87 protein-coding genes, 1 tRNA gene and 1 riboswitch (1 of these 89 running past the window's edge) are annotated in these 115,343 nt (G+C 71.2%); of the genes, 44 read left to right on the top strand and 44 right to left on the bottom strand.

Translation table 11 applies throughout. The features are described 5' to 3' along the window. The 4 genes from LX12_RS14040 to LX12_RS14025 form a co-directional block, all read left to right on the top strand. A protein-coding gene (locus tag LX12_RS14040) for an aminotransferase-like domain-containing protein (protein ID WP_253655205.1) crosses the window boundary here: on the top strand, window positions 1–709 show its 3' portion. 518 nt of this gene lie to the left of the window's left edge; 709 of the gene's 1,227 nt are visible here — the last part of the coding sequence; its start codon lies off the left edge, out of view; it ends in the stop codon at window positions 707–709. Further along, entirely contained in the window at window positions 706–1,923 is a 1,218-nt protein-coding gene (locus tag LX12_RS14035) for a M20 family metallopeptidase (RefSeq protein WP_372505021.1), read from the top strand. Before LX12_RS14040 ends, LX12_RS14035 begins: the two co-directional genes overlap by 4 nt. A gap of 97 nt (window positions 1,924–2,020) precedes the next feature. Next, entirely contained in the window at window positions 2,021–2,620 is a 600-nt protein-coding gene (locus LX12_RS14030) for a flavin reductase family protein (protein WP_253655204.1), read from the top strand. 222 nt (window positions 2,621–2,842) lie between these two features. Further along, complete coding sequence (locus LX12_RS14025) at window positions 2,843–3,076, top strand: hypothetical protein (protein ID WP_253655203.1); 234 nt, start codon at window positions 2,843–2,845, stop codon at window positions 3,074–3,076. 91 nt (window positions 3,077–3,167) lie between these two features. On the opposite strand, the gene LX12_RS14020 is transcribed toward LX12_RS14025, so the two are convergent. Both LX12_RS14020 and LX12_RS14015 read right to left on the bottom strand, forming a co-directional pair. Then, on the bottom strand, window positions 3,168–4,550 hold the full coding sequence (locus LX12_RS14020; protein ID WP_253655202.1) for an MFS transporter: 1,383 nt from the start codon (window positions 4,548–4,550) through the stop codon (window positions 3,168–3,170). 118 nt (window positions 4,551–4,668) lie between these two features. Continuing rightward, window positions 4,669–5,415, bottom strand: coding sequence for a GntR family transcriptional regulator (locus tag LX12_RS14015; protein ID WP_253655201.1), 747 nt, complete (start codon window positions 5,413–5,415; stop codon window positions 4,669–4,671). 165 nt (window positions 5,416–5,580) lie between these two features. Between LX12_RS14015 and LX12_RS14010 the strand changes: the two genes are divergently transcribed. Then, the gene (locus LX12_RS14010; protein WP_253655200.1) at window positions 5,581–7,026 is read left to right on the top strand and encodes an amidase; all 1,446 of its coding nucleotides are present in this window, start codon (window positions 5,581–5,583) and stop codon (window positions 7,024–7,026) included. A gap of 168 nt (window positions 7,027–7,194) precedes the next feature. Here LX12_RS14010 and LX12_RS14005 read toward each other — a convergent pair whose 3' ends face one another. Further along, window positions 7,195–8,088, bottom strand: coding sequence for an SCO6745 family protein (locus LX12_RS14005; protein ID WP_253655199.1), 894 nt, complete (start codon window positions 8,086–8,088; stop codon window positions 7,195–7,197). Window positions 8,089–8,167: 79 nt separating this feature from the next. Between LX12_RS14005 and LX12_RS14000 the strand changes: the two genes are divergently transcribed. Genes LX12_RS14000 through LX12_RS13990 form a run of 3 tightly spaced genes read left to right on the top strand, consistent with a single transcriptional unit; the run spans window position 8,168 to window position 11,824 of the window. After that, window positions 8,168–9,556 carry an amino acid permease gene (locus tag LX12_RS14000; protein WP_253655198.1) on the top strand — a complete coding sequence of 463 codons (1,389 nt, stop codon included), beginning with the start codon at window positions 8,168–8,170 and terminating at the stop codon, window positions 9,554–9,556. After that, window positions 9,549–11,213: a dihydroxyacetone kinase family protein gene (locus LX12_RS13995; RefSeq protein WP_253655197.1), complete on the top strand. Its 1,665-nt coding sequence runs from the start codon at window positions 9,549–9,551 to the stop codon at window positions 11,211–11,213. Before LX12_RS14000 ends, LX12_RS13995 begins: the two co-directional genes overlap by 8 nt. Next, the gene (locus LX12_RS13990; protein ID WP_253655196.1) at window positions 11,210–11,824 is read left to right on the top strand and encodes a DUF998 domain-containing protein; all 615 of its coding nucleotides are present in this window, start codon (window positions 11,210–11,212) and stop codon (window positions 11,822–11,824) included. Before LX12_RS13995 ends, LX12_RS13990 begins: the two co-directional genes overlap by 4 nt. Here LX12_RS13990 and budC read toward each other — a convergent pair. Beyond that, complete coding sequence (gene budC / locus LX12_RS13985) at window positions 11,812–12,594, bottom strand: meso-2,3-butanediol dehydrogenase (RefSeq protein WP_253655195.1); 783 nt, start codon at window positions 12,592–12,594, stop codon at window positions 11,812–11,814. The two genes, LX12_RS13990 and budC, sit on opposite strands and share 13 nt — an antisense overlap. A 120-nt stretch (window positions 12,595–12,714) precedes the next feature. Between budC and LX12_RS13980 the strand changes: the two genes are divergently transcribed. Continuing rightward, entirely contained in the window at window positions 12,715–13,395 is a 681-nt protein-coding gene (locus LX12_RS13980) for an SDR family NAD(P)-dependent oxidoreductase (protein WP_253655194.1), read from the top strand. A 3-nt stretch (window positions 13,396–13,398) separates the two neighbouring features. Here LX12_RS13980 and LX12_RS13975 read toward each other — a convergent pair whose 3' ends face one another. From LX12_RS13975 to LX12_RS13960, 4 genes are all read right to left on the bottom strand, one after another. Beyond that, window positions 13,399–14,190, bottom strand: coding sequence for a M15 family metallopeptidase (locus tag LX12_RS13975; protein ID WP_253655193.1), 792 nt, complete (start codon window positions 14,188–14,190; stop codon window positions 13,399–13,401). 112 nt (window positions 14,191–14,302) lie between these two features. Next, on the bottom strand, window positions 14,303–16,867 hold the full coding sequence (clpB, locus tag LX12_RS13970; protein ID WP_253655192.1) for an ATP-dependent chaperone ClpB: 2,565 nt from the start codon (window positions 16,865–16,867) through the stop codon (window positions 14,303–14,305). Window positions 16,868–16,996: 129 nt separating this feature from the next. Further along, window positions 16,997–17,440 carry a hypothetical protein gene (locus LX12_RS13965; protein ID WP_253655191.1) on the bottom strand — a complete coding sequence of 148 codons (444 nt, stop codon included), beginning with the start codon at window positions 17,438–17,440 and terminating at the stop codon, window positions 16,997–16,999. 107 nt (window positions 17,441–17,547) lie between these two features. Beyond that, on the bottom strand, window positions 17,548–18,543 hold the full coding sequence (locus LX12_RS13960) for an amidohydrolase family protein (protein WP_253655190.1): 996 nt from the start codon (window positions 18,541–18,543) through the stop codon (window positions 17,548–17,550). Between the two features lie 118 nt (window positions 18,544–18,661). On the opposite strand from LX12_RS13960, the gene LX12_RS13955 reads away from it, so the two are divergent. Continuing rightward, window positions 18,662–19,249, top strand: coding sequence for a hypothetical protein (locus LX12_RS13955; protein ID WP_253655189.1), 588 nt, complete (start codon window positions 18,662–18,664; stop codon window positions 19,247–19,249). Between the two features lie 44 nt (window positions 19,250–19,293). On the opposite strand, the gene LX12_RS13950 is transcribed toward LX12_RS13955, so the two are convergent. Both LX12_RS13950 and LX12_RS13945 read right to left on the bottom strand, forming a co-directional pair. Further along, window positions 19,294–20,766, bottom strand: a complete 1,473-nt coding sequence (locus LX12_RS13950) for an MFS transporter (RefSeq protein ID WP_253655188.1) — start codon at window positions 20,764–20,766, stop codon at window positions 19,294–19,296. Between the two features lie 104 nt (window positions 20,767–20,870). After that, complete coding sequence (locus LX12_RS13945) at window positions 20,871–21,440, bottom strand: DinB family protein (RefSeq protein WP_253655187.1); 570 nt, start codon at window positions 21,438–21,440, stop codon at window positions 20,871–20,873. A 111-nt stretch (window positions 21,441–21,551) separates the two neighbouring features. On the opposite strand from LX12_RS13945, the gene LX12_RS13940 reads away from it, so the two are divergent. Continuing rightward, window positions 21,552–22,253, top strand: a complete 702-nt coding sequence (locus LX12_RS13940; protein WP_253655186.1) for a DUF1345 domain-containing protein — start codon at window positions 21,552–21,554, stop codon at window positions 22,251–22,253. On the opposite strand, the gene LX12_RS13935 is transcribed toward LX12_RS13940, so the two are convergent. Then, a complete protein-coding gene (locus tag LX12_RS13935; protein WP_253655185.1) occupies window positions 22,237–23,388 on the bottom strand; it encodes an RNA polymerase sigma factor in 1,152 nt (383 codons plus the stop codon). The two genes, LX12_RS13940 and LX12_RS13935, sit on opposite strands and share 17 nt — an antisense overlap. 7 nt (window positions 23,389–23,395) lie before the next feature. Further along, window positions 23,396–23,839 carry a YciI family protein gene (locus tag LX12_RS13930; protein WP_253655184.1) on the bottom strand — a complete coding sequence of 148 codons (444 nt, stop codon included), beginning with the start codon at window positions 23,837–23,839 and terminating at the stop codon, window positions 23,396–23,398. 175 nt (window positions 23,840–24,014) lie between these two features. Here LX12_RS13930 and LX12_RS13925 point away from each other — a divergent pair, with 175 nt between their 5' ends. Further along, a complete protein-coding gene (locus LX12_RS13925; RefSeq protein WP_253655183.1) occupies window positions 24,015–24,437 on the top strand; it encodes a DUF732 domain-containing protein in 423 nt (140 codons plus the stop codon). 77 nt (window positions 24,438–24,514) lie between these two features. Beyond that, window positions 24,515–25,270, top strand: coding sequence for a MerR family transcriptional regulator (locus LX12_RS13920; protein WP_253655182.1), 756 nt, complete (start codon window positions 24,515–24,517; stop codon window positions 25,268–25,270). Between the two features lie 3 nt (window positions 25,271–25,273). Here the strand turns inward: LX12_RS13920 and LX12_RS13915 are convergent, their stop codons facing one another. Genes LX12_RS13915 through LX12_RS13905 form a run of 3 tightly spaced genes read right to left on the bottom strand, consistent with a single transcriptional unit; the run spans window position 25,274 to window position 28,820 of the window. Continuing rightward, entirely contained in the window at window positions 25,274–26,098 is an 825-nt protein-coding gene (locus LX12_RS13915) for a PaaI family thioesterase (RefSeq protein ID WP_253655181.1), read from the bottom strand. Window positions 26,099–26,119: 21 nt separating this feature from the next. Further along, the gene (locus tag LX12_RS13910; protein ID WP_253655180.1) at window positions 26,120–28,318 is read right to left on the bottom strand and encodes a glycoside hydrolase family 3 C-terminal domain-containing protein; all 2,199 of its coding nucleotides are present in this window, start codon (window positions 28,316–28,318) and stop codon (window positions 26,120–26,122) included. 22 nt (window positions 28,319–28,340) lie between these two features. Next, window positions 28,341–28,820: a DUF2306 domain-containing protein gene (locus LX12_RS13905; protein ID WP_253655179.1), complete on the bottom strand. Its 480-nt coding sequence runs from the start codon at window positions 28,818–28,820 to the stop codon at window positions 28,341–28,343. A gap of 49 nt (window positions 28,821–28,869) precedes the next feature. Between LX12_RS13905 and LX12_RS13900 the strand changes: the two genes are divergently transcribed. Further along, complete coding sequence (locus tag LX12_RS13900; protein WP_253655178.1) at window positions 28,870–29,454, top strand: TetR/AcrR family transcriptional regulator; 585 nt, start codon at window positions 28,870–28,872, stop codon at window positions 29,452–29,454. Here the strand turns inward: LX12_RS13900 and LX12_RS13895 are convergent. Continuing rightward, window positions 29,441–30,859: an LLM class flavin-dependent oxidoreductase gene (locus tag LX12_RS13895; RefSeq protein WP_253655177.1), complete on the bottom strand. Its 1,419-nt coding sequence runs from the start codon at window positions 30,857–30,859 to the stop codon at window positions 29,441–29,443. The two genes, LX12_RS13900 and LX12_RS13895, sit on opposite strands and share 14 nt — an antisense overlap. A gap of 114 nt (window positions 30,860–30,973) precedes the next feature. On the opposite strand from LX12_RS13895, the gene LX12_RS13890 reads away from it, so the two are divergent. Then, on the top strand, window positions 30,974–32,134 hold the full coding sequence (locus LX12_RS13890; RefSeq protein WP_253655176.1) for an FAD-binding oxidoreductase: 1,161 nt from the start codon (window positions 30,974–30,976) through the stop codon (window positions 32,132–32,134). Window positions 32,135–32,144: 10 nt separating this feature from the next. On the opposite strand, the gene LX12_RS13885 is transcribed toward LX12_RS13890, so the two are convergent. Then, window positions 32,145–33,254, bottom strand: a complete 1,110-nt coding sequence (locus LX12_RS13885) for a DUF7159 family protein (RefSeq protein ID WP_253655175.1) — start codon at window positions 33,252–33,254, stop codon at window positions 32,145–32,147. 124 nt (window positions 33,255–33,378) lie between these two features. Between LX12_RS13885 and LX12_RS13880 the strand changes: the two genes are divergently transcribed. Continuing rightward, window positions 33,379–33,927, top strand: a complete 549-nt coding sequence (locus LX12_RS13880; RefSeq protein WP_253655174.1) for a hypothetical protein — start codon at window positions 33,379–33,381, stop codon at window positions 33,925–33,927. Between the two features lie 386 nt (window positions 33,928–34,313). Here the strand turns inward: LX12_RS13880 and LX12_RS13875 are convergent, their stop codons facing one another. From LX12_RS13875 to LX12_RS13865, 3 genes are all read right to left on the bottom strand, one after another. Further along, on the bottom strand, window positions 34,314–35,786 hold the full coding sequence (locus LX12_RS13875; protein ID WP_372505019.1) for a dynamin family protein: 1,473 nt from the start codon (window positions 35,784–35,786) through the stop codon (window positions 34,314–34,316). Next, on the bottom strand, window positions 35,774–37,798 hold the full coding sequence (locus tag LX12_RS13870; RefSeq protein WP_372505018.1) for a dynamin family protein: 2,025 nt from the start codon (window positions 37,796–37,798) through the stop codon (window positions 35,774–35,776). Before LX12_RS13870 ends, LX12_RS13875 begins: the two co-directional genes overlap by 13 nt. Window positions 37,799–37,994: 196 nt before the next feature. Further along, window positions 37,995–43,649 carry an IniB N-terminal domain-containing protein gene (locus LX12_RS13865; protein WP_253655172.1) on the bottom strand — a complete coding sequence of 1,885 codons (5,655 nt, stop codon included), beginning with the start codon at window positions 43,647–43,649 and terminating at the stop codon, window positions 37,995–37,997. 314 nt (window positions 43,650–43,963) lie between these two features. Between LX12_RS13865 and LX12_RS13860 the strand changes: the two genes are divergently transcribed. From LX12_RS13860 to LX12_RS13850, 3 genes are all read left to right on the top strand, one after another. Next, window positions 43,964–45,814 (top strand): Hsp70 family protein, encoded by a 1,851-nt coding sequence (locus tag LX12_RS13860; protein ID WP_253655171.1) that lies wholly within the window; start codon window positions 43,964–43,966, stop codon window positions 45,812–45,814. Then, on the top strand, window positions 45,811–48,291 hold the full coding sequence (locus tag LX12_RS22270; RefSeq protein WP_253655170.1) for a LuxR C-terminal-related transcriptional regulator: 2,481 nt from the start codon (window positions 45,811–45,813) through the stop codon (window positions 48,289–48,291). Before LX12_RS13860 ends, LX12_RS22270 begins: the two co-directional genes overlap by 4 nt. Window positions 48,292–48,516: 225 nt before the next feature. Then, window positions 48,517–49,260 (top strand): EAL domain-containing protein, encoded by a 744-nt coding sequence (locus LX12_RS13850; RefSeq protein WP_253655169.1) that lies wholly within the window; start codon window positions 48,517–48,519, stop codon window positions 49,258–49,260. Here the strand turns inward: LX12_RS13850 and LX12_RS13845 are convergent. From LX12_RS13845 to dnaK, 4 genes are all read right to left on the bottom strand, one after another. Beyond that, window positions 49,257–49,673, bottom strand: a complete 417-nt coding sequence (locus LX12_RS13845) for a heat shock protein transcriptional repressor HspR (protein ID WP_253655168.1) — start codon at window positions 49,671–49,673, stop codon at window positions 49,257–49,259. The genes LX12_RS13850 and LX12_RS13845 overlap by 4 nt on opposite strands. Then, entirely contained in the window at window positions 49,673–50,854 is a 1,182-nt protein-coding gene (gene dnaJ / locus LX12_RS13840) for a molecular chaperone DnaJ (RefSeq protein ID WP_253655167.1), read from the bottom strand. Before dnaJ ends, LX12_RS13845 begins: the two co-directional genes overlap by 1 nt. A gap of 152 nt (window positions 50,855–51,006) precedes the next feature. After that, a complete protein-coding gene (gene grpE / locus LX12_RS13835) occupies window positions 51,007–51,654 on the bottom strand; it encodes a nucleotide exchange factor GrpE (RefSeq protein ID WP_253655166.1) in 648 nt (215 codons plus the stop codon). Further along, on the bottom strand, window positions 51,651–53,498 hold the full coding sequence (gene dnaK / locus LX12_RS13830; protein WP_253655165.1) for a molecular chaperone DnaK: 1,848 nt from the start codon (window positions 53,496–53,498) through the stop codon (window positions 51,651–51,653). The genes grpE and dnaK overlap by 4 nt, the downstream gene beginning before the upstream one ends. Window positions 53,499–53,736: 238 nt before the next feature. Between dnaK and LX12_RS13825 the strand changes: the two genes are divergently transcribed. The 5 genes from LX12_RS13825 (at window position 53,737) to LX12_RS13805 (ending at window position 62,380) form a co-directional block, all read left to right on the top strand. Next, window positions 53,737–54,780, top strand: a complete 1,044-nt coding sequence (locus LX12_RS13825; RefSeq protein ID WP_253655164.1) for an alpha/beta hydrolase family protein — start codon at window positions 53,737–53,739, stop codon at window positions 54,778–54,780. Window positions 54,781–54,966: 186 nt separating this feature from the next. Further along, window positions 54,967–56,181, top strand: a complete 1,215-nt coding sequence (locus LX12_RS13820) for an acyltransferase (protein WP_253655163.1) — start codon at window positions 54,967–54,969, stop codon at window positions 56,179–56,181. A gap of 115 nt (window positions 56,182–56,296) precedes the next feature. Further along, window positions 56,297–59,710, top strand: coding sequence for a (Fe-S)-binding protein (locus tag LX12_RS13815; protein WP_253655162.1), 3,414 nt, complete (start codon window positions 56,297–56,299; stop codon window positions 59,708–59,710). A 124-nt stretch (window positions 59,711–59,834) separates the two neighbouring features. Next, window positions 59,835–61,094: an EAL domain-containing protein gene (locus LX12_RS13810; protein WP_253655161.1), complete on the top strand. Its 1,260-nt coding sequence runs from the start codon at window positions 59,835–59,837 to the stop codon at window positions 61,092–61,094. Window positions 61,095–61,129: 35 nt separating this feature from the next. Then, complete coding sequence (locus LX12_RS13805; protein WP_308214012.1) at window positions 61,130–62,380, top strand: pyridoxal phosphate-dependent aminotransferase; 1,251 nt, start codon at window positions 61,130–61,132, stop codon at window positions 62,378–62,380. Between the two features lie 178 nt (window positions 62,381–62,558). Here LX12_RS13805 and LX12_RS13800 read toward each other — a convergent pair whose 3' ends face one another. After that, the gene (locus LX12_RS13800; RefSeq protein WP_253655159.1) at window positions 62,559–63,743 is read right to left on the bottom strand and encodes an acyltransferase family protein; all 1,185 of its coding nucleotides are present in this window, start codon (window positions 63,741–63,743) and stop codon (window positions 62,559–62,561) included. Window positions 63,744–63,994: 251 nt separating this feature from the next. Between LX12_RS13800 and LX12_RS13795 the strand changes: the two genes are divergently transcribed. Genes LX12_RS13795 through LX12_RS13780 form a run of 4 tightly spaced genes read left to right on the top strand, consistent with a single transcriptional unit; the run spans window position 63,995 to window position 67,783 of the window. Further along, window positions 63,995–65,251: a class I SAM-dependent methyltransferase gene (locus tag LX12_RS13795; RefSeq protein ID WP_253655158.1), complete on the top strand. Its 1,257-nt coding sequence runs from the start codon at window positions 63,995–63,997 to the stop codon at window positions 65,249–65,251. Then, window positions 65,248–66,075, top strand: a complete 828-nt coding sequence (locus tag LX12_RS13790) for a glycosyltransferase family protein (protein ID WP_253655157.1) — start codon at window positions 65,248–65,250, stop codon at window positions 66,073–66,075. The genes LX12_RS13795 and LX12_RS13790 overlap by 4 nt, the downstream gene beginning before the upstream one ends. Beyond that, window positions 66,072–66,758, top strand: coding sequence for a PIG-L deacetylase family protein (locus tag LX12_RS13785; RefSeq protein WP_253655156.1), 687 nt, complete (start codon window positions 66,072–66,074; stop codon window positions 66,756–66,758). The genes LX12_RS13790 and LX12_RS13785 overlap by 4 nt, the downstream gene beginning before the upstream one ends. Next, the gene (locus LX12_RS13780) at window positions 66,755–67,783 is read left to right on the top strand and encodes an NAD-dependent epimerase/dehydratase family protein (protein WP_253655155.1); all 1,029 of its coding nucleotides are present in this window, start codon (window positions 66,755–66,757) and stop codon (window positions 67,781–67,783) included. The genes LX12_RS13785 and LX12_RS13780 overlap by 4 nt, the downstream gene beginning before the upstream one ends. A 27-nt stretch (window positions 67,784–67,810) precedes the next feature. On the opposite strand, the gene rfbC is transcribed toward LX12_RS13780, so the two are convergent. Continuing rightward, on the bottom strand, window positions 67,811–68,368 hold the full coding sequence (gene rfbC / locus LX12_RS13775) for a dTDP-4-dehydrorhamnose 3,5-epimerase (RefSeq protein WP_253655154.1): 558 nt from the start codon (window positions 68,366–68,368) through the stop codon (window positions 67,811–67,813). Between the two features lie 32 nt (window positions 68,369–68,400). Between rfbC and LX12_RS13770 the strand changes: the two genes are divergently transcribed. The 3 genes from LX12_RS13770 to LX12_RS13760 all read left to right on the top strand — a co-directional run bounded on the left by LX12_RS13770 (window position 68,401) and on the right by LX12_RS13760 (window position 71,465). Beyond that, window positions 68,401–69,522 (top strand): class I SAM-dependent methyltransferase, encoded by a 1,122-nt coding sequence (locus LX12_RS13770; protein WP_253655153.1) that lies wholly within the window; start codon window positions 68,401–68,403, stop codon window positions 69,520–69,522. After that, window positions 69,519–70,877 (top strand): glutamate-1-semialdehyde 2,1-aminomutase, encoded by a 1,359-nt coding sequence (locus LX12_RS13765; protein ID WP_253655152.1) that lies wholly within the window; start codon window positions 69,519–69,521, stop codon window positions 70,875–70,877. The genes LX12_RS13770 and LX12_RS13765 overlap by 4 nt, the downstream gene beginning before the upstream one ends. A gap of 141 nt (window positions 70,878–71,018) precedes the next feature. Beyond that, complete coding sequence (locus LX12_RS13760) at window positions 71,019–71,465, top strand: hypothetical protein (RefSeq protein WP_253655151.1); 447 nt, start codon at window positions 71,019–71,021, stop codon at window positions 71,463–71,465. 9 nt (window positions 71,466–71,474) lie between these two features. Here the strand turns inward: LX12_RS13760 and LX12_RS13755 are convergent, their stop codons facing one another. The 4 genes from LX12_RS13755 to LX12_RS13740 are packed head-to-tail and all read right to left on the bottom strand — an operon-like array spanning window position 71,475 to window position 77,886. After that, window positions 71,475–72,011: a YdcF family protein gene (locus LX12_RS13755; protein WP_253655150.1), complete on the bottom strand. Its 537-nt coding sequence runs from the start codon at window positions 72,009–72,011 to the stop codon at window positions 71,475–71,477. Beyond that, a complete protein-coding gene (locus LX12_RS13750; RefSeq protein ID WP_253655149.1) occupies window positions 72,008–74,248 on the bottom strand; it encodes a glycosyltransferase in 2,241 nt (746 codons plus the stop codon). Before LX12_RS13750 ends, LX12_RS13755 begins: the two co-directional genes overlap by 4 nt. Window positions 74,249–74,255: 7 nt before the next feature. Continuing rightward, complete coding sequence (locus LX12_RS13745; protein ID WP_253655148.1) at window positions 74,256–75,701, bottom strand: nucleotide sugar dehydrogenase; 1,446 nt, start codon at window positions 75,699–75,701, stop codon at window positions 74,256–74,258. Window positions 75,702–75,741: 40 nt separating this feature from the next. Further along, window positions 75,742–77,886 (bottom strand): heparinase II/III family protein, encoded by a 2,145-nt coding sequence (locus LX12_RS13740; RefSeq protein WP_253655147.1) that lies wholly within the window; start codon window positions 77,884–77,886, stop codon window positions 75,742–75,744. 78 nt (window positions 77,887–77,964) lie between these two features. Between LX12_RS13740 and LX12_RS13735 the strand changes: the two genes are divergently transcribed. Further along, window positions 77,965–79,278: a phenylacetate--CoA ligase family protein gene (locus LX12_RS13735; RefSeq protein ID WP_253655146.1), complete on the top strand. Its 1,314-nt coding sequence runs from the start codon at window positions 77,965–77,967 to the stop codon at window positions 79,276–79,278. A 6-nt stretch (window positions 79,279–79,284) separates the two neighbouring features. Here the strand turns inward: LX12_RS13735 and LX12_RS13730 are convergent, their stop codons facing one another. Continuing rightward, entirely contained in the window at window positions 79,285–82,638 is a 3,354-nt protein-coding gene (locus LX12_RS13730; protein WP_253655145.1) for a glycosyltransferase family 4 protein, read from the bottom strand. A 189-nt stretch (window positions 82,639–82,827) separates the two neighbouring features. Here LX12_RS13730 and LX12_RS13725 point away from each other — a divergent pair, with 189 nt between their 5' ends. From LX12_RS13725 to LX12_RS13715, 3 genes are read left to right on the top strand one after another with little or no spacing between them, the layout of a single operon-like run. After that, window positions 82,828–84,207: a polysaccharide pyruvyl transferase family protein gene (locus LX12_RS13725; RefSeq protein WP_253655144.1), complete on the top strand. Its 1,380-nt coding sequence runs from the start codon at window positions 82,828–82,830 to the stop codon at window positions 84,205–84,207. Continuing rightward, entirely contained in the window at window positions 84,204–85,796 is a 1,593-nt protein-coding gene (locus tag LX12_RS13720; protein ID WP_253655143.1) for an oligosaccharide flippase family protein, read from the top strand. The genes LX12_RS13725 and LX12_RS13720 overlap by 4 nt, the downstream gene beginning before the upstream one ends. Window positions 85,797–85,800: 4 nt before the next feature. Beyond that, window positions 85,801–87,102, top strand: a complete 1,302-nt coding sequence (locus tag LX12_RS13715; protein ID WP_253655142.1) for a GNAT family N-acetyltransferase — start codon at window positions 85,801–85,803, stop codon at window positions 87,100–87,102. Here the strand turns inward: LX12_RS13715 and LX12_RS13710 are convergent. The 4 genes from LX12_RS13710 to LX12_RS13695 all read right to left on the bottom strand — a co-directional run bounded on the left by LX12_RS13710 (window position 87,074) and on the right by LX12_RS13695 (window position 95,062). Next, window positions 87,074–88,441 (bottom strand): P-loop NTPase family protein, encoded by a 1,368-nt coding sequence (locus LX12_RS13710; protein WP_253655141.1) that lies wholly within the window; start codon window positions 88,439–88,441, stop codon window positions 87,074–87,076. The two genes, LX12_RS13715 and LX12_RS13710, sit on opposite strands and share 29 nt — an antisense overlap. Continuing rightward, window positions 88,438–89,964, bottom strand: a complete 1,527-nt coding sequence (locus tag LX12_RS13705; RefSeq protein ID WP_253655140.1) for an O-antigen ligase family protein — start codon at window positions 89,962–89,964, stop codon at window positions 88,438–88,440. The genes LX12_RS13710 and LX12_RS13705 overlap by 4 nt, the downstream gene beginning before the upstream one ends. After that, window positions 89,961–93,305 carry a hypothetical protein gene (locus LX12_RS13700; RefSeq protein ID WP_253655139.1) on the bottom strand — a complete coding sequence of 1,115 codons (3,345 nt, stop codon included), beginning with the start codon at window positions 93,303–93,305 and terminating at the stop codon, window positions 89,961–89,963. Before LX12_RS13700 ends, LX12_RS13705 begins: the two co-directional genes overlap by 4 nt. 143 nt (window positions 93,306–93,448) lie before the next feature. Beyond that, window positions 93,449–95,062 (bottom strand): hypothetical protein, encoded by a 1,614-nt coding sequence (locus LX12_RS13695; RefSeq protein ID WP_253655138.1) that lies wholly within the window; start codon window positions 95,060–95,062, stop codon window positions 93,449–93,451. 240 nt (window positions 95,063–95,302) lie between these two features. Next, window positions 95,303–95,476, top strand: a riboswitch (M-box (ykoK) riboswitch). 49 nt (window positions 95,477–95,525) lie between these two features. Between LX12_RS13695 and LX12_RS13690 the strand changes: the two genes are divergently transcribed. The 6 genes from LX12_RS13690 to LX12_RS13665 all read left to right on the top strand — a co-directional run bounded on the left by LX12_RS13690 (window position 95,526) and on the right by LX12_RS13665 (window position 103,199). Next, a complete protein-coding gene (locus tag LX12_RS13690; protein ID WP_253655137.1) occupies window positions 95,526–96,236 on the top strand; it encodes an MgtC/SapB family protein in 711 nt (236 codons plus the stop codon). Next, entirely contained in the window at window positions 96,233–97,969 is a 1,737-nt protein-coding gene (locus LX12_RS13685; RefSeq protein ID WP_253655136.1) for an ABC transporter permease, read from the top strand. Before LX12_RS13690 ends, LX12_RS13685 begins: the two co-directional genes overlap by 4 nt. Before the next feature lie 25 nt (window positions 97,970–97,994). Then, a complete protein-coding gene (locus tag LX12_RS13680) occupies window positions 97,995–99,296 on the top strand; it encodes an ABC transporter ATP-binding protein (RefSeq protein ID WP_253655135.1) in 1,302 nt (433 codons plus the stop codon). 89 nt (window positions 99,297–99,385) lie between these two features. Continuing rightward, window positions 99,386–101,134 carry an SDR family oxidoreductase gene (locus tag LX12_RS13675; RefSeq protein ID WP_253655530.1) on the top strand — a complete coding sequence of 583 codons (1,749 nt, stop codon included), beginning with the start codon at window positions 99,386–99,388 and terminating at the stop codon, window positions 101,132–101,134. Between the two features lie 11 nt (window positions 101,135–101,145). Continuing rightward, a complete protein-coding gene (locus tag LX12_RS13670) occupies window positions 101,146–102,051 on the top strand; it encodes a metal-dependent hydrolase (RefSeq protein ID WP_253655134.1) in 906 nt (301 codons plus the stop codon). Then, entirely contained in the window at window positions 102,048–103,199 is a 1,152-nt protein-coding gene (locus LX12_RS13665; protein ID WP_253655133.1) for a PDR/VanB family oxidoreductase, read from the top strand. Before LX12_RS13670 ends, LX12_RS13665 begins: the two co-directional genes overlap by 4 nt. Here LX12_RS13665 and LX12_RS13660 read toward each other — a convergent pair. Beyond that, complete coding sequence (locus tag LX12_RS13660; RefSeq protein ID WP_253655132.1) at window positions 103,100–104,704, bottom strand: MFS transporter; 1,605 nt, start codon at window positions 104,702–104,704, stop codon at window positions 103,100–103,102. The genes LX12_RS13665 and LX12_RS13660 overlap by 100 nt on opposite strands. A gap of 87 nt (window positions 104,705–104,791) precedes the next feature. Here LX12_RS13660 and LX12_RS13655 point away from each other — a divergent pair, with 87 nt between their 5' ends. After that, complete coding sequence (locus tag LX12_RS13655) at window positions 104,792–105,367, top strand: TetR/AcrR family transcriptional regulator (RefSeq protein WP_372505014.1); 576 nt, start codon at window positions 104,792–104,794, stop codon at window positions 105,365–105,367. Window positions 105,368–105,377: 10 nt separating this feature from the next. Here the strand turns inward: LX12_RS13655 and LX12_RS13650 are convergent, their stop codons facing one another. The 5 genes from LX12_RS13650 to LX12_RS13630 all read right to left on the bottom strand — a co-directional run bounded on the left by LX12_RS13650 (window position 105,378) and on the right by LX12_RS13630 (window position 111,154). Beyond that, on the bottom strand, window positions 105,378–106,808 hold the full coding sequence (locus LX12_RS13650; protein WP_253655130.1) for a hypothetical protein: 1,431 nt from the start codon (window positions 106,806–106,808) through the stop codon (window positions 105,378–105,380). A gap of 75 nt (window positions 106,809–106,883) precedes the next feature. Next, window positions 106,884–108,398 carry a flavin-containing monooxygenase gene (locus LX12_RS13645; protein WP_253655129.1) on the bottom strand — a complete coding sequence of 505 codons (1,515 nt, stop codon included), beginning with the start codon at window positions 108,396–108,398 and terminating at the stop codon, window positions 106,884–106,886. Beyond that, window positions 108,395–109,312, bottom strand: coding sequence for a ferritin family protein (locus LX12_RS13640; protein WP_253655128.1), 918 nt, complete (start codon window positions 109,310–109,312; stop codon window positions 108,395–108,397). Before LX12_RS13640 ends, LX12_RS13645 begins: the two co-directional genes overlap by 4 nt. A gap of 2 nt (window positions 109,313–109,314) precedes the next feature. Next, window positions 109,315–110,202: an SDR family NAD(P)-dependent oxidoreductase gene (locus tag LX12_RS13635; RefSeq protein ID WP_253655127.1), complete on the bottom strand. Its 888-nt coding sequence runs from the start codon at window positions 110,200–110,202 to the stop codon at window positions 109,315–109,317. Next, window positions 110,183–111,154, bottom strand: a complete 972-nt coding sequence (locus tag LX12_RS13630; RefSeq protein WP_253655126.1) for an alpha/beta hydrolase — start codon at window positions 111,152–111,154, stop codon at window positions 110,183–110,185. Before LX12_RS13630 ends, LX12_RS13635 begins: the two co-directional genes overlap by 20 nt. Window positions 111,155–111,243: 89 nt before the next feature. Between LX12_RS13630 and LX12_RS13625 the strand changes: the two genes are divergently transcribed. After that, entirely contained in the window at window positions 111,244–111,990 is a 747-nt protein-coding gene (locus LX12_RS13625; protein WP_253655125.1) for a MerR family transcriptional regulator, read from the top strand. 41 nt (window positions 111,991–112,031) lie between these two features. Here LX12_RS13625 and LX12_RS13620 read toward each other — a convergent pair whose 3' ends face one another. From LX12_RS13620 to LX12_RS13610, 3 genes are all read right to left on the bottom strand, one after another. Further along, window positions 112,032–113,366 carry a UDP-glucose dehydrogenase family protein gene (locus LX12_RS13620; protein WP_253655124.1) on the bottom strand — a complete coding sequence of 445 codons (1,335 nt, stop codon included), beginning with the start codon at window positions 113,364–113,366 and terminating at the stop codon, window positions 112,032–112,034. Window positions 113,367–113,489: 123 nt separating this feature from the next. Then, window positions 113,490–114,059 (bottom strand): dCTP deaminase, encoded by a 570-nt coding sequence (gene dcd, locus LX12_RS13615; protein WP_253655123.1) that lies wholly within the window; start codon window positions 114,057–114,059, stop codon window positions 113,490–113,492. 83 nt (window positions 114,060–114,142) lie between these two features. After that, complete coding sequence (locus LX12_RS13610) at window positions 114,143–115,189, bottom strand: PHP domain-containing protein (RefSeq protein ID WP_253655122.1); 1,047 nt, start codon at window positions 115,187–115,189, stop codon at window positions 114,143–114,145. A gap of 82 nt (window positions 115,190–115,271) precedes the next feature. Here LX12_RS13610 and LX12_RS13605 point away from each other — a divergent pair. Continuing rightward, window positions 115,272–115,342, top strand: a tRNA-Gly gene (locus tag LX12_RS13605). Window position 115,343 lies beyond the last annotated feature (1 nt).

Here is a 115,343-nt window from a genome sequence, read left to right as displayed (position 1 = left end):
GCCGAAGGCCATCTACACGATCCCGACGTTCCAGAACCCGTCGGGCGTGACGCTGTCGCTGGAGCGCCGGAAGGCGTTGCTGGAGTTGGCCCACCGCTGGGGGTCGGTGATCATCGACGACGACCCGTACGGGCTGCTGCGCTTCCACGGCACCGACATCCCGACGTTCCGGACGCTGAGCCCCGAGGACCCGCTGCTGTTCTCGGTGCGGACGTTCTCGAAGATCCTCGCCCCCGGGTGGCGCGTCGGCTGGGTCGACGCCGACCCGTCGTTGCGGCAGTTGCTCATCAACGGCAAGCAGGCGATGGACACCTGCACCAACGTCCCCAACCAACACATCGTCGCCGAGTACATCGCCCGCGGCGGCCTGGAGGACCACCTCAGCCAGATCCGCGCGCTCTACCGCGAGCGCAAGGACGCGATGCTCGACTCCATCGCGCGTCATCTCGGGGACCGGGTGACCACCACGAACCCCGAGGGCGGGTTCTTCTTGTGGCTGACGCTCGCGGGCGAGTTCGGTGAGATCGACACCCGCGAGCTGTTCGAGCGCGCGCTGGCCGACGGGGTCGCGTTCATCCCCGGTCCGGCGCTCTCGCCGGGCGGTCGTTTCCGCAACGCCCTGCGCCTCTGCTTCGCCTCCAGCACCCCCGAGCGGATCGAGGAGGGCATCCGGCGACTCACGGTCAGCCTTGAGAAGATGGTCGCGTGACCGATGCCGTGACCGAGACCGTCGCGCGGACCGACCGTGAGCGGGCGGTGTGCGAACGGGTGGACGCCGCGCAGATCGTCGCGGTGACCACCGCGCTGGTGGAGGCACCGAGCGTCAACCCCGGTGGTACCGAGGGCGAGGCCGTGGCCGTGCTGCGGGCCGCCGCCGAGCGGGTCGGCGCCACGGTCGAGGTGCGGGAGGTCGCACCCGGCCGCCCGAACCTGGTGGCCACGCTGCCCGGCGGGGACGGTCCCGGGGTGATGTTCCTCGGCCACTCCGACGTCGTCCCTCCCGGCCCCGGCTGGACCGACGACCCGTTCGCGGCGCGCGTCTCCGACGGCCGCATCGTCGGACGAGGCAGCACCGACATGAAGGGCGGCCTGGCGGCGATCGTCGCCGCGATGGACGCCCTGCGGGGCGAGAACCTCTCCGGCCCGGTGCAGTTGGTGTGCACCGTCGACGAGGAGGAGCACGGCATCGGCGTGCGCGACCTCGTCGGCGGCCCCGATGCCTATCCCCTGCACCCTGGCGGATACGCCGGATGTGTCGTCGCCGAGCCCACCGCGATGGAGACCGTCATCGCGTGCCGCGGTGCGTCCTACATCGAGATCGAGATCCGCGGGCGCGCAGCCCATTCCGGTCGCCCGGCCGACGGGCGCAACGCGATCGACGCCGCGACGAAGGTCATCGACATCATCCGGGCCGATCACGACGCCATGCAGGCCGACCTCGACCCGCTCCTCGGTGCCGGCACGTGGAACGTCGGCACCATCACGGGCGGCCAGGGGATCTCGGCCGTCGCGCCGAACTGCTCCATCGGCATCGACCGCCGTCTCATGCCCGACGAGGACGCCGATGCGATCGCCGAGAACCTCCGCGCCGAGGTGCGCCGACACGGCATCGACTCCGACGGCATCGAGGTCGACATCGCGGTCACCATGTCGATGCCGGGCTTCCGCACCGCGCCGGACCACCCGTTCGTCCGGGCGGCGGTCGACGCGGTGACCGCCGTCGGTGCGCACACGTCCATCGGCGGCTGGACCGCAGCCTGCGACGGGGGGTTCGTCAGCCGTGACCTCGGCGTCGACTGCATCGTCCTCGGTCCCGGCGACATCACCGGCCAGGCCCACCAACCGGACGAATCCGTCGCCGTCGACGACCTCGTCACCGCGGCGCGGGCCTACGCCGTCCTCGCCCTGCGCCTCCTCGGCTGACGCGCGCTCCCGCGACCGTCTCTCCCTCCCGCGACCGCTGCGACGGTCGCGCCAGGCAGTTGTGGTCGCGGGAACCGGCCACGGGCACACTGGTGACATGTCCTCCGACCGCATCGTGCACGATCCCGCCGACGTCGACCCTGGCCGCTTCTATCAGCTGTTGACCTCGAGCATCGTTCCCCGGCCGATCGCCTGGGTGTCGAGCCGCAGCGCCGACGGGGTCGACAACCTGTCGCCGTACAGCTTCTTCTCGGTGTCGTCGACGGCCCCGCCGGTCGTGCAGTTCACCTCGGTCGGCGGCGCGAAGGACAGCGCGCGCAACGCGATCGAGACCGGGCAGTTCGTCATCAACATCGCCACGCAGGCGCTGATGGAGAAGGCCAACGCGAGCTCCGCCGGGTTCGACCGCGACATCGATGAGTTCGTCGAGGCCGACATCGCGTCGGCGCCCGCCACCGTCGTCGACTGCCTGCGCGTCCGGGACTCCCCCGTCGCCATCGAGTGCAAGCTCCACCGCAGCGTCGAGGTGGGCAACAGCGTCGTGGTGATGGGTGAGGTCGTCGCCCTGACGATCGACCCCGCGATCCTCGCCGACGACGGCATGCCCGACTACGCAAAGCTCGCCGCCGTCAGCCGCCTCGGCCGGATGGAGTGGGGACTGCCCAGCTCGACCGTCGACCTCGAGCGGCCGCACTGACGGATCTCCTGAATGAGTGATGCCACGTTCGTCCGCCCGGTGCGGTCCGAGGCACATCTCGACGGCCGACCCCGGAGTCCCGTCCGACGGTTCTGGCTATGGTCGGCGACCGACGGTCCCACCCCGTCGCCCGGATGGTTCGCTCACGGTGGCCTTGTACTCGACGATCGAGGACTCGCCGTCGTCGACGCCCACGGTGACCGCCACCCCGTCCGAGGCACGGTGGGCGCGATCATTCGGCGCGACAACCCCGTTCAGCTGCTCGCCATCTCGATCGACGATCGGGTATTGGCTGTGCTGCCGAACGCCGGGCTCAGCGACCCTGCGCTGCAGAACTTCGCGGCGGCGGCCGGCATTCGCTTCGAGCACGAGGTGAACCCCGGATGGTCGGCGATGGTGGACCGCTATCCACCGAGGCTGCGGCGCACGCCTGACTTCCGCCGGTGTGTTCGCTGACTGTCCGAGAAACGCGCTGTGGGTGGGCACCGCGGACGATACGTCCACGGTGCCCACCCACGACGCGGAATTCGGACAGATCGCCCCTCTCTCAGGCCGAGGCGAGGGCCTTCTCGGCGTCCGTCGCCTCGCCGGGGATCTCGGTACCGCGGATCGAGCAGCCCGCGGTCTCCCGGAGGAAGACCATCGACACCATGCCGATGGCGCACGCGATCATCATGTAGCCGGCCGGGAAGAGGTCCCACCCCGAGTTGTTCTCGACCACCGCATCGTTGACGAGCGGGGCGGTACCACCGAACGCCGCTGTGGCCACGTTGTAGGAGATCGCGAAGCCGGCGTAGCGCACCTGCGTCGGGAACATCGCCGGGAACGTGGCGGAGATGGTGGCCAGCTGAGGGATGTAGAGCACACCCAGGACCACGAATCCGATGATGGCCCAGGCGAATCCCTTGCCCATCAACCAGAACATGGGCAGGGCGAACACGAACAACCCGATCAACGACCCCCACCACATCGGCTTGCGACCGGTCCTGTCGGAGAGTCTGCCCACGAACGGGATCAGCGCCATCATCACCAGCTGCCCGATCAGCATGGTGACCGTGCTGTCGTTGCCCTCGAGGCCGATCGTGTTCTTGAGGTAGGTCGGCAGGTACGCCAGCAGCGTGTAGTTCGCGACGTTGAGCGCGATCACCATCCCGAACATGATGATGATCGGACGGCGGTAGTCACGGAGCAGATCGACGAAGCGCGACCATGCCGTGCCCTCGATCTCGCCCTTCTGCTCGATCTCCCGGAAGACGGGGGTGTCCTCCATCTGGCTCCGCAGGTAGAGCCCGATGAGGCCGAGCGGCAGGGCGAAGTAGAACGGGATGCGCCATCCCCATGTCTGCATCTGGTCGTCGGTGAGGCTCAGCTCGAGAACGAGCACGAATGCGGTACCCATGACGAAGCCGGCGAGTGTGCCGAACTCGAGGAACGATCCGTACCTGCCGCGCTTGGCATCCGGCGCGTACTCGGCCATGAACGTTGCGGCGCCGCCGTATTCGCCGCCGGTGGAGAAGCCCTGGATGACCCGCAACACGATCAGCAGGATCGGCGCCCAGATGCCGGCCACCGCGTGGGTGGGCAGGACACCGATGAGTGCGGTCGCGATCGAGATCAGCAGGATCGTCATGGCCAGAACGGCTTTGCGCCCGATGCGGTCGCCGATCGGACCCCACACCATCCCGCCCAGGGGGCGCAGTGCGAACGAGATCGCGAAGCCCAGCATCGTGCCGATCGTCCCCAGGTCACCGGGGAAGAACGCGGTGGTGAGGTAGGTGGCCGTCGCGGCGTAGACGCCGTAGTCGTACCACTCGGTCGCGTTGCCCATCGCCGAGGCGCCGATCGCCTTGCGCAGCAACTTGCGTCCCTCGACGGACTCCGAGTCCGGAAGCGCCGGGACGCCGTCGTCCTTCGACAGATTGGTGGTCATCGTGATTCCTCCGACATGTCGTCGCGCATCGTGCGTCGTGTCCCATGGTCGTCAGACCGACCGTCCGACCCTAGCCCTTCTGTCTCGGCGGCGCGGCGTTCTCGGACGGCTTTGCAGGTCATCGCGGATGCGCGGGCGGCACGGTCCGGGCGGTCACCGTCGACTCCTGGGGCATGATCCGCGCCAACCCGTCACGCATGTGGGCGATCATCAGCCGGTCGGCGGATTCCGCGTCCCCCGCCTCGATCGCACGCAGGAGATCGGTGTGCTCGTCGATGCGTGCCTGCGCCGACGCGTAGGTGCCCCGCATGGCGCCCAGGCACATTCGCGTCTCGATGAGGATCGTCTCGTGCATCCGTGACAACCGCGGGCTGCGAGCGCATTCGACGAGCTGCGCATGGAAACCCATGTCCGCGTCGGCGATCTCGCGACCGTTGGGGTCGTCGGCGAACTGCTGCATGTGATCGATAGCGGCCCGGAGCACGGCGAGGTCCTCCTCGTCGTGCCCCGCGACGACCTGCGCGAGCGCCGCGCGTTCGATCGCGGTCCGCGCGACGTACATGTCGTTGATGTCGTCGTCGTCCATGGAGATGACGAAGAGGCCGCGATTGCGGTGGCTGACCAGCAGCCCTTCTTGCGTCAGACGTTGCATCGCCTCGCGCAGCGGTCCTCGGCTCACGCCCAGGTCGGCCGCCAAGCCGCTCTCGGTCAACTGCGAGCCCGGCGGGAATTCACCGTCGGCGATGGCGGCACGCAACTGGCGGGCGATGATCGCCGGCGTCGACTCCTGCACCAACGGCGCCAACACACGGCGGCGTGCGGCGGTGGTGTCGGTCCGCATGCCGGAGGCTGCTGCGTCAGTCATGGGCACGCCCGGGGTGCCCGCACACGTCAGTCAGGGCGATCTCCCCGTACTCGTCTCGGTCAGTGATCCGATGGTGCGGTGCCGACGGTAGATTGTCAACAATCCAACCACCCGTGCGCGACCACGACCGGACACGTGTTCTCGTCCGGCCGATAGGGTCGCCTGATGACGGACACCTCCCCGGACACCGTCGTCCGGGTGCACGCCTTCACCGACGACGCCCTCGGGGCCGACGACGCGACCGGGGTCGCCGCGCGGATCGCGTCCGGGGAGATCTCGGCGTCCGAGGCGGTCGAGGCGGCACTTGCTCGCCTCGAGAGCGTCGGTGTGCTCCACGCCGTCGCCCACCCCGACTTCGACCGCGCGCGGGCTTTCGCGCGCAGCCCCGGCAAGGGCGTGTTCGCGGGCGTGCCGACCGTGGTGAAGGACAACACCGACGTGGCCGGTCTGCCGTCCGACCAGGGCTCTCGGGCGGTCCACTCCCGGCCGGCCCGCCGCAACTCCCCGGTCACCGACCAGTACCTCTCGACGGGTGTGATCAGCCTGGCGAAGTCGCGGATGCCGGAGTTCGGGTTGAACGCCAGCACCGAGTTCGAGCACGATCCGGCCACCCCGAACCCCTGGGACACCCGGTTCTCGGCGGGTGCGTCGTCCGGCGGATCGGCGGCCCTCGTCGCGGCCGGCGTGGTGCCGATCGCCCATGCGAACGACGGTGGTGGATCCATCCGCATCCCGGCCGCGGCGTGCGGTCTCGTCGGGCTGAAGTTCACGCGCGGTCGGGAGCTGCCGGACGACCACGCCGAGCAGATGCCGGTCAACCTCGTCAGCAACGGTGCGCTCACCCGCACCGTCCGGGACACGGCGGCGTTCGCCGCGCAGGTGGAGAAGTACCGGCCCGCGCCGCGCCTGCGGCCGATCGGCCACGTCGAGGGCCCGTCGGGGCGTCGGATGCGGATCGGGCTGGTAGACCGGTCGATCAGCGAACTGCCTGTCGACGACGAGACCCGTGCTGCGGTCCTCGACACCGCTCAGCGACTCGAGGCGCTCGGGCACGAGGTCGTGCCGATCGGCCTGCCGCTGCCGGAGAAGGACCTCGTCGCCTTCAAGGACGACTTCGTGCACTACTGGTCGCTGCTCGGCTTCGCCCTCACCAAGTTCGGCCGACGGATCATGAGTCCGGACTTCGAGGCGTCGGAGCTGGAGTCGCTCACGACCGGGTTGTCGCGGCGGTTCCAACGGAACTTCTGGCGCACACCCGCTGCGCTGTGGCGTCTGCGCGCCTCGGAGGCCAAGTACCGCGCCGCGTTCGCCGACCGGGGCCTCGACGCGATGCTGTCGCCGACGGTCGCCCACACGACCCCCGAACTCGGACACCTCTCGCCCGCACTCGGTTTCGACGTCCTCTTCCCCCGACTGGTGCGGTGGGTCGCCTTCACCCCGCTGAACAACGCGACCGGCGGTCCGGCGATCTCGCTCCCGGTGACCTCGACGTCCGCGGGACTGCCGCTGGGCATCCAGCTCTCCGCCGACCACGGCGACGAGGCGACTCTGCTGGAACTCGCCTACGAACTCGAGGCCGACCGCGCGTTCGCCCGGATCCAGGACGCCTGACCGAGATCCGCACCCACAGCGGCAACCGTGGACGATATGACCACGGCACGCACTCTGGACGCGGAATCCGGACACGATCGCACCCGGCGGCCGTCACAAACGTCCGCTGGGCGTGCGTGGAGGGCATATCGCCCTCTGCTCGCGTATGGCGGACGATTGTGACGGCGTCTACTTCTTCTTCGTGCCCGGGAGGACGCCGGCGTCGAGGATCTGCTTGATGTAGGGGCGGATCCGGCCGATGAGGTCGTCGAAGTCGTCGACGCCGACCCAGGCCGCCGCGGCGGCGTCGTCGGTGATCACCTCGAGCTCGTCGTAGAGGCGACCTCCCTCGTCGGACAGCGCGTCCGGCTCGTCGGCGCCGGTCTCGCGGAGCACCCCGCGGGCGATCAGAGCGGACTTCGCAGCCTCCCAGTCCTCGTCCGACCACGCGCGGGTGAGCTGGGAGACCCGCTTGCCCAGGCCGCGCTTGCGCAGGCTCGGATCGGGATGGGTTGCCTCGTGGAAGACGACGGCCTCGAGGCGGTCGAACCCGGCGGCGGTGAGAGCGGCGACATGGCCGTCACCCCGCCACTCGCGCAGCACCGACACCGCGTGCCACAACCGCACGGCCGGGTCGTCGGGCGGGGTGCACTCCGCCCACGCCGATGCGAGGGTGCGACCGGCCATCGGCACCGACGCCGCCACGTCGAGGAGGCGGTCGGCGAGTTGTCGTACGTCGTCCGACGCGGCCGCGTCGCCCCAGATCTCGGCGAGGGCCTCGGCGAGCATCTGCTCGCGGCGGGCGTGGACGACGTCGAGGCCGACCCTCCTCGCGGCCGCCCAGCCGGGCTCGACCATCGCGGGGTTGAAGTTGAAGAACGCCGCGGACACGACCGACCCGACGCAGTCGCCGAGCGGCGCGCCCCGGGCACCGACGTACCAGGCGTAGGGGTCCAATCCGGTGTCGGTCTGCGCCTGCGCGGTGCCGGGATGAAAGTACGCGAGCACGTTGAGCGGCTCGAGCGTCTGATAGGCGGTCCGCGCGCGTGCCCGCTGCGCCTCGTCGTGTCGCGGTGCTGTCATGGTCCCGACCCTAGAACCCCGGCCGACGTCTTCCGTCGCTCGCACCACACCGAGGCCACGGATGCGCGACGATCGACCGATGAGCACGACGCCCGTCACAGACGCCCCGACGCATCTCGGCGCCGGCCTGAAGCCTCGGCACATCACGATGATCTCGATCGCCGGCGTGATCGGCGCGGGACTGTTCGTGGGGTCGGCGAACGCGATCGAGAAGGCCGGACCGGCCGTCCTCATCTCGTACCTGCTCGCCGGCACGCTGGTGATCCTCGTGATGCGGATGCTCGGCGAGATGGCCACGGCCAACCCCGACACCGGCTCGTTCTCGGTGTACTCGACGCGGGCGCTCGGGCGTTGGGCCGGCTTCTCCGTCGGCTGGCTGTACTGGTGGTTCTGGGTCCTCGTCATCCCCGTCGAGGCGACGGCCGCGGCGGCGATCCTGACGAACCTCGTCGGTGGGCCGCAATGGGTGTGGGCGCTCGCGGTGACCCTGCTGCTGACGGTGACGAACCTCGTCAGCGTGGGGAACTACGGCGAGTTCGAGTTCTGGTTCGCGCTGATCAAGGTGGTCGCGATCGTGGCGTTCATCGTCGTCGGCGTGCTCGCGATCGTCGGGGTCTTCCCGGGCTCCGAGGTCAGCGGGGTGAAGAACCTCTGGCAGCCGGACGGGTTCATGCCCAACGGTTTCGGGGCGGTCATCACCGGCCTGCTGGTGACGATGTTCTCGTTCATGGGCACCGAGATCGTGACGATCGCGGCCGCCGAGTCGCCGAATCCGAAGGCGGGCATCACGAAAGCCGTGAACTCGGTGATCTGGCGGATCTCGATCTTCTACATCGGGTCGATCTTCGTGGTCGTCTCGCTGCTGCCGTACAACCGGTTGCAGGACGGCTCCTATCAGTCGGTGCTCGAGGCGATCGGGATCCCGCAGTCCGGCCGCATCATGGACGTCGTCATCCTCACCGCGGTCGCGTCGTGCCTGAACTCATCGCTGTACACCGCCTCGCGGATGCTGTTCTCCCTCGGCGATCGCGGTGACGCCCCCCGTGTGGTGCGGTCGCTGACATCCAAGGGTGTGCCCTGGGTGGCGGTGCTGCTGTCGATGGTGATCGGGTTCCTCGCCGTGGTCGGCAACTACGTCCTGCCCGACAAGATCTTCGGCTACCTCCTGGCGACCAGCGGCGCCGTCGCACTGTTCGTCTACCTCGCCATCGCGTGCAGCCAGCTGCGTCTGGGACGAACACTGCGCGCCACCGGTGAACGTCCGCCGGTGCGGATGTGGCTGTTCCCCTACCTGACGTCGGCGGTCATCGTGTTCATCGTCGCGGTGCTGGTGCTGATGGCGTTCGACAAGGGCCAGCAGCAGGCCATCGGCTTCTCGGTCATCTCGGCCGTCGTGATCATCGCGCTCGGTGTGTGGCGCCAACGGACCGCGGAACCCGCACCGGCACAGAAGGAGTCGCATGTCTGACGGCGCGCACCGTCCGCCGCACGCGTACATCGCCGTCGACACCGATCGATTCCTCACCGACGCGATCGCCGGCCTCGTCGCCGCCCAGGACCACCTCGCCTGGGAACCCGACCCCGGCTTCCTGTTCCGCACCGATCGCACCGACGACGGCGTCGCGCTGGTGTCCGGGGGCGGGTCGGGCCACGAGCCGATGCACTCCGGGCTGATCGGTTCGGGCTTGCTGGACGCCGCCTGCCCGGGCCTGATCTTCACCTCGCCGAACGCGCTGCAGGTCGCCGCGGCCACCCGACGGGTCGACCGTGGCGCCGGCGTGCTGCACGTCGTGAAGAACTACACCGGCGACGTCATGAACTTCGGCATCGCGCGGACCATGGTGCGTGACGAGGTCGCCACCGACCACGTCCTCGTCGACGACGACGTCGCCACCGAGACCGGCGACGACGGTGGGCCCGGCAGACGCGGCACCGGTGCGACGGTCCTCGTCGAGAAGATCTGCGGTGCGGCCGCGGCGCGGGGTGACGACCTGACGTCGGTGGCCGACCTCGGCAGACGTGTCGCGGCCAACGCCCGCAGCTTCTCGGTCGCGACCGCCCCGTGCACCACACCCGGCGCCCGCACGCCGGGTTTCGACCTCGCACCGGGCGAGATGGAGTTCGGCGTCGGCATCCACGGCGAGGCCGGTGTCGACCGCATCCCGCTGCAACCCGCCGACGAGCTCGTCGGCGGCATGCTCGACCGCATCCTCGGCGCGTTGGAGCCGTCCACCGACGACGATCTCCTCGTCTTCGTCAATGGCCTCGGGTCGACGCATCCGTTGGAACTGCACGTCGCGTTCGACCAGGCCGTCCGGCAGCTCACCGACCGGGGGTTCACGATCCGCCGGGGCCTCGTCGCCACCCTGGTCACCGCTCTCGACATGGCCGGGTTCTCGATCACCGTGCTGCGGTGCGACGACGCGATCGTCGAGTTGTTCGACGCGCCGACGGGCGCGCCGGGGTGGCCGGCGGTGACCGCCACCGGTGGCGCCTCCCCGGTGGACGTGTCGTTCGCCGAACCCGACGACGCCGCCGACGACGGCGACGACGGCGACGAATGCCGCTGGGTGAGCGAGTTCGTCGAACGCGTGCAGGAGTCGATCGACGATCTCACCGACCTGGACCGACAGGCCGGCGACGGTGACTTCGGCACGAACATGGCGGCGGCCCTGCGCCATTTCTCCCTGCCGCTGCGTGGTTCGGACGCCGCTGTCCTCGAGGCGGTCAGCACGTCGTTCCTCGTCCGCGCGGGCGGTACGTCGGGCGCTCTGTTCGGGATGCTGTTCTCGGAACTCGCCCGGGCGTTCGCCGACACCGACGACCGAGCCGACGCGTTGCGTACGGGGACGGTCGAGGCGCTGCGGCGGATCCAGGAGATCGGCGGCGCCCGTGTCGGGGACGACACGCTGGTCGACGCGCTCTCCCCGGCTGCCGACGCGCTCGGGTCGGACGGGTCGCTGTCGGACGTCGCGACCGCCGCGGCCGACGGCGCCGAGTCGACGCGTGACCTCGTGGCGTCGCGTGGTCGGGCGAGTTACCTCGGCGACCGGGCGCGCGGTGTCGTCGATCCCGGCGCTCTCGTCGTCGCCTGGTTCTTCGCCGCCGCAGCCGGCGACGCGTGACGGCACGCGCCGCCGGCGCGGCCTGGTTGCTCGCCGGCGTCGCCTACGTCCTGTGCGAAACCGTCTCTGCCCGGAAGTATCCCGGGTACGACTACGCCCGCGACTACATCAGCGCACTTGGGGTCCCCGCCGACTCACCGTCGGCGACGCTGATGAACGCCGGCGCCTTCGTGCTGCACGGGCTGCTCTTCGCCGCCGCAGGGTTGCTGCTGGCGCGTACCGTCGGACAGCGCGGTCGCGCGTGGACCGTGTTCGCTGCACTGACCGTCGCGAACGGTGTCGGCAACGTGCTCGTCGGCCTGTTCCACGCCGGCGCATCGCCACTGCACGGGCTCGGCGCGCTGCTGGCGATCGTCGGCGGCAACGCGGCGATGATCCTCGCGGACGGTCTGTTCCGCGGTCTCGGTGCGCCGCGCTGGTTCTGCGTCGGCAGTCGGGTCCTGGGGATGGCCGGGATCGCGAGCTTCATCGCCCTGCTCGCGATCGCCGGGCGGGGAACCGGTGTCGAGGGGGCCGTCGAACGGGGCAGTGTCTACACGATCATCGTGTGGGATGTCGTGGCAGGACTCGTGCTGCTGTTCGGCAGGGGGCGGTCACCTCAGTCGGTGTGAGGTTGGCCCGTCGACGCACTCGTGCCGCCGTCGACGGCGAGGAGCGCGCCCGTGACGTACCGCGCGTCCTCGGAGGCGAGGAACAGCACGGCGGGAGCGATGTCGTCGGGTTCACCGGGGCGACCCAGCGCGATCCGATTGACGAACGGCGCCAACGCCTCCTCGTCCTTCGCCATCCCCGCGGTCATCTCGGTCAGCGTGAATGCCGGGAGCACGGCGTTCACACGGACGCCGCGGCCTCCGTAGTCCAACGCGAGCGAGCGTACGAATCCGGTCATGGCGTGCTTCGACGCGTTGTAGGCCGCCTGCCCCCAGTCGCCGGCGATCCCCGACACCGACGACACGGCCACGAAATTGCCGCCGGAGCGGACCAGCTCCGGCAACGTCGCCTGGGCGAGGTGGAGGAAGCCGTCGATGTTCACCCCGCGGAGAAGGGCCCAGTTCTCGTCGGTCAGTTCGGTGATGTCACCACCACCGTCGTGCACTCCCGCGTTGCTGACCACGACGTCGATGCGACCGTGCTTGTCGAGGACGGTCGACACCAGGGCTTCGACATCGTCTCGGCGGGACACGTCACCCGGGATGACCAGAGCACGCCCGTCTGCAGCGCCCTCGACGGTCTCCTCGAGGGGTTGGCGACGGCGCCCGGTCACGACGACAATCGCTCCGTTCAGGAGGAACGCGCGTGCGATCGCGCGTCCGATGCCCGATCCGGCGCCGGTGACCACGACGACCTTGTCCTCGACTGCGTAGGTGTTCACGGTGTTCATGCGTCCAGAGTGCCTGCGCCGGGGGTAACGAGGGGGTCACAGGTGCTGGTGGCCGGTCACGATCGCCGTTCGATTCGCCGGGGGCGGTTCGGCCCATCTCTCAGCGGGCACCATGGGGACATGGCTGATGCACAGGACAAGGTGTTCGTCGTCGTCGGCGCTACCGGCGCGCTGGGTTCCCGGATCGCGAAGGGACTCGCCGAGAAGGGTGCCGCCCTGACGCTGACGGGCTCGTCGGAGGAATCGGTCGGGAAGCTCGACATCGAGGGCGCGCACACCGTCGCAGCCGATCTCCGGCAGCCCGATGCGGGGCAGAAGATCATCGACGCGGCGCGCGACCAGCACGGCCGCATCGACGGTGTGGTCATCGCAGCGGGTGTCGCCGCGTTCGGTCCGCTCGCCGACATCGACGACGACACAGTCGACGATCTCGTGCTCATCGACTTCCTCGGGCCGTTGCGGATCACGCGCGCCGCGTTGCCGGTCGTCGAGCAGGGCGGTGTGATCGCGAGCATCAGCGCGGTGCTGGCCGAGCAGCCCGTCGCGTTCATGGCCACCTACTCGGCGGTGAAAGCCGCAGCAGCAGCGTTGTTCTCCGCCGTCGCGAAAGAGGCGCGCAAGAGCAAGATCCGCGTCGTCGACATCCGGCCCCCGCACACCGAGACCGGTCTCGTCGACCGCGCGATCGCCGGCGACCCGCCGAAGATGCCGTCGGGGGCTGATCCCGACGCCGTCGCCAAACGCATCGTCGAGGCCCTGCTCGGCGACGACAAGGATCTCGCGAGCAGCGAGTTCAGCTGAGCTCTACCGCCGCAGCGAGGACCGGGACACCGGGAAGTCGAAGTAGGTGTCCGGGAACGGTTCCGGCTTGTAGGTGAAGTGCCACCACTCGTAGGAATACGGCACGAATCCCTGTTGCACCATGCCGTTCAGCAACGTGACCCGGTTGCGCAGTTGCTCACCCTGGATACGCGGGTCCAGCGGCCACGAGAGGGTCGAGAAGCAGTCGAAGCCGGTGCCCATGTCGATCGAGTTGTCGGGGAATCGCTGCGCCTGCGGTGCGATGCAGTCGACCAGCTCCTGCCCGCGGACGTACGGCCTGGTCGCTCGGGCGGGTAGACGGACGAGCGTGAGGTCCATCGTGCTGCCGCGACTGTGCCCGGACTGCTCGGCGATGTAGCCGTCGCGGAAGAGGTTCGCCTTGTCGACGTCGCGGTAGAACTCGGCCTTCATCCGCTGGTCGTCGAGTCGCTTCGCCCACGCCACGAACGCGTTCACCGCGCGCTGCGGGCGGTAGCAGTCGTACACCTTGAGCGAGAGCCCCTGCAGCAGGAAGCCGATCTGTGCGCGGTGCAACGCCTCCGCGGCCTGCCGGGTGAGGATGCACATCGGCGCGCGATACCCGTCGACCGGGTCGCCGGTGAAGTTGTGCGGCGTGAAGTACCGGATCTCCTGGATGATCGTCGGATCGACGTCGCTCAGGGCCACGAAATCCGCCGGGGCCTTCGGCACGGGCGGCGCCGCGGAGGCCGTGGGCGCTGCCAGCGACAGCGCGACGAGAACAGCGGCACAGACGACGAGAACCCTGGCGGTCATGGTCGGTGATTCTCGCACTGGGCCGTCCGGCCCGCCGTCGGAAACGTCCGCCATACGGCGCAGGAGGGAACATTGCCCTCCTGGCACGTATGGCGGACGTTCGTGACGAGCGTCAGCCGAGGACGAGCGACTCCCCGTCGGCGCTGACGTTCACCGGCACGACGTCACCGTCGGTGACGGTCCCGGCCAGCAGCTGCTTGGCGAGCTGGTCACCGATCGCCTGCTGGACCAGCCGCCGCAGCGGACGTGCACCGTACAGCGGGTCGAATCCCCGTGCGGCGAGCCACCTCTTGGCGTTGTCGCTGACCTCGAGGTCGAGGCGACGCTGCGCGAGGCGCTCCTGCAGCTGACCGAGCTGGATGTCGACGATGCGCGTCAGCTCCTCAGGGTTGAGCCCGTCGAAGATGAGCACGTCGTCGAGGCGGTTGATGAACTCGGGCTTGAAGGCCGAGCGCACCGCCGTCATCACCTGCTCCTCCGTGCCACCGGCACCCAGGTTCGACGTCAGGATCAGGATGGTGTTGCGGAAGTCCACCGTCCGTCCCTGGCCGTCGGTGAGACGGCCCTCGTCGAGCACCTGCAGCAGCACGTCGAACACGTCCGGGTGGGCCTTCTCGATCTCGTCGAACAGGACCACCGTGTACGGGCGTCGACGCACCGCCTCGGTCAGCTGGCCACCGGCCTCGTAACCGACGTAGCCGGGAGGCGCACCGACGAGCCGTGCGACGCTGTGCTTCTCGCCGTACTCGCTCATGTCGATGCGCACCATCGCGCGGTCGTCGTCGAAGAGGAACTCCGCCAACGCCTTCGCCAACTCGGTCTTGCCCACGCCGGTCGGGCCGAGGAACATGAACGACCCCAGCGGCCGGTTCGGGTCGGCGACACCGGCCCGCGCGCGGCGGACGGCGTCGGACACCGCGGCCACGGCCTTCTTCTGGCCGATCACGCGCTTGCCGAGCTCGTCCTCCATGCGCAGCAGCTTCGCAGTCTCGCCCTCGAGCATGCGGCCCGCGGGGACACCGGTCCACGACGAGACGACCTCGGCGACGTCGTCGGGGCCGACCTCCTCCTTGAGCATGACGTCCTCGTTCACGATGGCGCCCTTGTCCGCGGCGGCCTCGAGTTGCTTCTCCAGCGCCGGGATCTGGCCGTAGCGCAGTTCCGCGGCCCGGCCGAGATCACCGTCGCGTTCGGCGCGCTCGGACTCACCGCGCAGCGACTCGAGCTGTTCCTTGAGGTCGCGGACGGAGTCGATGGCCTGCTTCTCGCCCTGCCACCGGGCGGTCAGCTCGGCGAGCTTCTCCTTCTGGTCGGCGAGTTCGCCGCGCAGCTTCTCCAACCGCAGCTTCGACGCCTCGTCGGTCTCCTTCTCCAGGGCGACCTCCTCGACCTCGAGCCGACGGACGATGCGCTCCACCTCGTCGATCTCGACGGGACGCGAGTCGATCTCCATGCGCAGACGCGACGCGGCCTCGTCGACGAGGTCGATCGCCTTGTCCGGCAGGAACCGCGAGGTGATGTACCGGTCCGACAGCGACGCCGCGGCGACCAGCGCCGAGTCGGTGATGCGGACACCGTGGTGCACCTCGTACCGATCCTTCAGTCCACGGAGGATGCCGACGGTGTCCTCGACCGACGGCTCCCCGACGTAGACCTGCTGGAAACGACGCTCGAGCGCGGCGTCCTTCTCGATGTACTGGCGGTACTCCTCGAGCGTGGTCGCGCCGACCAGCCGCAGCTCACCGCGGGCGAGCATCGGCTTGATCATGTTGCCCGCGTCCATCGCGGAATCACCGGTCGCGCCGGCACCGACGATCGTGTGCAGCTCGTCGATGAAGGTGATGACCTGCCCGGCCGAACCCTTGATGTCCTCGAGGACGGCCTTCAGCCGCTCCTCGAACTCACCCCGGTACTTCGCGCCGGCGACCATCGACGACAGATCGAGGCTGACGACGGTCTTTCCGCGCAACGACTCCGGGACGTCGCCCGCGATGATGCGCTGCGCCAGACCCTCGACGATGGCGGTCTTGCCGACACCGGGCTCGCCGATGAGGACGGGATTGTTCTTGGTGCGGCGGCTGAGCACCTGGACCACCCGACGGATCTCGGTGTCACGACCGATGACCGGGTCGAGCTTGCCCTCGCGGGCCTGCGCGGTCAGGTCGGTCGAATACTTCTCGAGTGCCTGATACGTCGATTCGGGGTCGGGCGAGGTGACGCGCGCGCTGCCGCGGACGGCGACGAACGCCTCGCGCAACGCCTGCGGTGTCGCGCCCACGTCGTGCAGGAGCTTGGCGACGTCGGAGTCACCGGTCGCCAGGCCGACCATGAGGTGCTCGGTCGAGACGTACTCGTCGTCGAGTTCGCCCGCGAGCTGCTGGGCGGCGGTGATGGCCGCGATGGTCTCGCGGGTCAGCTGCGGGGCAGCGCTCCCACCGGAGACCGACGGCATGCGCCGCACCAGGGCCCGTGCCTGCGTCAGGACCGACTGAGGGTCGACACCGACCGCCTTGAGCAGCGGCGATGCGATGCCGTCGGGCTGCTGGAGCAGCTCCACGAGGACGTGCGCGGGTCGCACGTCGGGGTTGCCGGCCGCGGTCGCCGACTGGACGGCAGCCGACAACGCCGCCTGCGTCTTGGTCGTCGGGTTGAACCCGCCGCCGTTCGGTTGGGTCATGGGCTCACCTTTCTTGAGTGAGGTGTGTGCAAGTCTTGCCGGACCGGGCGGTCCGTCACACGACTCAACGCTCGATCAGTTGAGTCTGTTCCGCTCAAGTATGTCGGCTCGCCCGGTCCGGCGCAACCATCACCCGATGGCGTACGCCAGGCCGCAGCCACGGTCCGCCAGCGACCGGGTGAACGCACGCGCCTCCGCCAGGTACCGGTTGATCGTCTCGGCGGACCAGTCGAGCGGACCGAGCCGGGCGGCGATGTCGTCGTCGACGTCGTCGACGAGCACGAGGTCGTCGGCGATCGCCGCCACCTCGTCGGGGTCGAGGACGGCGACATACGGCTCGTACTCGTAGCCGATCCACCGCACGTGGCCGGCGACGAGGTCCAGCGCTCGACGGCGCGCGAGCAGTTGCTGCAGCGGCCCCCACACCTTGTCGAGGTAGAGCATCACCGGCCGTTCGTCCTCGGGGCCCCACGCGTCCATCAGGGGGTCGTGCGAGAGGAACAGTCGTGGGTCGTCGTGCGCCTGCTCGACGAGCTCGGGCGGCACCGGATAGGCGTAGTAGCGGATTCCCATGCACGCAGGGTCGACGCCGGGACCGTCACGTCGGACGAACCATGACCTGACGCTGTGGACAACCGCTCGACGATCTCCCCGGCGGGCCGATCTGTGGATGACCGCGGTCAGCGGCGGATGGCCGCGATCAGTCGTTCCCAGTTCCCCGAGGCGATCGCCGCCCGGTCCGTCTCCGACAGGTCGCTCCCGTCGAGGAAGGTGCGTGCGGCGCCGTCCTCGAACGGCACGTAGGGGTGGTCGGTGGCGAACATCAACCGTTCCGTCGGCATCACGTCCCGCGCCCACCCGAGGTAGCGATGGTTCAGGATGCCGCCGGGCGTCAGATAGGCGTTGTGTGTCAGGTAGTCGGACACGGGCCGGTCGAGCCCCGCTGTCGGACCGATCCTGTCGACGCGGTCGACGTAGAACGCGAGCACCTCGCCCCAGTGACCGAGGACGACCTGAAGGTCGGGGAAGCGGTCGAACACACCCGCCAGCACGAGCCGGAGGAACTCGACGCCCGCGTCGTAGTGCCAGCCGATCGCGTGCGTCGCGAGCGCGACCTCGACCTCGTCGCCGAAGCCGCGGTAGTAGGCCTGCCGAACGGCGCTCGGAGCGATCTGAGGGTGGAGGTACAACGGCGCCCGCAGCGCCTCCGCGGCCTCGAAGATGGGCCAGAAGCGCGGGCTGTCGATCGGCTCACCGCGCACCCGGGAGAAGATCATCGCGCCGTGGAAGCCCAGCTCGCGGACCGCGCGGTCCAGCTCGGCGGCGGCCGCCTCCGGACGCTGCGGCGCCAATGTGGCGAAGCCCTGCAGGCGGTCGGGGGTGCGACGCACCGCGTCGGCCACCTCGTCGTTCGTCGTGGACTGGAGTGCGACGGCATCGGCCTCGTCGAGCTCGAACAGTCCCGGTGTCGTCAGCGACAGCACATGCTGGTCGACACCGGCCGCATCCATGAGAGTCAGCCGCTCGTCGTCGAGACTCCGCAGTCGTCGGCCGATGTCGGTCGTCGTGTCGCCGGAGAACGCGGCCATCGGGTCGTCCGATCGCGCTCCGAGTCGTTCCCAGGCCGACGCGACGTCGTCGGTGACGTAGTGCTCTTCGAGTCCCACGATCCGCATGCCGTCCAGTGTCGTGCGATCGCGCGAACCCGGCCATCTTTTCGTGTCATTCGGTAACGACTTGCCGGATCTGTCCGACAGTTCATCCGTACAGATGCTCAGTCACCGAGGAGTCGTCATGAAGGTCCGTCTCGCCACCGTCGTCGTCGCGGCCGTCGCGCTGGGGTCGCTCACCGCCTGCGGCTCGTCGCCGTCGGACACCGCGACATCGTCACCGCAGACAGCGGTCACGACGATGGTCACGATCACCCGGGCGCCGACGACGACGCCCCTGCCGTCGACGGAACCGGACACCACCGACGACACCACGTCGACGCTGCAGCCCGCGCCGGCGACCGCCGACGACAGCACGTCCACGGCGGTTGGCGCGGACTATGTCGGGCACTTCCAGCGCCACGAGTCGACGCTCGATCTGGCCTCCGCCGGGACCGGGAAGTTGCTGATGGGCGCCAGCGCCGTCGATGTCGAGACGTGGGCGGTGACGTGGCAAGCGTCCGCCCCTGGAGTCGCGATCACGTTGGATCGTCGAACCGCGCTGTACGGCCGCGGGCTGGAGGCAGGGCTGGAACCGGGGCAACAGTTCACGGCACGCTTCACGACCGGCGAGACAGGCAGCCGTGTCTTGCAGACGGGACCCATCGGTCCGCAGATCGGCGACCAGATCTGGTGCGGGACCGGCGGCCCGTCACCGGAGTGCGGCGCCTGATCCGGTAGCAGTTCGGGTCGCCACGCGACACGAACTGCTACCGATCACGCGGGGACGGACTCGCGGGATTCCTTCGACCGCGCGGTCACGGCGTCGACGATCGCGATGATCAGACCGACGGTGACGAGCGCCGCGGCGACGGAGAGACCGACCTGGAACGCCGAAGCCCAGTCGCGTGGGTTGTCGGCGACGCGGGCGAAGAACACGGCGCCGACGAGGGCGATGCCTGCGGCCGACCCGATGCGCTGACCGGTCTGCAGCACGCCACCCGCGATCCCCGCGCGCTTCACCGGGACCTCGTCGAGCGTCAGGGTGATGTTCGGCGAGATCACGAAACCCGAGCCGAGGCCGGCGATCAGGAGCGGGAACGCGGCTGCCCAGCCCACCCCGTGTCCGGGGACGATCAGCGAGGCGACCACTGCGCCGAGCATGCCGACGACGACCATCAGCAGACCCGCGGCGACCAGGCTGCGCCCGAAGCGTCCGACGAGCGCACCGCCGATCCGCGCCGACACCGCGGACCCGACCGCGAACGGCGTCACCGCGAGACCGGCGGCGAGCGCCGAATAGCCCAGCCCCTGCTGCACGTACAGCGTGTAGATGAAGAAGATCGTCGTGAAACCGGCGAAGTAGACCAGGCCGATGATGCAGCCGAGCGAGTACGACCGGAGACGGAACAGCGAGAGGTCGACGAGCTGCTGCTGCTCGCGTCGACCCTGGCGTCGCTCCCAGAAGTAGAACGCAGCCAGGAACACCGCGGCGACGATGAGCAGCAACCACTTGGCCGAGCCCTTCCACTGCTGCTCCTGCACCAGCGGCAGCATGACCGCCACCACGCCCAGCCCGAGCAGCACCACACCGAGCGGGTCGAACGACGACCACCGCAGCGGCTGACGCTCCGCGGCCGGCTCCGACGGGAGCAGTTTCAGTGCCGCGACGAAAGCGATGACACCGATCGGCACGTTGACCATGAAGACGTAGCGCCATCCGTGCTGCTCGCCGCCCAGCTGGATCAGCACACCGCCGAGCAGCGGTCCGACGGCTGTCGAGATGCCGATGGTGGCGGCGAACAGGCCAAATGCCTTGGCGCGCTCGGCGCCGCGGAACAGCTGCTGGATGAGGCCGGAGACCTGGGGGCTGAGGATGCCGCCCGCGATGCCCTGGATGAGCCGCGCGATGACCAGCGTCAGCGGACCCGAAGCGAGACCACAGGCCGCCGACGCGGCGACGAACAGCACCAACCCGACGATGAACGTCACCTTGCGGCCCCGCGCGTCACCGATGCGCCCGGCCGGGACGAGGAACAGACCGAACGCCAGCGCATAGCCGGACACGACCCACGACAGATCGGCCGACGACGCCCCGATGCCCTTCTCGATCGACGGGAGCGCGACGTTGACGATCGACACGTCGAGCAGAGTCATGAACCCGACGACGAGACACACCGCCAACGCGGTCCACCGCTTCGGGTCGGGCTGGTACTCCTCCGTCGCGGCGGATGGGGTCTGGGTGGCCATGCGGGGTTGCAACACCGATGTCCGTTCCGGGCTTCCCCTAAGTGACCAGTTCGTCCAGTCGGGATCCCGACTCGCCTGCGATCTCGCGGGCGAGCCGGCAGCCCTCACATCGTCGTGCGGCCGTCGATGCTCTCGCGGATGATCTCGGCGTGGCCGGCGTGCTGGGAGGTCTCGGCGACGAGGTGGATCAGCACGCGCCGGACGCTGTGCGACGCACCCGGTTCGTTCCACGGCGCCTCGGGAAGTGGCGTCGTCCGCGACAGGTCGGTGACGCCGGCGATGATCTCCTCGGTCCGGACGGCGACGTCGCGGTAGTGCTCGATCACCGACTCGCGGGTGTCACCGTCGAGCATCTGGAAGTCGTTCTGGCGGTCGATCGCCCACTGCGGCCAGGTCGTCGCGGTACCTGTGAAGATGTCCTCCCAGGTGACGCCCTCGGGCAGGTCGGTCGCCATCGCGGACGTGCCCTCGACGACGAACCGACCCCACGCGGCCTCGGTCGACGCGACGTGTTTGATCAAGCCACCGAGGCACAACGAGCTGGCCGTCGGGCGCTCACCCAACTGCTCGTCGGTGAGCCCCTCGGTGGTGCCGATGATGATCTCGCGGGCGAGCGCGAGTTCGGCGAGCAGATCGGCGCGGCCGTCGTCGACGGTGCTGGTGGTCTCGGTCATGTGGTGCTCCTGAGCTGTGCTGTCGGGGACATCTCGATCATGGTTCGCATACCGGACAGTTCCGGTCCTCGATAGGACAGTTCACGCGGTATTCCCCGGCACAATCGCGGCATGTCCTCATCCGACAGCTCATTCCGCCGCGTCGAGCACGACGCGCTGCCCGCGTGGCGGCGGATCACCGCCGGCGAGCCCCGGTGGGCCGCAGCCCTGGCCATCGTCGTGGTCATCGCGCTACAGCTCTCGCTGCCGGAGCGGCTCAACCTGTCGTCGCGGTGGCTGTTGCCCGCCATCGAGGCGGCCCTGTTCGTCGTCCTGGTGGCGTTCAACCCGCTGCGCATCGAGAAGGGCACCCGGCCGATCCGCGCGGTCAGCCTCGGACTCATCGCGGTCGCGAGTCTCGCGAACGCGTACTCGGCGGTGCGTCTCGTCGTGGACATCGTCTCGTCGTCGCATCACGCCAAGGCACCCGAACTGCTCGCGACGGGCGGCGCGATCTATCTGACGAACATCATCGTGTTCGGGCTCTGGTACTGGGATCTCGACCGCGGCGGGCCCGCCGCGCGGGCGGCAGGAGTCCGCGAGCACCCCGATTTCCTCTTCCCGCAGATGGCCACGCCGGAGATGTCGCCACCCGACTGGGAGCCCCGGTTCGCCGACTACCTCTACGTCTCCTTCACCAATGCGACGGCGTTCAGTCCGACCGACACGATGCCGATGACCCGCTGGGCCAAGCTCGCGATGATGGTGCAGTCGGTGATCGCCCTGGCCACGGTGGCGATGGTGCTGGCGCGGGCGATCAACATCCTGAACTGAGCGACCGCACCCGGGCGGCCTCCCGGACGAGGTGGTCCCGCTCGGCGGCCGATGACGCCGCCGTGGCCGCCGCCACGTAGAGGTCTGCCGCGCCGTCGAGGTCGCCGGCCATCTCGGTGAGGTGGGCGCGCACGGCGGTGTGACGGGGCAGGCTCGGGTCGAGCCCGTCGAGCGCCGCGAACCCGGCCGGGGCACCGTCGGCCTGACCGACGGCGACCGCTCGGTTGAGCCGCGCGACGGGGCTGTCGGTCAGCGCGACGAGTTCGTCGTACCACTCGACGATCTGCACCCAGTCGGTCTCGGCTGCCGAGGGCGCGTCGGCGTGCAGTGCGGCGATGGCCGCCTGGGCCTGGTACTCCCCCAGCCGATCGCGGGCGAGCGCGGTCTGCAGGATGTCGACGCCCTCGGCGATCAGCGCGGTGTCCCACCGGCTGCGGTCCTGCCCGTGCAACGGGATCAGCTGACCGCCCGCCCCGGTGCGTGAGGCGCGACGCGCATGGTGCAGGAGCATCAGCGCGAGCAGGCCCGCGACCTCGGGTTCGTCTGTCAGCGTCGCCAGCATCCGAGCGAGCCGGATGGCCTCCGCCTCCAGGTCGACGTCGCCGCCGTAGCCCTCGTTGAACACGAGGTAGAGGACGCGCAGGACGGTCGACAGGTCGCTCGCCCCGCCCAGCCGCAGCCCCGCGACGGTCTTCTTCGCACGGCTGATGCGCTGCGCCATGGTCGCCTCCGGGACCATGTACGCCTCGGCGATCTGCCGCGTGGTCAGCCCGCCGACGGCCCGCAGGGTGAGGGCGACGGCCGAGGACGGCGACAGGTCCGGATGCGCGCACAGCAGGTAGAGGTCGAGGGAGTCGTCGCGGGCTGCGACGGGTCCCGGCTCGGGTTCCCGCGACACGGAGTCCTCCCGCCGGCGCCGCGCGGACGCCGAGCGGACCGCGTCGAGGAACGACCGCCACGCGACCGTCGTCAGCCATCCCCGCGGGTCGCGCGGCGGGTCGTCGGGCCAGGACGCGAGCGCGCTGACGAGCGCGTCCTGGACGGCGTCCTCGGCCGACGCGAAGTCCGCGCCGCGCCGGACGAGGACGCCGATCACCGCGGGGACCAGCGCCCGCAGTTCCTGCTCGTCGAGCATCGTCGTCTCAGTCGGTCATGACCGGGGGCATCTCGAGGAACGGGCGGAGTTCCAGCCACTCGTAGATGGGTTCACCACCCGCACCCGGCGCCGCGGACAGTTCACCCGCGAGTTCGAGTGCACGGTCGTGGGAGTCGACGTCGATCGCCATCCATCCGGCGATCAGGTCCTTGGTCTCGGCGAACGGGCCGTCGGTGACCGGCGGCCTGCCCGGCCCGTCGTACCGGACGAAGGTCCCCTCCGGGGAGAGTGCCTGCGCGTCGACGAACTCACCGGTCGCCTTGAGCTTGTCGGCGAAGTCCCGCATGAACTGCATGTGGGCGTCGACCTCGTCCGGGGTCCACCGGTCCATGGGGTCACCGCGGAATCCGGGGGTGGGGCCGCCACGGTAGTGCTTGAGCATCAGGTACTTCACGGTTCTCTCCTCGCGTTCGTCGCGACGCCGGTGCATCGCTCGTACCCCTGGGACGTCACCGTCGCACGGTTCTCGACATCGGTCGCGACAGTTGTTCCCGGCGATTCTTCACCCCGATGAGCGATGTGCGATGTCGGTCCGAGGCGGGCCACCAACCGGCCATACTGGACAGGTTCGGCGACCGACGTCGACGGAGGAGGAAGAGGGCGGCATGAAGAAGCTCGTTTTTGCGGCGATCGCGGCGGGGGCACTGGTCCTGGCCGGCTGTTCCGACTCCGACTCGAACACCCCGAACGCCTCCGGCGGCGGTGCGGAGTCGGCCTCGCGGTCGGCGGACGAGTTCGGCAGCGCCGCGTCGAGCGCCGCCAACGCCGTCGGCGACGCCGCGTCGGCCGCCCGCGACAGCGCGTTCATCGGCGCCCTCGGCGTCGGCAACCTGAAGTTCGGCAGCGACTCCGACATGACCTCGGAGGCGCGCGACGTGTGCAGCAGCCTGAACGAGGGCAAGAGCGCCGCCGACGCCGGCAACGACGTGAAGGACAAGTACAACGGGGACGACTCGAAGGCCAAGGGCTTCGTCCGCGCCGCGGTGACCGCCTACTGCCCCACCGAGGTCGGCAAGCTCATCTACTGATCGCGCTTGACCCTCACGCGACGTGCGGCCCGAGCATGGTCGTCACCGGCGCACGGTGCGTCGGGTGAGGAGTTCCGATGACGGACGGGATGCTGCGGGTCGGTCGGCTCGCCGAGCTCACGGGTCTGACGGTGCGCACGCTGCACCACTACGACGAGCTCGGGCTGGTCCGTCCGTCTCGACGCACCGCGGCCGGCTACCGGCTCTACGACGACACCGACGTCGAGCGTCTCTACCGGGTGATCGCGCTGCGACAGCTCGGGTTGCCGCTCGAGCGCATCGCCGAGGTGCTCGACGACGCGGCGTCGTTGGAGTCGACGCTGTGCACCCATGACCGGCTGCTGGCCGAGCAGATCGCGGCACTGCAGTCGATCCGGGCGCGGATCGGCGTGAGCCTGGCGACCGTGCGGGCGCGGTCGACGCCGTCGTCGGATCTCCTCGACGTGATCCGAGAGGTGACGAGCATGGACGAGACGATGGCGAAGTACTTCGACGCCGATCAGATGGGTGAGCTGGCTCGCCGGCGGGAGACCGTCGGCGACGAGCGCATCGCGGAGGTGGAGAACCGATGGCCGAGCCTGATGGCCGAGGTCGACGCGGCGATGGCCGAGGGCGTCGATCCCGCGTCGCCGCGGGCCGTCGCGCTCGCGGTCGAGTGGATGGGACTGCTGGAGGAGTTCCACGGCAACGACCCCGGGCTGAAGGAGTCGCTGTACGCGGTCGCCCACGACAACGCCGACCTGCAGGCCGACGAGTCGGCGACGCCGATGTTCGCCGGCCCGACCAAGGAACAGATGGCCTTCGTCGGACAGGCCTGGGAGCACCGCGGGTGATCGTCAGGAGCCGACGGCGTATCCCGTCACCCGGACGACGGCGGCGGTCCTGCCGTCGGCCCCGATCGCCGCGACGTCGACCAACGCGGTGCTGCGCCCGGCGCGGACGATGCGCGCCTCGTAGCGGGCCTGCCCGCCGGTGAACATCGGACGCAGGTAGTTGGCGCGGACGGCGCCGGTGGCCAGGGGCGTCGTCCGGTCGCGGTTCATCGTGGCCGACGCCACCGTCTCGGCGGCGGCGACGATGACGCCGCCGTGCACGATCCCGATGCCGTTCTGCAGGGACGGGTCGGCCAGCGCCGCCGCGGAGTCGACGTCGTCGCCCACCGGCGACCCGAGCCCCAACATCCGGGTGATGTCGTCCCTGTCGGCGCCGGTGAGCTCGTCGTCGGGCAGGCCCGGCAGCGCGTCGCCGCTGGGGATCGGATGGGTGCGCACCGTCCCCACGCCGACGGCCCGGCCGTCGACGGTGACCGTGCTCAGCGACAGCGCCGTCGAGTCGTCGAGCGCGGTGGTGCGACCCGCCGCGCGAGCGGTGGTCGCGGCGGCAGGGAGTGGGGCAACGAGGTCCACGGACAGCTCACTGCTGACCGTCCACTGCTGCGCTCCGTAGGACACGAAGTTCGCCGTGCCCCCGGCGGAGTCGACGAGCATCGCGAGGAGTCCCGCGCTCATCGAGGTCGTCGACGGGTTCGTCCATCGGCCGGCGGGCATCTCCATCACGACCTCGTCGGAGTCGGAGTCCGCGACCGGCCGGATCTCGAAGCGCGTCTCCGCGGGGTCGACGAACTGCTCGGCGATGCTCACCCAGGTGGGGACGGTGGTCATCGGGGGATCGTATCGAGGCCGCTACCCGGCGTCGGGATCACCGAGGAGGTCGATGAGTGCGGGTGAGGTGAGACCGAAGTTCCGCAGTCGGTCCAGCGGCATCGACCCGACGAGGGTGAGGAGGTCCGATCCGGCCATCTCGCCCGCGCCGTCGGGCATCGACGAGGACAGCGCCTCGGCGACGGCCGGGTCGGCCAGCGCCTCGGCGAGGGTGGACTGCCACGTGATCGGCAGGTCGACGTCGTCGCCGGCGACCGTCACCGACGCCTCGAGCCGGATGTCACGGCTCGACGCGCCGATCTCGACGTCCCAGGCACCACCCTCGACGACCCACCGGTCGACACGGACATCCCAGTGCGCCAGCGCGTCCCGGTCGATGGTCATCGAGAGGCGGTGCGACGCAGACGGTTCGAGATCCGGCGTGACCGCGAAAGACTTCAGCTCCCGCGGGGGACGGGTCACCGACGACTCCGTGCGTCCGACGTAGGCCTGGACGACCTCCCGCCCGACGACCGGGCCGGTGTTCGTGACGGTCACACCGATGCTCAGCACCTCGTCGTCGACGGTCACGTCGAGATCGGTGTACGCGAACCGCGTGTAGGACAGGCCGTGTCCGAACGGGAAGGCGACGTCGAGACCGCGGGCGTCGAATCCGCGGTACCCGACGAAAATGCCCTCGCCGTAGCGCAGATGCGAGTGCCCGCCGGGGAAGTCGAGATACGACGGGCAGTCGGCGAGGCGCACCGGCAGGGTCTCGGCCAGTCGGCCCGACGGGTTCACCGCGCCGAACAGGACGTCGGCGAGCGCTCCCCCGCCGGCCTGGCCGAGCAGTCCGCCGTCGAGGATCGCCGGGACGTCGTCGACGAACGGCGCCACCCGGACCACGCCACCGTGCGACAGCACCACCACGGTGCGCGGCTGGGCCGCGATCACCGCGGCGACGAGTTCGAGCTGGTCGGAGGGGAGTTCGATGTCGGTGCGGTCGAAGCCCTCCGACTCCTGCTTCTCCCCCAGCCCCAGGAACACCACCGCGACGTCGGCGTCGGCCGCGGCACCGGCGGCTGTGGCACGGAGACCGACCGCGTCCCCGGAGCCGTCGGTCGTGACACCGGCGACGGCGGTGACCATCTCGTCGCCGGCACGGGAACGGATCTCGTCCACCGGGATGTCGACCCGGGTGGCGGTCACGTGCGAACTCCCGCCGCCCTGGTATCGGGGCAACTGTGCGAACTCACCGATCACCGCGATGCGGGCACCTGCGCGCAGCGGCAGGACGTCGTCGTCGTTCTTCAGCAGCACGACGCAGCGTGCGGCGGCCTCGCGGGCGAGGCGATGGTGCGCATCGTGGTCGACGTCGTCGCGCTGGTCTCGGCCGGCTGCCGTACGCCGGGCGAGCGTGGCCACCGCCGTGGTCGCGCGGTCGAGGTCGGCCGGGTCGAGGTCACCGGACCCGACCGCCGCCGCCACCGCGGCGTCACCGGCCCCACCGTCACCGGGCATCGTCAGGTCGAGCCCGGCGCGCAGCGCGGCGACCCGATCGCGGACCGCGCCCCAGTCGCTGACGACGAGGCCGTCGAACCCCCACTCGCCGCGCAGGACATCGGTGAGCAGCCACCGGTTCTCCGCGGCGTACACCCCGTTGATCCGGTTGTAGGAACACATCACCGTCCACGGCCGGGCGGTGCGCACGATGTGTTCGAACGCGCGCAGATAGATCTCCCGCACGGTGCGCGGATCGACGTCAGAGCTCGAGCGCATCCGATCGGTCTCGGCCTGGTTCAGCGCGAAATGCTTGAGCGACGCGGCGACGCCGGCGCCCTGGACGCCGGTCACCCACGCCGCGCCGAGCGTCCCGGCGACCACCGGGTCCTCCGAGAAGTACTCGAAGTTGCGACCACCCCGGGGGTCCCGCTTGATGTTCACCCCGGGTCCGAGGAGAACGTCGACCCCGAGTGCCCGCGCCTCTCGTCCGAGCGCCGCACCGACCCGTTCGACGAGGTCGCGGTCCCAGCTCTGCGCGAGTCCGACGGCCGGCGGGAAACATGTCGCCGGTTCGGAGTCGGCGATCCCGAGATGGTCGGCGTCGCCACGCTGACGTCGGACGCCGTGCGGACCGTCGGTGAGGACCAACGACGGCACCTCCCCCACCGCCTCGGTCGACCAGAAGTCGGCGCCGCGGGTCAGACGGGTGCGGTCGTCGATCGAACCCTCGTCGGTCATGCCCGCTCCTCCCGCTCGGCGATCACCCCGACCCTACGGACGCCAGGGCCGGCGACGGCCGCGCCGACCACCGGCGACGCGCGACCACCTCGACGGCGACGACGACTGCCCCGCACCCGACGACGAGCGCGACGACCGCGACCGTGAACAGCGCCGGATCATGCGCCGCGAGGCGTGGGACGTCGCGACTCGGGACCGCGACGGCCCCGACGAACGCCCCCACCACGCCGAACCACGAGTTGCGCATGAACCGACGGTGCATCGCGACGCGCCCGCGGACGGCCGCCCACAGGCCGACCGAGACGGTGATGGTCGTGAACGCGGTCAGGGCGTGGAAGAGGCTGAGATGACCCGGCCGCAGCTGCTCGATCCCCATCGACGTCCCCAACGCTACGTACATCGCCCCGACCCAGATGCGGCCGAGCCATCGATGGGCGGTGTCACCGCGCGGTCGGCGGAGCAGGACCACCGGGCCGAGCAGGAGGGCCAGGGACGCACACACCGCGTGGACCGCGACGACAGGACTTATAACACTGTTATAGGCTGGTCTCGTGCCCTCCGTCAACGATGACCTCCCCGGCCGGCTGGTCGACGAAGCCGCCCGCATCCTCGCCGAGTCCGGCCCCGCCGCGCTGTCCGTCCGCAAGATCGCGACCGCCGCCGGGACGTCGACGATGGCCGTCTACACCCACTTCGGGGGCAAGGACACCCTGCTCTCGGCGCTCTACCGCGAAGGCTTTCGTCGGCTCGGGGCGAGGCTCGGTGCGGTCGGCCCCGGTGAACCGATGGAGGCGTTGCTCACCACCGGGCGCGCCTATCGCGACGCCGCGCTCGCCTCACCACACCTGTACGCGCTCATGTTCGGTCCGCCGCCCGCCGGACTCGTCCTCACCGACGACGACCGCGCGGCAGCGGACACCACGTTCCGGCCCCTCGTCGACCGCGTGGCCGACGCGGTCGACGCCGGGCTGCTCACCGGCGACGTCGACCGGATCGCGTCGCACCTGTGGGTCGTCGCCCACGGGATGGTCGGACTCGAGCTGTCCGGCAGGGCCTTCCACGACGACGGCCCCGCCGACGCCCGCTACGACGAGGCGCTGACCCTGGCCGCCGCGCCGTTCCTCACGACGCGGTGACGCCCGACCGCACCGAGTCGTCGATGGTCGAGTTGATCCCGCCGACGCGGTAGGTGGCACCGCGGTGGTTGTCGGGGAGGCGGTCTCCCCGACCGAACAGCTTGTTGCGCAACGTGCCCGGCGCGTACCCGCGCTCGTAGCTGCCGCGCTTCTCCAGTTCGGGGACGACGTGCTCGACGACGTCGGCGAAGGTCCCCGGCGTGACCGCGTAGGCGAGGTTGAAGCCGTCGACGTCGGTCTCGGCGACCCACTCCTCCAGCTGCTGCGCGATCGAGGCGCCCGACCCGACGAGGACCGGTCCCATCCCACCGATCCCGCCCCAGGCGGCGATGTCGCGGACGGTCCACTCCTTGCCGTCGGGATCGGCTTGCGAGAACGCCGCCACCGCGGACTGGATCGCGTTGGACTCGACGTTGCCGATCGGCTCGTCGAGGTCGTAGGCGGACAGGTCGATGCCCATCCAGCCGGACATGAACACGAGCGCACCCTCGTCGCTGGCGTACGAGCGGTACTCGGCCGCCTTCGCCTGCGCGGCCCCCTCGGTGGCGTCGGTGATGATCGTCAGCAGCGTGTAGATCCGGGCGTCGTGGGCACCCCGACCGGCGGCGACGAGCTCGGCACGGATCTTCCCGACGACCGACCTCAGGATCTCCTTGGTGGGCGCCGCGACGAAGATCGCCTCGGCGTTGCCCGCGGCGAACGCCATGCCGCGCGGCGAGGCGCCGGCCTGGTAGATGACCGGCGACCGCTGCGGCGACGGCTCCGACACATGGATCCCGGGAACCGAGTAGTGCTCACCGCGGTGGCCGATGTGGTGGACCTTCGCCGGGTCGGCGAACACCCCCGCCTCGCGGTCGCGGCGGACGGCGTCGTCCTCCCACGATCCCTCCCACAGCTTGTAGAGCACCTCCAGGTACTCGTCGGCGTGGTCGTAGCGGGCGTCGTGCGCGAGCTGGTCGGTCTCGCCCATGTTCCGCGCGGCCGACGGCAGGTATCCGGTGACGACGTTCCAGCCGATCCGTCCCCTCGTCAGGTGGTCGAGGGTCGACATGCGGCGCGCGAACGGCACGGGGTGCTCGAACCCGGTGCCGGTGGTGATGCCGAACCCGAGGTTCTCGGTCGCGTGGGCCATGGCCGAGACCAGCAGCAGCGGGTCGTTCACGGGCGTCTGCGCACCCTGCCGGATGGCGGCCTCGTCGGTGCCGGCGTACACGTCGTAGGTGCCGAGGACGTCGGCGATGAACAGTCCGTCGAACCCGCCGGTCTCGAGCAGTCGCGCCAGCTCGACCCAGTAGTCGATGGTGGTGTAGTCCCACGACCGGTCCTGCGGGTGGCGCCACAGTCCGGGGGACTGATGGGCCACACAGTTCATGTCGAAGGCGTTGAAGCGGATGGGACGGCTCATCCTGCCAGCGAACCCGAGACGCCCACCGCCCGCGACGATTGCACCCACGGTGAGGCGAAGTGGTGGGGCGGCATCGGTACGGTGGGCGTCGTCGGAGAGGAGGTCGCGCCGCCCATGGGAACTCACGCACGTCACGGGTTGCTGACGGTGCGTGACGCGATCCGCGCCGACCCCGACCGCTTCGTCGACGACTTCTACACGCGGCTCTTCGCCGCCGACCCCGACCTGCGCGACCTGTTCCCGGTGACGATGGCCCACCAGCGTGCGGCGCTCTTCGGAGTGCTCGACCACGTACTGGAGTCGCTGCCCGACACCACCACTCATCCCCAGCTCGTCGAGACGCTGGCCCAGCTCGGGCGGGACCATCGCAAGTTCGGGGTGGTCGACAGTCACTACGACCTGTTCGGGCGCGCGCTCGCCGCCCAACTGCTCGCCGTGGCCGACCTCGACCCCGACGAGGAGGGCGGCGTCGCCACCGTGCAGACGACGTCCCTGGTGACCGGCGTGATGCGCGGGGCGGCGATGACGGCACCCGGTCCGCCGTCGTGGTCGGCGAAAGTGGTCGAGAAGTACCGGCTCACGCGTGATCTGGCGGTGGTGCGTCTGGTCGCCGACGACCCCGAGCACGTCGCCGAGGCGTTCGACGTCGGCCAGTACCTCGAGGTGTCCATCCCGCAGTGGCCGCGGGTGTGGCGGCACCTCTCACCCGCGATCCCGCCGAACCCGCACGGGGAGATCGAGTTTCACGTGCGGTCGGTGCCCGGCGGCAGCGTCAGCACGTCGATCGTCGCCGAGACCGCGGTGGGCGACACGTGGACCCTCGCGCAGAGCCACGGGACGCTGAGAGTCGACCCGGGGCGACCGACGCTGATGGTCGCCGGCGGCACCGGCATCGCGCCGCTGCGCGCGATCCTGCACGACCTCGCCCGACGCGTCGACGTCGCACCGACCCACCTGTTCTGGGGGACGCGCTACCCCGGCGAGCTGTACGACGCCCGACGCCTGCTGCACCTCGCCGCGGTCAACCCGTGGCTTTCGGTGACGCTCGTGTCGGAGACGGAGTCGGATCCCTGGTGGCTGGGCGACGCCGTCGACCTGGCCACCTTGCGGGCGGACCACCGCATCGGTCGACTCGCCGACGTCGTCGCTCCCGCCGACGACTGGTCGCAACGACAGGTGCTGCTCGCGGGCTCGTCGTCGATGATCGAGACGACCCGCCGTGCGCTCATCGTCGCGGGCGTGCCCGGTCGGCTCATCGACCACGACCCGGTCTGACCGTCGCGCGTCAGCCGTTCGCCGAGGGCTTGACCGCCGACGCCGCCGGCGAGGCGCCGCTGGCCGGAGGAACCGAGGTCGTCGTCGTGGTGTCCGGGGTCGTCGTCGTGACCGGCGGCGGTGTCGTCGTACGCGTCACCGTGCGCGGCGGCGGGGTGACCGTGACCGTCTGCTGCGGCGCCGGCGCCTCGGTCGGGGTGTCGGTGTCCTCGGCCTGTGTCGTGGTGGTCGTCGTGCTGCGCGGCGTCGACCTCGGGGTGCTCGGCGTCGAGGTCGTCGACGGCGTCGCGCTGGACGAGACCGTGCTGTTCGCCGGTGTCGGGGAGTCCTCCGCGTCGGCGACCAGGACCACCACGGCGACGACGATGGCCAGCACCAACGCCGCGAGCGCGGCACCGGCGAGGATGATCCACCGCGTCCGTGCCGAGCCCGACCGCAGTCGGGTCCGTCCGTGCAGGGCCGCACCGTGCGCGGCCGCGTAGGTCGGCGCCTCGGCGATCTGCACCGGCAGCTGCATCTCGTACTCGAGGGCCGCGGCGACGCCGGGCACCGACGCGCCCGGCCCGACCACGAACACGCCGGTCCGTCCGGCCTCGCTGACCGGGAGGAGCCGGAACGCCTCGGCGACGGTCGCGGCACCCGACGGCTCGGTCACCGGCTCCCGTTGCCCGCCGCCGGGCAGCTGGACGGCACCGACGACGGTCGCGGTCTCGGTGTCCACCGCCGCGATCGACAACTCGTTGAACGGGATCGCCTCGTCGGCGAGGTCGATGACGACGACCTGCCCGCGCTGATCCGACTGTGCGGCAGCGACGTTCGCGAACGCGAAGGGGGTGTCGGTGACGATGGTCCGTCGGTACCACTCGGGGTCGCCGGACTTCCCCGCGGTGACCGTGTTGTGGAGGGCGACCTGGATGCTCCGCTGGGCGCAGGCGACCGTGATGACCTCGACCTCGAACGGGACGGTCTCGACGAGCTGCGTGACGGCGTCGAGGACGGAGTCGGGGGTGGCGTCGACGAGGTCGGCGGTGTTGCGGGCGAGCACGTTGCCGGTCTCGGCCTCCATGATCACCGAGGCGACCTGCAGGTCGGTCACGGAGACGCCCAGCACCTGACTCACCGCGACTCACCTCCTTGCCGATCACGAATCGGGACCGACACTATCGGCCCGCGCGCCGGCCAGGGGAATCCGGCTCGCCGGTGTCCACCACTCCGAGGGGGTGTCGCGTCTACGCTCGGGCCCTGTGACCGACGATCGCCCGCCTGCCCGCCCGTCCCGGCCGCCGGTGTCCGTCGCGCCGATGCGCGAGCCGGTCGATCCGACCCGTCCCCGCCAGGTCGACGCCGCGATCGGGCTGTGGGCGGTGACCCTCGTCGGTCTCGTCGTGTCCGCCGTGTTGGTGGCATTGAAGCAGGACACCGTGCGGGCCACCCTGCGGCGATCCCTCACCGACAGCCACCCGACGACCTCGCAGGGTGACATCCGTGCCGCTGTCGACATCACGATGATCGGTGCCGGCGCGATCGTCGTCATCGTCCTGCTGCTGGTGATCTACGGATCGGTACGCATCCGCGAGCGGTTGGCCGGCTCACGGACGACCCTCACGACGATGGGCGTCCTCACCGCCGCCGGGTCGATCGGCTTCTGGACCGTCCTCTCCCCCGCCCGCGACGACGTCAGCCCCGCCCTGAACGTCCTGCCCTTCGCCGTCGCCGCCCTCGCGGTCGTCGCGACGGTGCTGATCTTCCTGCCACCGGTCTCTCGCTGGTTGGCCGCGGCGCCGAAGATCTGAGTCCGTTTCGCCCGCGGGATCGTCGATTCGCCCGCGATGTGACGGCTTCGCCACCCGAACCGAGATTCGCCACCCGGAGTTCGCGGGCGAACCCGCGGCGCGGTGGCGAACCCGCATCCACGGTGACGAAACTCTGCACGGAGCGGGTAGGCGCGGTCCATACGTTCACGCTGACTCTGTGACTGCAGAGTTTTGTCGATCCCTCGCGCGCTCTCGAGCCGTTCGCACGCTGCATGCGGCGTGCGAACGACGCGAGGCGGTGCGAACGACTGGCGAGCGTGCGAGGGCGGCCCGATTCGCCCGCGGTCTCGTGTCCTCGCACCCCGAGCCGGGTTCGCCACCGGGATCTCGCGGGCGAGCCCGACGCGCGGTGGCGAGGTGACGAACTAGCGGGGGAGTTCGGCGAGGACGCCTTCGGCGCTGCGCGCCGCGGCGTCGCAGGCGAGGGCGGTGGGCCGGTCGAGGAGGGGGTGGCGGGCGCGGGCGCGCCACATCCGGACGGCCTCGAGCGCCGCGGCGCGGATCGCGTCGTCGTCGCTGTCACCGGGGAGGCCGAGGCGGATGGCCGGGTCGATGCCCATCCCGCCGACGATGCGCGCCAGGTCGGCGAGATGCTCCTCGGGGAGATGGATCCGCCCCGACCGCAGCCGACCGAGCAGTCGCAGCTCGGCGAAGCCGTGCACGTCGGCGAGCATGCGCGCGGCGTCGTGACGCAGGTCCTGCGCCCCGGCCACCCGGCTGTCGGCGAGGATCCGCCCGACGGCGACGAGGGCCGAGTGGCTCTTCAGCTGCTCGGCGCGCTGACCGAACTGCACGTCGATCACCGACCGCAGTTCGTCCAGTCCGCTGCGCTCGACGAGTTCCGCGGCCAGCGTGGGCGAGTCGGGTGTGCCGAGCCGGATCAGGGTGACGGACAACCGGATCCCGAACATCCCGAACCGGTCCAACAGGCCGGCGCGCACCTCCGGTGGGACCGGCAACTGCGTTGCGGCCGAGGCGAACCGGTCCACCGACAGCATCGCCAGGTCGAGGTCGTCGGGCGCGACCCCGGCGAGCGCGACCAGCGCGCGGTACTCCACCTCGCGCATCGTGCGGGCCGCCAGTGCGACCAGCCCTGCGACGGGCACCACGGCCTGACACAGGCCGGTGCGTTCCAGCTCCCCCGCGAACCGGGCGGCGACATCGCGGGCAGACATCATCGCGTCCATGCGCCCGGCGCCGATCTCGTCGGCTCGTGAGACCACTCCGACGACACCGAGCGGCCCGGACTCCCGACCGATCGACTCGTTGATCCGGGCCAGCATCGTCGTGTCCGCCGCCGACAGCGTGCGCAGCAGGTAGACGACGGCGTCCGCACCCGACTCGGCGTCGTCGGGGGTGAGCATGTCGACGGTCTGCGCCGACACCTCCCGCGACAGCGACGCCGTGCCCGGCGTGTCGATGATCGTGGTGGTCCGCAGCGCCGACGCCGGCCAGGTGACGTCGAGGCGGGACACCCGGTCGGAGGTGAGGGTGCCGAAGTCGAACGTCAGGCGCCCGCCGGGGCGCAGCACCGGGATCGACGTCGTGCGGTTCTCGTCGTAGGTCGCTGTCACCGTCGGCGTCGCGCCCTGGCGGTACCAGGTGACCACGCGCGTGCATTCGGTCGCGTCGGTGGGCGCGATGTCCTGCCCCACGAGCGCGTTGAGCAGCGTGGACTTCCCCGCCTTGAGCGAGCCGGCGAGCGCGACACGCAGCGGCTCGTCGAGGCGGCGCGAGCACTCGAGGAGCCGCCCGTAGCAGTCCGGGTCATGCGCGTGCGCCTGCAGTGCCGCGTCGATCAGGGCGCGCGCTCGGTCGAGCGTCCTCACGCCTGCCATCGTGTCGGATCGGCGCTGTGTCGACCCGTCGGGGTGGTCGGGGGCGTCGCCACGGCCGGCGGGGCGGGCGGCGGGGTCGACGCCGGGGCGACGGCCGGGCGCACGGGTCCCGCGGCGACCTCGAGGCGGTCGGAGACAGTACGCAGGGCCGCGACCGCGCGGAGCTGTTGCTCGAGCTCGGCGGTGCGCGAGGCACGCAGCGAGTGCTCCGACTGCGCGGCCTCCTGCGCCGCACGCAGCGACTCGCTCACCGAGCGCGCGGCCTGGTCGGCGACGTCGACGAAGTGGTCGCGCAGCGCACGCTGGACGTGCCGCAGGCGATCCCGGGACTCCTTGCCGACCTGGAAGCTGACGTCGTCGGTGAACGCGTGGATGGCCTGTTTGGCCTTGATGCGGCGCTGGTCGACCCGGGCGCCCTTGTCGTCGCGGTAGGCCTTCGAGCCGAGCAGCACACCCGCACCGACCGAGATCGGGTTGATCAGGGCGAGACCCATCAGCGTCGTGATGAGACCGAACATGAGCACGCCGCCGTACGACCCGCGCAGTCCGATGAGTGCTTTCTGCCCGATGCCGAGGCGGCCCGACTCGAGGTCGGCGAGTTCGGTGACCGGCTCGAAGACGCCGTCGATGTCGGCGATGTCGAGGTCGGGCAGCGCGGTCTTCGCCGTCTCCGCGAAGTGTTCGGCGACGCGGTCCGCCAGCCACACCGACTGCTCGTGCGCCCACACGAAGTTGTCGCCGACCGCGGTGGCGATCTGGTCGGCCAACCACTCCGAGAGCTGCGCCCAGTCCTTGCCCGGATCGCCCTCGTCGACGGCCTTCTCGGCCTCGCGGGTGACGGCGCGAAGCCGGTCACGCAGGTCGTGTTCGACGTCGCCGGCGAGGTCGGCGATGCCGTCGGCGAGGGTCTGCTGCCAGCGCGACGACTTCTGCTGCATCTCCTCGGCCGCGGTCTGCGCACGTCGGAGACCCTCGAGTGCGGCCGCGGCCGTCTCGGGGTCGCGGAGCGCGGCGAGTTCGCTGCCGAGGGTCAGCGCGAGGTGTTCCGACACCGACCGCAGGTCGAGCGCGACCGACGCACGGGTGGTCTGCTCGGCGTGCGCGACGACGCGGTCCCGCAGGAAGCCGTACAGGTCGGTGAAACCCGACTCGGCCATCAGACCGGCGTCGTTGCGCCGGATCGCATGTGTCCGCAGCACCGAGCTGATCGGCAACAGTGGGACGTCGATGCCCTCGCGCTGCAGGTGCGCGCGGTCGGCCTCGACGATGCGTCGCCAGTGCGGGTACAGATCGGTCTTCGAGACCAGGCACGCGACCGTCGGGCAGAGGGCGGTCACCTGCTTGAGAAACTGAATCTCCGGCTCGGTGAACTCCTGGCTGGCGTCGGACACGACCAGCACGGCGTCCGCCGACGGGATCAGTCCCAGCGTGGACGCGGCGTGCGGGTTCCCGTGGCCGCCGACGCCCGGCGTGTCGACGAGGACGAGCCCGTCGGCGAGCAGCGGGTTGGGCACGGACACCTCGAGCCGGACGACCGACCGGCCCTCCGCGTACGGGGTGTCAGGGGTGATGCCGCGGATCGCGTCGATCGGGATGTCCACCTGCACCGGCTCGTTGCTGCCGGGGTCGTCGAGGACGAGGTGCGCCGACGCGGTCTGCGCGTGCTGCACCAGCGTCGGCACGGCCGTGGTCTCGTCGTCGCCGACGGAGCAGACCTCGATGTCGAGCAGGGAGTTCACGAACTGGCTCTTGCCCTGTTTGAGCTGTCCGACGACGACGATCCGCAGGCGCGGGTCGATGATCCGGGTCCGCGCGCCGTCGAGGCGGGCGACGAGGTCCTCCCGCTCGAGACCGGCGGCGACGTCGGCCATCTGCCGCAGCAACTCGTCCAGCTGCCTGCTCGCCGACTGGTCGGCCCCGGCCGGACCCTGCGGTCCGGGGAACTGCTGCGGCGGGGTCGCGGGACCCGTGGCGGCGGGGAGCGGAGCGTGGGGCGGGGGCGTCGGCTGCATGGTGGGGGTGGCGGGGTCCTGTCTGTGTCGTCACGGGCGTCACCGGGGTCGGAGACCACACCGGCCCCGCACGCTCAGCGTACGGGGCCGATGCCGTCACAGGGCCTCGAGACGGCAGTTCGGGGCAACCGTCGTCGCGGCCGTGACCGGCTCTGTGGGGCCGGACCCGACGGGCGTCGCGTCCGGCCGGAGGGGATCAGCCGTGGCCGATGTCCGTGTGGTGGGTGCCGGCCGACGGGTCGACGTGGCCGCCGCCGGTCAGGCCGCCGGTCACGTCGCCGAGACCGCCCTGCAGACCGCTCGTCAGGCCGTTGTGCAGCCCGCTGGAGAGGTCCGACCCGCCCGAGGTCCCGCCGAACGTGCTGTCGGGGTTCAGGCCCGACCAGCCGCTGTGCGACGAGGTCGAGGTGTCCGGGAACGGGTTGCTGTGCTGGGTGGTGGCAGCGGGGTCACCCGACGTCGCCGACGGCGCGACCGCGTTGGTGCCGGCACCGGTGCCCGGCAGGACGCTGAAGTCCGGACCGGAGCCCGAGGGTCCGACGAGGTGGGGTCCCGATCCCGACGGTCCGATGATGTTCGGTCCGGAGCCCGAGGGCCCGATGATGTCCGGGCCGGAACCCGACGGGCCGATGATGTTCGGACCGTGGAACTCGGGACCCACGATGTTGGGGCCGGTGAAGACCGGTCCGATCACGTTCGGGCCGTTGAACACCGGGCCGACGATGTCGGGGCCGCTGAACACCGGGCCGATGATGTCGGGGCCGCTGAGCACCGGGCCGATGATGTCCGGGCCGTTCACGATCGGGCCGACGATGTCGCCGCCGGACGGCAGCTCCGGGGTCAGTCCGCCGATGAGGCCGCCGAGGGCACCACCGAGGTCGGGGACACCCGGCGTCGGGATGGTCGGTGCCGGCAGGTCGGGCAGACCGAGACCGGGCAGGCCGGGCAGCCCACCCAGATCGGGCAGACCCAGGTTCGGCAGCGCGCCGCCCAGATCCGGCAGACCGAGCACCGGCGCGCCGGAGATGGCACCGGACAGTGCCGCACCCAGCTGCGCGCCGAGCTGGCCGTCGACCGCGAGGGCGTTGGTCACGGTGCCGGCGAGCGCCGCACCGAGTCCGGCACCCGCGCCGAGCTGCGCGATGAGCTGCGACCCACCGTCGGCGACGATCGCGCCGCCGAGGACCGCGCCCAGGCCGGCACCGACCGCACCCGCGATGGGTCCGCCGGCCGACAGTGCCGCCGAGAGCGCGCCACCGATGCCCGCGGCACCGCCGAGCGATCCGGGATCGAGGGCGAGCGCGCCACCGAGGGCTGCGCCGAGCTGACCGGTCAGGGCCGGGTCGACGTCCAGGGCGCCGGTCAGGCCGGAGGCGATCTGACCGCCCAGCGCGACGGGGTCGATCGCACCGCCGACACCGAGCGCGCCGCCGAGGTCGAGTCCGCCGGCCGCCAGGCCGCCCAGAGCCGCACCGAGCTGGCCGGCGACGTCTCCGCCCGCCGCCAGCGACGACCCGAGGGCCGCCGACAGCGTGGTCTGCAGTCCGGCACCGGCTCCGAGGACACCGCCGAGCGCTGCACCGAGGTCGGCGGCGCCGAGGCCGCCCGCCGCGAGAGCACCGGTCAGCGCGGCGCCGATGTCCGGGATTCCCAGTCCACCGGCGAGCCCGAGGGCCCCGCCGAGACCGCCCGCCAGTCCGCCACCGAGGCCCACCCCGGCGCCGAGGCCGGTCGCGGCACCGAGGACGGTGGTCAGGGCGCCGGACAGGTCGGCACCGCCGGCGAGCAGGCCCGCCAGCTGAGCGCCGAGCGCACCCGACAGCCCGGAACCGAGGACGGCGCCGAGCGACGCGCCCAGGCCGGCCGCGAGCGGTCCGCCCGCAGCCAGTGCGCCCGAGAGGACGGTGGTGAGGTCGCTGCTCGCCGACAGCAGGGTCGTGGGGTCCAGACTGCCGGCGAGCAGCGAGTTCAAGGAGGCGCCGAGGGCGCCGATCGCGGTGCCGTCGATGCCGAGGGCGGCTCCGAGGCCGGTGGCGAGGGTGCCACCGAGGTTCGCGACGATGGTCGGGTCGATCACGACGGTGCTGCCGAGTCCGGCGGCCACACCGAGGACCGGCGCGAGAGCGGCACCGAGGCCCGCGGCGAGCGATCCGCCACCTGCGAGGGCCGTCCCGAGCGCTCCGGACAGCTGCCCGCTCAGGCCGCCGTTCAACAGCGCAGCGAGATTCGTGTCGAACACGCCACCCGCGCCCAACGCCGCGGTCAACGCGCCACCCAGGTCGGCCGCGAGTCCGGTCACCGCGCCGAGGCCCAGACCACCGTCGAGGCCCAACGCACCGCCGAGAACGGTGGCCAGTGCACCCTGCAGTCCGACTCCGCCGGCGAGCAGGCCCGCCAGCTGAGCACCGAGGGCGCCGTTCAGGGCGGCCCCCAGGGCGGTGCCGAGCGACGCACCGAGGTCACCGGCGACGGTCCCGCCGGCACCCAGGGTCCCGGCGAGGATCGCGCCGAGGTCGGTCGAGCCCGCGAGCACACCCGCGAGGTCGAGTCCGCCACCGAGGGCACCGTCGAGCGCGGCACCGAGCTGGGTGACGATCGCGCCGTCCAATCCGAGCGCCCCACCCAGGGCAGCGGCGAGGGCGCCACCGGCACCGAGCGCACCGCCCAGGCCGCCACCGGCCGCGACCAGTGCCGTGAGCGCGCCACCGAGAGTCGCGCCGAGCTGGCCGGCGACGGCGCCGCCCGCAGTGAGCGACGACCCGAGGGCCGCCGACAGCGTGGACTGCAGTCCGGCTCCGGCGTCGAGGACACCGCCGAGCGCGGCGGTGAGGTCGGCGGCGCCCAGTCCGCCACCCGCGAGCGCAGCGGTCAGAGCCGCGCCGAGGTCGGGGAGGCCGAGGGCCCCACCGAGCCCCAGTCCGGCACCGAGGCCGGTCGCCGCGCCCAGCACCGTGGTCAGGGCGGTCGAGAGGTCCGCGCCGCCGGCGAGCAAGCCCGCCAGCTGGGCGCCGAGCGCACCCGACAGTCCGGCACCGAGGACGGCGCCGAGCGACGCGCCCAGGCCGGCCGCGAGCGGTCCGCCCGCGGCGAGCGCCCCGGACAGGATCGCGGTGAGATCGCTGCTCGCCGACAGCAGGGTCGTGGGGTCCAGACTGCCGGCGAGCAGCGAGTTCAAGGAGGCGCCGAGGGCGCCGATCACGGTGCCGTCGACGCCGAGCGCGGCGCCGAGGCCGGCGGCGAGGGTGCCACCGAGGTTCGCGGCGACGGTCGGGTCGACCACGACGACGCCGCCGAGTCCGGCGGCCACACCGAGGACCGGGGCCAGCGCGGCGCCGAGGCCCGCGGCCACCGACCCGCCGCCGGCGAGCGCAGCGCCGAGAGCCGTCGACAGCTGGCCGGCCAGGCCACCGTTCAGCAGCGCACCCAGGTCGGCGCCGAGGACGCCACCGGCGCCCAGGGCGGCGCTCAACGCTCCGCTCAGGTCGGCCGCGAGACCGGTCGCGGCACCGAGGCCGAGGACGCCGTCGAAGACGGTCGCGAGCGCACCCTGCAGTCCGACGCCGCCGGCGAGCAGACCCGCCAGCTGGGCACCGAGACCACCGGTCAGGGCGGCCCCCAATGCCGTCCCGAGCGACGCACCGAGACCCGCGGCCACGGTTCCGCCGGCGCCCAGGGCACCGGCGAGGATCGCGCCGAGGTTCGTCGTCCCGGCGAGCACACCCGCGAGGTCGAGTCCGCCTCCGAGGGCGGTGGTCAGCGCGGCACCCAGCTGGGTGACGATCGCGCCGTCCAGTCCGAGCGCGCCGCCGAGCGCGGCCGCGAGCTGGCCACCGAGGCCCAGCGCACCGCCGAGACCCGCGGTCAGCGCGCCACCCGCGCCGACGAGTGCCGTCAGCGTGCCGCCCAGCGCGGCGCCGAGGTCGGCACCGATGACGCCACCGGCGGCGAGGACACCGCCGAGGGCGGTGGCGAGCTGCGTGGACAGCGTGGAGTCGAGCACGGCGGACAGGGTTGCCGGCAGGACGCCGCCGGCGGAGAGCACCGCGGCGAGCGAGCCGCCCAGCAGTGCGGAGAGGTCGCCGGTCACGGTGCCGAGCAGCGCGGCGCCCGCACCCAGGTCCAGGGCACCACCGAGCACGGTCCCGAGCGCGGCGCCCAGGCCCACGCCGCCGGCGAGGAGGCCGGCGAGCTGGGCGCCGAGGGCGCCGGTCAGGGCTGCGCCGCCACCGAGGGCGACGCCGAGGACGCTGCCGAGCGCGAGTCCGAGGTTGCCGGCGACACCGCCGCCGGCCGCGAGGACACCCGACAGCGCCGTGCCGAGTGCGAGGCCGAGATCGCCACCCCCGGCGAGGATCGCCGCCAGATCGAGTCCGCCGGCGGCCGAGAGCGCGGCGTCGAGGGCACCGGCGAGGGCGGCGGTGACGCCGCCACCGAGGCCCAGCGCGCCGGTGAGGGCGGCCGACAGGGCGCCGCCGGCACCGAGGACGCCCGCGAGGTCCAGGGCTCCGCCGAGTCCGGCGACCGCGCCGAGGGTGGCACCGAGAGCGAGCCCGAGGTCGCCCGCCAGGGCACCGCCGGCGGCGAGGACCCCGCCGAGAGCGGTCTGGAGGGTGGCGGTGAGGTCACCGGCGAGACCGGCGATCACCGAGGCGTCGAGCAACCCGGCCAGGGTCCCCGCGAGCCCGCCGGTGACACCGAGAGCCGCACCGAGCGCGCCGGAGAGTCCGGCGACGACGCCCGCTCCCAGGTCGGCACCGACACCGAGTGCGCCGCCGAGCACGGCGGCCAGCGAGCCACCGAGGCCGAGGCCTCCGGCCAGCGCGGCCGCGAGGTCGGCGGTCAGGGCGCCACCGGCACCGAGGACGCCACCGAGGGCGACGCCGAGAGCTGCGCCCGCGTTCGCCGCGAGCGCACCACCGACACCGAGGGCGCCACCGAGCGCGGCTCCGACCGTCGCGGCGCCGCTGCCGGCGATGACCGCACCGATGCCGCCGGCGGCGTCGACGGCGGCGTTGATGGTCCCGGCGAGCTGCGCGCCGAGTCCGGCGGCGAGACCGAGGCCACCGGTGAAGACCCCGGCGACGGTCGCGCCGAGATCGAGGAGTCCGTCGATGCCGAGGACCGCGGCGATGTCCCCGCCGAGGGCCAGGACCGCGTCGACGAACGCGCCGAAGGCCGCACCCAGGCCGAGCGCGATGTCGCCGCCCAGCTGCACGGCGCCGGCGAGCGCGGCGGCCAGGACCGCCGAGAGCTGCGCGCCCAGGGCCAGGTCACCCAGGCCGACCCCGACGTTGCCCAGGCCGAGGCCGATCAGGTTGGAGAGGTTGAGGTCGACGAGGTTGCCGAGGTTGATCCCGCCGAGAGTGAGCCCGCCGATGCCGAGTCCGATGTCGCCCAGGGTGAGCGACGGGAAGGCGATGCCGCTGAGGTTGATGCCCCCGAGCCCGCCCAGGTTGATGCCCCCGAGACCGCCGATGTTGATGCCACCGAGTCCGCCGAGGTTGATGCCACCGAGGCTGAACCCGCCGAGCGAGATGCCGCCCAGGCCGATCCCGCCGACGGCGACACCGCCACCGATCCCGCCGATGCCGCCACCGATGCCGCCCAGGCCGCCGCCGATCCCGCCCGCCGCGGGGATCGCCCCGGCGTTGACGATCTGGGGCAGTCGGGAGCCACCCGGGAACAGACCCGAGTCGGCCACGAGCGGCGCGGCTGCGGCGATGTCGGCATGGCACAGGTTGCTCAGGCCGGCGTTGTTCAGCGCGCACTGGGGGTCCGCCATGTATGCGGCGGCCGCCTTGTCATCGCGCAGCAGGTTCAGGATGAAGTCGAGAACTGCGTTCGTGGGCATCGGGACTCCTCAAGATGTTGGGGCCCGCTCCCCGAGGGGGGGAGGTGGGGAGTGGGCTCCGTGGGGTGTGACTCCGGCGTACCGGGGGGATGGACCACCGGTGTCGAGAGATGACGCTAGGTCCGCCGGGGGTCACCGGGGAACGGGGACGATCCCCCTTCGTCGGGGGTGGGGGGCGTTAGGGGATCCCCGGGGGCCGTTAGGGGGATGGGGGATCGACCCGACTTTCCCCGTCACAGCGATGACGTGGGGTAACGAACGGGTGTTTGATGACGACAACGCCTGCGACGCCAACCGCAAGAGGAGCAGCGCCCATGCCCACCGCACTCGGGATCACCGTCGGGACCACAACGTCGGTCGCCGTCAGCACCACCCCGTCGGGCACCTACGACGCCCTGGTCCGCCGGACCGCGCTCGAGGTCGCCCCCGGCCGGGAGCCGGCGCTGGCCACGGCGGGCTCCGCCGGCACCGCATCCACGCTGGACGGCTTCACGGCCCGCGTCGGCGATCCCGTCGCGCTGGTCGCCGACGACGGCCGCCAGTTCAGCGGCGAGGACCTTTACGCCATCGCTCTCGCCGGGATCGTCGCCGAGACGGGTGTCGACCCGGACGCCGTCGTCGTCGCGTGCCCCAACGGGTGGCAGGCCTACACGGTCGACGCCCTGCGCGCCGCCGCCGACGCCCACGGACTCCCCGACCTGACCGTCGTGCCCGAGGCGATCGCCGCGGTCGCCGCCGCCGAGGCCATGCGCGGGGAGGTGTTCACCGCCCCCGCTGCCTCGCACGGCGCCCACTCGGCGCCGTCGGCCGACGAGTCGCCGTCGGGTTCCGGTCTCGTGGCCGTCTACGACCTCGGCGGGTCGTCGCTCGACATCACGCTCGTCCGCACCGGTGAGGCGTCGCAGGTGTTGGGTCGGCCGCAGCACTCCGACGACATCAGCGGTGCCGCGTTCGACCAGCTCCTGCTCGCGCACGTCATGGACTCCGTCGACGCGGCCGACTCCACGGACCCGTTCGATCCCGCGACGATCGCCGCTCTCGAGCAGCTGCGTGAGCGGTGCGCCCGGGCGAAGGAGGCACTGTCCTCGGAGACCGACACCGTCGTCAGCGTCGACCTCCCGGGGGTCCACACCGACATCCGTCTGGTCCGCGACGAGGTCGAGGACCTGCTGCGCGAGCCGATCCTGGCGTCGCTGACGCTGCTCCGCGAGACCGTCGCGGCCGGCGGCCACACGCTGCGCGACCTGTCGGCGGTCGTGTTGACCGGCGGCGGCGCAGCCATCCCGCTCATCAGCGAGGTCCTGTCGGGTGCGTTGCGTGTGCCCGTCGTCGCCGACGCGGACCCGACGACCACGTCGGCGTTCGGGGCGGCGGTGCTGGCGTCCGAGATCGCGTCCGCCTCTGCCGCGCTCGACGCGATGCCCGCGAACGCCGCGGCGGCCACCTCCGAGCTCGCGGCCGCGCGCTCGGCCCGCGTCGCACCCGCACCGCGGACCACCGTCGTCGAGAAGACCACCATGGGTCGCACCAAGCGGCTCGCCATCATCGGTGGCGCGGCCGTCGCCATCGCGGCGCTGACCGCAGGGGGCCTGTCGTTGGGCACCGCCCTGACCCAGGAGCCCGCGAGTTCGACGACCACACCGTCGACCCCGTCCACCGCGCCCTCGGCCTCGACGGGCGCACCCGCCGCGTCCGGTGCGCCCTCGGCCGCGAACCCCACCGGCGCGGCCGGGCAAAGCGGTTCGACCGCGGGCCGACAGGCTCCGCAGCAGAGCTCCGGATCCGGCTCGACCGGTTCCGGTGGCGCCGCGACCGGCGGCGGCGCCCAGTCCGGCGGTGGCGGTTCGCAGGCCGGGTCGGGATCGACCGGTGGTGGCACCTCCACCGGCGGTGGCACGTCGTCCGGCGGGACCTCGTCGGGTGGCGGCACCAGCAGCGGTGGCGGGACCGCCTCCGGCGGTGGGACATCCTCCGGCGGTGGCACCGGTGGCAGCTACACCCCGCCGGAGACCGGTGGTGGCGTGAAGCTCCCGACCGTCCCGACCTACACCTACACACCGCCGAACCTCGGCGGCGTCACCAACGTGCCCGGCGCCATCGTCGGGGGCGCCCGCGACACGGTCGGCGGGGTCGGGAGCGCGGTCGGCGGGTTGCTCGGCCAGTGACGACGGCCGGTCTGCGTCCACCGGCGCCGGACCTCGCCGGCATGCCCGACGCACGGTCGCTCGTCGTCGACGCGACCGCGTCGGCGGGACATCCCTGCGCCTACGGCGTCTTCGGTGTGGCCGGCTCGGGCACCTCCGCGGTGATCACCGCGGTCGCGACGGCCGCCGCCGGCGACGACCCGTCGCGACTGGTCCGGGGCCTGCCCGCGGATCCCGATGCGGGCAGCGTCGCCGTCGTCGACGACGTCCACACGCTGGACGACGCGTCCCTGCTCCGTCTCGCGAACCTGGTGTCGCGCAGCGACATCACGGTGGTGGTCGGCGGTCGGGCCCTCGACCACCGGCGCCCGCTGCACGAACTCCTCGGCGCGATCGCGGCTCGCGGCCGCGTCGTCTTCCTCGCGCCGTTGACGACGCCCGGCGTCGTGGAACGATCCCGTCGTCGCCTGCTCACCGGTGCCGCCGCGGCGGTCGTCCGCGCATCGGGCGGGAACCGCGCCGCCGTCGACGCGGGCCTCGCGGCGGTCGCGGCACATCCGGACGAGACCGACCAGCGCGTCCTCGCCGACCTCGCCACCGCCGCGATCGGGGCACGCCACCACCAGACCCTGCGACGCCTCGACCGCCAGGTGTTGCGCACCCTCGCTATCGCGGGGGCAGGCGCCACGCTCGACCCGGACACCGTCGCGGCGATCTGCGAGGTCGACGACGACACGGCGCGATCGCTGATCGACGCCGCACGCGCGTCGGGGTTCCTCGGCGACTCCGACGGCTTCCTCGCCGCCGCGGTGTCCCCTCTGGCCGCCGTCGTCGGCGCACATCAGATCACCGCGGTCCGTGAGGCGGTCGTGCGGATCCGGTTGGCGCACGACACCCTCACCGTCGACGGGGCGATCGCCGCCGCGCAGTCGGGTATCAGCCATCCCGAGCTGGCGGCCCTGCTCGTCGACGCCGCCCGCGACGCGACCGGACATCGGCGCATGGCGGTGTGGTCGGCCGCACGCGCGGCCGGCGCGCCCCACGCGGTCGTGGATCCCGAACTCGCCCGTGCCGCCCTGGAGACCGACGACCTGACCGTCGCCACCCGTGTCGCCGACGAGTCGCTCGCCTCCACCGACGACGGCGTCGTCGCGCTGGGGGTGCGGATCGGTGCGGCGGTCGCCGCCCGACGCGGGACGTACTCGCGTGCCGCGCAACTGTTCCGATGGCTGGGTGCCGACCGCGCCGGGTCGCAGGCCGCGGTCGGGGTGGTCGCGTTGCTCGCTGCGGGGGACCGCACCGCCGCGGCGGAGTTCGCCGCCGCGGCCCGCTCGGCCCCGCCGACCACCGACAACGCCGCGGACTCGCTCCTGGCCGAGGGCGTCGTCGCATCGCTCGAGGCGACCGCCGCGACCGCCGTCGGATCGGTGCTGCGATCGATGTCGCTGCGCTCGGACGCGGGCATCACCGTGGAGGACGCCGCCGACGTCGCGGTGCTCCTGCACATCCACAGCGGCGACCTCCGCGGAGCACGGTCCGTCGTGGACCGCGCGGGTCTCGATCGCCCGACCCCGTCCGTCCGGTCCCGACTGCTCGAGGCGTGGATCGCCATGGCCGGCGGCGACCTGGCCGACGCCGCGGACATCGTCGGTGCCGTCACGCCGGTCCATCACCGCGATCTCCTGCTGGCCCACGCTCTCGCGGTCGGCGTCGCGCGCCGACGCGGCGACACCGGGACGCTCGGCGCCGCGTGGCGGGCAGCGCAGACGACGGTCGCCGAGGCCGAGGTCGACCTGTTCGCCCTGCTCCCCCTGGGCGAGTTGTGGCTCGCCGCAGTACGTGTCGGCGACGCCGGTCGCATGAGCCATCTCGTCGACGAGGTCGGCCGCCTGCTCGGCGCGCTCGACGACCCGCCCGTCTGGGCGACCGCATGGCACTGGTTCGGGGTGCAGGCGGCCATCCTCGGCGACCGACCCGACGCGCTCGTCCCGCATGCGCGCGCCCTCGGTGTCGCCGCGGAGAGCACTCCCTACGCCGCCGTGCTCGCCCGCGCGGGCCGTGTGTGGCTGCGCGTCCTGCAGGGCGACGACGTCCCGGACGCCCCACCCCTGTCGGAGAACCAGATCCACACCGCCGCGACGGAGCTGCAGGTGTGGGGACACGCCTTCGACGGGGCCCGACTGGCCGCGGAGGGCGCGCTGCGCATCGGGGACACCCGCGCGGCGACGGCGCTGCTGCAGACCGCCCGCACCATCGGGACCGCCGGACCGGCCGCCGACGGTGGTCAGGGTGGCTCCGCACTGTCCGAGCGTGAAGCCGAGGTCGCCGAGCGACTCGTCCTCGGCGAGACCTACCGTGAGATCGGTGCGGCCCTGTTCATCTCGGCGAAGACGGTCGAGCACCACGTCGCCCGCATCCGGCGACGTCTGGGCGCGCAGTCGCGATCGGAGCTGCTGTCCATGTTGCGCGCGGCCGGCTACGGCTCTGCGTCGGACTGATCCACGATCTGGAACACTCGGCAAGCATTCTGTAAGGTCGGATTTCTAGCCGCAAACCTGCGGGGAATCCCTTCCACGCGGCGTTCCTGATGCAAGCTCCGGGCGCCCTCAGCTTGTCCACGACAGCGCCTTCGCGCGCAGAGGCCGGACCGGTTGTCACCCCCTCCGGAGCCGCGCCGTCCTGATGCGGTCAGACGGCCCGCGCACATCACCCAGGACATTCCCGTGGACACTTCACCGCGGCCGCTACACACCGACGAGATCGACGCGCGGGCAGTACGCGACGTCATCGACAACGGCGGACCGGCCATCGCCTACCAGCCGATCCGCCGATGTTCCGACGAGGTCGTCGTCGGGTACGAGGCCCTCTCGCGATTCGATCACGGTGGCCCGCCCGACGCCTGGTTCCGAGCCGCTGCCGAGCTCGGCCTCTCCCCGACCCTCGAGGCCGCGGCCATCGGCCGGGCGCTGGCCGAGACCGCGGGACTCCCGGCGGAGGTGTTCGTGTGCGTCAACGTGTCCCCGGGGTCACTTCTCGCCCCGGAGGTCCGCGAATGCTTCGCGAACAACCCGGGCCGATCGGTCATCGTCGAGATCACGGAGGGAACGGCCGTGGAGGTCGGTGATGCGGTGCACATGGCGCTGATCGAACTGAGGAGCGCATCGCTGCGCGTTGCTCTCGACGACGTGGGGACCGGCCACGCCGGACTCCGGCAGATCCTCACGGTGCAGCCCGATCTCATCAAGCTCGACGCGACGTTCGCGCGCGGTATCGAAGCCGACCCCGTCCGACAGGCGATCGCGCGCGCGATGGTCGGCTTCGCGCGGGAGACTGGCACGCTGTGTTCGTTCGAGGGGGTGGAGACCGAGGCAGAACTCGCAGGCATCGTCGAGTGTGGCGGCGAACTGGCACAGGGGTTTCTCTTGGGACGCCCGGGCCCTCTGCCCGACGAGTTCGCGAAGATCTAGCTGTCCGTGCGTCTCCGGCGCGGCTGCCAGACGACGAGCGCGCTCGTCCGGGGCACGGGCACCAGTTCCCCACCGTGGCGACGACGCGTGTCGGACCGCGCGGCGGCGAGCTCGGCCTCGAGTTCGCGGACCCGCGCCGACAGCGCGTCGACGTGGTTGGTCAGGTCGATGATGCGTTTGATGCCCTCGAGGTTGACGCCCTCGTCCTGCGAGAGTCGTTGCACCTCACGGAGCAGGTCGACGTCGCGCTGCGAGTAGCGGCGTCCGCCACCGGCCGCGCGCTGGGGACGCACGAGGCCGAGGCGGTCGTAGGTGCGCAGGGTCTGCGCGTGCATGCCCGCGAGTTCGGCCGCCACCGAGATCATGAACGTGGCACCGTCCGTGGGCCGTTCGTCACGGTTCTTGCCCGGCATCACTGATCACCCCATCCCTCCCGTGGGCGGAACCCGTCGGCGCGTTCGGCGTCGGCGTACTCCCGCAGTTTCGCCAGCGCCTCGGGTCCGAGGGAGCTCGGCACGGCGACCTTCACGGTCACGAACAGGTCCCCGGCCCCGCCCGACCGCTTCGGCACGCCGCGACCGCGCACGCGCAGGGTCCGGCCGTCGGCGGTGTTCGGCGGGATCTTCAGACCCACGGTGCCGTCGAGTGTCGGCACGGACACCGTCGCGCCCAACATGATCTCGCCGAAGCTGACCGGCAGCTCGACCTTGAGGTCGTTGCCCGACCGGGTGAACACCGGGTCCGGGCTGACGTGCACGGTGACGTAGAGATCGCCGGACGGTGCACCGCGCAGACCGGCCTCACCCTGTCCGGCCAGGCGGATGCGCTGGCCGTCCTCGACGCCGACCGGGATCCGCACGTTGATCGTGCGGGTCCGCACGGTGACGCCGTTGCCGGCGCAGTCCGGGCACGGCTCGTCGATCTTCGACCCGGTGCCCTGGCAGTCCTGGCAGGGTTCGCTGAAACCGAAGTGACCCTGGTTGCGGCTGACGACGCCGGCGCCGTTGCAGGTCGGACAGACCCGTGGGCTGGTGCCCGGCTTGGCGCCGCTGCCGTGGCAGGTGGTGCAGGGCGACGGGGACGTCAGCGACAGCGACACCGTCGTGCCGCGGGCCGCGTCCCGGAAGGCGAGCGTCGTCTCGGCTTCGAGGTCGTTGCCGCGCTTGGGGCGCGTCGACGTGCGCGGCGCGCGGTTGAAGAGGCCGCCGAACAGGTCGCCGATGTCGGCGCCGCCACCGGCACCGCCGCCCCCGAAGAGGTCGCTGACGTCGAAACCGCCGCCACCGAAGTCGGTGGTGCGGGTGTATCCGCCCGGGAAGCCGTTCGCGCCGCCGTTGCCGCGGAAGGCCCCGCCGGCGAACATGCGCCGGGTCTCGTCGTACTCCCTGCGCTTGGCGGGGTCGCCCAGGACGCTGTGCGCCTCCGAGACGCGCTTGAACCGTGCCTCGGCGGCCGCGTCACCCGGATTGGCGTCGGGGTGGAGCTCACGCGCGAGTTTGCGGTAGGCCTTCTTGATCTCGTCGGCCGAGGCGTCCGAAGCGACGCCCAGGTCCTTGTAGAAGTCCTGTTCCAACCATTCCCGTTGGGGAGCCATCGGGCGTCACCTCCTTGTCTGTGTGGATCGAAGTCTGTGTGGATCGAAATCGTGGGTGTCGGTGCCGGGTCGGCACCGATCGCGCCGACCCCGTGCCGACCTCCGCCATTGTCGCAGGCAGACGGTCGTCACGGGGTCGGCGTCGTGTCGTGTCAGGACGCGTCGGTGACGGTCACCATCGCGGTCCGCAGCAGGCGCTCGCCGAGGCGGTAACCCTGGCGGTACACCTGGCCGATCACCGGCTCGGCACCGTCGCCGTCGTGCTGGACGGCCTCGTGCAGAGCGGGATCGAACGCGTCGCCCTCGGAACCGAAGGCGGTGAGGCCCTGGCTCTTCAGGGTGTCGGCGATCTTGTCGGCCACACCCTTCAGCGGCCCCGACTCGAGGTCACCGTGCGCGCGGGCCCGGTCGAGGTCGTCGAGCACCGGGAGCAGCGCGCTGATGAGCGTGGCCTTCCCCGTCTCGACGGCACCCTGCCGTTCACGGTCGGCGCGGCGCCGGTAGTTGGCGTACTCGGCTTGCAGACGCTGCAGGTCGGCCAACAACTCGGCCTCCTTCTCCGACTGCACGGCAGCGGGATCCGCCTCGGTCGCCGCGGCGTCCGCCCCGACGGCCTCGTCGGCTCCGTCTGGGTCGACGGTCACGTCACCGTCCGCGGTGTCCGGGGTCCGACCCGGGTCCACGTCCGTGGGGACGTCGGCGGCCGCGTCGGCCCGCACCTCCCCCGTCTCGGGGTCGATGCGGCGCCGATCGGTCACGGTCACCGGCTCCTCGGGCGTGCCCGGTCCCTGTCCGGTCACTTCTTCTCACCGTCGTCGGACTCGTCCACGACCTCCGCGTCGACGACGTCGTCGGCGCCACCCGCGGACGGACCGCCCTGGGCCGCACCGGCATCCGCCGAGGCGTTGGCGTAGATCGCCTGCCCGAGGGCCTGCGACTCGGTCGACAGCTTCTCCACCGCGGTCTTGATCGCGGCGAGGTCGGTGCCCTTGAGCGCCTCGTTCGCCTCGGAGATGGCGGACTCCACCTTCTGCTTCGCCTCGGCCGGGACCTTGTCCTCGTTCTCCTTGAGGAACTTCTCCGTCTGGTTGACCAGCGACTCCGCCTGGTTGCGGGTCTCGGCCTCCTCGCGGCGCTTGCGGTCCTCGTCTGCGTGGGCCTCGGCGTCCTTGATCATCCGGTCGATCTCGTCCTTGCTCAGGCCCGAGCCGTCCTGGATGCGGATCGTGTTCTCCTTGCCGGTGCCCTTGTCCTTCGCGGTGACGTGCACGATGCCGTTTGCGTCGATGTCGAAGGTCACCTCGATCTGCGGGACACCCTGCGGCGCAGGGGCGATGCCGGCCAGCTCGAACGAGCCGAGCAGCTTGTTGTGCGAGGCGATCTCGCGCTCACCCTGATACACCTGGATCTGCACCGACGGCTGGTTGTCCTCGGCCGTCGTGTAGGTCTCGCTGCGCTTGGTCGGGATCGTGGTGTTGCGCTCGATCAGCTTGTGCATCACGCCGCCCTTGGTCTCGATGCCCAGGCTCAGCGGGGTCACGTCGAGCAGGAGCACGTCCTTGACCTCACCGCGCAGGACACCGGCCTGCAGGGCCGCGCCGACGGCGACGACCTCGTCCGGGTTCACGCCCTTGTTGGGCTCGCGACCACCGGTCAGCTCCTTCACCAGGTCGGAGACGGCCGGCATACGGGTCGAGCCACCGACGAGCACGACGTGGTCGATGTCGCCGACGGAGATGCCCGCGTCCTTGATGACCGCCTGGAACGGGGCGCGGGTGCGCTCGAGCAGATCCGAGGTGATCTTCTGGAACTCGCTGCGCGACAGCTGCTCGTCGAGGAAGAGCGGGTTCTTCTCGGCGTCGACCGTGATGTACGGCAGGTTGATCGAGGTGCTCTGTCCGCTGGACAGCTCGATCTTCGCCTTCTCCGCGGCCTCGCGCAGGCGCTGCAGGGCCATCTTGTCCTTGGTCAGGTCGATGCCGTTCTGCGCCTTGAACTTGTCGACGAGCCAGTCGACGATGCGCTGGTCCCAGTCGTCACCACCGAGGTTGTTGTCACCCGAGGTCGCGCGGACCTCGACGACACCGTCGCCGATCTCCAGCAGCGAGACGTCGAACGTGCCGCCACCGAGGTCGAAGACGAGGATGGTCTGTTCCTTCTCGCCCTTGTCGAGCCCGTAGGCCAGCGCGGCCGCAGTCGGCTCGTTGACGATGCGCAGGACGTCGAGGCCCGCGATCTGGCCGGCCTCCTTGGTGGCCTGCCGCTGTGAGTCGTTGAAGTACGCGGGGACCGTGATGACCGCCTCGGTCACCTCGTCGCCCAGGTACGCCTCGGCGTCGCGCTTCAGCTTCATCAGCGTGCGGGCGCTGATCTCCTGCGGGGTGTACTTCTTGTCGTCGATCGACGTCGTCCAGTCGCTCTCGCCCATGTGGCGCTTGACCGAGCGGATGGTCCGGTCGACGTTGGTGACGGCCTGGTTCTTCGCCGGCTGCCCGACGAGCACCTCGCCGTTGCGGGCGAACGCCACCACCGACGGGGTGGTGCGCGAGCCCTCGGCGTTGGCGATCACCGTGGGGTCGCCGCCCTCGAGCACGGCCACCACCGAGTTCGTGGTGCCGAGGTCGATACCGACAGCACGTGCCATGTCCTGTTGCCTCCTGTGTTGCGTGTCGCCGGGTCATGTCCGACGACATCGGTGTGCGATGGTCGTGGAACCTCAGCGTGGACGACTCAAGTGATACCCGTCGCGCCGCGCGGCGTCAACCAGGATTGAGTCGTTCTCACTCAGGTTTCGAGGATCACAACGGGGCGTCCGACGGGATTGTTCCCACGCCTCCGGCGCCCGGCGACGGGCGTCAGGCGCGCGTATCGTCGCTGCCGCCATGCGTCGCGCGTTCCGCATCCTCCGTCCGGCCGTCCGGTGGGGCTCCCGCGTACCCGCGGTCGGCGTCGCGGCGGTCCTGCTGGCCGTCGTGTGCGTGACATCCGTCGTGGTCGTCGCGGTCCACCGGGGCGAGTCCACGTCCCGGCCCGCCGCACACACCGCGGTCGGTGCCACCACGGGACCGACGTCGACGGTGACGGTGAGGCGCTACGACTACCTGTCCGCGCCGGCGGCCGAGAGCGGCGCGGACATCCCCCGGGCACCCGCCGACCAGCCGCCACCGCCGGACCCTCGCCAGAACTACGGCGACCTCTACCTGCCCGCCGGCGCCCACGCCCGTGATTCGTTGCCGCTCGTGGTGCTCATCCACGGGGGCGGGTGGACGGCGCGGTACGGAGCGGCGACGTTCGATTCGCTGGCCCGCGCCCTCGCCGTGAAGGGGTTGGCCGTCTTCAACATCGAGTACCGGCGCCTCGGGTCGGGCGGCGGCTGGCCCACGACGTTCACCGACGTCGCCGCGGCCACCGACTTCGTCCCCACCCTCGACCGCGAGAACCCCGTCATCGACGCATCGTCGTCGACGGTCGTCGGCCACTCCGCCGGTGCGCAACTGGCGGTGTGGGTGGGCACCCGCGGCCGCCTCCGCACCCAGCAGGTCGGGTCCGAACCGCTGTGGCAGCCGAACCGCATCATCTCGCTCGCGGGCCCGCTGAACATGCGGCTCGCGGCACAGACCGGCGACACCCGGGTGACCCGCATCCTCGGCGGCACTCCGGCACAGGTCCCCGACCGATACCGCACGGTCGACCCGATCGAGAACATCGACCCGACGGTGCCGGTGCTCGTGGTGCACGGCACCGCGGACACCGTCGTGTCGCCGCGGCAGTCGCTCACCTACGTCGACGCCGTGCGTCGCGCAGGTGGCCGCGTCACGCTCAGGCTGCTGCCCGGCCAGTCGCACTCCGCCCTGGTCACGACGGGTTCGCCGGCGTTCCCGACCGTCGTCGACCTGATCGCCCGGACCGCACGCTCCACGTCCTGACCGGTGCCGTCCAGGTCCCGTCCAGGGTCCTCACAGGATCACCCGCCAGGGTGGTCCCATGTCCGCGTCGTCCGAATCCTCCCCTCGTCCCCGATCGCTGTGGCACAGGTCACGGGAATGGGTGATGGCGGTCGGCGTTGGTAGCTTCGATCGCACCTCGCCCCCGACGACGTCTCGAGCAGCACGATGACCACGGCACTGCGCACCACCGCGCCGACCGCGACCACCGCGCCGGCCGGCTCCTCGCGCACCCGTCGGGCCCATCTCCACCAGCTCGACCTCGTCCGGGGCTCGACGTTCCTGCTGGTGATCTTCTGCCACGTGCTGACGAACACCAACGACGAGGTGAACGGGGTCGTCACCAACGCGCTGGGGATGGCGGGTCACTTCACCCGCAACTCGTTCTTCTTCCTGACCGGCTTCGTGCTCATGTACGGCAACTTCGCGAAGAAGGACTTCTCGACCTGGCAGTTCTGGACGCGACGCCTCAAGCTCGTCGCGATCCCGTACCTCATCTGGTCGGTCGTCTACTGGGCGTTCTCGACGGTGCAGGCCTCGGGGTGGAGCGCCTTGCCGTTCTCCCTGCGCACCCTGCGGGACGGCCTCCTCTGGGGCACGTCCGGGTTCCACCTCTACTTCATCTTCGTGATCATGCAGTTCTACCTGCTGTTCCCGCTGATCCTGTGGGTCGTCCGGGCGACGCGGAACCACCACGTCCTGCTGCTCACCGCGAGCCTGGCCGTGCAGATGGGTGTGCTGCTGGCGATCGAGCACCTGCCGCCGGTGCTGACACCCGGCAGCTGGATCGCCGACAACTGGTGGCACGCCTACTCGACGTTCCTGCCGTACCAGTTCTTCGTCGTCCTGGGCGCCGTCGTCGCGGTGCACCGCGATCGCGTCGACGCGTTCCTGCGCGGCAAGGGCTGGTGGATCGTCGGCGCTCTCGTCGCGTCGGGGGCGTTCGCACTGGTCACCTACATGATGCGGCTCGACGAGGGCCAGCGTGCCGTCGACGCCGCGTTCGCCCTGCAGCCCACGCTGCAGCCGTTCATCCTCTGCGCGATCACCGCCCTGTACGCGGCCGCGGTGTTCTGGGCCGACCGCCGCGACGGGACGCCGCGGTTCAACCGCGTCGTGTCGTACGCGTCCAACCGCTCGTTCGCGATCTTCCTGTCGCACGTGTTCGTGCTGCAGTTGCTCATCCTCCCGCGCGGGCTGCCCGGCGTGGAGCACGGCTGGTTCGAGCAGCACCTCGGATCACCCTGGGCGACGGCGGTGGTCTACGTCCTCACGGTCTCCATCACCCTGGTGGTCGCCGAGTGCCTCCGTCGGGCACCCGGTGCGCTGTATCTCACAGGGCGTCCTCGCGTGGCCTTTCGGCGCTCTGCGCAGGCAACTTAGGCTGACCTTCACTGCGTGGCGACGCGTCCGGGTCGTACCGTTTACTGACAGGTAACCCGGGCATTCTCTCGTGAGGGCCCAGGACAGCGAGCCCTGACAAGAGAGGCCCACTGCCGTGAATGCCACGACAATCACCATCGGGACCGTCGCCGCCGCGCTCAGCATCCTGTGCTGGGCGTTCTTCGTGCAGGGCGTGACGCACACCGTGCGTCAGATCCTGATCGGACAGAAGGCGCCGAACCGGTTCACGCCTGTCGTCCCGCGCTTCCTGACGATGGTCAAGGAGTTCGCCGGACACACCCGGATGGTCAAGTTCCGCACCGTCGGCTGGGCGCACTGGCTGGTGATGGTCGGCTTCCTGCTCGGCTCGGTGCTGTGGTTCGAGGCCTACGGGCAGACGTTCGACCCCGAGTTCCACTGGCCGGTCGTCGGCGCTTGGGACATCTACATCTTCGCCGACGAGGTGCTCGGCCTGGGCACCGTCATCGGCATCCTCGTGCTGATCGCGATCCGCCAGCGCAACCACCCGCGTCGCGCCGAGCGACTGTCGCGCTTCTCCGGCTCCGGGTTCGGCGCCGCCTACTTCGTCGAGGCCGTCGTCCTCCTCGAGGGCCTGGGCATGATCTTCGTCAAGACGTTCAAGATCGCCTCCGGCGTCGAGGACCCTCCGATCTGGACCTCGTTCTTCACCCACTACCTCGCGATGGCGTTCCAGGGCATCGACCCGTTCTGGGTGTGCATCGCCGCGGTCATCAAGCTCATGTCCGGCATGGTGTGGCTGGCCGTGGTCGGCCGCAACATCACCTGGGGCGTTGCCTGGCACCGCTTCTCGGCGTTCTTCAACATCTACTTCAAGCGCGAGGCCGACGGTTCGGTCGCCCTCGGCGCTGCCAAGCCGATGACGTCGCGCGGCAAGGTCCTGGACATGGAAGAGGCCGACCCCGATGTCGACCTCTTCGGCGCCGGGAAGATCGAGGACTTCAGCTGGAAGGGCTGGCTGGACTTCTCGACCTGCACCGAGTGCGGTCGATGCCAGAGCCAGTGCCCCGCATGGAACACCGGCAAGCCGCTGTCGCCGAAGCTGCTCATCACCTCTCTGCGCGACCACGCCAACGCCAAGGCGCCGTACCTGCTCGCCGGGGGCAAGACCGACATGGGCGGCGACGAGGTCGGTCTGGTCGACGCCGACGGCAACCCCGACGAGGCGCGGATCGCGAAGATCCCCGAGAAGGCCCTTGCCGAGGCGGCTCGTCCGCTGGTCGGCCCCAGCGAGGGCATCGCGGCCGGCGGCGTCATCGACCCGGACACCCTGTGGAGCTGCACCAACTGCGGTGCGTGCGTGGAGCAGTGCCCGGTCGACATCGAGCACGTCGACCACATCATCGACATGCGCCGCTACCAGGTGCTCATCGAGTCGGACTTCCCCAGCGAGCTCGCCGGCCTGTTCAAGAACCTCGAGAACAAGGGCAACCCGTGGGGCCAGAACGCGTCGACCCGCAACAACTGGATCGACGAGATGGACATCGAGATCCCGGTCTTCGGTGAGACCGTCGACACCTTCGAGGGCTTCGAGTACCTCTTCTGGGTCGGCTGCGCCGGCGCCTTCGAGGACCGGGCGAAGAAGACCACCAAGGCCGTCGCCGAACTCCTCGACATCGCCGCGGTGAACTTCCTCGTCCTCGGTCAGGGCGAGACCTGCACCGGCGACTCGGCCCGTCGCGCGGGCAACGAGTTCCTGTTCCAGATGCTGGCGCAGCAGAACATCGAGACCCTCGGCGAGGTGTTCGCCACCGCCCCGGAGCAGAAGCGCAAGATCGTCGTCACCTGTGCGCACTGCTTCAACGCACTGGGCAACGAGTACCCGCAGCTCGGCGCGAGGTACGAGGTCGTCCACCACACCCAGCTGCTCAACCGGCTGGTGCGTGACAAGCGACTGATCCCGGTCGCCCCCGTCGCCGAGGACGTCACCTACCACGACCCCTGCTTCCTGGGCCGCCACAACAAGGTCTACAGCGAGCCCCGCGCGCTCATGGCGGCGTCGGGGTCGGCGCTGCGCGAGATGCCCCGGCACGGTGAACGTTCCATGTGCTGTGGCGCCGGTGGCGCGCGCATGTGGATGGAGGAGTCCATCGGCAAGCGCATCAACCTCGACCGGGTCGACGAGGCGCTGTCGACGCTGCCCGCGAACGGCGGCGAGGACGACAAGAAGCAGAAGATCGCGACCGGCTGCCCGTTCTGCCGCGTGATGCTCAGCGACGGCACCACCGCGAAGACCAGTGGCACCGACCGCGAGGACAAGGTCGAGGTCGTCGACGTCTCGCAGCTCCTGCTCGAGGCCGTCACCCGTGGTGCCCCCGAGATCCGCCGCGGCGGACGCTATCTCGGACCCGTGGTCACCGCCGACGGCGACATCGCCGAGGAGAGCCAGAAGGACGAGGCCGCCCACGCGGTCACGGCGACCACCACCGAGGCGGAGCCGGCGCAGGCCGCCGCCGAGGCGACGAAGACCGCTCCCGCGGCCCCGAAGCCGACCGTCGGTCTCGGCATGGGCAAGGGCATGAAGCGGCCCGGGAAGCCCTCGTCGGGCGAAGGACTCAAGCCCGAGAGCGAGCAGCCCGCGGGAACCGGTGGCACACCGGCGAAGACGGAGCACGGCGACACCGCGCAGACCACCGCGTCGGCGGCGGCTCCGGCGGAGCCGAAGGCGAAGGGCTTCGGCATGGGTGGCGCCAAGCGACCCGGTCAGAAGGCCGCCGCACCGGCAGCCACCCCCGCCGACAAGGCCGAGCCCGCGTCCACCGAGTCCGCCGAGAGCACCGCGGCCGCACCGGCTCCCGAGCCGAAGGCCAAGGGCTTCGGCATGGGCGCTGCGAAGCGACCCGGTCAGAAGGCGGCCGCGCCGACAGCCGCTCCCGCCGACAAGGCCGAGCCCGCGTCCACCGAGTCCGCCGAGAGCACCGCGGCCGCACCGGCTCCCGAGCCGAAGGCCAAGGGCTTCGGCATGGGCGCTGCGAAGCGACCCGGTCAGAAGGCGGCCGCGCCGACAGCCGCTCCCGCCGAGAAGGCCGAGCCCGCGGAGGCCGCCGCACCGACGGCCGAGCCCGCCGAGAAGTCGGAGCCCGCACAGCCGTCCGAGCCCACGGCGGACACCTCCTCAGAGGCGCCGGCCGAGAAGCCTGCTCCCCCAGCGAAGTCGGCCGGTTTCGGTATGGGAGCCGCCAAGCGTCCGGGTCAGCGGTCTGCGGCGTCGTCCAACGGTTCGTCGTCGAACGGCTCGTCGTCGAACGGCTCGTCGGCCGACACCGCAGCCGCCGAGACGCCGGCCGAGGAGGCATCCACCCCCGCACACACGAACGGGGACAACGGAGCCGACGCGTCGGGGTCGGAGACCAACGGTGCCGCGGAGGCCTCCGGTTCCTCGTCGTCGAACGGCTCGGACGACGCCGACCGGGTGGTCTCGGAGACCGGACCGGCCAAGTCAGCGGGCTTCGGCATCGCCGCCGGGAAGAAGCGTCCAGGCCGGAGCTGACCTGACTGTCACGGAGCACGATGCGACGTGACGTCCGCGGGCGGATGCAGGTGGACGTGGTTATGATCCACGCTGACGTACCGCTGTCGGGTCCGACATCGGGCGCGGCGACGGGAGGCGCGGGGTGGTCACCAGGCCCGAGACACCGGGTTCGTTGCTCTCCGCCCTGTCCGATGCCGACGTCTCACGGGTCGTCGGTGACATGGCGCCGGGCTCGGTGGCGGCCGTGGCCGTGAAGATGGAGGCGTCGGATCGCATCGCCGCCGCCTTCGGTCGCGCCACCGGCCTGGCCGCGCGCCAGGCGACGCTTCAGGCCCTCGCCGAACTCATCGGTGAGCAGGGGATCGTGTTCGCCGGCGCCGCCGATCTCGGGGTGGTCCTCGTCGACGTCGACCTCGTCGACCCGCAGCGCATCGTCGCCGACGTCTCCCGTCGCCTGGCCTCGACGGTGTCCGTCGACGGCGTCGACTTCTTCGTGCAGACCCACATCGGTGTCTCGCTGCCCGGGGACGCGTCCGGGACCGACGTCCGCGACGTGCTCCAGGCGGCCATCGCCGCGGTCCACCACGCCGCGACCTCCGGGTCGCACCTGGCGTGGGCGGCCGACATCTCGATCAGCGACCTCCGGGAGGAGATCGAACTCGCCGCCGAGCTCGCCAACGCCGTCGGTGAGGCGTTCACCCTGCACTACCAGCCGATCGTGCGGATGGACACGCTCGAGGCGGTCGGGTACGAGTCCCTGCTCCGCTGGACCGTCGACGACCGGGTACGGCTCCCCGGCGAGTTCCTCGACGCTGCCGAGGAGACCTCGCTCATCGTCCCCATCGGTCGGTGGGGTGTGGTCGAGGCCATCCGACAGCTCGGGACGTGGCACCGACGCGTCGGCGACGACGCGCTGTTCGTGTCGGTGAACTTCTCGTCGCAGCAGCTGGTCGACCACGCCCTCACCGGCCACATCGCCGACGCCCTCGCCCGCGCCGAGGTCCCCGCCCGGGCCCTGTGGATCGAGGTCACCGAGCGCGACCTCATCACCTCGGATTCTCCTGCGGCACAGACCATCCGGGAGCTCGCGGACCTCGGGTGCGTCATCGCCGTCGACGACCTCGGCACCGGCTACGCCGCCCTGCGGTACATGGTCGACCAACCCGTCAGCGTCGCCAAGATCGACCGATCGCTCATCCAGGGCGTCGACGGCGGGGTCAGCCGCAGCATCGTCGAGACGGTGTGTCGGCTCGCCGACGACCTGGGCATCCGCTCGGTCGCCGAGGGCGTCGAGGACGCCGCGGTCGTCGACGTGCTCCGCGAGATCGGGTTCACCCACGCCCAGGGCTATCTGTTCGGGCGCCCCCAGCCCGCCGACGACATCGTGCCCCCCGGCGGCTGAGAACTCGATTGCGCGCCGGTGCGATCATGGGACACGTGAGCAGACCGCACGTGTCCCATACCTCGACACCCCTCAAGCCCCTCGAGCAGTCGGCCAAGCTGCGCGACGTGTGCTACGAGATCCGCGGGCCGGTCCACGCACACGCAGCCCGTCTGGAGGCCGAGGGCCACCGCATCCTCAAGCTGAACATCGGCAACCCCGCCCTGTTCGGGTTCGAGGCGCCCGACGTGATCATGCGCGACATGATCCACGCCCTGCCGTACTCACAGGGGTACTCGGAATCGGCGGGTGTGCTGTCCGCGCGCCGGGCCGTCGTGACGCGCTACGAGACCATCGACTTCCCCTACTTCGACGTCGACGACGTCATCCTCGGCAACGGGGTCTCCGAGCTCATCACCATGACGATGCAGGCCCTCCTCGACGACGGTGACGAGGTGCTCATCCCCGCACCCGACTACCCGCTCTGGACGGCGATGACCGCCCTTTCCGGCGGCAAGCCGGTCCACTACCTCTGCGACGAGGACAACGACTGGAACCCGTCGATCGCGGACATCGAGTCGAAGATCACGCCGCGCACCAAGGCCATCGTCGTCATCAACCCGAACAACCCGACCGGCGCGGTCTACTCCCGCGAGGTGCTCACGCAGATCACCGATCTGGCGCGCAAGCACTCGCTGCTCATCATGGCCGACGAGATCTACGACAAGATCCTCTACGACGGCGCGAAGCACATCTCGATCGCGTCGTTGGCGCCGGATCTGCTGTGCCTCACCTTCAACGGGCTGTCGAAGGCGTACCGGGTGTGCGGTTACCGCGCGGGCTGGGTCGCCATCACCGGTCCGAAGGACCACGCGCGCGGGTTCATCGAGGGGATGTCGCTGCTCGCCTCGACCCGTCTGTGCTCGAACGTCCCGGGCCAGCACGCCATCCAGGTCGCGCTCGGCGGGTACCAGAGCATCGACGACCTGGTGCTGCCCGGCGGACGACTTCTCGAGCAGCGCAACGCCGCATGGGAGAAGCTCAACGAGATCCCGGGCGTGAGCTGCGTGAAGCCGATGGGCGCGCTGTACGCGTTCCCCAAGATCGACCTCGAGTACCACGACATCCACGACGACGAGCTGCTCGTGCAGGACCTGCTGCTGCGCGAGAAGATCCTCGTCGTGCAGGGCACCGGGTTCAACTGGCCGCGGCCGGATCACCTGCGCCTGGTCACGCTCCCCTGGACCCGCGACATCGTCGACGCCGTCGAACGCCTCGGGAACTTCCTCGCCGGTTACCGGCAGTAGCGATCCCGCGGCCACGCCGCGGGATCGAACTCTGCCGGCGTTCGCGCTCCGGTTACAGGGTTCGCGCTCCACATACTCGAAGACGCTCCGGATGTATCCGGAGCGTCCTCGAATATGTGGAGCGTCACACTATCCTGGCGCGGTGACGCTGGTCGAAGCCTGTCGATCGCGACGCCCGTCAGACGACGGTGGTGGACGTCGCACGCGCCGGTACCGCCGCCGGCTTTCTCGGCGGCGGGAGGAACGGCTTCTCCGCGACCTGCGCGAACGCCCAGGCGATGCCGACGATGAGCGGGCAGGCGACCAGCCAGAACAGGGCCAGTTCGACGTCGGGTGAGACGTGCAGCGGCTCGACGACCACGAGATAGAACAGCTGCAGCAGCTGGGCATGGATGAGGTACAGGCTGTAGGAGAAGCCCGCGACCAGGGCCAACGGACCCCAGGAGAACACCCGGCGCAGACGTGGCGCCGTGCCGGTGGTCATCGCCGTCAGCGCCGCGACCACCCCGAGCCCGAGCACCACGTCGAGCCACGGGGTGTTCGCGATGATCCACCGCGTCGACGCGAGGCTGCAGACCGCCACCACGACGGCGGCCGCGGCTCCCGCTCCGAGGCGCCAGGGCACCCGCGCGACCATCTCGGGCGCGCGGCGCATCGCGATCGCCGACCCCGCGGCCAGCGCGAACACCAGGTAGTACTCGGGGAAGAACCGACCGAACCGGTCGTCGACGAACGCGTCGCCGAGCATCCCGAGCGCCCCGCAGGCGGCGCACGCGAACACCGCCGGCGCGAGTCCCACGAACCGCCACAGCAGCACCAGCAACGGCATCACCAGGTAGATGTGCCACTCCACCGCCACCGACCAGAACGTGTAGGCGGCATCGCGGACCGGGATGACGTCCTGCATCAGGATGTAGTCCGCGGCCCAGCCCTTCGGCGTGATCGGCAACGACAGGTCCCAGTGCGTGCCCGTACGACGCCCGAGGACGGTCACCGCGAGCAGGATCGTGATGGTGAGCGCGATCCAGTAGGGCGGGATGATCCGACGGGCCCGCCGCGTGATGAATCCCCAGAACCCGTCGGGCAGACCGCCTGCGCGGCCGACCGGCATCCCCAACGAGAAGCCGGCGAGCGCGATGAAGACGGTGACACCGAAGTGGCCCCACTGCGCCCAGCCGAACGCGAACGACTCCCAGCCGTGGACCTCACCCCGGCCGTCGACGAGGTGCGCGGACATGAACGCGTGGTGGACCAGGACGTACAGCGCAGCGGTGGCGCGGACCCCGTCGAGATGCCGCAGTCGGCGCGGACCGACCCCTGCTCCCCCGTCGGACACGGTGTCGGTGGACACGGTCGAACTCACAGCCTCTCCCCCAGATCGTGCTGTTCGCGGACGAGGATACGAGTGACACCACCCCGATGTGCAAGCGGCAGTCCGACGTTGCATCGTTCGAGGGACAGAGCGACGATCCCGTTCCGCCACTCGATCTGACACCAGCGTGAATACGTGCTTGAATGACGGCACGGTTTCGCACCTGGGGAGGACTGCGGACCGTGTCCGGCCAGGGGGACGTATGGCCCCCTGGTGAGCACGAACCGTTCGAGGGGGGCGGTATGCGCTGTCGTCTGTGCGCATCCGAAGATCTGATCAGCGTCGTCGATCTCGGCGCGACACCACCGTGTGAGAAGTTCCTGACGGCCGCGGAGCTCGACGCTCCCGAGCCGACGTTCCCGCTGCACCTGCGGCTCTGCCGGCAGTGCCTGCTGCTGCAGATCCCGGCGCTCATCACGCCGGAGGAGACGTTCACCGAGTACGCGTACTTCTCGTCGTACTCCGACAGCTGGGTCGCCCACGCCGAGGAGTTCGTCGCACAGGCCGTCGACCGTGTGGGTCTCGGCGACGACTCGTTCGTCGTCGAGGTGGCCAGCAACGACGGCTACCTGCTGCAACACGCTGTGGCGCGGGACATCCCGTGCCTCGGCATCGAACCGTCGGTGAACGTCGGCGAGGCCGCGCGCGAGCGGGGCGTCCCGACGGAGACCGCATTCCTCGACGAGAACCTTGCCCGCAAGGTCACCACGGCCTTCTGCCCGGCCGACCTCGTCGTGGCCAACAACGTGTACGCCCACATCCCCGACCTGCTCGGCTTCACACGGTCACTGCGGCGACTCGTCGCCGACGACGGGTGGGTGAGCATCGAGGTGCACCACGCGCTGAACCTGGTGACCCTCGGGCAGTTCGACACGATCTACCACGAACACTTCCAGTACTACACGGCACTCTCGGCGATGCGGGCGCTCGCGACCGCCGACCTGAGCGTCGTCGACATCGAGGTCCTGGGCACGCACGGTGGCTCGATCCGCCTGTGGGCCCGGCCTTCCGGGGTCGCGGGAGAGCCCAGCGCACGCGTCGCCGAGGTGCTGGCCGACGAGGAGGCCGCCGGCCTGCACCACGTCGCCGGGTACGCCGGTCTGCAGGCGCGGGCCGAGGCCGTGCGCCAGGACCTGCTCCGGTACCTGTTGGCGTGCAAGGCCGACGGCAAGCGCGTCGTCGGGTACGGCGCACCGGGCAAGGGCAACACGCTGCTGAACTTCTGCGGCATCCGGCCCGACCTGCTCGAGTACACCGTCGACCGGAACCCGTACAAGCACGGACGTTTCACGCCGGGGACGCGCATCCCGATCGTGGCGCCGTCCCGTATCGACGCCGACCGGCCCGACGTGGTCCTCGTCCTGCCGTGGAACCTCGAGACCGAGCTCACCCGACAGCTCGCGCACGTCCGTGAGTGGGGCGGGGAGATCGTGTACCCGCTCCCGACTCTGCACACCGCCGACGTTGAATCGGCCGTCTACGAGGGGAGCCGGGCGTGAAGGTCGTGTTGTTCTGCGGCGGCTACGGGATGCGGATGCGCAACAGCTCCGACGACATGATCCCCAAGCCCATGCAGATGGTCGGTCCCCGACCGCTCATCTGGCACGTCATGCGCTACTACGCACACTTCGGGCACACCGAGTTCATCCTGTGCCTGGGCTACGGCGCGTCGCACATCAAGAACTACTTCCTCAACTACGACGAGGCGGAGTCGAACGACTTCGTCCTGCGCGGTGGTCGCGTCGACCTGCTCGGCTCGGACATCAGCGACTGGACCATCACGTTCGCCGACACGGGGCTGGAATCGCCCATCGGGGAACGGCTCCGGCGCGTGCGTCACCACCTCGGCGACGACGAGTACTTCCTCGCCAACTACGCCGACGTGCTGACCGACGCACCGCTCGACACCATGATCGACACGGTCGTCACCTCGGGTGCGGCGGCGTCGATGATGCTGGTGCCACCCCAGTCGTCGTTCCACTGCGTCGACGTCTCGGACTCGGGCACGGTCACCGGCATCACGCCGGTGTCGGAGTTCCCTATCTGGGAGAACGGCGGGTTCTTCGTCCTCACGCAGGAGGTGTTCGACCACCTGCCGCCCGGCGGCGACCTCGTCGCCGACGCCTGCGGGGGGCTGGCCGCGCAGGGCCGGCTGTACGGGTATCGCCACAGCGGCTTCTGGAAGCCGGCCGACACGTTCAAGGAACGGGCCGACCTCGAGGCCGCCTTCCACCGGGGCGATCGGCCGTGGATGGTGTGGGATCGTCCGCGCACGCCCGCGGCCGCGCCCGAGGTGAAGCTGCCCGTCGGTTCCCTGTCGTGATCGACCTGCAGACCGGCGATCTCGGCGAGATCGCCGTCCTCGGCGCGCACTGCGACGACATCGCCATCGCGGTGGGCGGGACCCTGCTGACCCTGGCCAAGACGCACCCGGACACCCGCGTGCACGCACTCGTCCTGGGCGGTCGGGGCACGCCACGGGAGGACGAGGAGCGCTCCGCGCTCGAGGCCCTCTGCGGGCCCATGCCGCTGGAGGTGACCGTCGGCGACATCCCGGACGGGATGGCCCCGGCGCACTGGGGCGCGGTGAAGGAGACGGTCCGCGCATTCGCCCGGACCTGTTCTCCCGCCGTCGTGTTCGCCCCGCAGCGTCACGACGCGCACCAGGACCACCGGCTGCTCGCCGAGATCGTCCCGACCGAGTTCCGGGATCACCTGGTGCTCGGCTACGAGATCCCGAAGTGGGAGGGCGATCTGCCCTCCCCGACCATGTTCCACCCGCTCGACACGGCAGTGGCGCAGGAGAAGTCGCGGCTGCTGCACGAGCACTACCCGTCTCAGGTGGGGCGGGACTGGTTCGACGGCGAGACCTTCCTCGGTCTGTCCCGGCTGCGTGGCGTGATGTGTCGCGCCCCGCACGCCGAGGCCTTCGTCGTCGAGAAGGCGCACATCGCCTTCGGCGCCGCACCCACCGCCTCCCGGACCATCGAAGGAGTCCCGTCGTGAAGGTTCTCGTCACCGGCCACCAGGGGTACCTCGGCACCGTCATGGTGCCGGTCCTCGCCGCCGCAGGCCACGAGGTCGTCGGCCTCGACTCCGGCTACTTCGCCGACTGCGTGCTGGGGGACGCCCCCGCCGACCCGCCGAGCATCCGCCGCGACCTGCGCGACGTCACGCTGGAGGACCTGCGCGGGTTCGACGCCGTGGTCCACCTCGCCGCGCTCTCGAACGACCCGCTCGGCGCGCTCGAACCGCAGATCACCTACGACATCAACCACCATGCGTCCGTGCGTCTCGCGCGTCTGGCGAAAGAGGCCGGCGTGCAGCGCTTCCTGTACGCCTCGACGTGCTCGGTGTACGGCGCCGGCGGGGACGGGTTGGTCGGCGAGGACGCGGCGCTGCGCCCGCTGACCCCGTACGCGGAGAGCAAGGTCCGGGTCGAGGACGACCTGTCGGCCATGGCCGACGACCACTTCGTCCCCGTGTACCTGCGCAACGCCACGGCGTTCGGCTTCTCACCGCGGCTGCGCGCGGACATCGTGCTGAACAACCTCGTCGGGCACGCGGTCCTCACCGGGACCGTCCGCGTCATGTCCGACGGGACCCCGTGGCGTCCGCTGGTCCACGCCCGCGACATCGCCGAGGCGTTCGCGACCTGCCTCGTCGCCGACGCGGACCTGGTGCGGTCGCAGGCGTTCAACGTCGGCACCGAGTCGAACAACCTGACCGTCACCCAGATCGCCGAGGCCGTCGTCCTCGCCGTGCCGGGGTCGGAGCTGCTGATCACCGGTGAGTACGGCGGCGACCCGCGGTCGTACCGGGTCGATTTCAGCAAGGCCCGCCGGGTGCTCGGGTACGAGGCCGCGTGGTCTGTCGCCGACGGGGCGCGCGAGCTCGCGAGCCGCTACGTCACCGCCGGGCTGGACGCCGACGCGTTCGCGCACCGCTTCGTGCGGCTCGCCCACCTGCAGCGGTCCATCGAGGCGGGCCTGCTCGACGCGTCGATGCGTCGGGTGGTCACCCCCGCCTGAGGGGACACACCCATGCGCGCCTGCGGGTCAGGCACCGATCGCCGCGAGCAACGCCGCCCAGTCGCCCGCCGAGGCGTCCCGCGGCGAGACGATGGTCGGTGGCGTCGGCCAGTTGATCGCGAGATGCGCGTCGTCCCAGCGCACGCCGATGTCCTCGGACGGGTCGTGTGGACGGTCGATGCGGTAGCAGACGTCCGCCACGTCGGTCAGCGCCTGGAACCCGTGCAGGAAGCCGGGCGGGACGTAGAGGTGGCGGAAGGTCTCGTCGTCGAGGCGGAACGCCTGCTGCCGGCCGAACGTCGGCGACCCGGGGCGGATGTCGACGAGGACGTCGTGGACGGCACCGTGCGCGCAGCGCACCAGCTTGGCCTCGCCGCGACCGAGGCGCCCGTGCATACCGCGGATCACCCCGCCGACCGATCGCGACTGGGAGTCCTGCACGAAACGTGCTGCCGCGCCCGGCGATCCGAGATGGGCGTCGAACTCGTCGGCGTCGAAGGTCCGGGTGAACAGGCCACGCTCGTCGCGGTGCGGCTCGGGCGTGAGCACGAGGACGTCTGCGAGGTCGGTGGTGTCGATGCGCACGCCGCGATTGTGCCGCATCGGGCGGTGATCGCATGACCTGTCGCGCCTGCGGATCGCTGCGACTGGAGACCGTCCTCGACGTCGGCGCGGTCGCCGCTGCCGACCGCTTTCCGCCTGCGGACACCCCGGTGTCCGACGACGAGACCGGGCATCCGCTGTCGATGGCCGTGTGCCGCACCTGCGGGCTGGCGCAGCTCGTCGACGACGACACGATCGCCGACGAGCCGCGCGGGGTGGAGCCGCAGGCACTCCGCGACCAGGCCGCCGCCGCGGTCACCGACGTCGCGGACGCGGGGTTCCTCGTCGGGTCGACGGTCACCGAGTTCGGCAGCCCACACGGGGGCACCTGGCTGCCTCTGCTGGCCGAGCGCGGCTTCACCGCGCACCCGGCGGACGGGAAGCAGCCGTGCGACGTCGTCCTCGACTGCTTCGGGATGATGCACGAGCCCGACCAGGCGGCGGCCGTCGCGCGCCGCGCCCGGGCCACCGCCCCCGACGGGGTCCTGCTGTTCCAGTTCCACTCGCTGGCGACGATCGTCGCGCAGGGGCAGTGGAACGCCCTGCGCCACGGACACTTCGCCTACTACTCGCTCACCGCGCTGCGGTCGCTGTTCGACGCCGTCGGGATGTCCGTCACGTCGGCATGGACCTACGACCTCTACGGCGGGACGGTGCTCGTGGCCGTCCGTCACGGAGTCCACGACCCGGACGCGTCCGTCGCCGCCGTCCTCGCCACCGAGGAGGCCGGCGGCGTCACCGACCCCGCCGCGGTGTCGGCGTTGCAGCGGGCGGCGCGGCGCCAGTGGGGCGACCTGACGACCTGGCTCTCCGACATCGTCGCATCGGGCGGTACCGCCTACGCCTACGCGGCGGCATCGCGGGCCGTCGCCCTGTTGGGATGCGCCGGGGTCACGCGATCGCTGCTGGCCGGTGTGGCCGACGCGTCCCCCGCGAAGTGGGGCCTGCGGATGCCGGGCACCGACATCCCGATCATCGACCCGGACAGCCTTGTCGCGGCCTCACCGACGGCGGTGCTGGTCACCGTCCCCGACCTCGTCGACGAGGTCCGACGGGACTTCCCCACGCTCGCCGACGTGCTCGTGACCGAGCCGACCGCGCGGGTGCAGACCGATCCGCAGGGAGGGACATCATGACCTCGGTCCACGAACGCCGCACCACACGACGTGATTTCACGGAGTCGAACCGCCTGCAGGCGTCGCTGCACCGGATGGTCCCGGGAGGCGCACACACCTATGCGCGCGGGGCCGACCAGTACCCGGAGGCCATGGCACCCGTCCTCGTCCGGGGAGCGGGCGCGCGAGTGTGGGACGCCGACGGCAACGAGTTCGTCGAGTACGGCATCGGGTTGCGGTCGGTCACCCTCGGCCACGGCCACCCCGGAGTGCTGGACGCGGTCACCCGGACGATCGTCGACGGCGTGAACTTCTCCCGCCCGACCGCCCTGGAAGCGGCTGCGGCGGAGGACTTCCTGCGCCTCGTCCCGACCGCGGAGATGGTGAAGTTCGCCAAGAACGGCTCGGACGCCACCACCGCCGCGGTGCGGTTGGCGCGGGCCGCGACCGGTCGCGCGCTGGTCGGTGTCTGCGACCACCCGTTCTTCTCCGTCGACGACTGGTTCATCGGGACCACCGGCATGGACGCCGGCATCCCCGCCGACGTGACGGCGAAGTCGGTGCGGTTCCGGTACAACGACCTCGACGACACCCGCGCCCTGTTCGCGACACACGGCGACGACCTGGCCTGCGTCGTGTTGGAGGCCGCGACGGCGTCGACCGAGCCGCAACCGGGCTACCTCGAGGCCGTCCGCGACCTCTGCGACCGGCACGGTGTCGTGCTGGTCTTCGACGAGATGATCACCGGTTTCCGGTGGTCGGAGCACGGCGCGCAGTCGGTGTACGGCGTGACGCCCGACCTCTCGACGTGGGGCAAGGCGATGGGCAACGGCTTCCCCATCGCGGCGCTCGCCGGCAAGCGGGACCTGATGGAGCTCGGCGGGCTCAACACCGACGCCGATCGCGTGTTCCTCCTGTCGACGACGCACGGACCCGAGTCGGCCTCACTCGCGGCGTTCCGAGCCGTCGTCGCCGCCTACGCCGACGGCGACCCGATCGGGGCGATGACGGTTTACGGCACGGCACTGGCCGCCGGCGTGAACGCGCTCGCCGCCGATGCCGGTGTGGCACCGCACGTCCGCGCGTTCGGACGTCCCACCGCACTGCTCTTCGGCACCGCCGACGCCGACGGGAACCCGTCGCAGGCGTTCCGCACACTGTTCCTGCAGGAGCTCATCGACCGGGGTGTCCTCGGTCAGTCCTTCGTGCCGTCGGCGGCGCACACCGCCGAGGACCTCCGCGTCACACTCGACGCCGTCGAGGGTGCGGTCGAGGTCTATCGCGAGGCGCTCGAGCGCGGCTCCGTCGACGGTCTGCTGCGCGGTCGGCCCGTCGCCCCCGCCCTGCGCCGCACCTCGGCACCCCGACGTCTGTAGGCCGAACAATGCTCGCGCACTGCGCTTTCCGGACATGAGAGCATGCTGAGACTTGCTTGCGCGGCCCCGGCGTCGGGTCGATCCTGGAGTCCGGAGATGCCGTCCCGCGCGCAGCGGGAGGCGCGCGCGAGAGGAGTCGCCATGAACGACGTCGAGATCGACCGGGCCTACGGCCAGCTGACTCAGCAGGGTCGACAGACCGCCGACGCGATCCAGGCTCTGGCGCAGAAGCTCCAGACCGCGGCGTCGGCCGGGAACACCGACGCCCGGGAGTGGGCGCTCGACCTCCGCGAGATCGCGCTCGCGGTCCGCGACGAGGAGGGCCAGATGTCGACGCTCCTGCAGTCGATCCACGCCATGGTCGACAACCACGTCCAGGACCTCCCGCAGCAGCAGGTGCAGCAAGCACCGCAGTACGCCGCGCCGCAGCAGTACGCGCAGCCCCAATACGCCCAACCGGTCCAGTACGCGCAGCCCCAGCAGTCGGGCATGCTCGGACGCTTCCTCGGCAGCACCGTCGGCCGGTCGATCGCGATGGGCGCGGGCTTCGGCATCGGCGACGACATCGTCAACGACATCTTCCGCTGAGCCGAGCGGTCAGCAGCCGCCCTGCAACCACGCCCGGACGAACCCGGCGGTCTGGTATACGTACGCGAACGGCCAGTAGTACCAGGAGATCTTCTGCGGGCTGACCGCCATCGCGATCTGCCCCGGGAAGCACCGCTCGACGATGTAGCGGGCCCGGGAGATGTGCGGCCGGAACGTCACGACCACCACCGATCGCCACCCGCGCTGCTCGGCGATGTCGCGTAGATGCTGCGCCTCGCCGCGGGTGGTCGACGGATCCGGCGCGAAGCACTCGACCCGGATCGACGGCAGCCGCTCGGCACACAGTCCGGTGTCGTCGAGGTAGTGCTCGGGGTTGCTCATCACGACGGTCGAGGCGTAGCCCTGCTGCGCGAGTTCCAGTCCGTAGCGGTAGCGCGTCTCGCCGCCGGCCCCGCCGAGCACGATGATCGCGTCGGCACGACGCGGTCCGTCGATCTGCGGGAACACGTAGACGGGCAACCCGGCGACGGCCAGGGCGGAGATCACCGCCACGACGATCCCGGCGACCGTCCACTTCTTCCTCACCCGAGCGACAGGATCCTCTCGTAGAACGCGACCAGTGCCCGGGACGAATTCTCCCACGACAACTCGCGTTCGACGCGCTCGCGTCCGAGGATGCCCATCTTCTCGCGCCGCTCGGGGTCGTCGAGGAGGGTGACGATGCCCCGCCCGAACGCCTCGACGTCGTTGCCCGGTACGTAGAGCGCGGCGTCCCCCGCCGACACCCGCGCCTCACGCAGGTCGTAGGACACCAGCGGGCAAGCCATGGCCATGTACTCGACGACCTTGTTCATCGTCGAGACGTCGTTCAGCGGGTTCAGCGGGTCCGGCGACAGGCAGACGTCGGCCGTCGACAGGCAGCGCTGGACGAACTCGTCGGGCACCCGTCCGGTGAACTCGACGACGTCGTCGATGCGCAGTTCACGCGCCAGCGCGACGAGGGTGTCGAACTCGTCGCCCGACCCCATGACGACGGTGTGCAGGTCGTCGCGCCCCAGGTCGTGCCGGACGTGGGCGAGCGCGCGCAGCGCGTGGTCGACGCCGTCCTGGGGACCCATCACGCCGAGGTACGCGACGAGGTGCCGCTTCCCCCGCCGCAGAGACGGGTCGGGCTCGCGGGCGACGAAGCGCGACAGGTCCGGCGCACTCCGCACGACGGTGACGTCGTCCGGCGAGCAGCCACCGCGCTCGATCGCCGTCCGTCGGTAGCTCTCGTTGGTCGCGATGACGCCCGTGGCGGTCGCGTAGGTCATCCGCTCGAGCACCCGGCAGATGCCGTCGAGCACGCGGCCGGTGACACCGCCACCGGCGAACCGGGACGCGAACAACTCGGGGACCAGGTCGTGCTGGTCGAAGACGAACCGCGCACCGCGCAGCCGCAGCAGGGCACCGACGACGAAGAAGAAGTCGGGCGGGTTGCAGCCGTGGACGACGTCGACGCGCGACCGCAGCGCCACCCGCAGCGCGAGACGCACGGTGTGGAACAGCGCGATCGGATACTCGCGGAGATACCCGGCGGGCCCGCCGGTCGCAGCCGTCAGCGGGTAGCGCAGGATCCGCACACCCTCCAGGGTCTCCTCCCGTGCCGTGTCGGCGTGGGTGCCGGTCGGGCAGATCACGGTCACGCGGTGTCCGGCCGCCACGAGGGCCCGACTCTCCTGCCACACACGGCGATCCATCGGCACCGACAGGTTCTCGACCAGGATCAGGATGTGGCGCCGCCGTGTCCGACGGCGATCCCGGATGCCTTCCACGGCCGCGGTGAGCCGGTCCTGGGCAGCGTTCTTCGCGGGCCGGATCCGACGCAGCACACCCGGGGCGACGGTCAGCCCGAGCACGAGCAACGCCGCGCGCAGCGAACGGCGGTGGGAGAACGACCGCACCGCGGCCGCCCGCGCCGCGGCGGTGTCGCCCTCGACGAGGGCCCACCGCGCGCGTCGGATCTCGCGGATCGCACCCATGCGGCTCAGGTTCGCGCGCAGGGCGCGCTCGTCCTCCGGGTCCGACAGCGGTCGGGCGGTGCGGAACGACCGTTCGAGTGCGTCCTCGAAACCCTCGACCTTCGCCGCGTCCCGCGACAGCGAGTCCTCACGGATCCGGTAGCGCGCCAGTACATCCGGGAGAACCCGCACGACGTGGTCACGGGTCAGGCGCAGCCAGATCACGACGGACTCGTCGACGCCGTCGATGCCCGGCGCGTAGCCGCCGACCTCGACCCACGCGTCGGCGCGGATCGCCGCGGTGTAGTACGGCACGGTCCCGCCGAGCACGTCGCGGAACATCAACGGTCGCGAGGGATCCGGTCGCGGCACCCCCACCGATCGCAGGTAGTCGACCGGCAGGTCGTCGGGTCCCTCGGCGAACCTGTGGGCGTCGACGCACACGGCGGCGACGTCCGGCTCGGCGGCGATCGTCTCGCCCACCCGACGACAGAAGTCGGGCAGCAGGTGGTCGTCGCTGTCGAGGACACAGAGGAACCGACCCCGGGCAACGGCGGCCGCGGCCATCACGCCGCCGGCGTATCCGGCGTTCTCCTGACGCACCAGGTGGATCCGGTCGTCGTCGAGGTACTGCGCGACGACAGCGGCCATCGCGTCGGAGTTGCCGTTGTCCACGACGACGAGTTCCCAGTCGTCGCGGGTCTGCGCGAGCACCGACTCGATGGTCTCGCCGATGAGATGTTCTGTGCCGTAGGCGGTCGTCAGGAAGCTGAACGTCGGGCGCACACCCGACCGCCCGCCGCGTCGCGGGTCGTGGGACATCGACGCGTCACCACCCGATGCCGTGGTAGTTGTCACCCAGCCGTCGCAGCTCGGCGCCGGGAAGGCGCACCAGGTCGATGACGAGCGTGTCCGCCGGTGCCGCGTCGACCATCTCGACGACCTCGGGATCGGCGGACGCGACGACGATCACGTCGCCGTGGTCCATCACGTCGGAGACCGACGACGTCAACAGCTCACCGATGTGGGGCAGGTGCTGGGTGATGTAGTCGCGGTTCGCGCCCACGATCGACGACAGACTGACGTTCGCGTCGTGGACGCGGATGTCGAACCCCTTGCCCACCAGACGCTCGACGAGTTCGACCAGCGGGCTCTCCCGCAGGTCGTCGGTGCCGGACTTGAACGACAGGCCGTACAGGCCGACGCGCCGCTTGCCCGTCGCGACGATCATGTCGATGACGCGACGGATCTGGGCCTCGTTGGACACCATGATGTTCGCGATGACCGGGATCTCGAGGTCGTTCTGCCGCGCGGTGTGCATGAGTGCGCGCACGTCCTTGGGCAGGCACGACCCGCCGAACGCGAAACCCGGCCGGAGATAGGCGTCGCTGATGTTGAGCTTGGTGTCGGCGAAGAAGATCTCCATCACGGCGTGGGAGTCGAGACCCAGTCGGGCACAGATGGTCCCGATCTCGTTGCCGAACGCGACCTTCAGTGCGTGGAAGCTGTTGTCGACGTACTTCGTCATCTCCGCGACGCGCAACGGCACCCGGAAACGCTTGCCCGACAACCCCTCGTACAGGTCCATGACCATCGCACCGCTGCGCTCGTCGGTCTCCCCGACGACGGTCTTCGGCGGGGTCATGAAGTCGCGCACCGAACTGCCCTCACGCAGGAACTCGGGGTTCACGCACACCCCGAAGTCGACTCCGACGCGCTTGCCCGACGCCCGCTCGAGGATCGGGATCAACAGGTCCTCACACGTACCGGGCACCATCGTGCTGCGGTAGACGACGACGTGCCAGTCGTCCTTGTCACGCAGCGCGGCGCCGATCTCCTCACTGGCGCTCTGCAGGTGGACCGTCGACAGTCCGCCGCCGGACCCCGACGGTGTCCCGACGCACACGATGGTGATGTCGCTGTGCAGGACCGCGCGACGGGCGTCGTCGTCGACGTCGAGCATGCCGGACGCGACGACACCGGCGGTCAGTTCGCCGATGCGCTCCTCGATCACGGGGGCCTTGCCCTCGCGCAGGAAGCGGGTCTTGGACGGGTTGACGTCGACGCCGATCACCTTGTGTCCGCGTGCGGCGAAACATGCCGCGGAGACGCACCCCACGTACCCGAGGCCGAAGACACTCAGGACCGCGGCCCGGGAGTCCTTCCCCGAGGGCGGGTGGTGACGTGACGTCGGGTCGGCCGAGATGCGGCCGACGCCGTGATCGTCGGTGCCGTCCGTGTCGTGGACAGCCTCGTACGACGTGAGCGTGCTCATGCAGTATTCCCCCCACTGCGCGATCGATCGTTCCCCCGGGCTAGGGCGTCGTCTCGATCTGCAACGACACCTGCCCGTCCCCGCGCGTGTCCACCACGCACTCCCGCCGTACCCCCTCGCACAGCAGGTGGATGCGGATCGTGGATCCGTCATCCGACAGGGACAGGTCGCAGCCTAGCGCAAACTTCGTTGTGACGTTGATGAAGGTTGCTTCGACGATCGGTGTGGTCCGGCCGGAGGATTGCGTCCCGACCCACCATGCGGGTGTCCGATCCTCCAGACGGTGGCTGGACCAGCCACGATGCATCGTCTCGTCGCCTCGCACCGACCACCGGGACACCGGTCCCGTACTCGCGCTGACGATGTCGGCGACGTGATCACCGTCTCGGGACAGTGCGATCGCGGATCCCGACATGTCGATGTCGATGTCGGTCGCGAGCGGGACGGTGGTCGTCACGTCGTGCTCGCCGCCTCCGGTGAGGCGGTCCACGATCAGCACGCCCGGCAGGTCCGCCGGCGCGACGACCCAGCGGCGGTGGACGACACCGTGCGCGCCGTCGGCGTATCCGTCGTGCTCGGCGTCGACGACGCCGGCCGCCAGATCGACGGCACGGACGCGTGTCCGTGCGTGTCGTGTCCACAGGAACGGACCACCCATGTCGGACTGGTCCCGCCCGTCGACGGTGACCGTCGCGTGAGCGCCCGTGCCACGGAGCACCTTCCGCCACTCCGGGTGCCCGTAGTAACTGCCGGTGCCGGGATCCTCGACGATCTCGCCACGGTCGTCGGCGACGGTCACGGCGAGTGCGTCGGCGTGCCCGTGCGCGGCGATCGCGAGGTAGCCCAGCGGCGCGACGTCCACCGTGACCCGCCGACCCGGTGCGCGCAGCACCACCAGACCGCCGTCACGGTGCCAGGTCGACCCGCCGGGTCCACGGACCGTGCTGGTCACCGCCGTCCGGGGACGCTCGGACGCGCCCAGTGCCGCCGCGAACCACTCCCGGGCGGCGGTCGTGGTGACGCCGGCAGGTGCCGCACCGTCGGTGACCGCGGCGACGAGATCGAGGTGGGACGCCACGGTGCGGACCGGCTCGTCCGACAGCCGCAGGGCGAACCCCTCGTCGTCGTCGCCGATCCGGGGGGTCGGCATCCCGAGCCCGCCGAGGAAGTCGGCGCCTCGCAGCACCGCCTCCACGAGACCGGCCGGCACCGTGCCGTCCCGATCGGCCACCAGCGCGGCGACGACGGCGAACAACTCGGCGGTGAAGATCTGATACCCGACAGCCTGTTCCGCGCCGACACCGTCGGCCAGGATCTGACGGTCGGCCTCCGCGGTGAGTCCCCCCAGCGCGATGCGCTCCCAGTGCGGCGCGTCCTGCAGCCCGGGCACCAGCAGGGCCACGGCCGCCAGGCCGGCGAGTTCGCCGACGAGGTGGTTGTTCGCCGAGCTGTACCGCGACCGCCCGCGGACGCAGTACCGCGCCGAGGCGTCGAGCATCGCGGCGATCCGTCCGAACCGCTCCGCCGTCATCTGCGGGGCGTCGGCGAGCGCGACGACGGTGACCGCCACGCTGATCGCACGGATCCCGGCCTCGAACGCACCGCGCCAGGCGATCCCGTGACCGGGCGGGTTCGCCGCCATCCACGAGTCGAGGTCGTCGAGCGCGGCGGCGGCGTGGCGGTCGTCCCCGGAGACCAGCCAGGCCTGTGCGAGGAGGGGCAGGTGCTGCAGCCGGTTCAGCTCCCAGATCCACTTCACGTCGCCGTCGACGGTGCGGTGGTCGATGCGGTCGGCGGGGAGGTCGGGCCACTGCAAGTCCCGGACCGGGTCGTACGACCAGTCGACAGGCCGGTCGAGGGTGACCGTGGGATACCCGAAGAAGGTGCAGCGTAGGCCGAGCGCGTCCTCGGCGGCCGCGACGATCTGCTCGACGAGTTCGGGGTGCCGTCCGACGATCTCCGCGGCGCGGCCGCGGGACAACAGCGTCGGTCGCCGATCGGGGTCTCGGAGCTGCGCGAGCGACGACGACGCCGTCGCCGTGGTCCACCCGGGCGGCAGGTCGCGCGGTGGCGTCGCACCCGACACCCGGCGGACCCGACCCGCCGCGAGGGTGCGGACCCGCCAGGCGATCTCGGGGGCCGACATCGTCGCCAGCCGGCGTCGGTACCAGGTGACCTTGTGCACGTCGGTGACCCTAGCGTTCGCGATCGTCAGGGGGTCGGTGTCATGATCGGGTGGGGAGAGTTCGACAGGGGGACACCGATGGCACCGCGGGGGGCGGGCGTCGACGTCAAACACAGGTTGCGTCGCGCACATCCGTATCGATCGATCGCACGCAGGCAGCTCGCCTGGGCCGAACAGGCGACGCCGGCCGAGCTGGCCGACCGCCGCGACCGACGGCTGCGCGCCCAGGTGCGCTGGGCGGCCCGCCGGTCGCCGTTCTACCGGGAGATGTTCGCCGAGCACGGCATCGATCCCCGGGACATCCGCACCGCCGCCGATCTCGTGCATCTGCCGACGACCGACCGGGTGAGCGTCACCGACCGCCGCGCCGACTTCTGCGCCCTCCCGGAACGCCTCATGTGGCCCGCGAGCTCGTCGGGCACCTCCGGCCGCCCGGTCACCGTGATGCGCACACCTGCATCGTCGGTCTACGAGCTGTGCGCCCAGGAACGGCAGTGGCGGTGGTTCGGCCTCGACGCGGACACCCCGCGCATCGTGTTGCGGGGCAACGACTTCGTGGCCGACACCGACGGGTCACCGGTCCGCCCGCTGCCGGGGAACCGGCAGCTGATGGTGTCGAGCTTCTACCTGACGCCCGACCACCTGCCCGCGATCCTCGGCGCCGTCGACGACTTCGGACCGCAGGCGATCGAGGGCTGGCCGTCGAGCATCGCGGTCCTCGCGGGACTCCTCGCCGATGCCGGACACACCCTCCCGCTGCGCGGCGTCATCACGTCATCGGAGGTGATCGGCGGGCCCGCACGGGCGCTCATGGCGTCGGTGTTCGACGCACCGATCGTGGACCACTACGGGCAGACGGAACGGGTCGTGATGACCGGCAACTGCGAGCACGGGACGCACCACGTCTTCGACGACTACGGCGTCCTGGAGCAGGTCCCGGTCCCGGGTGTCCCCGACCGCTGGGAAATCGTGGGGTCCTCGCTGCACAACCGCGGGTTCCCGCTGCTGCGCTACCGCACCGGGGACCAGGTCGGTCCCGCTCCCGACGAGCCCTGTCCCTGCGGCCGGCCGTTCGGTCGGATCGGGACGATCGCGGGCCGCGCCGAGGACGTGTTCACCGCCGCCGACGGGCGCGCGCTGCCCGTGCCGTCGACCGTCGTCGACGACCTCGTGGGGGTGCGCGGCGTGCAGATCGTGCAGCACCGCGCCGGCGATTTCGAGGTCCGCGTGGTGCCCGGCGGCGGATGGGACGCCGAGGTCACCGACCGTCAGGTGCGTCGGAACGTCGACCGCATGTTCGGCCCCGGGCAGCGGGTGACCATCACGACACTCGACACCCTGTCCACGCCGGACGGCGGGAAGGTGAAGTCCGCGTACGTCGTCGGGGTGTGAGACCGGTCAGCGCCCGCGTGCCACCTGCGTGACGAGACGTTCGTAACCCCGTGCGGTCGCGGCGATGTCGAACTGTCGGCGGGCCCGGTCGCGTCCCGCGGCGCCGAGCCGACGACGCAGGTCCGGATCCGACGCGAGTGCGATGAGGCGATCGGCCAGGGCGTCGTGGTCGCCGACCCCGACGACGAAGCCCTCGACACCGTCGGTGACCATGTCCGGCACCGAGCCGCACCCGGTCGCGACGACGGGCACCGCCGCCGCCATCGACTCGGCGAGCACCAACGGCACGCCCTCGTGGACGGATGACAGGCACGAGATGTCCAGCCCGGGCAGCAGATCGGGCACGTCGTCGCGGACGCCGAGGAACCGGACGCGGTGCGCCACGCCGAGATCGCCGGCGAGCGTGCGGAGCTCCTGCTCGCGGGGGCCGGTCCCGACGAGGAGCAGCAGCGCGGTCGGGCAGTCCGCCAGCATCTTCGCGAACGCGGCCAGCGCCACCTCGTGGGCCTTCTGCGCCGAGAGCCGCGCGACGATGCCGACCGCCACGTCGTCGTCGGCGAGACCCAGCAGGCGCCGCGCACGGTCGCGACGGTCGCGGGTGGGCGGCGGGGGCAGCGGGATCCCGTTGCCGATCACCACCTCCCGTGTCCGTGACCACGGCGACGACCCGACTCCCTCCGCGGTGCGCAGGTAGTCGCCCTGTGCACGGGACAACAGCACCAGAGCACGGGAGGCCGCCAGGGTCGTGACCGCCGAGCGCGGCAGCACCCGACCGCCGACCGCTGCGAGATCCATGTCGTGCGCCGCGACGACACTCGGGATGCCCGCGAGCGCGGCCGCCAGGCGACCGACGACGAGCGCCGCGCGGTGGTGGTGCGCCACGAGGACCACGTCGGTCCCGGTGCGGCGCAGGTACGTCGCCAGCGCGGTGACACGGCGCGGGTCGCGACCCGAACGCCCGGCGAGGACGTCGACGCGGACACCGTGGGCACGGAAGTCGTCGGCGAGCGGCCCCTCCTCGCGAAGGCAGACGATGCGCGGGGTGACCGCCGAGCGGTCGAGGGCCTGACACAGCGACAGCAGCAACCGTTCGGCGCCGCCGACGAACGTGAGGTCCATGACGACGGTCAGCGTCACCGGCCGAGCGGTCGGCGCGGGCGGTCGGGACACGATGTCGCACAGGACGTCCTGCGTCGCCTGCACCATCACCGACCGGTCGAACTGGGCCCGCGCCCGCGCCCGACCCGCTGCGCCCAGCGACCGGGCCCGCGCGGGATCGGCGAGGACGTCGACGACCGCCGACGCCAGGGCGTCTGGACGACGGATCGGGACCAGATGACCCGTCACGCCCTCCTCGACCATCTCGCGGAGCCCGCCGATGTCGGTGCAGACCGCGGGCAGACCCGACGCCATCGCCTCGAGCAGCGCCATCGGCAGGCATTCGACCGCGTCCGAGGAGAGCACGAAGACGTCCATCGCGGCGAGCATCGCGGGGACGTCGGAGGTCGCGCCGACGAAGGCCGTGCAGTGGGCGATCCCCAGCTGTCGGGCGAGTGCCTCCGAGCGTCGCCGTTCCGGCCCGTCACCGACGACGAGCACGCGCAGGTCGGGGACGTCGACGGCGACCGCCGCCGCCGCGCGCAGGAACGTCTCGTGGTCCTTCTCCGGACGCATCGCCGACACCGTTCCCATCACGGGCCCGTCGCCGTCCACGCCCGGCAGCGCGACCGGCGTGCGCGGGGTCGACGAGAGGTCGGTGAAGCCCGCGACGTCGACACCGTTGCGGACGATGACGACCTTCTCGGCCGGGTGCCCCAGCGTGTCGGTGAGGAACGGTGACTGCGCGTGCGCGACGCCGAGGTAGCGATCGGTGCGGCTGTCGAGCAGGCGGTCGACGACGCGGCGCGGCCACGGACGGTCGTCGCCGGCGGCCACGTGATGGATCCAGACGGCGCGGTGCGGGACCCCGGCCAGCACCGCCGCGACCCGACCGAGCACGTCGGCGTTGTAACCGCGCGTCAGAACGATGTCGGGACGTTGAGCCCGCATGTGGCGCACCAGGTCCCGCAGCGCGCGCGGTGCGTCGCGTCGACTGCGTCGCAGCGCCACCGCCTGCACCCCGCCGGCGACGAGGTCGTCGAAGAGGTCGCCCGGCTCCCCGATGCACACCACGGACGGGGTGAACCGGCTCCGGTCCAGGGCGGGCATGAGCGTCGCGACGTGTCGTTCGGCTCCGCCGATCCGGAGGTCGGGGACGACGTGCATCACCCGCACCGGGGCGGGCGTCACGGGGCGATCGGTGATCTCCCGGTACAACGCATCGATTCGGCGCCACACCGTGTCCACGTCGAAGTCGGCGCGGAAGCGCAGATGCGCCGCGGCGGCGAGTGCGCGTCGACGACCGTCGTCACCGAGGACGTCGTCCAGCGCGACCCGCAGCCCGTCGACGTCACCGGGTGGCACCAGCACCGCGCAGGTGTCGTCGAGGATGTCGGGGACACCGCCGACGGGGCTCGCCACCACGCAGAGGCCGGCGGCCATCGCCTCGAGCACCGCCATGGGTTGCCCCTCGTCGTGGGAGGGCAGCACCAGGACGTCGGACCGACCGAGCAGATCGTCGACGGTCTCCGTGCCCACCCAGCCGAGCACGTCGACGGAGTCGACGACGCCCAGGTCGGCGACCAGCGCCCGCGCTCGGTCGACCTCGCCGTCACCGGCGATGGTCAGGTGGGCGCCGCGGGCGACCGGTGAGGCAGCCCAGGCGCGGACGAGGTCGAACGTGCCCTTGCGGTCCCCGACCCGACCGAGGAAGAGCACCCGTGGCGGACCGTCGGGACGAAGCGACGGTGTGCGCGCGGGAACGGCGTTCGGCACCACGACGACCCGGGCGATCGGAGCGATCGCGGAGAGCCGTCGCGCCCACCCGGGCCCGAGGGCGACGACGGCCGCGGACCCGGTCAGGATCCGGACGAGGACGGCGCGCAGCGGCCCGGGCAGTCGCTCGGCGAAGAGGTGGAACTCGGCACCGTGGACGTGCAGCACCACCGGGACCCGGAGGGCGTGGGCGACGGTGGCCAGCACCGCCTTCCGGGCGAAGCTGCCGTAGGACGCGGTGTGCAGATGCACCAGCGCCGGTCGGCGCAGCAGCAACTCCGCGACGAAGCGCAGAGCCCCCAGCAGGAACGTGACCACCTTGACGACGGCCGGCCCGTCGCGGTGTGTCGCGACGTGTCGGATGCGCCAGTGGCGCGTCAACTCGGTCGACAGCACCGCCGACACCGTCGAGGCCACCCCGCCCCGGGTGGACGTGCTCGTCGACGCCCACAGCACCCGTGGTCCGGGCACGACCGATCGGCCCATGAGAACTCCCCCTCGATCACCGCTGTCTGCTGGCCGTCCTCCCCGACGGCCGGTCCTATGTGGCGGACCACAGAAAGCATGTGCAATCCTATACCGCGGGGAGGAAAGCTCGACGTGTCTGTTCAGAACAGCGGCGCTCGACGCGTTCTCGACCGTGACCCGACACCGGGGGGTGTCGCAGAGGGTCCGGTGACTCACGAGTCCGGGGAGATCCGGGTGCTCGTGGAGAACAGCGAGTATTGGCTGCGCAACAACGGTGACCTGGCCATGCTGGCCGTCACACTCCGCCGCCTGCGGCAGCGGTGGCCCGACGCGCGGATCGGCGTGTTGACCGATTCGCCCGTCCTGCTCCGCGCGTATTTCCCGACGGCCGAGGGCATCACGGTGTTCGACGACGACCCGTGGGCGCCGCCGACATGGCTGGAGGATCTCGCCGCCCGACTCGGCCCGGCGTTCGTCGGCCCGGTGGTCCTGGCGTGGCTGCGGGCTCGGACCTGGTTGCCGCAGAAGGCCCGTGGCGCCCGACGACGCCTGAAGAGCGCGCTGACCGGGAGGCACGTCCCCCCGATCACCCCGCGCCCGCGACCGCACATCGGGTCCCGTCGTGCGGTGGCGTCGTCGTCGGTGCTCGTGGTGCTCGGCGGCGGCTATCTGACGGATGCCGATGCCGCACAGTGCCGTCGGGTGTTCTCACTCATCCGCACCGCGGCCGACCACGCCGTACCCGTCGCCATAATCGGTCAGGGCCTCGGCCCGCTCGACGACCCCGCACTGGTCGCCATGGGGCGTGAGGCACTGCAGCGGGTGGAGTTGCTGGCGTTGCGCGAGCGCCGTCGCGGGCCGGCGATCGCCGACCGGCTCGGCGTCGACCCCGACCGCGTCCGTGTGACGGGTGACGACGCGATCGAGTTGGCGCACGACCTGATCGACCCGACATCGGACACCGCCCGGGGGGGCGGCGACGGGTTGGGCGCGGGGATCGGCTTCTGCCTGCGGGTCGCGGGCTACTCGCCGGTCGACGAGGCCGCGCGGACGGCCGTCGGGACCACGGTGCGCGTCGCGGCCGAGCGGCTCCGGGCGCCCTTGCTGCCGTTGATCATCGCCGAATACCGCGACCAGGACCGCAAGTCGACACTGCCGCTCGTCGCGGGAGCGACCAGGGTGGTCCCGCCGCTGCCGCGATACGTGCACCCGGCCGCCGTGGCCGAGCGCGTGTCCGACTGCCGCGTGCTCGTGACCGGTGCCTACCACCTCGCGGTGTTCGCGCTGTCGCAGGGGATCCCGGTGGTCGCCGTGACGTCCTCGGAGTACTACGACGACAAGTTCCTCGGCCTGGCCGACATGTTCGGCACCGGTCTCACCATGATCGACCTCGGTGAGCCCGACCTCGCGGCGCGGCTGTCGTCCGCCATCGCCACGGCATGGGACGAGGCACCGGTCGTCCGCGCCCCGCTGCGGGCCGCCGCCGAAAGCCAGATCGCACTGAGCCGTGCCGCGTTCGACGAGGTGTTCGCGATCACCGAGAGGTCCGGACACCGCGACGACCCGGGCGGGGTGACCGGCCGATGACCACGACCACCCGCACCGACGCCGCATCCCCGGACGAGGTGGGCGGTGGTCGGTCGCTGCGGGGCCGGATCGGACGTGTCGCGGTCGCGTCGGCGTTCGCCCTGGTGTTCGGCGAGGTGCTGACCCTGGTGCAGACCATCGCCCTGGCGCGTCTGCTGTCCCCGGCCGAGGTCGGGATCTTCGTGTCCGGCACCGTCATCACCAGCTTCCTCGGCGAGTTCGTCGAGGGTGGTCTGCGCGCGGGTCTCGTCCAGCGGGGCGGCGACATCCGCGACGCCGCGGAGACCGTCTTCTGGGCGACGCTGGGCGGCGGCGTGCTCATGTCGCTCGCCGCACTCGCCGCCGCACCCGTCGTCGGTCTCGTCTTCGACAGCACCACCGCCGGCGTCATCGCGGCCGTGACCTCCGGGACCCTGTTGATCTTCTCGGTCACCAACGTGCCGGAGTCGATGCTGCAGCGGGCCTTCAGCGTGAAGCGACGGTTGATCGTCGGGCCGTCGGTGGCGATCGCGTACGCGGTCGTGGCGGTGTCGCTGGCCGCTCTCGGGTTCGGGGTGTGGAGCCTCGTCGTCGGGATGTACGCGTCGTTCGTCGCCTGGGCCGTGAGCATCTGGGCCATCACCGACTGGCGGCCCGGCCGGGGCACCGCCTCGGTCGCCCTGTGGCGCGAACTCGCCCGCTACGGCTTCCCGCTCGTCCTCGGCGGGATCGGCGCCCGGGTGCAGAACGCCATGGAGACCGTCGTCGTCGGCCGCGGTCTCACACAGTTCGCGCTCGGCAACTTCCGCTACGGACAACGGATCTCGCAGATGCCCGTGCGCGCGATCATCGAGATCGGCGCCGTCTCGCTGTTCCCCGCGTTCTCGCAGATGGCCGGCGACCGTGACCGCATGCGCGCGGCCTACCTCCGCGCCCTGCGGTGGGTGACGGTCGGCGCGGCCGCGCTGTCGGGACTGATGATCGCGCTCGGCACCCCGGCCGTCACCGTCGTGTTCGGCGAGCCGTGGCACGCCGCCGGGGTCGCCGTCAGTTTGATGGCCGGACTCGGGGTGGGCAAGGCCCTCATCAGCGTCGGCGAGGAGGTCATCAAGGCCTGCGACCGTACACCGCTGCTGAACTGGTACACCGCGGTCGAGGTGCTGCTGGGCGTGGGCGCTCTCGTCCTCCTGGTCTCCCAGTTCCAGTTGGCGGGTGCCGCGCTCTCGCTGTCGGTGACCGCGATCGTCGTCGGTCTCGTCGTCACCGGGTTGGCCATCCCCCTGGTCGGCGTCCGCTGGGCGGACGTGGCGCGCGCGGTGGTGCCGCCGCTGCCCGCGGCGGGTGCCGCCACCGCCGTGGCCTGGGTCCTCGACCGCCACCTCCTCGACAGCGCCGACCGCGCCCTCCTGCCCGCCGTGGTGTGTCTGACGGGCGCGGGCGCGGTGTTCGGGCTCGTGTACCTCGTCGCGCTCGCCGTCTGTGCGCCGTCGTCGGCGCGCAGCCTGCTCGGTGTCCCCGTCGCCATCGTGCGACGGTCGGTGCGCACCACCTCTCGACCCGACGACCCCGCGGTCGCCGAGGACGGAGACGGCGGTGCGCCACGCGGGTGATCGGATGACCGACGTCGACGGGGCGGGCCTGCGGGGTGCGTCGCCGGTACCGGTCGTCCTCGGTCCCGTCGTCACCGGGGCGCACCGCGTGGTCGTGCGTCCCGGCCGCTTCGACGACCACCCGCGATGGCGGGAGCTGCGACTGCGTGACCGCGCGCTCATCGAGCCGTTCTGGTCGCGCAGCGCACTGACGTGGGACGAGCGGCACCGCCGCAACGAGTGGGTGCGGGAGGTCCTCGACTCGCGGCGTCACATCGCCTCGGGTCGTGCCCTGCCGTGCGTGATCGACGTCGACGGCGCACTGGCCGGCCAGGTCGCGCTGACCGCGATCGACACCGTCACGGCCACCGCCGAACTCGGGATCTGGATCGACTCCCGGCTCGGCCGGTCCGGGGTGGCGACCGTGGCGACTGGGATGCTCGTCGACCACGCCTTCTCGACGCTGGGCATCCGACGGGTCGTGGCGCCCGCCGCGACCGACAACGCCCCCGCCGCGCGGGCGTCGGCCCGAGCCGGGTTCCACCGGGCCGCCACGCTCCCCGGTTGGGCCCCGACCGGCGGCCACGACGTCGTCGCGCACGACCTGTGGGTCCTCGACCGCGACGACCTCGGCCCCGGCGGACTGACGACGGTCGGACTCCGGATGACCGACCCCACCGCCGACGCCGTCGACGTCGAGGCCCTGACCCGGCCGGCGCGGGGACATGCGACCGTGCCCCACCGGTTCGACGACGCCGTCGCCGTGGCCCGTCACGGCCTGGGGCGCGCCAGGACGCGGGTGCGCAGGATGGGACCGCCCCCGATGCCGGCCGACCTCGACGTCGCAGGGACCGGTCTGCGGCTGCGCCGCCGCCGTGTCCTGACGGCCCCGATGGTGTCCGCCCGCTCCGCGACCCTCGACGACCTGTGCGGCCCCATCCGATCGGGCGCCTGGTTCGACACCGACGACGCCGACGTCGTCTACGAGGTCCGCGACACCCACACCACCGTCGGTCGCATCGCGCTCGTCGGGGTCAACCGCAGCCAGGGCTTCGCCGAGCTCGCCGTCAGCGTCGACCGGAGCGCGGCATCCGCCTCCGACCGTGCGATCGGGCAGGCGATCCGGGACGTCCTCGGCCACGCCATGAGCGCGATGTCGTTGCGCCGCATCTCCACCGCCGTCCTGCGGTCCGACGTCCGTGCCGGTCGTCTGGCCGATGCGGCGGGCCTGCACCACGAGACCTCGCTCGACGGCGCCGACTGCGGGCGTGCGGCCGGGACGGTGGAGGTGTGGGGACTCAGCGCGACAGGAGACGCGACGGTGTGATGCACTCCGGGCGAGCGACCAGGACCGCGGCGAAGGCCTCGATACCCGCCTGACGCAACAGGTCCGCGGAACGCCGTCCGCGCGTCGGGCTCACCGTGTCACGCTCGACGACGACGAGTGTCCGGTCGGACGCCGCGCAGACGAGCTGCGCCTCGGCCGCCTGGTCCACGGGGGCGCACTCCACCACGACCACGTCGAACCGCTTGCGCAACAACCCGATCAACTCGCCGACGTTCTCCCGCGTCATCACGTCGTACGGATCGGTCCCGCGGCTGTCGGGGCCGGGCTCGCCGGCACCGAGGATCGACACGCCCCGCCCGAGACGGGTGCTGTCGCGCAGCGTCTCGTCCAGTCGCGCCGCGTGGATCCCGTCACCGTCCGGGGTGCGGAGCACGTCCACCATCCCTGCGCCGGCGAACTCGCCGTCGCGGGAGGTGCGCACGACGACGACCTCTGCGCCCTGTGCGGCACGGATCCGCGCGAGCTCGTCGGCGACACCCGCAGACCCGGCTCTCCCGCCGACCCCGGTCAGGGCGACGACGGACGGCACGGGCAGGTCGTCGAAGGCCAGTGCGTTGACGACATGGCGCATCTGCATGTGTGGGTCCGCACCGTCACCGGAGGCGTCGAAGGTCCGCAGCCCCAGCGTCTCCCGGACCTCGCCCGCGGTGCGGAGTCGGGGTGCGAGTCCACCGGCCAGCCACGCGAGGACCAGCCCCACGAGGAGGCCGACGACGACGGACACGGCGACCCGCGCGGTCATGGCCGGTCGCTCCGCCGTCGCGCCGCTCGCCGCGGTCAGGTCCTGCAGCAGACCGCTGGTGTCGCTGTTCAGGCGGTCGATGGACTGCTGCAGCTGCACTCGCTCCTGCTGCAGGATGAAGTCGTTGCCGGCCTCCCGGTCGGCGAACGGCCGCCGCAGCGCGTCGATCGCGGACTGTCGGGTCCGTTGCACACCCGCATTGATGCTCTGCCGGAACGCATCCGCCATCGCCTGGGCCGCGCGCGGCACCGCCGCCCCGTCAGGTCCGGTGGCGACGACGAACATGATCGGACCCGTCGCGACCGGCGTCGCGGTGACCCGGACGTCGTCGGGCACCCGCGCATCACGCCGCAGGGACTGTTGGCTCGCGTCGTTGTTGAACAGGTCGACGTAGCTCTGGATCAGCACCGCGTCCTGCTCCGGCGCTCGATTCGCCGAGTAGGTCGTCAACGACGCCTTGCTGGTGTAGGTCGTCGTGGCACTCACACCCGTGACGAGTGCGGCGCCCACCGCGACGAGAACGCAGAGGGCGACGACCCACCACCGGCGGAGGATGCGATCGCGGACGTCGGTCATGCGGGGATCTCCTCCCTGGCGGGGACGGTCGTGGTGGGCGGCAGGGACGGCGCGACGACACGCTGCGGCCGTCGGGCCTGGCCGACGGCGAGTCCGGTGAGCAGCAGCGTCGCGACCACCGGTAGGTCGAACAGCCGGAGGTCGACCGTGGTCCCCGACGTCACCATCACGACGAGCGCGATGATCCCGGTGACCACGACGGTCACCCGGGTGCGCTCGTCGTCGGTCCGTGGGTCCCGTGCGAGGGCGCGGAACGCCGTGATCAACCGGGCGGCCAGACCGGCGAGGATCGTCAGCCACAGCACGAGACCGACGAGCCCGAGATCGGACAGGATGCCGAGTTCGTTGAAGTGGGGCGCGATGCCGAGCCCCCGGTCGAAGGGTGTCGACGTGGTCCACTGCTGGTGATGCAGGGTGTTGACCGAGATGAACCGGCCGAGACCCCATCCGAACAGCGGCTTCTCGTCGAACGCCCAGAAGGTCGTGGCCGCGGTGTTCAGTCGGTCGAGGACCTCGCTCGTCGAACCGACGCCGCCGGCGTCACGGTCGGAACTGGTGAACGTCGACCAGTTCGCCAGCACCGCAGCCGATCCCAGTACACCGACGACCACGAAGCCCGTGCGGTAGCCGCGGGCGATGACGGCCCCGACGACGAGCACGACGGCGAACGCCAGGTAGATGATCCGCGTGTGCGTCAGGAACACGGCGTAGGACGACGCGGCCGCGACGAGTGCCGCGGTCAGCCGGGCGGCGCGACGGCCCTCGGTGCGCGAGGCGAGGTGGACGGCGCAGGCGAAGCCGATGAGGATCGTGATCCCGTTGACCACCGGCTGGTTCGGCACGCCGTTCGCACGACCGACCCAGTTCGGGTCCTCGACGATGTAGCGCGGCCACACCAGCCCCGGGGCGTGGAACTGCAGGATGCTCACCAGCGCCGAGTAGCCACCGAGGGCGACCATCATCCACAGGACGACCCGTGCGCGGCGGGCGTCGTCACCGATGGTGCGGCCGACGAGGAACAGCGCGAACGGCATGAGCGTCGACGACAGGATCATGCGGAAGAGGTTGATCGGCTCGACCGTCGGGATGTACGCGCCCGCGTCGTACTCGTGCGGCAGCACCGCCGACAGCACGTTGTAGCCCAGGTAGACGGCCATCACGAGTTCGACGACACCCAGGCGCGGCAGGCGGTCTCGGTGTGTCCACCCCCAGATCGCCGTGGACAGGACAACTCCCACGAACGCCGGCAGGAACGGGTCGACGGGGAGGACGCGCGGCAACGCCAGCCGGAGGAACAGCGCGACGAGGAAGTACCCCAGCGCCACCAGCGGGTGTCGGAGCCCGATCCAGACGGCGACGACGGCGACGACGGCCGCGATCGGTGCGGCGATCACCATCAGGAGAGATCCCCGCGAGACCGCGGCGGCGACAGCGGCGGTCGCGACGACCAGGCCGGCGGCGGCGAGGGACACCCGCCGCCGCGACGGCAGGGACGTCACCGCCGCCCGGAGGCGGGCGGTCATCCGCGCGCGTCGCTACGTCGCTCGACCGTTCCCTCGACCACCGGCGCGGAACTGCCGGTCACGGACGAACGGACGGACCTCGGCGGGACGGCGTTCGGTGCCGGGGGCACGGGCGGCGGGACGTCGATCCCGGCCGCGCGCTGCTGCAGCCACCGCTGCTGCTCGGCCCGGTACCGCGACCACTGCTCCTCGAGCCAGCGTTCCTGGGCGAGGCGGTACTGCGCCCACTGCTCCTGCGCCAGACGCTCCCGGGCCACCTGCTGCTGCAGCGCGAGTTCGCGCTCGGCCTGCTCCCGGGCGACGCGCTCGGCCTCGAGGCGTCGCTCGATCTCGCGACGTTCCTCCTCGAGACGCTCGGCAGCGAGCCGCTCCTCCTTGACGCGCGCCGCGACGGCACGCTCGACGGCGGCGCGCTCCTCCCGCTGACGCTGCTCCTCCGCGAGCCGACGCCGAGCGGCCTCGGCCCGGGCGATCCGCTCGCGCTCCAGGTGGGCGGCGCGGGCGCGTTCGATACGCTCGAGCTGCAGACGCTCCGCACGCTCGCGGGCGACCCGTTCACGCTCGAGGCGTTCGACGCGTTCGCGCTCGGCGAGTTCCCGTTCGCGACGCTCCGCCTCCTCGCGGACAGCCTCCTCACGAGCGCGCTGCTGGCGTGCCAGCCGCTCCTGGATCGCCGCACGCCGCTCGAGTTCCTCCTGTGAGCGACGATCCCGGGCCTCCCGCTCGCGGACCTGCTGGTCCTGTACCCACTGGCGGCGCGCGATCAGCTCGCGTTCCCACCGCTGCCGGACGGCCTGCTCCCGCAGGAACTCCTCGTGCGCGGCGCGCTCGGCGGCGGCGTGCCGCTCGAGGGCGAACGGGTCGCCCGGACCGGCACCGGGTGTCACCGCCGGGAACCGGTCGGTCGGCACGGCGTTCTCCCCCGCCGCGGCGTGCACGAGCGGCGCGCCGGCGACCTCGGCCGGGAGGTCGGGAAGCGGCTCCGGCTGCACCTCGGCGACAGTCTTGGACTCGGTCTCGGCGACCGGCTCCGGCTCGACAGCCGGTTCCGGCTCGGGTGCGACCTCGGCAACCGGCTCCGGCTCGACGGCCGGCTCCGGCTCGACCTCGGCAACCGGCTCCGGCTCGACGACAGGCTCGGGCTCGACCTCCGCAACCGGCTCCGGCTCGATGGCCGGCTCGGGTTCGACCTCCGCAACCGGCTCCGGCTCCACGACAGGCTCGGGCTCGACCTCGGCGACCGGCTCGACCTCTACGACCGTCTCCGGCTCCACGACCGACTCGGGCTCGACGGCCGGCTCCGGGATCGGTGCCCGCATCGAGCGGTACGGCAGGAACTCCTCGGGGGCGTCGTCTGCCGTCGGGATCTGCGGCGCCACGACGGGCGGCGGCACGACCCGCGGCCGCGGGGCCGGCGGCGGAGTACGGCGCGCCGCCGACTCCTGACGCCACCTGGCCGCACGACGGATCGCTTTGCTGAGCACCGTCTCGGCGGGTGTGACCGGCGTGGTCGCACGCGGCGGACGAGACGGGGCAGGCGGCACCGGCGTCGCGTCCTGATGCGCCACCGTCTCGCCCGCCTCGCTCATCTCCCGCACCTCTGTCATCGTCGGTTCCGGCGACGCGGCGTTCTCCCCTCCGCCGATCACCTCCTCGGCATCCGGGGCGACGACGTCGGTCGTCTCGTCCGTGTCCGTCGCGTCGTCCTCGGCCGCCACAGGATCGACGTCCACGTCGTCGACGGTGTCGTCCGCAGGGGTCGGATCATGCTCGTCGACGTCCTCGGGCACCTCGGCGTCGACGACCGGGGACTCGGCCGGCTCGGCGTCGAGGTCGTCACCGTGACCGCCTGTCTCCGTGACGATCTCGCCGTCCGCGAACTCGGCAGCGGTGTCGTGGTCGACGACCGGGGCGCTCGGCACGACCTCGCGGTCGGAGAGGGACTCCTCGGTGTCCTCGACCACCGCCGGGAGCACGTGGGCGAGACCCGTGGCGGTCGCGGGCGCCGGCACCGGCGGCGCGGACATGACGACGGCCGGACCGATCGGCGCGTTCACCTCGGCGAGCAGCCGGTAGGTGTCGGACACGTCCGACACCGTCGCCGTGGCCGGGTCGACGACGGTGATGACCACGTCGGCCTGGGCGCAGATGATCTGCGCCTCGGGCGATTCCACGACGACGGGCGATTCCAGCAGCACGACCTCGGCCTGCTTGCGTGCCGCGTCGAGGAAGCGGGCGACGCTCGTCCGGGTGATCACGCCGATCGGGTCGAGCACACGGTTGCCCACCCCGATCGTGCAGACACCACCGGACTCGGCGGACATCACCTCACCGAGGTCGAGGTCGGCGTCGACGAGAGCGTCGACGAAGCCGCGCCGGCTCGAGGCACCCACGGGCCGGCGCGCATCGGTCCGGACGAGCAGCGACGGCACCTCGGCGGTGCCCAGCGCCGAGGCCATCGTCTCGGCGAGCTGCCGTGCGGCAGCGGTCGCTCCGGACTGCGCAGCGACGACCGCGATGACGTGCGGCCGGGTGTCCGACCCCGACATGACCCGGTTCGACAGGTGGCGCAGGTCGGCCGATCGGGCCGAGCCGCCCTCGTCGTCGGGGTCGGCGACGACCAACGCGGTGGTGAACGCGGTCTTGTCGGTGACGTCGAAACCGGTGCGCACGCGCCGCGATGCGATGTCGACCCCGAGGGCCATCAGGACTCCGACCACCAGGCCGCCGACGAGGGCGGTGAGCAGCGTCGTGGTGCGCTGCGGCGTCGTGGCCGTGACCGCGGAGTCGAGACCGACGGAGTTGATCATCCCGTTGGTGTTCGCGTTGATCGTGTTGATCTGGTCCTGCAGCCCGGCACGCTCGTCGCCCGGGACCTCCAGACGCTGGGCGTAGCGCTCCTCGAACGGCGCCTCGACCGAGGAGATGGTCTGCTTCTTCGCGTCCTCGAGCGCGCCGTTGATCTCCGTGCGGAACGTCGTCGCGAGCGCCGACGCGGCGGACCGGGCGGCCTCGGGCGTCGCGGCGGTCGCGTCGATGTAGAAGATGCTGCCGACGGTCGCGGGTTCGGCGACGCTGGTGACACCCGCCGGCACCTTTGCCTTGCGGTTCAACGCATCCTGGAACGAAGGATCGTTGAACAGGTAGATGTAGGCCAGCGCCAACGCGTACGGCGTGTTCTCCGATGTCGGGGAACTCGCCGACAGCGCGGCCTTGGCGGAGTACGTGGTGCGGTCACCGACGCCGGCGACGAACGCTCCCAGGACGGTGACCAGTGTGATGGCCACGACGATGTACCAGCGGCGGCGGACGCGCAGCAACTGGTTGACGAGATAGTTCAAGGCCCCCCCTTGACGAACTGTGCGCGGTGTCCGATCCCCTGCCACGCCACCGGTTCCCAGGCCGACGGCGCCATGGCGACAGGGTTTCTGTCACTGCAACGAAATTGACTATACTTCACTCGTTCGAGCGCACAACTCGGACCTCATGGTGCCAGGGGCGCCGGAGCCGGTTGAGCGGGGAGTCCGCCGCCACCGATGTCGTCGGGTGCGTTGTCGTCGACCACCGCGAGAACCTGCTGGATGCGCTGCATGTCGCGCGTCCACGGCGACCCGGTGGAGATGCGCTGTTCGAACGGGTAGCCGTAGTCGTCGCGGAACTGGTCGGCGAACCGTCCCGACGGTCCCTTCTCGGTCACGAACGCGAAGCACGCGCACGCCGCTGAGTCACCGACGTAGGCGCCGTAGTTCTGCAGCGTCCACGCGATCTGTCGTCCCGGGACCGTCTGCAGTCCGAGGCTCTCGATGTCGACGTCGAGCGGGATCGCGAGCAGCGCCCCCATCTTCATGGCCGACGGCGCGGACCCCTTGCTGCCGTAGGTCCGCTCCGCGTCGCTGTCGGACGTCGACGCGGGCCACCGGAAGCAGTCGCCGTCCGGGCAGCGGTGGAGCTGGCGGTCGGTGTCGATGTTGACCCGCAGCGCGTGACGGGGTCCGGTCGCGGCGGTCGACGGGCGCAGCTCGCCGAGGCGCAGGGCCCCGACCATCCCGGTGAGACCGGACCCGCCGAGTCCGCGGGTGACGCCGTCACCGTGGAGGTCGACGGGATCGGAGACGTCGAGGCTCGTCGCCGGTGATCCCGGGCTGCACCGGGCGAGCGGCGCGCTCTGCAGCACGGTGCGGTTCCCGGGCAGCAACCAACTCGCGCCCTCGTTGTCCGTCGACTGCGGGACGACGTAGTCGCGGGGCATGGGGACGCGGAAGAAGGTGCGCGACGTGGCCTCGCAGCGGTCGCGCCCGGTCCACCCCGCGCTGCTGTAGCGCACGTCGGTGAGCGGCGCGTCGGGTGTCTCGATGATGGACGTCTGGTCGTTCTGCGGCATCGGCGCGAAGCGGTCCCCTCCGGGCCGAGCCGGCATCCGCGCGTCGACGTAGTCCGCGTCGGCACCGATGGCCGTGTTCCAGATGCTCGTGGGCGCGAACGGTTCTCGGAGCGGGTCACGCGGCGTCCTGTCGGACGGGCCGAGCGCGAACAGCAGGGTCTGAACGGTCACCCCGCCGGCGGCGGCCACCACCGGGGCGGTGCGTCGCGACATGTCGACGACACGGCCGTCGATGGCCGACGGGGCCGACGTCGAGGCGGCGACCGACACCGCCAACCCGCGTCCGCCGCCCGGGACGGGTGCGAGCGCCCCCGTCGATCGTGCGATGAGCGGGGTGGTGGCGTCGACACCGGACCATCGCCGGACGTCGGCACGGACGGTGGTGCCGTCGGTGACCTCGATCTCGATCGGTGAGCGGTCGCCCGTCGCGATCCCGTAGATCACCTGGCTGCGCCATCCCCCCGACCCGGTCACCGACACCGCCCGGTCGCCGGCCGCCCACGCCTGCACCGCGCCGCGGGCGAAGACACGCCCACGGCCGTTCCAGCTGACCGCGGCGACGACCAGATCTCCGGGCGCGACCGACGCCGGCACCGCCACGGTCGTCGAGGCGGTCGGGCGGTCACCGGTGACCCGCGGCTCCTGCTGCGACGAGCAGGCAGCGGCACCGGCGATCACCAGGACGGCACAGATCACCGTCGTCAGCGCCTGACGCACGTCGTCTCCCCCTTGCTCGACGTCCTCCCCGGCCGCGGATCGTACCGATCGGACCTGAGAGAACGCCCCTGCCTGTGGCCCCCGACACGTCGATCGCGGGCCGTCGCGACACCGACCGGTCTGTCCGACCTGTCCGCTACGGGACTTTCCGACATCGAGAGTGGTTCTGCACGTGGCGTTTACGCGCTCTTGACGCGTTCTTGCGCACCGTCGCCGGGGGGTGTTCACTGTCTCCTCGCAAGGTGCCGTCGTTCGCTGAGGCTCCTTCACGGAAACACGCCAGCGACCCCAAACGTCCAGAGACGCCCCGGGTCAGGACAGGTCTTCCCGGCTTAAGGGTTGACCCCGATTGGCTCCTCGACACCCGTCGAGGTCCACGCCGTGAAGTGCCAAAGGTCTTACGAGGGGGCGTTTCCTTCCGCTCCGGCACGTGGCCGTCCTCGTCTCCTGCGGAGGTCTCGTCATGTCCACACTCGACACCGTGCTGCGCCTGCTCTGCGGGCTCGGCCTCGGGACACTGATCGGCTTCGAGCGCCAGTACCGCGCGCGGATGGCCGGTCTGCGCACGAACGCACTGGTCGCGACGGGCGCGACCCTGTTCGTCGTGTTGTCCGCGCACGGCTTCTCCGGCGGCACCGCGGACCCGACCCGCGTCGCCGCCCAGATCGTCTCCGGCATCGGCTTTCTCGGCGCCGGCGTCATCCTGCGCGACGGTCTGGGTGTCCGCGGGTTGAACACCGCGGCAACACTGTGGTGCTCGGCCGCTGTCGGCGCGCTCGCCGGCGCGGGCCTCTATGCGGTCGCCGCGATGGGCACAGTGGCGGTCGTCGCGGTGAACGTCGTGCTGCGGTGGCTCGGACGCGCTGTCGACCGCCACCCGGAGTCCGGCGACGAGTCCCCGACGACGTACACGATCAGCGTCGAGACCGAGCCCGACGGCGCCCGCTCCGTGCGGTCGATGCTCGTCGACGGCGTCTCGGGCGGCGACACCCGGATCCGCGCCGTCGACGCGACGGAGTCCGACGGCACCGCGCACCTCGTCGTGGAGGTCCACTCCGATCACCGCGACGACGACCGCATCCAGGCCGCGGTCACCCGGCTGTGCCTGGAGCCGTCCGTGCGGGCGGTGCGGTGGGACCGCGACCTGCAGGTCGTGCAGGAGAGCGACCGATGAGCGGCGTCGGTGTCGCTCGGATGGCGGGCATCGCCGCACACCGGCCACGGTGGGCCGACGCGGCGGTCGCGGTGGGCGGCGTGGTGTTGCTGTACCTCGTCGTGCGCATCGGATCGGACTTCGGAGCTCCGTTCGACGCCGCCCACGCGGCGACGTCGGTGTCGACCGATCCCGCGCGACTGCCCTTCTACGCCGCGTGTTCGGTGCTGCGGATGTTCCTCGGCCTGGGCGTGTCCGTCCTGTTCACCTTCACCTTCGCGACAGCGGCCGCACGGCTGCCGCGGGCGCGAAAGCTGTTGCTGCCCATCCTCGACATCCTCCAGTCCGTCCCCATCCTGGGTTTCCTGTCGATCACGGTGACCGGGTTCATCGCGCTGTTTCCCGGGTCGCAGTGGGGCCCGGAGTGTGCGTCGATCTTCGCGATCGTCACGTCCCAGGCCTGGAACATGGCGTTCTCGTTCTACAACAGCCTCGTCTCCCAGCCGCGCGACCTGGACGAGGCCGCGCGGGACCTGCGGCTCACGCGGTGGCAACGCTTCTGGCGGGTCGACGTCCCGAGCTCGATGATCCCGCTGGTCTGGAACGGGATGATGAGCTTCGGCGGGGCGTGGTTCTTCCTGGTCGCCTCCGAGGCGTTGACCGTCGACGACAAGACCTACGTGGTCCCCGGGATCGGGTCGTACGTGGCCGCCGCGACGGCCCAGGAGGACCTCGGCCGTGTGGGTCTGGCGATCGTCGCGATGGTCGTCATGGTCGTCGGGGTCAACGCGGTCTTCTGGCGGCCGCTGACGGCCTGGGCCGAGCGTTTCCGTACCGAGGACAGTGCGAGCGCCGACGCCCCGCGCAGTGTCGTGCTCGACGTCCTGCGGCGCTCCCGCGTCCCCGACCTGTTCTCCGCCGGGATGCGGCCGGTGGTCGCCGCGGCCGACCGGGTGACCGGCATCTTCGGCATCGCCGAGTACCCGTTGGCCGGACCGACGCGCGCACGCCGTGCCGCGACGGCGACGACCACGCTCGTCGTCGCGGCCGCACTGGCGGCCGGGGCCGTCGAGGTGGTGTCGTTCGTCGGCCACACCGCGGGCTTCGGCCAGGTCCTGCACTGTCTGTGGTTGGGACTGTTCACCTTCGGGCGCGTCATGGTCATCGTCGTGGTGTCGACGGTGGTGTGGGTGCCGGTCGGGGTCTGGATCGGGCTGAACCCGCGCGTCGGTCGGTTCGCGCAGCCGGTGGTGCAGGTGTTCGCGAGCTTTCCCGCGAACTTCCTGTTCCCCCCGGTCACCGCGATCCTCGTCGCGACCGGTGTCGGTCTCGACTGGGGCGGCATCGTCCTCATGAGTCTCGGGGCGCAGTGGTACATCCTGTTCAACGTCATCGCCGGCGCCGGCGCGATCCCCACCGACCTGCGCGAGGCCGGGCGGTCACTGCGGCTCCCCCGCCGACTGTGGTGGACGAGACTCGCACTGCCGGCGGTGTTCCCGTACTTCGTCACCGGAGCGCTCACCGCTGCGGGTGGCGCCTGGAACGCGTCGATCGTCGCCGAGGTCGTCACCTACGGGTCGACGACCCTCACCGCGACCGGACTCGGCTCCTACATCGCCGCCGCCACCGCGCACGGCGACCGGGGCCGGATCCTCGTCGGCGTGGTCGTCATGAGCGCGTTCGTCGTCGGCCTGAACCGCCTGCTGTGGCGTCCCCTGTACGGCCTCGCCCACCGACGCTTCTCCCTCTCCTGATCCCTCCGACCGACAGGGCCGTCCCATGACACTCACGTCCCCCACATCCGTCGCCACCGACCTCGTCACGGTCGAGGACGTCCACACCACCTTCACCGGCGCGAAGGGCCAGTCGGTGCAGGTGCTCGACGGCATCGACCTGACCCTCCACGAGGGCGAGATCGTCGCTCTCTTGGGACGATCCGGCTCCGGCAAGTCGACGCTGCTGCGGACCGTCGCGGGCCTGATCCCGGCGACGTCGGGCACGGTCCGCTACCGCGGGACGCCGCTCACCGGCGCCAATCCCGGCACCGCCCTGGTGTTCCAGTCGTTCGCCCTCATGCCGTGGCTCACGGTGCAGGACAACGTGGAGCTCGGCCTCGTCGCGCGACGGGTCCCCGCCGAGGAGCGGCGTGAGCGCGCACTGGCCGCCATCGACCTCATCGGCCTCGACGGGTTCGAGTCGGCGTACCCCCGCGAACTGTCGGGCGGGATGCGCCAGCGGGTGGGTTTCGCCCGTGCCCTGGTCCTGCGACCCGACGTCCTGCTCATGGACGAGCCGTTCTCCGCCCTCGACGTGTTGACCGCCGAGAACCTGCGGTCGGAGTTGATAGACCTCTGGGAGGGGGCACGCTTCCCCACCCGCGCGATCTGCATCGTCACCCACAACATCGACGAGGCGGTCGCCCTCGCCGACCGTGTCGTCGTGCTCGGGTCGCACCCCGGACGGATCATCGCCGACATCCCCGTCCCGGGGCGACGACACCGCGATCCGCGGTCGGTGGGTTCGGTGTCCACCGTCGACACGCTGTACCGGCTGCTCACCGAGGGTGAGGGCACCCCGCCGGTCGCCCCCGTGTCCCCGGCGACACCCGGCGACGAGCCGCTCCCCGAGGCGACCGTCGGCGGCATCGCGGGCCTGGTCGCGATGGTCGCCGGTGAGGACGAGCCGACGATGGCGTCGATCGCCTCCGCACTGACGTTCGACATCAGCGACCTCCTGCCCCTGGTGGACGCGGCCGAGCTCCTCGGCTTCATCGAGGTGACCGACGGGCGGATCGGGGTCACCGACCTCGGCACCGCCCTCGTCGGCGCGGACATCCAGCGCAGCAAGCAGATCTTCGCCACGCAGGCGGGCGAACACGCCCCGCTGGTGCGGGCGATCGTCACCGCGGTGCGGTCCAGCCCACACGGGACGCTCCGGGGCGGGTTCTTCCTGGACCTGCTGCGACGTCGCCACGGTCCCGACAGCGCGCGTCGCCAACTGGAGACCGCCGTCGACTGGGGTCGCTACGGCGAGCTGTTCGAGTACGACACCGACGACGACGTCATCAGCGTCCCCGTCTGACGCGACCGCGGCGCGCGAGTCCGCGGTCGGCACTTCCGCCGTACGTGTGACAGTTGGTAACGTCTACTTCTGTGACCGACCGAACACCCATGGACTGGCGTCCGCGCACCGTGCAGAACGGCGGCGTCCGTCTCGCCGTCGTCGAGGCCGGCGTCCCGGACGCCCCGACAGTCGTGCTGGTCCACGGGTGGCCGGACACCCACCACCTGTGGGATCAGGTCGCCCCGGTGCTCGCACGCCGGTTCCACGTCGTCGCCTACGACACCCGCGGATACGGCGAGAGCGATGCGCCCGCCGGTGACGCGCCGTATGCGCTGCCCGAGTTGGCCCGAGACCTGTTCGCGGTGATCGACGCGGTGACCGACGGCCCCGCGCACGTCGTCGCACACGACTGGGGGTCGGTGCAGACATGGGAGGCGGTGTGCACCCCGGGTGCCGCCGACCGGATCGCGTCGTTCGTCTCGATATCCGGCCCGAACCTCGACCACCTCGGCACCTGGGCTCGCGAGAAGCTGTCGCGGCCCACCCCGTCGAACGTGGCGCAGGCGCTGTCGCAGGTCGCCTCGTCGGCGTACACGGTGATGTTCCAGCTGCCGGTCGTGCCGAAGGTGTTCTTCGGCGCCCTGGGATGGGCACCGGTGTGGCGCCGGTTCCTGCAGGCCGTCGAGGGGACGTCGCCATCGGCCATCACGGTGGCGCCCAGCCTGCACCGCGACATGATCTCCGGCCTGCGGTACTACCGCGCCAACATCCGGCCGCGACTGTTCCACCCGTCCCCCGGGTCCACGGACGTGCCGGTCCTCGAACTGGTCAACACCCGCGACATCGCCCTGCGCGCGGCCATCTTCGACAACACACCCCGCTACGCGTCGCGCCTGTGGCGCCGTGACCTTCCCGCGGGACACTGGCTGCCGTACTCCCGGCCACAGCTCATCGCCGACCGCGCGACCGAGTTCATCGAGGCGGTCGAGTCCGGCTCGGGCTCACCGTCACTCGACCGGCTCGCGGTGACCGGTCCCCGCGGTCCCCTCGCCGGTCGTCTCGCCGTCATCACCGGCGCGGGGAGCGGCATCGGACGCGAGACCGCGATCCTGTTCGCCCGCAACGGCGCCGAGGTGGTCTGCAGCGACATCGACCTCGACGGGGCACGCACCACCGTCGAGGCGATCGCCACCCTCGGCGGGACCGCACACGCCTACCCCCTCGACGTCTCCGACGACGCGGCGTTCGCGGCGTTCACCGAGGAGGTCGCGAAGGCGCACGGTGTCCCCGACATCGTCGTGAACAACGCCGGCATCGGACTGGCGGGATCCCTCCTCGACGCGACCGACGCCCAGATACGACGCCTGGTCGACATCAACCTCATCGGGGTCGCCACGGGCAGTCGGTATTTCGGCCGACAGATGGTCGAGCGCGGCGAGGGCGGACACATCGTCAACCTCGCCTCAGCCGCTGCGTTCACACCGCAGCGCGGGCTCGGCGCCTACGCCGCCACCAAGGCCGGCGTGCTGCTGCTCAGCGAGTCGTTGCGCGCCGAACTGGCCGGCGCCCGCATCGGGGTCTCGGCGATCTGCCCCGGCATCGTCGACACCAAGATCGTCTCGACGACCGAGTTCGCGGGATCGACGGGCGCGGAGCAGAAGCGGCGACAGGACCGCATGGACGCCGCCTACCGCCGTCGCGGCTACACCCCCGACAAGGTCGCCCGACGGATCCTGGCCGCGGTCCTCGAGAACCGCGCCGTGGTCCCCGTGACCCCCGAGGCCGCGGTCGGCTACCGCGTCTACCGCTTCGTCCCGGCGCTCTCGCGCCGCATGGCCCGTACGTCCCTGGTGTGAGGAGCACACACATGTCCCGACCGCAGCCGACCATCGCCACCCCCGAGATCGCCGATCCGGGGCCCGTCCACCTGCAGCCCCGCAACGTCGCGTTCGACCTCGAACACACACCGCTGCACTGGATCCCCGGCCACCCGATCGCGTCGAACGTGATCAGCGTGCTGAACCTGCTCCTGCCCGAGGGCGAGCGATGGTTCGTCACCACCTACAACGAGGCGCTCCCCCTCGTCGCCGACGAGGAACTCGCCGCGACCATGCGCGGGTTCGTCGGCCAGGAGGCGATGCACGCCGAGGCGCACGACAAGGCGCTGTGGGAGTTCCTCGACCGCGAGGGCGTCGATCCCCGGCCCTTCGAGCGTCAGATGCGGTGGCTCTTCCGCAAGGCGCTGGCCCCGAAGGAGAACTGGGAGCCCGAGGCCCGCCGGAAGGACCTCGTCGAGCGCCTGTGGCTCATCGCGGCGATCGAGCACTACACCGCCATCCTCGGCGACTTCGCGTTGAACAACACCTGGCGGGAGCACGGCGCCGACCCGGCGATGACCGACCTCTTCACGTGGCACGGCGCCGAGGAGGTCGAGCACCGCAGCGTCGCCCACGACGTCGCGACCTACTTCGGTGACGGGTACATCCGCCGCGCCCGCGCGATGGGGGTCGCCCTGTTCGGGCTGCTCATGCTGCTGCACCGCGGCAGCCGGTTCATCGCCAAGAGCGACCCGTACCGCAAGTACTCGTACTTCTCCATGTGGACCGAGTACCGCCGCGGCGCCAAGGCCGGCGTGCTGCCGACGCTGCGCTCCATCGTCCTCGCGACGTTCTCCTACTTCCGGCCGTCGTTCCGGCCGGAGGAGATCGGCTCCACCGCACAGGCCGTCGCCTACCTCGCGTCCTCTCCGGCCACCCGCGCGGCCGCGCGATGACCACGACGAACCCGTCGCGTTCGGAACAGGGTCGCGCCGACCTGGAGACCCTCGACCTCGAGACGGCACCTCCACACCTCTACGGGCGGTTCCGCCGCGACCCCGTGATGCGGGTGGTGGGCGCGGCGTTCTCGCACCTGTACCCGCGGGTGGTGCGCCGACTCCACGTCGCCGACGACCACGCCGTCAACACCGGTGTGACACAGGTCCGTCTGGTCGACCGCACGGTCGTCGCCGAGGACGAGAACGTCGTGGCGCTGCGCTTCGAGGCCCCCGACGGCGGGCAGTTGCCGCCCTGGTACGCGGGCGCACACCTCGACCTGCTCCTGCCGTCGGGCCGGATGCGTGAGTACTCGCTGTGCGGGGACCCGACCGACCGCACCTACTACCGCATCGCGGTGCGTCGGATCCCCGACGGCGGCGGCGGCTCGGTCGAGGTCCACGACGACCTGCGCGTCGGTGACGTCCTCTCGATCAAGGGCCCGCGCAACGCCTTCCCGCTCGCCGTGCCGGGTCTCGGCTCGCGCGCCGAGCACCTGCGGTTCGTCGCCGGGGGCATCGGGATCACCCCGATCCTGCCGATGATCCAGCTCGCCGACCGCCTGGACCTCGACTGGTCGATGGTCTACACGGGCCGCAGCCGCGATTCGCTGCCGTTCGTCGACGAGGTCCGCTCCCACGGTGACCGGGTGACGGTCCGCACCGACGACGACGGTGGCATCCCGACGGCCGACGAGCTCATCGGTCCCGACATCTCCCCGCGCACAGCGGTGTACAGCTGCGGGCCCATCCCGATGCTGGACGCGCTGGTGGCGCGCCTGCGCGACGTCCGCGACGTCGAGCTGCACCACGAGCGGTTCGCGCCGCCACCGGTCGTCGACGGCCACCCGTTCACCGTCACCCTCGCCTCGACGGGGGCGGCCGTCCCCGTCGGTGCCGACGAGACCACTCTCGCCGCGCTCCGTCGGGAACGGCCGTCGGTGCCGTACTCCTGCCGCCAGGGGTTCTGCGGGACCTGCCGGACCCGTGTCCTCGACGGCGCCGTCGATCACCGGGACACGTTGCTCACGACCGCCGAACGAGACGCCGGCTGGATGCTGTCCTGCGTCTCGAGGGCGGCCGGGGACTCGCTCACCGTCGACATCTGACCGTCGGCCGACGCACCGCGCAGGCCGATCCACGCTGCGGGCGCGGCGACGGCGGCGACCACCACCGCCACCCACACCGACTGGTGCAGACCGTTGACGAAGGTGTCACGGACCGCGTCGAGGACGGGCCCGGTGAACTGCGCGGGCACGCGCTGGGCGACCTCCACACCGGCCATCACCGACGTGCCGGCGATGTCGCGGACACCGTCCGGGAGTCGTTGCAGCACCGCGGAATCGGCGACACCCGAGGCGTAGACCGAGCTCAGCACGGACCCGAGCACCGCGACACCCAGCGCGCCGCCGAACTCGCGGGTGGTGTCGTTGACCGCTGCGCCGGCACCCGCCTTGTCCGCGGGCAGGCAGTTCATCACGACGTGCGTGCAGGGACCGGAGATCAGGGCGAGGCCCGCGGCCATGGCCGACATCGACCACACGATGAGCCCCCAGTAGGACGCGTCGACGCCCGCGATCTCCACGAGCGCAAATCCGCCTGCCATCAACAGTGATCCGGTCGCGGCGACGGTCGCGACACCCACCAGCCGCACGGCCTGCATCGCGAGCGGCGAGAACACCGCCATCACCACCGCGAACGGCAGCGTGTGCAGTCCGGCCGAGAACGTGCCGTATCCCTTCACCGCCTGGAAGTACTGGGTGATGAGGAAGATGAAACCGAACAGCCCGAAGAACGCCAGCGCGATGAGCCCGGATGCCGCCGCGAACCGACGGTCGGCGAACACCCGCACGTCGAGCACCGGGTGTGCCGAGCGCATCTGCCCCCGGACGAACACGGCGAGAAGGGCTGCGGCGACGACGAACCCGCCGATGGTGCGGATGTCGGTCCACCCGTGGCGCGGTCCCTCGATGACCGAGTAGATCAGCAGCCCCATCGCGGCGACGCTCAGGACGAGTCCGAGCACGTCGACCCGGCCGGCCGGGGCCGGACGGGGAGCGGGGACGACCGCGAGGATCACGACCGTCACCACCGCCGCGAACGGGAGGTTCACCCAGAACACCGACGCCCACGAACTGTGCTCGATGAGCCAGCCGCCGAGCACCGGGCCGATCGCGACGGCGACGCCGGCGGTCGCGGCCCAGATCCCGAACGCCGCCGCGCGCTCGCGGGCGATCGTGAAGACCGACGACAGCAGCGCCAGCGTCGCGGGGAACACCAGCGCCGCGAACACACCGAGCCCGACGCGAGCGGCGATGAGGGTCGTGGTGGACGTCGCCAGGGCGGCGGGCACCGACATCACGGCGAACCCGGCGACGCCCACCAGCAGCACCCGCCGACGACCGAAGCGGTCGCCGAGGTGGCCTCCGGTGATCAGCAGGCCGGCGAACGCCAGCGTGTAGGCGTCGACGACCCACTGCAGGTCCGACATCGACGCCGACAGGTCCCGGCTGATGCTCGGCAGGGCGACGTTGACGATCGTGTTGTCGATCATCACCAGCAGGGTGGCGAGGCACAGACCGGCGAGGGCGGTCCAGCGGCGGGTGGTGCTCATGGGGTCTCCTGGGCTGAGGGACGACGTGCCATTGTTGTAGAACGTTGTTCTTTTCTAGAAGAACATCGTTCCAGTACGGTGTCAACCGTGGTGACGAGGAGAACTCCCGCGGCGGAGGTCCGGGACGCGCTCATCGCGGCCGGGCACCGGGTACTGGCGGAGCAGGGTGTGAAGGCCCTGACCGTCCGGGCGGTCGCGACCGAGGCGGGCGTGGCCCCGATGGGGGTCTACAACCACCTCGACGGGAAGGACGGTCTGCTGACGGCGTTGGTCGCCGACGGCTTCGACCGCCTGCGTGCGGCGACGGTCGCCTCCACCTCGTCCGATCCCGTCGTCCGCCTGCGGACCGCGGGCCGCAACTACCGCACCTTCGCCCTGGAGAACCCGACCCTCTACCGGCTGATGTTCTCGGGCACGTGCCCGGTCGACGAGGCGGGTGTCGCCGCGCTCGGCGCGCTCACGGAGCTGATCCGGTTCGGTCAGGCGGCCGGGATCGTCCGCGACGACGACCCCGTCGAACTCACGATGGTGGTCTGGTCGTCGGTGCACGGTGCGGTGAGCCTCGAGCTCGACGCGTCGGCTCCCGACACCGTCACCGTGGACGGGGAGCGGGTCTTCGAGGCGGTGCTCGACATGATCGAACGCGGCTGCGCGCCCGTCTGACCGACGACCGTCAGGGCAGGACGATCGGCGGCAGACCGGGGATCGGGTTCGGGATCGTGCGACGCCGCGGGATCACCGGCAGCGGCAGACCACCACCGCGGGGCCGACCCGGGGACACGTACGACGGCTGTTGTGGCGGAGGCGGCGCCGTGTACTGCACCGCGGGTCCCTGCGCGGGCCGCGTGTCGATCGGGGCCTGGGCACCCGGTGTCGTCGTGGGTGCCGGGGTCGTGGGAGCGCCGGTCGTCGGGACGGCCGCCGACGCCGTCGGTGCCGTCGTCGGGGAGGTGAAGCCGACCGCGGACGGGGCCGAGCGGGTGCCGTCGGAGCCGTGCAGCCACGGCACCGCGAGGATCACGCCGCCGAGCGCGACCGCGCCGCCGACCGCCACGGCGCCGACAGCCAGGCGTCGTCGACCGCCGGGCCCCTCTGCGCGCCCTGACGCACCCCCGGGCGGGGCGTAGGCGCGGGGCCCTGCGCCGGTCACCGACACCTCGTCGCCGTGGTCGCGCAGGACGTCGTGATCGCCGGTGGTGGTGATGTCGCGGACACGGTGGTCCGAGACGCCCGGGGCGTCGGGCTGTGCCACGGCAGGACCCGGCGACACCTCTGGTGTCGCGGTGGGGATGCCTGCACCGCCCTGTTCTACCGCATACGCGAGCGGCTCTGCCGTTCGTGTGACCGGGATCGGTCGGGTGGTCGGCTCGGGATCCGACTGCTCGACCACGACCGGTTCGGCCGCGATCTCCTCCGGCTCGGACTGCTCGTCCTCCGCCGGCTCCGGCTCGGGGTCGGGTACGGGTGCGGACTCGATCTCGGCAGCACCGACCGTGTGGCGGCCGCCGTCGGGATCGTCACCCTCTCCGTCGAGCGCGACGACCGGCAGCTCCAGCCGCTCGGCCAGCTCGCCGACGAGGCCCGGCCACGACTCGTGGTCGGGCATGACGACGACCGCGTCGACGTCGACCGGTGCCTCGTCGACGGTGCGGGTGATGATGCTCGCCGCGTCGGTCAGCTCCCGCGAGAGTGCCGTGACGCAGTCGGTGCGGGACATCCGGAACATCGCGACGTGTTCGGTGCCCATCGCGAACGCACCGTCCACCGCGGCGAGGCGCTCACGGACCTGCGGCATCAGTCCGATCAGTTCGGCCGCCCACTCGGTCGACTCCGGCCGCGTGACGCGGCCGATCCGCACGAGGTGGTCGGCGAGGGTGAGGTCGAGCATGTGCGGACACAGACGTCCGTTGCCGTGCTCGACGATGCTGCCACCCGTGGCCGCGTCGACGACGGACGCGCGCAGCCCCGTGTCACCGAGTTCGACGAGGACGAACGCCGCGCACGACTCCACACCGGCGGCAGTCAACGCCCGCCGGATCTCTCGTTGCAACGAACTCTCGAGCATGACCGCGCCGGATCGCGGCTGCCTCAACGCGCTGGACATGTCCCCCCTGGCAGCGGTGCTCGCCATCCCCCCGGCGAGCAGCCGACGTCAAGGTAACACGACGGTCACGGGTGCTCACCCGGTCGCGGCGACCGGCACCTCCCGCCGCGCGACGGCGGTGAAGTCGCGGGTCAGATCGACCGTCCGCATCTGTGCCACATACTGACTGGCGAATCCGGGATACATGGTGGCGTTGAAGCCGTCCTCGGTGAGGTACCAGCTGCTGCACCCCGAGTTCCACGTCGTGCGCTGCAGTCGACGCTGGATCGTCTCGTTGTATCGGTGCTGTGCGCCCGGTTCGACGTCGAGCACCGCGAGGTCGCGATCGATGATCGTGCGGACGGCCGTCACGATCGCGTCGATCTGCGCCTCCATGTACACCAGCGCCGAGCTGTGTCCCGGCCCCGAGTTGGGTCCGAACGTGATGTACAGGTTGGGGTACCCGGACACGGCGAAGCTCTTGTAGGCGTACGCGCCCCGGCTCCACTCGTCACCGAGCACCCGCCCGTCCCGGCCGGTGATGGGGATCGGGGCACCCTGCTTGGAGACCTCGAAACCCGTCGCGAAGACGAGACAATCGAAGCGGTGCTCGATCCCCTCGGCGGTGCGCACCCCCTCCTCGCAGATCCGTGCGATGGGCCACGTGATCAACCGGCAGTTGTCGGCCTGCAGTGCCGGGTAGTACCTGCTCGTCATCAGCAGCCGTTTGCAGCCGGCACGGAAGTCGGGCGTCAATTGGCGCCGCATCCACGGATCACGGACCTGCAGGCGCATGTTCAGCTTCGACACCGCCTCCACCACGCGGGTGGCGGGCGACTTCCACACCACCCCGACGGCCACCGACTCGTGACCGGCGAACCACGCCGCGCGGGCGAGGGACTGCAGTCCCGGGATCGTGCGGTACAGCGCCTTCGTCGTCTCCCCGACCTCGGGGTTGAAGCGCGGGAGCACCCAGCCCGGCGTGCGCTGGAAGACGGTGACGGCGGCCGCCTGCTCCACGAGCTCCGGGATGATCTGCACGGCGCTCGCGCCGGTGCCGATGACCCCGACCTTCTTGCCCGCGAAGTCGTAGTCGTGATCCCATGCCGCGCTGTGCATCCGCTTCCCGGCGAACTCCTCGATCCCGGGGATGTCGGGGAAGCCGGGTGTCGAGAGCGGCCCCGACGCGATGACCGCGGTGCGGGCCAGCACGGTCTCACCACCGTCGACCGAGACCCGCCACAGGCCGGCGGGCTCGTCGAAAGTGAGGTCAGTGACGGTGGTGCCGTACCGGATCACCCGGTCGAGATCGTGCTGGTCCACCATCGACTCGATGTAGGCGAGGATCTCGGCGCTGCCGGAGTACGTCCGGCTCCACGACGGGTTCGGCGCGAACGAGTAGGAGTACAGGCGCGACGGGATGTCGCACGCCGCACCGGGATAGGTGTTGTCGCGCCAGGTCCCACCCGGCCGGTCGGAGCGTTCGAGGACGACGATGTCGTCGACGCGGGCCTGCTGGAGGCGGATGGCGGTGCCGATGCCGGCGAAGCCGGCGCCGACGATGGCGACCTGATGGATGTGATCGCTCGTGCTGTCGAGATGGCCGCTCATGCGACGGGCTCGTAGGTGAGTTCCTTGGACCACGACGGCTGCGGCTTCAGCAGGCGCCGCGGGAACTTGTCGGTCACCGTGACCATCGCGTCGGCGAACAGGTGATACGGATGGCCGCGGTCGATCACCCAGCCCGCGTGGGTCTTCACCACCTGATAGGTGAGCAAGCGGGTACCGGCACCGCGCTCGCCGTTCTTCTTGAACCGCCGCATCGCCTCGTAGAGGCGCTCCTCCTTGAGACCCATGTCGACGATGTTGTCGCGCATCTTGTTCAGCAGCGGGATGTACATGAGGATGCCGATGAGCACGGCCGGGCTGGCCACGGCGCCCACCGACTCGATGATCAGCTTGCGCAACCGCGCCTGTCCCAACATGTCGAGGGCGAAGAAGTCGACGGCGAGGTGCCGCGACTCGTCGTTGTTGATCTTCTTGAACGCCGCGTGACAGATCGGGTCCTCGACCTCCTCGAGGAGGAACTTCAGCAGCGCACCGTCGAGTGCGACCTCGAGCATCGGGATGACCGTGCCGAGCACCGAGAGCGACATCGAGTCGGAGTAGCGGTCGAGCCACTCGATCGCGAGGCGGATGTTGATGTTGGGCTCGGGGACCTCGTCGTCCTCGAGCATCCCCCAGCGCCGCATCAGCGCGAGCTCGGCGTTGGCGTGCTTCTGCTCCTCGGCGTGGAAGTACCGGTAGATCTCGGCGAGCGTCGGGTCCGGCGCCTTCTTCGCGAGCGCGGCGAACCCGCGGGCACCGACGTTCTCGATCCACACGAGGTCGGCCATGAACGCCTTCAGCTTCGGCTTCATCCCGTCGGTGATGAGCTCGGCACCCGGTGCGTCCCAGTCGATGTCGGCAAGGGCCCACTGGCGGTCCTTGATGGTCTGCAGCATGTCCTCGAGGACGATGGGCATGGTCACACTCCCGTTCGGGTCGGTTGGGGTCCCGGCGTGGCGCCGGATAGGCGGTCGAGGGCGGGTAGGGCGCGGTTGAGCAGTCCCAGCCCGGCGGTGTACGTGCGCGGCAGGTGGCGCTTGGCCGCCCAGATCAGTCGCGCGTCGGGTTGGGGGACGACGTAGAGGCGTCCGTGGTCGTGGGCGTCGAGCGTGGTGCGGGCGACCCGCTCGGCCGAGACCCCGGTCCACCGCATCGCGGTCTGGGCGAGTTGCGATGCGCCCCCGGCGATCCGGCCGTCGACGGCCACGTTGGTCTTGACGAACGTCGGGCACAGGACGGTGACGGCGAGGTCGGTGCCGCCGGACTCCGCCGCGATGGTCTCCGACAGCGCCAACACGCCGGCCTTGCCGACGTTGTACGCGGCCATGGCGGGCGCGGCGGAGAACGCCGCCGTCGATGCCACGTTGATCAGCCCCGCGCGACCCGACCGTCGCAGCTGCGGCACGAAGCGCTCGGAGCCGTAGACCATGCCCCACAGGTTGATCCCGAGGGCCCACTGCCAGTCGGCGAGACCGATCTCCCCGACCGGACGGCCGCCGATCCCGACGCCGGCGTTGTTGATCATCAGCGACGTGGGTGCGGCGAAGTGGTCCTCGGCGAGGTCGGCGAGGGCGTCGATGTCCTCGGTGCGGGAGACGTCGCAGAACACCGCGTGCGCGGAGCCCATACCCAGCTCGTCGACGATCGCGACGGTCTCCTTGGCCCGGTCGACGTCGATGTCCGCGCAGATCACCGAACCACCGCGGCGGGCGAGCTCGACGGCGAACGCGCGGCCGATGCCGCTGCCCGCCCCGGTGACGACGGCACGCGCGCCGTGGGTCCGTCTGTCAGGTCGCGAGCCGAACATCGGCGACCTCCTCTCTGGGCTCGGTGAGAGCCCGGGTGATGAACTCGGCGGCCTCCCGCAGGGCGCGGTCGGCCTCGGGAACGAGACGCGGGAAGGCCTGGAACACGTGCATCTGGCCGGGCCACACCGACAACCGGCAGGTGCTGCCCGCCGACCGGATCATCTCCGCGGCGTGTTCGGCGTCGGCACAGAGCATCTCGGCGCCCCCGGCCTGGATCAGTGTCGGCGGGAGCGGGTGGGCCGGGTCGACGCGCAGCACGAGGCGGGGGTCGTCGCGGACGTCACGGATGTAGTGGTCGACGAGGGTGCGTGCGGCCGCCGCGGAGATCATCGGGTCGCGTCGGAGCTTCTCCCGCTGTTCGGCCAACCGGAGCGACAGATCGACGAGCGGCGACATGAGCACCGCCGCGCGCGGCTGCGGCCGCCCGGCGACGGCGTTGTCGGACAACAGCTCCAGGATCAGGTGGCCGCCTGCCGAGTCGCCGGCGAGCACGACGTCGCCGGCGTCGTATCCCAGGGACAGCAGCCAGCGGTACGCGGCCGCGACGTCCTCGGTGGCCGCGGGGTGACGGTGTTCCGGGGCGAGGCGGTAGTCGACGGTGAACGCCGGCAGGCCCGTGTCCCGGGACAGACGCGCCACCAGTGACCGGTGGGTCGCCGGCGAGCAGATCGAGAACGCGCTGCCGTGGACGTAGAGGATGACCGGTCGCGCGTCGGTGGTGGCGGCCGCGCGCACCCATTCCCCGCGCACCGGGACACCGTCGGGGTCGACCGTGTCGACCCGGTCGACATGCGTTCCGGCCGGCACCCCGCCGCCGATGCGCATCGCGGTCGCGACGACACCGCGGGCCAGGAGGACCCCGGCGCGGTTGGCCGGGATGACCTCGGCGAGGGGACGCAGCCACAGGGCGGTCGTCGCGGCGAGCCACCGCGACCGCTGAGAGGGACTCACGAGCCACACACCATCACCCACAGTGCCATTTGTCAATGGCACAATTGGGGATGGAGCGCGGCCCGATGTCGGTATCGTCATCCCCTGCCATGACCGAGTACCGGATCGACGACCTCGCCCGCGCGGCCGGGACCACCACCCGCAACGTGCGCGGATACCAGGACCGCGGCCTGCTGCCGCGGCCGCTGAAGCGTGGTCGGATCGCGATCTACACCGACCTGCACCTCGCCCGGTTGACGCTCATCAACAATCTGCTGAAGCGGGGGTTCACCGCCCGTCACATCGCGGACTTCATCCGGGGCATGCAGCGCGGCGACGATCTCGCGAAGGTCCTGGGGGTCGACGAGATCCTCGCCGAGCCCTGGTCGACGGCGAAGTCGGAGCGGGTCACCGCCGACGGGCTCCGTCAGATCGTCGGGTCGAGCGACGACGACGACCTCGCCGGTCTGGAACGGATCAACCTGGTCAAGCGCGTCGACGACGGCGCCGCGTACGTCATCCTCGACCGCGACACCGTTCACGGCATCGGGCGCCTCGTCGACCTGGGGTTGTCGCTCCCGTCGATCATCCAGGTCTTCGGCAAGCTCGAGGACCAGGTCGACGGGGCCGCGAGCACCCTGATCTCCGCAGCGCGTGAGGAGTTCGTCTCGCGGCGGGGCGAGGGCTGGGTCCCCGAGGGCGAAGAGGAGTCCGAGTGGGCCGCCGTCCTCATGTCGGAGATGCGCGAGACCGCCACGAAGGCCGCGCACAACGCGCTCAACCGCGCACTCGACCGTGCGCTGCGGTTGGAGTTGAAGGACTACCTCACCCAGACTCCGGACGACGCCGCGAGCTGAGCGAGCTGTTCATCACCGCGAGCTGAGCGGTCACGGGTCGGTCAGACGACCCGCGGTGTGCCGCCGAGTCCGTGGTACTCCCAGCCGGCGTGGATCCACACGGCCGGGTCGAGGCAGCGCCGACCGTCGACGATGACCTTCTTGCGCACGACCGGCTCGAGGTCCGCGGGCTTGAGCTCCACGAACTCCTTCCACTCGGTGAGTACGAGGACCGCGTCGGCCAGCTCGCAGGCCTGCGACACCGAGTCGGAGTAGCCCAACGTCGGGAAGAGCTTGCGCGAGTTGTCCATCGCCTTCGGATCGTAGACGGTGACCCCGGCGCCCTGCAGCTGCAGCTGACCGGCGACGTTGAGCGCGGGCGAGTCGCGCACGTCGTCGCTCTCGGGCTTGAACGCACATCCGAGGACAGCGATGTTCGACCCGAGAAGGCTTCCGCCGCAGGCCTTGGTGGCCAGCTCGACCATGCGGGCACGTCGGCGCATGTTGATCGAGTCGACCTCACGGAGGAACGTCAGCGCCGGCGCGGCACCCAGCTCGCCGGCGCGGGCCATGAACGCCCGGATGTCCTTCGGGAGGCAGCCGCCGCCGAAACCCAGTCCGGCGTTGAGGAACTTGCGTCCGATGCGCTGGTCGTACCCGATCGCGTCGGCGAGGACGGAGACGTCGGCGCCGGCCGCCTCACACACCTCGCTGATGGCGTTGATGAACGAGATCTTCGTCGCGAGAAAGGCGTTGGCCGATGCCTTCACCATCTCGGCCGTCGCGAGGTCGGTGGTGAGGAACGGCGTCTCCTCGGCGAGGATCGTCGCGTAGATCTCCTCCACCTGGGCGGTGACCGCCGCGGTGTCACCCTCGGGGTCGAGGCCGAGGACGATCCGGTCCGGGTGGAGCGTGTCCTTGACCGCGAACCCCTCTCGGAGGAACTCTGGGTTCCACGCGACCTCGATGTCGGCTGCGGTCCCACTGGCCGCGATCCGCTTCTTGATCTCCACCGACGTGCCCACCGGCACAGTCGATTTGCCGATGAGGAGGTGCGATCCCTCCAGTCGCTGCACGAGCTCGTCGACGACCGCGAACACGTAGCGGAGGTCGGCCGCGTACTCACCGCGCTTCTGTGGTGTGCCGACACCGAGGAAGTGCACCGACGCGAACGCGGCGGCCTCGTCGTAGTCGGAGGTGAAGTGCAGCCGGCCGGACTCGAGGTTGCGCTGCAGCACCTCGGGCAGGCCGGGCTCGTAGAACGGGACGCGACCGTCGGACAACATGGCGATCTTGTCGGCGTCGACGTCGACGCCGAGCACCTCGTGACCGAGTTCCGCCATGCAGGCGGCGTGGGTGGCCCCGAGATATCCGCAGCCGAAGACCGTCACCTTCATGGGCCGTACCGTACGCGATGAAAGCGGTTGAGGGTCAACCGGAGAAGCGGCCGTCGGTCACTCGGATGAACGGCCGTCGAGCGCCACGTTACGAGCGCATGACACGCGGTTGCGGATCGCGGATCAGTCGCGCACGAAGTTGAGATATGCCTTGGACGGGGTCGGGCCGCGCTGCCCCTGATACTTCGATCCGACACCCGCGCTGCCGTAGGGGTTCTCCGCCGGACTGGAGAGACGGATGAGGCACAGCTGGCCGATCTTCATGCCCGGCCACAGGGTGATCGGCAGGTTGGCGACGTTCGACAGCTCGAGCGTGATGTGGCCGGTGAAGCCCGGGTCGATGAAGCCCGCCGTCGAGTGGGTGAGCAGTCCCAGGCGTCCCAGGGACGACTTGCCCTCGAGTCGACCGGCGAGGTCGTCGGGCAGGGTGCACACCTCCAGGGTCGAGCCGAGGACGAACTCACCCGGATGCAGCACGAACGGCTCCCCCGCCGGCGGCTCGACGAGCGTCGTGAGCTCGTCCTGCTGCTGAGCCGGGTCGATGTGGGTGTAGCGGGTGTTGTTGAACACCCGGAACAGGCTGTCGAGCCGGACGTCGATGCTCGACGGTTGGACGAGCGCGGCGTCGAACGGCTCGACGGCCAGGCGACCGCTGCCCAGCTCGGCGCGGATGTCCCGGTCGGAGAGAAGCATGGGCTGCACGCTATCGGAGCGCTCCACATCCAGGGTTCCCGCTCCACATCCAGGGTTCCCGCTGGGGTGCGCGGCCTCGGCGCTCAGCGGTCGGCGAGCCACTCCGTCACGCGGTCGAGGGGCCAGGTCGTCACGATGCGGTCGGCGTCGATGCCCAGGCGTTCGGCGCGCTCGCACCCGAGGTGCTTGAAGTCGAGCTGCCCGGGTGCGTGCGCGTCGGAGTCGATCGCGAACAGACACCCGAGGTCGCGGGCCAGCTCGATGAGCTCGTCGGGCGGGTCGACGCGTTCGGGTCGGGAGTTGATCTCGACCGCGGTGTTCGACTCGGCGCACGCGGTGAACACGGCCTCGGCGTCGAACCTCGACTGCGGCCGTTGCCCCCGGCCGCCCGTCACCCGGCGGCCGGTGCAGTGTCCGAGCACCCGGACGCGGGGATCGCGGACCGCCGCGACCATGCGTCGGGTCATCGGACCCGCGTCCATCTTCAGCTCGGAGTGCACCGACGCGGTGACGACCTGCAGGCGGTCGAGCATCTCGTCGGTCTGGTCGAGAGCGCCGTCGGTGAGGATGTCGACCTCAATGCCTGTGAGCACGGTCAGCTCCCCGTCGAGGTCGCTGTTGAGCGCATCGATGACGTCGAGCTGCTGCGTCAACCGCTCGACGGACAGTCCGTTCGCGACGCGCAGTCGCGGCGAGTGGTCGGTCATCGCGAGCCAGTCCTGACCCAGCGCGATTGCGGCCGCCGCCATCTCGTCGATCGGGGCGCCGCCGTCGCTCCAGTTCGAGTGCGCGTGCAGGTCCCCGACGACCTGCTCGTACAGCTCGTCACCGCCGTCGGTCAGCGCTCCGGCCGACTCCGACAGCGACGCCAGGTACGACGGCACCTCACCCGCGACGGCCTGCTCGATCACCGCGGCCGTCGTCTTGCCGATCCCCGACACCGACGAGATGGTGCGCCGACGCACCCGCTCGGCCACCTCGTCGTCGCCGAGCTGCTCGACGGCGCCGGCGGCCCGCCGGAACGCCTCCACCCGGTAGCTGCTCTCCCGGTTGCGTTCCAGCAGGAACGCGATCCGACGCAGGGCGTCGCGCGGGGACATCGGGGCCTGCGGGGCGGGCGCTGCACGCATCCCTCCAGTGTGGCCGAGAGCCGATCCCCCACCGCCCTGACCGGGGGTGTTTGCTAGTCTTGCGACGCGCTCGAGGGCGCACGCCGATGTAGTTCAATGGCAGAACATCAGCTTCCCAAGCTGAATACGCGGGTTCGATTCCCGTCATCGGCTC

Origin of the sequence: Williamsia serinedens (assembly GCF_024171725.1) — a bacterium.
GTDB lineage: Bacteria > Actinomycetota > Actinomycetes > Mycobacteriales > Mycobacteriaceae > Williamsia_A > Williamsia_A serinedens.
This window is presented reverse-complemented; position numbering and strand designations above follow the sequence as displayed.

Excerpts from the sequence above, each read along its gene's own strand:
- LX12_RS14030 (WP_253655204.1), top strand. The coding sequence starts at position 2,021 with ATGTCCTCCGACCGCATCGTGCACGATCCCGCCGACGTCGACCCTGGC.
- LX12_RS14020 (WP_253655202.1), bottom strand. The coding sequence starts at position 4,550 with ATGACCACCAATCTGTCGAAGGACGACGGCGTCCCGGCGCTTCCGGAC.
- LX12_RS14015 (WP_253655201.1), bottom strand. The coding sequence starts at position 5,415 with ATGACTGACGCAGCAGCCTCCGGCATGCGGACCGACACCACCGCCGCA.
- LX12_RS14010 (WP_253655200.1), top strand. The coding sequence starts at position 5,581 with ATGACGGACACCTCCCCGGACACCGTCGTCCGGGTGCACGCCTTCACC.
- LX12_RS14005 (WP_253655199.1), bottom strand. The coding sequence starts at position 8,088 with ATGACAGCACCGCGACACGACGAGGCGCAGCGGGCACGCGCGCGGACC.
- LX12_RS14000 (WP_253655198.1), top strand. The coding sequence starts at position 8,168 with ATGAGCACGACGCCCGTCACAGACGCCCCGACGCATCTCGGCGCCGGC.
- LX12_RS13995 (WP_253655197.1), top strand. The coding sequence starts at position 9,549 with ATGTCTGACGGCGCGCACCGTCCGCCGCACGCGTACATCGCCGTCGAC.
- budC (WP_253655195.1), bottom strand. The coding sequence starts at position 12,594 with ATGAACACCGTGAACACCTACGCAGTCGAGGACAAGGTCGTCGTGGTC.
- LX12_RS13980 (WP_253655194.1), top strand. The coding sequence starts at position 12,715 with ATGGCTGATGCACAGGACAAGGTGTTCGTCGTCGTCGGCGCTACCGGC.
- LX12_RS13975 (WP_253655193.1), bottom strand. The coding sequence starts at position 14,190 with ATGACCGCCAGGGTTCTCGTCGTCTGTGCCGCTGTTCTCGTCGCGCTG.
- clpB (WP_253655192.1), bottom strand. The coding sequence starts at position 16,867 with ATGACCCAACCGAACGGCGGCGGGTTCAACCCGACGACCAAGACGCAG.
- LX12_RS13965 (WP_253655191.1), bottom strand. The coding sequence starts at position 17,440 with ATGGGAATCCGCTACTACGCCTATCCGGTGCCGCCCGAGCTCGTCGAG.
- LX12_RS13960 (WP_253655190.1), bottom strand. The coding sequence starts at position 18,543 with ATGCGGATCGTGGGACTCGAAGAGCACTACGTCACCGACGACGTCGCG.
- LX12_RS13955 (WP_253655189.1), top strand. The coding sequence starts at position 18,662 with ATGAAGGTCCGTCTCGCCACCGTCGTCGTCGCGGCCGTCGCGCTGGGG.
- LX12_RS13950 (WP_253655188.1), bottom strand. The coding sequence starts at position 20,766 with ATGGCCACCCAGACCCCATCCGCCGCGACGGAGGAGTACCAGCCCGAC.
- LX12_RS13945 (WP_253655187.1), bottom strand. The coding sequence starts at position 21,440 with ATGACCGAGACCACCAGCACCGTCGACGACGGCCGCGCCGATCTGCTC.
- LX12_RS13940 (WP_253655186.1), top strand. The coding sequence starts at position 21,552 with ATGTCCTCATCCGACAGCTCATTCCGCCGCGTCGAGCACGACGCGCTG.
- LX12_RS13935 (WP_253655185.1), bottom strand. The coding sequence starts at position 23,388 with ATGCTCGACGAGCAGGAACTGCGGGCGCTGGTCCCCGCGGTGATCGGC.
- LX12_RS13930 (WP_253655184.1), bottom strand. The coding sequence starts at position 23,839 with ATGCACCGGCGTCGCGACGAACGCGAGGAGAGAACCGTGAAGTACCTG.
- LX12_RS13925 (WP_253655183.1), top strand. The coding sequence starts at position 24,015 with ATGAAGAAGCTCGTTTTTGCGGCGATCGCGGCGGGGGCACTGGTCCTG.
- LX12_RS13920 (WP_253655182.1), top strand. The coding sequence starts at position 24,515 with ATGACGGACGGGATGCTGCGGGTCGGTCGGCTCGCCGAGCTCACGGGT.
- LX12_RS13915 (WP_253655181.1), bottom strand. The coding sequence starts at position 26,098 with ATGACCACCGTCCCCACCTGGGTGAGCATCGCCGAGCAGTTCGTCGAC.
- LX12_RS13910 (WP_253655180.1), bottom strand. The coding sequence starts at position 28,318 with ATGACCGACGAGGGTTCGATCGACGACCGCACCCGTCTGACCCGCGGC.
- LX12_RS13895 (WP_253655177.1), bottom strand. The coding sequence starts at position 30,859 with ATGAGCCGTCCCATCCGCTTCAACGCCTTCGACATGAACTGTGTGGCC.
- LX12_RS13890 (WP_253655176.1), top strand. The coding sequence starts at position 30,974 with ATGGGAACTCACGCACGTCACGGGTTGCTGACGGTGCGTGACGCGATC.
- LX12_RS13875 (WP_372505019.1), bottom strand. The coding sequence starts at position 35,786 with ATGGCAGGCGTGAGGACGCTCGACCGAGCGCGCGCCCTGATCGACGCG.
- LX12_RS13870 (WP_372505018.1), bottom strand. The coding sequence starts at position 37,798 with ATGCAGCCGACGCCCCCGCCCCACGCTCCGCTCCCCGCCGCCACGGGT.
- LX12_RS13865 (WP_253655172.1), bottom strand. The coding sequence starts at position 43,649 with ATGCCCACGAACGCAGTTCTCGACTTCATCCTGAACCTGCTGCGCGAT.
- LX12_RS13860 (WP_253655171.1), top strand. The coding sequence starts at position 43,964 with ATGCCCACCGCACTCGGGATCACCGTCGGGACCACAACGTCGGTCGCC.
- LX12_RS13845 (WP_253655168.1), bottom strand. The coding sequence starts at position 49,673 with ATGCCGGGCAAGAACCGTGACGAACGGCCCACGGACGGTGCCACGTTC.
- dnaJ (WP_253655167.1), bottom strand. The coding sequence starts at position 50,854 with ATGGCTCCCCAACGGGAATGGTTGGAACAGGACTTCTACAAGGACCTG.
- dnaK (WP_253655165.1), bottom strand. The coding sequence starts at position 53,498 with ATGGCACGTGCTGTCGGTATCGACCTCGGCACCACGAACTCGGTGGTG.
- LX12_RS13825 (WP_253655164.1), top strand. The coding sequence starts at position 53,737 with ATGCGTCGCGCGTTCCGCATCCTCCGTCCGGCCGTCCGGTGGGGCTCC.
- LX12_RS13820 (WP_253655163.1), top strand. The coding sequence starts at position 54,967 with ATGACCACGGCACTGCGCACCACCGCGCCGACCGCGACCACCGCGCCG.
- LX12_RS13795 (WP_253655158.1), top strand. The coding sequence starts at position 63,995 with ATGCGCTGTCGTCTGTGCGCATCCGAAGATCTGATCAGCGTCGTCGAT.
- LX12_RS13770 (WP_253655153.1), top strand. The coding sequence starts at position 68,401 with ATGACCTGTCGCGCCTGCGGATCGCTGCGACTGGAGACCGTCCTCGAC.
- LX12_RS13765 (WP_253655152.1), top strand. The coding sequence starts at position 69,519 with ATGACCTCGGTCCACGAACGCCGCACCACACGACGTGATTTCACGGAG.
- LX12_RS13760 (WP_253655151.1), top strand. The coding sequence starts at position 71,019 with ATGAACGACGTCGAGATCGACCGGGCCTACGGCCAGCTGACTCAGCAG.
- LX12_RS13750 (WP_253655149.1), bottom strand. The coding sequence starts at position 74,248 with ATGTCCCACGACCCGCGACGCGGCGGGCGGTCGGGTGTGCGCCCGACG.
- LX12_RS13745 (WP_253655148.1), bottom strand. The coding sequence starts at position 75,701 with ATGAGCACGCTCACGTCGTACGAGGCTGTCCACGACACGGACGGCACC.
- LX12_RS13735 (WP_253655146.1), top strand. The coding sequence starts at position 77,965 with ATGGCACCGCGGGGGGCGGGCGTCGACGTCAAACACAGGTTGCGTCGC.
- LX12_RS13730 (WP_253655145.1), bottom strand. The coding sequence starts at position 82,638 with ATGGGCCGATCGGTCGTGCCCGGACCACGGGTGCTGTGGGCGTCGACG.
- LX12_RS13720 (WP_253655143.1), top strand. The coding sequence starts at position 84,204 with ATGACCACGACCACCCGCACCGACGCCGCATCCCCGGACGAGGTGGGC.
- LX12_RS13715 (WP_253655142.1), top strand. The coding sequence starts at position 85,801 with ATGACCGACGTCGACGGGGCGGGCCTGCGGGGTGCGTCGCCGGTACCG.
- LX12_RS13710 (WP_253655141.1), bottom strand. The coding sequence starts at position 88,441 with ATGACCGACGTCCGCGATCGCATCCTCCGCCGGTGGTGGGTCGTCGCC.
- LX12_RS13705 (WP_253655140.1), bottom strand. The coding sequence starts at position 89,964 with ATGACCGCCCGCCTCCGGGCGGCGGTGACGTCCCTGCCGTCGCGGCGG.
- LX12_RS13690 (WP_253655137.1), top strand. The coding sequence starts at position 95,526 with ATGTCCACACTCGACACCGTGCTGCGCCTGCTCTGCGGGCTCGGCCTC.
- LX12_RS13685 (WP_253655136.1), top strand. The coding sequence starts at position 96,233 with ATGAGCGGCGTCGGTGTCGCTCGGATGGCGGGCATCGCCGCACACCGG.
- LX12_RS13680 (WP_253655135.1), top strand. The coding sequence starts at position 97,995 with ATGACACTCACGTCCCCCACATCCGTCGCCACCGACCTCGTCACGGTC.
- LX12_RS13675 (WP_253655530.1), top strand. The coding sequence starts at position 99,386 with ATGGACTGGCGTCCGCGCACCGTGCAGAACGGCGGCGTCCGTCTCGCC.
- LX12_RS13670 (WP_253655134.1), top strand. The coding sequence starts at position 101,146 with ATGTCCCGACCGCAGCCGACCATCGCCACCCCCGAGATCGCCGATCCG.
- LX12_RS13665 (WP_253655133.1), top strand. The coding sequence starts at position 102,048 with ATGACCACGACGAACCCGTCGCGTTCGGAACAGGGTCGCGCCGACCTG.
- LX12_RS13660 (WP_253655132.1), bottom strand. The coding sequence starts at position 104,704 with ATGAGCACCACCCGCCGCTGGACCGCCCTCGCCGGTCTGTGCCTCGCC.
- LX12_RS13650 (WP_253655130.1), bottom strand. The coding sequence starts at position 106,808 with ATGTCCAGCGCGTTGAGGCAGCCGCGATCCGGCGCGGTCATGCTCGAG.
- LX12_RS13645 (WP_253655129.1), bottom strand. The coding sequence starts at position 108,398 with ATGAGCGGCCATCTCGACAGCACGAGCGATCACATCCATCAGGTCGCC.
- LX12_RS13640 (WP_253655128.1), bottom strand. The coding sequence starts at position 109,312 with ATGCCCATCGTCCTCGAGGACATGCTGCAGACCATCAAGGACCGCCAG.
- LX12_RS13635 (WP_253655127.1), bottom strand. The coding sequence starts at position 110,202 with ATGTTCGGCTCGCGACCTGACAGACGGACCCACGGCGCGCGTGCCGTC.
- LX12_RS13625 (WP_253655125.1), top strand. The coding sequence starts at position 111,244 with ATGACCGAGTACCGGATCGACGACCTCGCCCGCGCGGCCGGGACCACC.
- LX12_RS13620 (WP_253655124.1), bottom strand. The coding sequence starts at position 113,366 with ATGAAGGTGACGGTCTTCGGCTGCGGATATCTCGGGGCCACCCACGCC.
- dcd (WP_253655123.1), bottom strand. The coding sequence starts at position 114,059 with ATGCTTCTCTCCGACCGGGACATCCGCGCCGAGCTGGGCAGCGGTCGC.
- LX12_RS13610 (WP_253655122.1), bottom strand. The coding sequence starts at position 115,189 with ATGCGTGCAGCGCCCGCCCCGCAGGCCCCGATGTCCCCGCGCGACGCC.